This window comes from Allorhizobium sp. GW101-3B10, from assembly GCF_059424725.1.
In genome coordinates this window covers 4536453-4645825 of the sequence record NZ_JBWKZR010000001.1, presented here as the reverse complement: position 1 = coordinate 4645825, position 109373 = coordinate 4536453, and the positions used below count along the sequence as shown (strand labels likewise).

The window sequence follows — 109373 nt, the reverse complement described above, 5'->3', positions numbered from 1 at the left end:
TGTCGCAGGCTGCCCTAAGTCGGTCCCCCTCCCTGAAAAGGGACGTGCCTGTGCGGCACCCAAGGCGTCGGTTTCGGCGCTGTAGAGGGACAAGGAACTGGGTGGCGAAAAACATCGAAACGGGGCGCCCTGCGTGTCACTGTTTTAATTTTGTCCGGCATGCCGGGCGCCCCGGCCGGATGGCCGGAAAAGGGAGAAGGCAGCAAGACACGGGGTTTTGACCCGCGTGAACGATCACCCATGCCCGGGAAAGGAGAAGAGCCATGGCAAAGACCGACCACCCAGAGCTGGAACGCGCCCGCGAGGAGCACCACGAGGCCCGCTGGCGGATCGTGGGCACGCTCACCCTGCGCTATCACTGCGAAGCGCTCAACCGCCCTTTCTGCCGCTACCGGTCCTGTCGTCGCAACCGCTTATGCAGCGGCCCGATGCTCGCCACGCCACGCCAGGGTCCGGCGATCGCCAGGGAGCGCGAACTCGGCCTGAGCGGTGCCGCCGTCGCCTGCCTTCCGCTCTGCATCGTCAATGCCGAAGGGAAGATCTTCGATTATCTCGTCGGGACGACACTGCCGCAGATCGACGCCATGCTGACCGAAGACGATCCGGTCAGCCTGGAATACGCTGTCAGGAGGCCGAACCGGCGGCAGCGTCGCCTCGACGCACGCTTTGCCCGCTATGAGCCGGACCCTTGACTTTGCCGCCCGATCGGCCGACTTGAACAGCAATATCCGTGCAGAGAGGATCCGACAATGAGCGCTGAAGCACGCACAACGATCGATCAAGTCGAAGTCGACCGTTTTTCCGCCATGGCCGCGGAATGGTGGGACCCGACCGGCAAGTTCAAGCCCCTGCACAAGATCAATCCGGTCCGCCTCGCCTATATGCGCGATCATGTCTCAGCCCATTTCGGCCGCGACCCCAAGGCCCACCGCCCGCTCGAAGGCCTGCGCATCCTCGACATCGGCTGCGGCGGCGGGCTGCTCTCCGAGCCGGTCGCCCGGATGGGTGCCGACGTGCTCGGCGCGGACGCCTCCGAGCGCAATATCGGCATCGCCAGCACCCATGCGGCCCAGACAGGGGTCAAGGTCGACTACCGCGCCGTGACTGCGGAATCGCTTGCAGCCGCCGGCGAAACCTTCGACGTGGTCCTCAACATGGAAGTCGTCGAGCATGTCGCCGATGTGGAATTCTTCATCTCCACCTGCGCCTCCATGGTGCGGCCCGGCGGCCTGATGCTCGTTTCCACCATCAACCGCACCTTCAAGGCCGCCGCCCTTGCCATCGTCGGCGCCGAATACGTGCTCGGCTGGCTGCCGCGCGGCACGCATCAATATGAAAAGCTGGTCCGCCCGGAAGAGCTCGAGGCCCCGCTGAAGACGAGCGGCATGGAAGTCGTCGAGATGAAGGGCGTGTTCTTCAATCCGCTGCAGAACCAGTGGAACCTGTCCGCCGACATCGACGTCAACTACATGGTGCTGGCCCGCCGTCCCGCGATCGCCGGCACGCAGACGGACACCCAGGCATGACGGCCCCCGCGGACGTCGTCTCCTTCTGGCTCGAGGCCGGACCGCCGAAATGGTTCGCCAAGGACGACGATTTCGACGCGGCGATCCGCGACGGCTTTCTCGACACCCATTTCGCCGCGGCCCGCGGCGATCTCGCCGACTGGGGCCAGACGGCCGAAGGCACGCTGGCGCTGATCATCCTGCTCGACCAGTTCCCCCGCAATCTCTTCCGCGGCAGCGGCCATGCCTTCGCAACCGACGGCTTGGCGCGCGCCATCGCCCGTCAGGCGCTGGAACAGGGTTTCGACCGCGCGGTCGACCCCAAGCTCCGCCCCTTCCTCTATCTGCCCTTCGAGCATTCGGAGGATCCGGCCGACCAGGTGCTCAGCATCCAGCTCTTCACCGTCCATCGCGACGAGACCGGCGACGCGGAAAGCCTGCGCTGGGCAGTCGAGCACCGCGACATCATCGCCAGATTCGGCCGCTTCCCCCACCGCAACGCCGCGCTCGGACGCGCAACGACACCCGCGGAACAGTCCTATCTGGACGATGGCGGTTTCAAGGGGTGAGTGGGGTCGGCCAAGGCGGCCAAGTGATCCAAGCCGAAAGCGAAGCATTTCCCCCACATCCTCGGTCGTGATATGCTGATCTTCTGATGGATGAGGAAATCGTGATGGCCGGAAAAACCGAGATTGCTGTCCAGGTGGACCCGCAGATGGAGGAATTCATCCATAGGGAAATGAAGCGCGGATCATTCGCCTCCGCCAGTGCCTATGTCGAGGCGCTCTTGCATGAACGCTTCGAGGATGAAGAAACCCTGCGGACATTGGAGCAGGAACTGGACCGCGGCCTCGCCGACATCGAAGCCGGACGCGTCACGTCCGTCGAGGAGGCTTTTGACAGCGTTCGCGCCGAACTTGGCCTAAAACGCCGGCGAGCATGAGGGTTGCGTTCACCCGTTCGGCTCGCGCCGATCTGACCGCGATAGGCCGCTATATCCTCGAACACAATCCTTCGCGCGCCGACGCTTTCTTGGACGAACTGCTACGGTGCTGTCTTGAGATTGCCGACATGCCGGAGGCTTTCGCGCTTGTCCATCTTCCACGTGTCGGTGGTATGAGGCGGCGCGTATTCGAACGCTATTTGATCTTCTACAAGATTGACGAGACAACGGTGACCATTGTCCGCATTCTTCACGGCGCCCGCAACTATGAGCGGATCTTGGCTCGGCAAGCCAAACGCAATCTCGGAGGTTCAAGCGCCTGAAGCGTCAATTCACGTCGTCCGGCAAAACCGGCAGCGGGGCGATCTCGATGCCCTCGTCGACCAGCGCCTTGACCTCGGCAAGCGACGCCTCGCCGATGATGCCCCGCGCTTCGGCTTCGCCGTAGTGGATCTTGCGGGCCTCTTCGGGAAAGCGCTCACCGACATCCTCGCTATTGGCCCGGATCGCGGTGATCGCCTCCTTCAGCTTGGCCATCGCCGTCTTCTGCGCCTCGGTGACGGCGAGTGCATGCGACGCCTCCTTCTGCCGCGCGGTCGAGACCGACGGCGCCATCAGCACCTTCGACACTTCGAGCGAGCCGCAGGCGGGACAGCTGAGATACCCGCTCGCCTTCTGGCGGTCGAAGTCGCCGCTCTCCGAGAACCAGCCCTCGAAGTCGTGTCCCTTGTCGCAGATGAGCGCGTAGCGGATCAAACGGTGACGCCCCCTTTCGCCAGTTCGGGCTGCATGCTGAGTTCGAAGTCGCGTGCATTCTTGAGGTTGGGGATCTTGGCGCGCGCCGCAGCCACCGCCCCGATGTCGATGTCGGCCAACACGATCGCCTCGCCCGTGCCGCCGGCCGCGGCCAGCACCTTGCCCCAGGGATCGATGATCATCGAATGGCCGAAGGTCTCGCGACCGTCCTCGTGCACACCGGCCTGCGCCGCGGAAATGACGAAGGCGCCGTTCTCGATCGCCCGGGCTCTGAGCAGCACTTCCCAATGCGCCTCGCCCGTCTGGCGGGTAAACGCCGCCGGCGTGGTCAGGATCTGGGCGCCTGCCAGCGACTCGGCGCGGAACAGCTGCGGGAAGCGCACGTCGTAGCAGATGCCGAAGCCGAGCCGGGCGAACGGCAGGTCGGCGACCATCGCCTTGTCGCCCGGACGGTAGACGGCGCTCTCGCGCCAGCTCTCGCCATTGTCGAGATCGACGTCGAACATGTGGATCTTGTCATAAGCGCAGATCCTGCGGCCATCGGGTCCGAACAGGAAGGCCCGGTTGGCGATCTTGCCGTCCGGCAGCAGAATGGCGGTCGAGCCGACATGCAGATGGATGGAAAGTTCGCGCGCCAGATCCCCGGCAGCCTTGACGATGATATCATGCTCTTCGTCGCGCAGGACGGCCATCAGGCCCGGACGGTCTTTCTGCACGGCACCGGTCATCTCCGGCGTCTGCACATAGATCGCCCCGTGACCGGCGGCTTCACGCACGAGGCGGGCCACGGAAGCGGCGTTCTTTTCCGGGTCGACACCCGAACACATCTGGATGGCGGCAGCCTTGAAGGTCATGATCTGTTTTTCCTTAAGCCGCCAGAAGGGTGTCGAGCTTGCCGGCCCGGTCGAGTGCATGAAGGTCGTCGCAGCCGCCGACATGGCGCTCGCCGATGAAGATCTGCGGGAAGGTCATGCCGCCGTTCGACTTGGCGATCATCTCCTGGCGCAGCTCCGGATTGCCGGTCGCGTCATGCTCGAGATAGGAAACGCCCTTGGAGGCGAGCAGCGCCTTGGCGCGCGAGCAGTAGCCGCAGCCCTGGCGGGTATAGATGGTCACGGATGCCATATGTGTCTCCGGTCGGATGGGGCCGGCAAGAGCCGGAAAGAATGTCGTTGTCCCTGTCATATAGGACCGGAGAATGCCCTTGCAAAGGTTAAAACTGTGACCTCCCGGGCACCTGCCCGCTTCAGCGCGCGGGTGGCGGCGCTGACCGTCGCCCCCGTGGTGAAGACGTCGTCGACCAGCACGACGCGCCGGCCGAACACCTGCGGCGAGCCGGCCTCCGGCACGCTGAAGGCGCCGCGCACGTTGAGCGCCCGCGCATTGGCGGTCAGCCCCACCTGCTGGGCGGTCTTCTTGTTGCGCACCAGCGCGAGCGGCAGGAAGGGTTTGCCCGAGAGCCGCGCCACATGCCGGGCGAGCTCGGCCGACTGGTTGAACTTGCGGGAAAACAGCCGGGTCCGGTGCAGCGGTACGGAGACCACCGCATCACAGTTTGAGAGCGCCTCGCCGCCGGCCCGCGCCATCCAGCCGGCCATCATCGGCGCGAGATCGGTGCGGTCGCGATACTTCAGGTCGTGCACCAGGTCGCGGGCGATGCCCTCGTGGATAGCCACGCTGCGCAGCCGGTCGAACACCGGCGGATTGGCGATCGCCTCCGCCGACAGCATACCGGGACCGGGATCATGGCCGAACGGCGTGCCCAGTACCTCGCAGAACGGTCGTTCGATGAAGCGCATGGACGACCAGCAGCGCGGGCAGAGCCCGCCGTGCCGGCCGGTGCGGCAATGGCAGTGGGCGCAGCTCGGCGGAAAGACGATGTCACGCAGGAAAGCCGCGATGCCGAACGGCACGGCGACGCTGACGGACACGGCTTTTTGCACTATTTGACCCGGCATGCGGTTGACTTTAGGCGCTTGCCGGCGCCTTTGCCAGACCGAGTTTTTGACTGGAGCGGACAGGATGGAACGGATTTTCGATCAGGACCTGGTGACGGCGAACCGGCTGCGCGCCAGGCGCCGGCTGGAGACCGGCACCGACTTCCTCCTGGAGATCGCGGCGCGCGAATTGTCCGAGCGCCTCTCCCTGGTCGAGCGCCGGTTCGAGCAGGCGGTCGAGCTGCACGGTGGTACCGGTGCGACGGCCCGGCTGGCGCTTCAGACCGGCAAGATCGACAGGCTCGAGCGCATCGAGACCCATCAGGATTTCTCAGCCGAGGGCGACGCGCTGACCGTCGCTCCCTTCGAGGCCGTGCCGCTTGCGCCGCAATCGGTGAACCTCGTGCTCTCGCCGCTGGCGCTGCATCTGACCAACGACACGCCGGGCGTGCTGGTGCAGATCCGTCGTGCGCTGAAGCCCGACGGCCTGTTCCTCGCGGCGATCCCCGGTGCGGGCACGCTCGGCGAGCTGCGCGACGTGCTGCTGACCACCGAGATCGAGCTGCATGGGGGCGCGAGCCCGCGCGTCATCCCCTTCCCCGACATCCGCGACGTCGGTGCGCTTTTGCAGCGCGCCGGCTTCACCCTGCCTGTGGTCGACGAGGAAAGCTATACGGTCCGCTACGACAACCTGTTCGCCCTGATGCGCGACCTCAAGGCCATGGGCATGGCCAACCCGCTGATCGGCCGCAGCCGCAAGCCCGTCGGGCGTGCTTTCTTCCTGAAAGCCGCCGAGCGCTATGCAGAACGTTATGCCGATCCGGACGGACGCATCCGCGCCACCTTCTCGATCATTTACGTGTCCGGCTGGGCGCCGCACGAAAGCCAGCAGAAGCCGCTGAAGCCGGGTTCGGCGAAGATGCGCCTTGCCGATGCGCTCGACCCGACCAAGGGCCTGCCACCGACGAGCGGGAGAAAGGGCTGAATTGAGGAGGAGTGCGGCCCTTCGCTTGGACGCGCAAAAGGCCGTCCGGCTGAGGCCTCAAGCGAGGTGCAGCGGGCAGCTGGGCCGTCAGGCGTTGACGATGGCGTTGCGGATCGTCTCGAAGACGCCGGCAAGCGAATCGGAAAAGGCGCCGAGACCGAGGATCAGCGCCAGCCCGATGATCGCGGCGATGAGGCCGTATTCGATGGCTGTGGCCGCCTGACGATCGGCGATGAATTTCAAGACGAGATGCATGGCCTCTCCCGAGTTGGTCCGGCGCCGTCACCGGCGGAGTTGGCATTCCAGTATGGGGTCAGCAGCCGTCGCCGACGATGCAGACCGATCCGGGTGTTTCCTGCAGCACGCTGCGGCGGATCGTGTAGCGCTTGCCGCCTTCCGATTTGCCGATCGAGCCGGTGCTCATCATGTCGACCTGGTCCGATTCGAAGGCAAGGCTTCGCTTCTCGGTCCGGTCCGCCAGCATGGGTGTCAGCACGAGCGACAGCGCAATCGCCGCCATGCCGAACAGCAGGGCGATGTTGAGTACTCCGGTCTTTCCGGAGAGGTGCGAAGACCGTTCCCTCGACCTGACGGTCTTCCAGAAATCCTCGTTTGCCATGAAACGCTCCATACATGCGCTTCGAACGCATGAACAACAGCCATGAGGTTTGCCCCAGGGCCGTAAACTTTGCGTTAAGAACGTCTGCAAATTATAGAAAAGGCTAAAGAAGGTCCTGCAGGAAGGGGATCAGCGGCTCGTCCGCCGGCGGCATCGGATAGTCCCGCAGGGCATTGGCCCGGACCCATTTCACCGCCTGCCCCTCGCGTCCATGGGCGATGCCCTCGTAGCGCCGGCAGATGTAGAGCGGCATCAGCAGGTGGAAGGTCTCGTAGGTGTGGCTGGCAAAGGTGAGCGGCGCGAGGCACGGCACCTTGGTGACGATGCCGAGCTCTTCCTCGAGCTCGCGGATCAGCGTCTCCTCGGGCGTTTCGCCCTTCTCGACCTTGCCGCCGGGAAATTCCCAGAGGCCCGCAAGCGTCTTGCCCTCGGGGCGCTGCGCCAGCAGGATCCGGTTGTCGGTGTCGATCAGCGCGCAGGCCGCGACGAGCAGGATGGGCTTCTCGCCGGCGCTCATGTAGAAGGCCCCTTGCGCCAGTAGGCGTAACGATAGGCCTCTGTGAAGCCGAGCTTGGAATAGAGGGCAAGGGCCGGCGCATTGTCCGCCACCACCTGCAGCCAGGCGCTCTTCGCCCCGCGCATCCGCGCCCAGCGCAGCGCCGCCGTCAGGATTTCCAGCCCGAGCCCGCGCTTGCGGTGATCGGGCCTCACGGAAAGCGACATGATGCCGGCGAGGTCGTTGTCCTGCACGCAGAGCGCCACCGCCACCGGACCGGCCTCCGGATCCTCGATGACGAAGAGCCCGGTCGGCGGCTTGATGGCGCTGACGACCTCGGCCAGCGACGGCTTGAGCGCCGGATCGGTGCCGTTGACGCAGAGATCCGCATCGACGAAGCGGCCGACGTCGTGGCTCGGTAGGTGGTCGAGCGTGTTCTCCGGCAGTTCGATCGCGGTCAGGTCGCAGGTCATCGTCAGCACTTCCTCGAACCGCTCCCAGCCATCGGCCTTCATCAGCTCGATCAGCGGTTTCGGGGTCAAAGGCGTCTCGCGCACCAGGATCGGCCGGCCATGGGCCTCGAACTTGCGCGCCGCCTTCTCCAGACGGATGGCGATGTCGCGGCTGTCGGACGGGTCGAGCGCAACGACGCAGTTCAGCCGCTTGGAGGGATGGCCGCCAGTGAGGCGGATCTGCCAGCTGCCGTCATACTGCACGGATGTCGCCGGCCACGCCCTGAAGCCGACGGCTTCGAGGCGCCGGACGAGCGGCAGGTTCTGATCGGTGGCGGCTTGGGGCATCGCGGCAATCAACTCCGGTAGTCGCCGTTGATTGCCACATATTCCTTGGTGAGGTCGCAAGTCCAGACCGTCGCCTTGCCATCTCCGAGCCCGATGTCGACGCGGACCGGAATGTCCTGGCGCTGCATGACAGCGGTCGTCGCCGCCTCGGAATAGGCCGGGTCCCGCTCGCCGTCGACGGCCACGCGGATATCGCCGAACCAGATCGCCAGCCGGTCGCGGTCGGCCATTTCGCCGGCCTTGCCGACCGCCATGACGATGCGGCCCCAATTGGCGTCTTCGCCGGCAACCGCAGTCTTGACCAGCGGCGAATTGGCGATCGACAGCGCGATCTTCTTGGCGGCGAGATCGCTCTCGGCACCGGTCACGGTGATCTCGACCATCTTGCGGGCGCCCTCGCCGTCGCGGACCACCTGCAGTGCCAGGTCCTTGAGCAGGTCGTTGAGCGCCAGCCGGAAGCCCGAAAGCGCCGGATCGTCGGCCGTCTCGATCGTCGTCTGGCCGTCGGCGCCGGCGGCCCCTGTGGCAAACAGCAGGAGCGTATCGGAGGTCGAGGTGTCGCTGTCGACGGTGATGGAATTGAAGGTCGGATCGACGCCGGCCGAAAGCAGGCCCTGCAGCGCGGGAGCTGCAATGTCGGCGTCGGTGACGACGAAGGAGAGCATGGTCGCCATGTCAGGCGCGATCATGCCCGCACCCTTGGCGATGCCGTTGATCGTCACCTTGACGCCGCCGATCTCGGCGGTGCGCGTCGCCACCTTCGGATAGGTGTCGGTCGTCATGATCGCCCGCGCGGCTTCCAGCCAGAAGTCACCCGTGGCACCTTGCGCCATGTCACCCAGCACGCCGGAAAACTTGGTGGCGTCGAGCGGCTCGCCGATCACGCCCGTGGAAGCGAGGTAGATTTCGTTCTCGCCGCAGCCGAGCGCGGCAGCGGCCGACTTCGCCGTCAGCTCGGTCGCCGCCTTGCCCTTGAGGCCGGTAAAGGCATTGGCATTGCCGGAATTGACGACCACGCCGCGCGCCACGCCATGGGCGAGGTTGGTGCGGCAGAAATCGACCGGCGCCGAGGGGCACTTCGACTTGGTGAACACGCCGGCGACCGCGGCCGGACGGTCAAACGCCATCAGCAGCACGTCGGTGCGGTCCTTGTACTTGATGCCGGCGGCGGCGGTCGCCATGCGGACACCGCGAATGGCCGGCATGTCCGGGTAGGACGTGGGAGCAAGGGGAGAAACGGTTGCGGACATTCTTAGCGGCCTGGAATGAGAGGGCCCGCAAAAGCGCGGGCCCGCGTTTCAATCAGAGGTGCGGCGATTACTGCTGCGCCTTGTTTACGTCCTCGTAGCCCTTGCGCAGCGCCTCGTCGAGGATCTCGACCTTCTGCTCGGCCTTGGCCTTCTCGATGATGGCGAGATACTTGTCGCGCATCACCAGCTGGCGGACCTGCTGGGCGACCGTCTCATAGGCCGGCGGAGCGGCGTCGCGCTTGTCCTCGACCTTGATGACGTGGAAGCCGAACTGGGTCTTGACCGGGGTCTTGGAGTAGGTGCCCTTCTCCATGGCGAAGGCCACTTCCTCGAATTCCGGAACCATGCGGCCCTTGGTGAAGTAGCCGAGATCGCCGCCTTCCGACTTGTTCGGGTCGGTCGACTTGGCCTTGGCCAGTTCGATGAAATCCTTGCCGGCGTCGAGTTCGGCGATGATGGCCTTGGCCTCTTCCTCGGTCTTCACCAGGATGTGGCGGGCGCTGACCTCGACCTGCTTCGGCAGGGCGGCGATTTCCTTGTCGTAGCGTGCCTTGACCTCGTCCTCGGTGACGGCGTCGACGACGTGCTTCTTGAAGTAGATATTGTGCAGCTCGCGGTCGGCGATGAACTGCATGCGCTTCTTGAACTCGGCATCGTCCTTCAGGCCTTCGCCATCGGCATTGCCGGCGAGCAGCTTGACGTCGATGGCGCCGGACAGCGCGGCAATCTTCTTCTGCTCGTCCGGAAGCTGGGCGAGCTGCGGGTCGAGATTGGCGATGGCCAGGTCGAGTTCGGACTGGGTGATCTCCAGCTTGCCGACCTTGGCGACGACGGCGTCCTCGGCGGAAGCCTGGTTCTGGAGCCCGATGAACGCCACACAAGCGACGAGGGCGATTTTATGAAGACGAAGCATAAGAAACCTTTCGGAAGATGAACCGTTTCAAGACCGTTCGAATCGGGCGAAAAATTGTCAAACGCGCGCCAGGGCAGGCTTTTCCGGCCACCCTGTGGCGTTGACATCATTCGACCCCCCTCTTATCTGTCACGCAACCGCGCGTCCAGAGCCGTTTCCCGCTGCTCTGCGCCTAAACGCCGAATTTCGGCGGTCGGCAGGGATGCGCTACGAATATGACGAAGGTCAGAAAGGACCATCGAATGGTCAGTCTTGGTGGGCTCGCCCGCAAACTCTTCGGATCGGCCAACGAACGCCGCGTTCGCTCCTATCAGCCGAAGGTCGCCGCAATCAACGCGCTCGAAGAGAGCATGAAAGCGCTGTCCGACGAGGCTCTCGCCGCAAAGACGCAAGAGTTCCGCAAGATGCTGGCCGACGGCAAGTCGATCGACGACCTGCTCGTGCCGGCCTTTGCCGTGGCCCGCGAAGCCGCGCACCGTGCACTCGGCATGCGGCCCTTCGACGTGCAGCTGGTCGGCGCGATGATCCTCAACGACAACTCAATCGCCGAGATGAAGACCGGCGAAGGCAAGACGCTGGTGGCCACCCTCGCCGTCTACCTGAACGCGCTCGCCGGCAAGGGCGTGCATGTCGTCACCGTCAACGACTACCTCGCCAAGCGCGACTCCACGACGATGGGCAAGCTCTACAGCTTCCTCGGCCTCACCACCGGCGTCATCGTCCACGGCATCACCGACGAGGAACGCCGCGCGGCCTATGCCTGCGACATCACCTACGCCACCAACAACGAACTCGGCTTCGACTATCTGCGCGACAACATGAAGTACGAGCGCGGCCAGATGGTGCAGCGCGGGCACAATTACGCGATCGTCGACGAAGTGGACTCGATCCTGGTCGACGAAGCCCGCACGCCGCTGATCATCTCCGGTCCGCTGGACGACCGCTCCGATCTCTACACCACGATCGACGCCTTCATCCCGCTTCTGTCGGAAGAGGATTACGAGATCGACGAGAAGCAGCGTTCGGCCAACTTCTCGGAAGTCGGCACCGAAAAGCTCGAGAACCTGCTGCGCGAGGCCAACCTCCTGAAGGGCGTCTCGCTCTACGACGTCGAGAACGTGGCGATCGTCCACCACATCAACAACGCGCTGAAGGCCCACAAGCTGTTCTCGCGCGACAAGGACTACATCGTCCGCAACAACGAAATCGTCATCATCGACGAGTTCACCGGCCGCATGATGCCGGGACGGCGTTATTCCGAAGGCCAGCACCAGGCGCTCGAAGCCAAGGAAAAGGTGCAGATCCAGCCGGAAAACCAGACGCTCGCCTCGATCACCTTCCAGAACTATTTCCGCATGTACGGCAAGCTGGCCGGCATGACCGGCACGGCTTCGACCGAAGCGGAAGAATTCCAGAACATCTACGGGCTCGACGTCATCGAGGTTCCGACCAACCTGCCGATCCAGCGTATCGACGAGGACGACGAGGTCTACCGGACGGCCGAAGAGAAGTTCAAGGCGATCATCGAGGAGATCAAGGACGCCCACAGCCGCAACCAGCCGGTCCTGGTCGGCACCACCTCGATCGAAAAGTCCGAATTGCTCGCCGCCATGTTGAAGCAGTCCGGCTTCGACAATTTCGCCGTGCTCAACGCCCGCTATCACGAGCAGGAAGCCTATATCGTCTCCCAGGCCGGTGTTCCCGGTGCGGTGACGATCGCCACCAACATGGCCGGCCGAGGCACCGACATCCAGCTCGGCGGCAATCTCGACATGCGCCTCGAGCGTGAACTCGAAGGCATGGAGCCGGGTCCGGAGCGCGACGCCAAGATCGCCAACGCCCGGGCCGAAGTGGCCGAGCTCAAGGCCAAGGCGCTCGCCGCCGGCGGCCTCTACGTGATCGCCACCGAACGCCATGAAAGCCGGCGCATCGACAACCAGCTGCGCGGCCGTTCCGGCCGTCAGGGCGACCCGGGCCGCTCCAAGTTCTACCTGTCGCTGCAGGACGACCTGATGCGCATCTTCGGCTCCGACCGCATGGATTCGATGCTGCAGAAGCTTGGCCTGAAGGAAGGCGAGGCGATCGTCCATCCGTGGATCAACAAGGCGCTGGAACGCGCCCAGAAGAAGGTCGAAGCGCGCAACTTCGACATCCGCAAGAACCTTCTGAAATATGACGACGTGCTGAACGACCAGCGCAAGGTGATCTTCGAGCAGCGCATCGAGCTGATGGATGCGACCGATGTGTCGGGCACGATTGAGGACATGCGCCACGAGGTCATCGAGACCATGGTGCGCACCCATATCCCCGAGCGCGCCTATGTCGAGCAGTGGGACGTAGCCGGCCTCAAGCAGCAGGTCGCAGTCACCCTCAACCTCGACCTGCCGATCGACGTCTGGGCGGCGGAAGAAGGCATTGCCGAGGACGACATGGTCGCCCGCATCACGGAAGCCGCCGACAAGGCGATGGCCGACAAGGCCGAACGGTTCGGCGACGAGATCATGGCCTATGTCGAGCGCTCCGTCGTTCTGCAGACCATCGACAACCTGTGGCGCGAGCATATCGTCAACCTCGACCACCTGCGCTCGGTCGTCGGCTTCCGCGGCTATGCCCAGCGCGACCCGCTGCAGGAATACAAGGCCGAGGCCTTCGAACTGTTCCAGGCGCTGCTCGCCAACCTGCGCGACGCCGTGACCACCCAGATGATGCGCGTCGAACTGGTCCGCGAGGCGCCGCCGGCCCCGACCGTGCCGGAAATGGAAGGTCACCACGTCGACGCCACCACCGGCGAAGACGACTTCGGCGAAGGCTCGGCCTTTGCCGCGCTTCCCTTCGTCGCTCCGGAGAACCGCGACCCGAACGATCCCTCGACCTGGGGCCGGGTCGGCCGCAACGACGCCTGCCCCTGCGGCTCGGGCAAGAAGTACAAGCATTGCCACGGCGCCTACGAAACCGCCTGACGGTTTCTCCAGGCCTGATTTAGACCCAGAAAAGGCGGCCTTGCGGTCGCCTTTTTTCTTGAGCGGCAGCGCCGGCGGACCGGCAGGCGGAACCGTTTCTTAACCGTGATCTGACAAGGTCGCTGCTGTTGTAACTGCGTCACCAGCGGGCCCTTGTTGTCGATCATGGCGGTCATCCACACAGCGGAGAAGATTCTGCCGTCCGGCCTCCACCCGGCATTGCACAAGCTCGTCTCGGCCCTGACCAGCAGGGACGAGACGGCGCGCGCCCAGCGCATGGCGCTGATCGCCTTTGCCATCCGCATCGTCTCCGCCGCCATCGCCTTTGTCGCCCAGATCGTCCAGGCCCGGCTGATGGGCGAGTTCGAATACGGCATCTTCGTCTTCGTCTGGGTGCTGGTCGTGCTGTTCGGCAACCTGTCCTGCCTCGGATTCCATACCGCCGTCATCCGCTTCCTGCCGCAGTACGACGCCCGCGACGAACGCGACGAGATCCGCGGACTGACGATGACGGCGAGGGTCTTCGCCATCAGTTCGGCCAGCACACTCGCCGTGATCGGCTTCCTCGTCCTGCATTTCTTCGGGGAAGCGATCCAGGTCTATTACATGGTTCCCCTGTTCCTCGGCCTGCTGGCCCTGCCGATGATCGCGCTCGGCGACGTGCTGGACGGCACGGCGCGGGCCAACAGCTGGCCGGTGGCGGCGCTCAGCCCGACCTATATCGTGCGGCCGCTGCTGATCCTCGGCTTCATGGTGGCGGCCGTCGCCTTCGGCGCGCCGCAGACCGCGACGACAGCGATGCAGGCCGCCCTGGCCGCAACCTATGTGACGAGCCTGGGCCAGTTCCTGACGATCGACCGCAGGCTGCAGGAACGTTTCGTCGCCGGACCGCGCAAGATCGACTTTCTCGCCTGGTTCAAGGTCGCGATCCCGATCTTCCTGATCGAGGGCTTCGGCTTCCTTCTGACCAATTCCGACGTCGTCGTGGTCGGGCTCTATCTCGAGCCGGACCAGGTGGCGATCTATTTCGCCGCCGCCAAGACCATGGCGCTGGTGCAGTTCGTCTTCTTCGCCGTCAAGGCCGCTGCCGCCCCCCGTTTCTCGGCGATGATGGCCGACGACGACCTGCGTCCGCTCGCCGTCTTTGCCGGCACCACCGCCCGCTGGAGCTTCTGGCCGTCGCTCCTGGTCGGCCTGGCCGTGCTCCTGGCCGGCAATCTTCTGCTGTCGCTGTTCGGCAATGCGTTTACCGCCGGCTACTGGCTGATGGCGATCCTGTTTGCCGGCAGCCTGTCGAAGGCGCTGGTCGGCCCCGGCGAAGTGCTGCTCACCATGGCCGGCAAGCAGCAGCTGTGCGTGACGGTCTATGTCGTGGCACTCACCGCGAATATCGGCCTCAACATCACGCTGATCCCGCTCTGCGGCCTGACCGGGGCGGCAATCGCCACGGCGGCAGCGATGATGGTCGAGGCGATCCTGCTGCATGTCGCCGTGCGCTCGTCGCTCGGCATCGTGCTCTTTGCCTTCGCCGATCCGCTGGCGATCCTGAACAAGACGAGGATGTCCTGATCATGGGAGAACCGCCGATCTACAACGAGAGCATGAACAGCAGCGCCAACCGCCTGGTCGGCAGCCTGGCAAGCGAGACGGAAGACCGGCCCGCCGCCGACATGCGCCTCGACGTCGGCCGTCCCGGCCGGCAGCTCAGCCTCTATCCGGGCCGGGTCGGCTACGACCTGCAGGAGGAGCTCGACTTCCTCACCTACCGGGTGATGGAGGCGAACGTCTTCTTCGCGCCGCGTTTCCTCGCTCCCGCCATGCCGCGTCTCGACGACCGGCAGATCCGCTTCGCCGTCATCCGCGACGAGGATTCCCGGCGCAGCCGGGTGCGGCTGATGATGCCCTTTTCGGTCGAAAAGCCCGGCTTCTCCGTCGGACCGTCGATCCTGCGCGTCTGGTCCAATCCGTTCGGCCCGCTCGGCACGCCGCTAGTCGACGCCGAGGGCGCGGCCGAGACCATCGACAACATGCTGGAAGCGCTGGCCCGCCCGGACGCCAAGCTGCCCGGCATCCTCGTGCTGCCCGACCTCAGGCTCAACGGCCGCTTCACCCAGCTGATCAAGGCCGTGGCGATCGGCCGCGACCTGCCGCTGACGGTGACCAACACCTTCGAACGGCCGATGCTGGAAAGCCAGGAGGACGGCGACACCTATCTGAAGACGACGATCTCGAAGAACCACATGCGCGACATGCGCCGGCAGTTTCGCCTGCTCGGCGAAGAGGGACGCGTCAGCTACAATGTCGCCCGCCAGCCGGAGGAAATCCGCCGGCGCATGGAGGAGTTCCTGGCGCTGGAGGCGAGCGGCTGGAAGGGGCGCAAGCGCTCCGCCATGGTCATGGACCGTTTCCGCGCCGCCTTCGCCCGCGAGGCGATCACCAACCTCGCCGAGGTCGATGCCGTGCGCATCCACACGCTCGACCTCGACGGCCGGGCGATCGCCTCGATGGTCGTCTTCATCATGGCCGGCGAGGCCTATACGTGGAAGACCGCCTATGACGAGCGCTATGCTCGCTTCTCGCCCGGCAAGCTCTTGCTCGCCGACCTGACCGACTGGCATCTCGACGACCCGAACATCGAGCGCACCGACAGCTGCGCCGTGCCGGACCATCCGATCATGAGCCGCTTCTGGAAGGAGCGCGAGGAGATGGGAACGCTGCTGATCGGCCTGAGGCCCAATGCCGACCGCGACATGCGCCAGGCCGCCACCCAGCTGCACATGTACCGCAACACCCGTAACCTCGCCCGCATCCTGCGCGACAAGATCCTGTCGCGCCGCTTCAGCGACTGAGGCGACAGCCTTCGGGCGTCACTCGGCGGCGACCGCCAGTTCGCGGTCGCGCAGCAGCCGGCGGATGACCTTGCCGCTGGTGGTGAGCGGCATCTCGGTGATGAACTCCACCTCGCGCGGATATTCATGCATGGACAGCCGCTGCTTCACCCAGTTGCTGATCTCGCCGGCCAGCGCCGGGGTCGGCAGATAGCCGTCGGCGACGACGACGAAGGCCTTGACGATCTCGGTGCGCAGCGGATCCGGCTTGCCGATCGCGGCCGCGAGCTTGACCGCCGGATGGCCGACCAGACAGTCCTCGATTTCGGCGGGGCCGATGCGGTAGCCCGACGAGGTGATGACGTCGTCGTCGCGGCCGAAGAATTCGACATAGCCCTCGGCATCCTGACGGCCGAGATCGCCGGTCTTCATCCAGTCGCCGACGAACTTGCGCGCCGTCGCCGCCTCGTCGTTCCAGTAACCGAGGAACATCACCGGGTCGGGCCTGGCGATCGCCACCTGGCCGGTGACGCCGGCCGGCACCTCGCGGCCCTCGTCATCGATGATCGCCACGCGATGGCCGGGCACGGCGCGGCCGATCGCCCCGCCCCTGGTGACGCCCAGATGGGCGGCGGAGCCGAGGACGAAATTGCATTCGGTCTGGCCGTAGAACTCGTTCGGCACGATACCGAGCGTCGCCTTCACCCATTCATAGGTCTCGCGGCCGAGCGATTCTCCGGCCGAACCGATGCTGCGGAGCACGAGATCGTATTTCTCCAGCGGCCGGTCGACCGATTTCAGCAGGCGCAGTGCGGTCGGCGGGATGAAGGCGTTCCTCACCTTCATCTCTGCCATGATGCGGAAGGCCATGTCGGGATCGAACTTCTGCGCCGGCGAGGAGACCACCGGAACGCCGAGCATCAGCGCCGGCAGCAGCGCGTTGAGCAGACCGCCGGCCCAGGCCCAGTCGGACGGGGTCCAGACCTTGTCGCCGGGCTTGGGCAGGAAATCATGCACCATCTGGAAGCCGGGGATGTGGCCCGGCAGAACCCGGTGGCCATGCAGCGCGCCCTTGGGCGGGCCGGTGGTGCCCGAGGTGAAGATCATCAGCGCCGGCGTGTCCGGGCCGGTTTCGGCGACGTCGAAGACGGAGGGATGGGCCTCGACGAGAGAAGTGAAAGAATGCACCGCGCCGGAGGCGGGCCCGGTCGAGATCACATGCTCGAGGGCCGGCAGGCGCGGACGGATCTCCTCCAGGCGCGAGAGGCCAAACTCGTTGGTGACGACGGCGCGGGCGCCGGCGGCGGAAAGCCGGTACTCCAGGGCCTCGACGCCGAACAGCAAGGCCAGCGGCAGGGCGATGGCCCCCATCTTGTAGATCGCCACATGGGCGATCACCGTCTCGAACGACTGCGGCAGCAGGAGTGCGACCCGGTCGCCGCGGCCGATGCCGAGCGCGGTCAGGGCATTGGCGAAGGCCGCCGATTTCGCCGAGAGTTCGCCATAGGTCATCGACAGATGCCGGCCGTCAGCAGAGAAATGCTCGAGGCAGACGCGGTCGGCATGTTGCACCGCCCAATCGTCGCTGACGGCACGGCCGATGTTGAAATTCGGCGGAATCTGCCACGAAAATTCGCGATAGAGGGCTTCGTAGGTACCGAATTCGGGGAGAAACATGCCGATTTCCCGCTAGATGACGAAAATTCTAGTTAGCATTCCTTTCGCACATGCACAATGGACGCGAACGTAACCTGCCGCGGCATCGGCTGGACAGTTTTTCCGGCCGCGTGCTAACGTCGCTTGGCGCGAGGCAAGGTCGTCGAAACAGCGATCGGCGTCACCTCCGCATTTTTCGACATCGCATCCGACGAGCATGGGACGGGCAGACATCATGACCAAGACGCCGACCGGCAAGAGTGTTCGACTGGCCCAGCCCGTCAAGCAGGTGACCGTGGATGCCGGCCTCATGCCGAAGAAGCCCGGGCGCCAGCAGCGCCGGCCATCCGCCGAGGCGGAGCCGGCTACGGCCACGGTCAACATCTTCGCGCCGGTTCATCCGGCGGTGGCGGCGACGCGGCAGAAGATGAAGCAGCAGGCGGCCAAGACCGCAGCGGTCAGGCTCGGCGCGGCGATCGACGCCGGCGCGCTGCCCGCAGCGGAGGCCAAGCGCCTCGTGCTTTCCCGCATCGTCAAGAGTCTGGGCTCGGCCGAGGCGGCGGAGAAATGGTATCGCAGCCACCACTTAAGCGAACTCGGCGGCCGTACCCCGGCCCAGATGGTGCGCGCCGGCGAACTCCGGACGCTGCTCGAATATTTCGCCAGGGATACCTCGGCAAAGGCTTGAGGCGATCGATCCCGGCAGACCCGGGATCGCCTGTCACCGCACAGCCTGCGGCCATCATGCGGCGTCAAGCCGGCCCTTGATATAGCGATATTCCTGCGTGACGCCGCCGAAGCCATAGGCCGCGGCCGAAACCTCGTGGACATGCACATAACTCTCGGCATGCACGCCGCCGAGGGCTTCGCCCATGGCCGAAAACACGGCGGCCATGTAGTCGGCCAGTTCACCCTTGGTGTTGGTCCCGTCGACCACCTTGATGTCGAGCCAGAAGCTCTCGGTTCCCTGCGCGACGAGCGACTGTCCGCCGGCGAACCAGTGGCTAGGATCGATGTGGGAGATGGCGACGGCCGTCACCGTCGGATCCTTGCGCAGATGCTGGCGGGTCAGTTCGGTGATCTCTCCGGCGATCCGCGCCGAGCGCTCGGCATCGGGCGCGGTGGTGACGGCGATATTGATGATCGGCATGGTTCCTGTCCTCTCTTGTCGGTCATGGGCCGGCGGCCCGGCGAGCTCAGGAATGACAGAAGGATTCAATCATAAAAATCGAATTGTTCTTCACTTACATTTTGATAATATCGAAATATGGAAACCATCGACCCGGAATTGCTCCGTACATTTCTCGCCTTCGCCGACACCGGATCTCTGACCCGCGCCGCCGATATTGTCGGCCGTTCGCCATCAGCGATCACCGCCCAGATGCAGCGCCTGGAGGCGGTGGTGGGAGATGCGCTCCTCGAGCAGGCCGGGCGCGGCCGCACCCTGACGCCGACCGGCGAGGCGCTGGTCGGCCATGCGCGGCGGATCATCGCCGCCCATCGCGAAGCGCTGCTGAGCCTGAAAGGCGCGCGCGCCGATGGCCGGATCGCGCTGGGCTGCACCCAGGATTTTGCCGAAAGCGGCCTGCCCGACATCCTGCGGCTGTTTGCCGACACCCATCCACGACTGCGCCTCGATCTGAGGATCGGCCGATCGGCGGAACTGGCCGGCGCCTTCGAGCGCGGCGAACTCGACCTGGCGCTGGCCATGCGCAGCAGCGCATCGCCGGATGAACGCCTGGTGCTGCGCGAACCCATGTTCTGGCTCGGTGCGGCCGAGTGCCTTAAACGCGCCGGCGGCGAAGTGCCGCTGGCCCTGCTCGACGCGCCATGCGGCTTTCGCAACGTCGCGATCGCCGCCCTCGATGGGGCTGGCCGCCGCTATCGGATCGCCGCCACGAGTGCCAGCCTGTCGGGACTGGCTGCGGCGGTGAAGGCCGGGATTGCGATCACGGCCCGGACCGCGCGCATGGCAGGCGACGGGATCGCCCGGCTCGACGGCGCGTTTGCCTTGCCGACGCTGCCCCAGGCGGAATTTGCGCTGCGGCTGCGCCCGGACGCAGCAACGCCGGGGCACGACCTGGCCGACCTGCTCGTGGACATGCTGCCAAGTTTCGATCTGGGATAGGCCGGAGCAGCGGACCAGCGTGGGCGGAGACCGTCACCGCTCCCTCGCTTGACGATCGCAATCATGAGCACCCGAAATAGATCGAACCTACTTCGGAGCACGCCCCAAATAGGTGCCTAAGCACGGTCCCCGCGAACGCCCCGTGTCAACCGCCCCCCGCGCGGCGCGAACTCGCTGGAATACCACTGCATTCAATCCGACTCTTTCTCCGCGTCAAACACCTTATACGTCACCGAAGGATCATCTTTCCGGCTACCACTCAGTTCTTCATAGAGATGGTGCGCAAACATCGCCCCCGCTCCGAACACCACCCAAAGCGGAACCCCTATTGCGCCGCCCAACGCTGCAATGCCGGCGTTGGCGCTTCCGAAGAGCGTAAAGGCCGCGCCCGCAGCGCCCAAACCGAGACGTTGCGGTGTGGATCGATTGTCCCATCCATATTTCTTGATTTGCGTATAGACGACCTTCAAGATCGGCCAAGTCACGCTCGCCCTATGGGTTATCAGAATGGCTTCCTTGGTCTTTCGGGCGACAGACACGTCCTTCTGGCGAAGCTCAAGCAAAGAACCGGCCCACATACGCAACGCCTCTCTCTCGGATGGCGGCGTGTTTTCTGCGAGTTGCACGGCGAGCTGCCGTTGACGGTCATTCTGCTCTGACATTCCCGTTCTCCTAAGGTGTTAGACCTATCGCCACAACAATGACCGCAGACAGCCCCAAAACGATCGTCACGACGCCTTAGGTTTGATGGAGAAATCGCAGAGACTTAAGATGATGGAATCGTAAATTTTCAAGGTTTGATGGTGCCCCATGCCGGAATCGAACCAGCACTCCTTTCGGAACTCGATTTTGAGTCGAGCGCGTCTACCAGTTCCGCCAATGGGGCACAGAAGCGTCTTGTGTCGGTAGGACAGCGCCGGACTATACGAAGCAAGCCGAAGCGGTCAACCGCCTTTTTTCGCCGAAAGCCGTTCACGCGAATGTTTGCGAACGGGATGATGCGCCGCAGCACAAAGCATTTACAGCCGCCCGCCGCTTGCTTACAACCGCTCGGCCAAAGCAGGGAAGAAAGAATGCTGCGACGACTGTACGACTGGACCATGTCGCTTGCCGCGCGCAAGTCGGCGGAAAAATGGCTGGCGATCATCGCCTTCATCGAGAGCTCGATCTTTCTCGTTCCGGCCGACGTGCTGTTCCTGCCCATGGCCCTCGCCAAGCCGGAAAAGGCCTATCGCTATGCCATGATCGCCACGGTCGCATCGGTGCTCGGCGGTATCGCCGGCTGGTTCCTCGGCTACTATGCCTTCGAGACGGTGGCCAAGCCGATCCTGGCCTTCTACGGCAAGCTCGAGGCTTTCGAGGCGCTGCGCACCGCTGTCGACTACCAGATGGTGGTCCTGCTGCTGATCACCTCGGGCCTGTCGCATCTGCCGCCGATCAAGGTGGTGACCATCCTGTCCGGCGTGGCCCATATCAACATCTGGCTGTTCATCGTCTCGGCCATCGTCGCCCGCGGCGCGCGCTTCCTGCTGCTCGCCTGGCTCTTGCAGCGCTACGGCGAGCCGATCCGCCACTTCATCGAGAACAGGCTCGGCCAGATCGCCGGCTTCGGCGCGGCTGCGCTGATCGTGCTATACGTCGCCTATCGCTATTTCCTGCATTAGAACGGATCCGCCCATGAGCTTGCCCGCCTCCCTCGCCAAATCCGATACCGCAATCGCCGCCGTGCTGACCCTCGGCATGGCTGTCGTCGTCGGCTCGGCGCTCGGCTTCGAGCATATCGGCGGATACATTCCCTGCGCGCTCTGCCTGCTGGAACGCAATCCCTATTACATCGGCATGGGCGTGGGCGTGCTGGCGGTTCTTTCTTCGCTCTTCAGGCTGCCGCCCGCCGTCACGCGCGGCCTGTTTGCCGTCATCGCCGTGCTGATGATCGTCAGCATCGGCCTTGGCACCTATCATGCCGGCGTCGAATGGAAGTTCTGGGAAGGCCCGGCGAGCTGCACGATCGGCGCAACCGGCGGCGATGCCCCGGTCAACGTGCTGGAAGCGCTGAATTCCACCAAGGCGCCGTCCTGCACCGAGGCGACGCTGCGCGTGCTCGGTCTGTCCTTTGCCGGCTGGAACGTGCTGACGAGTGCGGCGCTGGCCGCGATCGCGCTCTGGGCGACGTTCCGCAAGCGCGGCTGAGAACGCTCAAGGCTGCAGTTCGGAATCCCAGTAGAGATAGTCGACCCAGCTCTCGTGCAGGTGATTGGGCGGGAAGAGCCGGCCGTTGTTGTGCAGGTCCTGCACGGTCGGGCGGTAGGGCTTCTGGTGCGGGAACATCTGCGCCTGGCGCGGCAGCTTGCTGCCCTTGCGCAGGTTGCAGGGCGAGCAGGCGGCCACCACGTTTTCCCAGGTGGTCTCGCCGCCATGGGCGCGCGGGATCACGTGGTCGAAGGTCAGGTCCTCGTCGGAGCCGCAGTACTGGCATTCGAACTTGTCGCGCAGGAAGACGTTGAAGCGGGTAAACGCCGGATTGCGGGTCGGCTGGACATAGGTCTTCAGGCTGACGACGCTCGGCAGCCGCATGGAAAAGCTCGGCGAGCAGACCGAATGGTCGTATTCGGCGATGATGTTCACACGGTCAAGAAAGACCGCCTTGATCGCGTCCTGCCAGGACCACAGCGACAAGGGATAGTAACTCAGCGGCCTGTAGTCGGCATTCAGGACGAGCGCCGGCAAGGACTGGGGTGAGACTGCAATCGTCAAGGCATTCTCCTGATCGATTCGGCACCTGTCTGTTTATATTAGGTCCGTTGTGACAGCCTTGTGAAGCCCCCTCCCCGAGGGGGCGTCCTTCCGCCGCGCTATTCGGCCGCGGGAAGAGCCTCCCGGCCCGTCCGGGCGGCGTAGTGTGCCCAGAACAACCGGGCGGCGACCGAGCGCCAGGGCCGCCAGACCTCGGCGATCTGGACGACCTGGCGGATGTCGGGCCGCGCCTCGTGGCCGAAGACGTCGCCGACCGCGGCCCGCAGGGCCACGTCACCGGCGGGGAAGATGTCAGGGTGCCCACCGCAGAACATCAGATAGACCTCGGCGGTCCACAGGCCGATGCCCTTGAGGGCTGTCAGCCTGGCGATCGCCTCCGCCGCTTCGAGGCGCGCGATCGCCGACAGGTCGAGCGCGCCGGAAGCCACGGCGCGGGCGGCAAGGTCCAGCGTGGACGCCTTGGCGCGCGACAGGCCGAGGCCGGCGACGACGTCGGCATCGAGCGAAAGATAGGCCTCGGCGGACGGCGCATCCCCCGCTGCCGCGCGGATCCTCGCCCAGATCGCCTCGGCGCTAGCGCGCGACACCATCTGCGACACGATGATATGGGCAAGCCCGGCAAAGCCGGGTTCGGCAAGGCGCAGCGGCAGCGGCGCAAGCCGGTGGGCGAGCGGCTCGAGGCGCGGATCGATCGTCACCAGTTGGGAAAGGCCGAACGCCACATCCTGTGCGGTCGTGATGTTCATTTCGCTCTCGCCCCGCCCTTTTCCGCGACCCGCATTTCGTGCCAGATGGAAGCATGATCCCGTCCACCCGTCAAAACCCGGCCCTGCGTTTCGCGCCGAGCCCGAACGGCCTCCTGCATCTCGGCCATGCGCTGTCGGCCCTGCTCAATGCCGATATGGCGGCCGCACTCGGCGGGCGCCTGCTGCTGCGCATGGAAGACATAGACGTCACCCGCTGTACACCCGAATTCGAACGGGCGATCTACGAGGATCTCGCCTGGCTCGGGCTCGACTGGGAGCGGCCGGTGCGGCGGCAGTCGGAGCATTTCGACGACTATCGCGCCGCACTGGAGACACTGATCACCCGGGGTCTCGCCTATCCCGCCTTCCTCACCCGCGGCGAGGTGAAGGCGCGCGTCGCGCGGGCCGAGGCCGACGGTCTGTCCTGGCCGCGCGACCCGGACGGGGCACCGCACTACCCGGCGGATGAGCGGGATCTGTCCGATGCCGAGCGGCGGCGTCGGATCGATGCCGGTATCCGCCACGCCTGGCGGCTCGACATGGGCCGGGCGATCAAGGAATGCGCGGAGGCGCTGTTTTGGACGGAAACGGGCGACGGAAAGTCCGGAGAGATCGCCGCCGATCCGGCGGCCTGGGGCGATGTGGTGCTGTGGCGCTCGGATGCGCCGTCGAGCTATCACCTGTCGGTGACCGTGGACGACGCCGGCCAGGGCATCACCCATGTGGTGCGCGGCCTCGACCTCTTTCACGCCACCTCGGTGCACCGGCTGCTGCAGCACCTGCTCGACCTGCCGGCGCCGGTCTATCACCACCACCGGCTGATCCTGGGAGCCGACGGGCGCAAGCTGTCGAAAAGCGAGGGCGACACCGGGCTGGCGGTGCTGCGCGGGCAAGGCCTGACCTCAGCCGACATCCGTCGACTGGTCGGGCTTTGACGGGGGCAGGTCGACCACCAGCACCTTGTGGCCGAGCACCTCGAACTTCAGCAGCGCCGCGTTGAACTCCGCACCGATGATGAAGATCGCGCCCACCATGTAGAGGAAGACGAGCACGACCATGATCGAGGCGAGACCGGCATAGGTCGCAGCGTAGTCGGCGAAGCTCGCGAGATAATAGGCGAAGATCAGCGCACCGATCAGCCAGAGCACCAAGGTCAGCAGCACGCCGGGAATGACGTCGCGAAGGCGCCGGTGACCGGCCGGCAGGCCGAGATGGAAGACCACCAGGCCGAAGATGAGCACGGCGAGCGTGCCATAGATGCGCCAGTTGGCGACCGTCGCCAGGAAATCCTCGAGCAGCGGAAACCACTTTTCCGCAAAGGCCAGTGCCACCGGGACGGCGACGAGAAGCGCGCTGATCGCGGCAAGGGCGACGACGGCGCCGATGACGAAGCCGAGGCTGACGAGACGGGTGATGTACCAGGGGCGCGTTTCGGGCACACGGTAGGCGCGGTTGAGCGATGCCCGCAGCGCCTCGACGCCGTTCGAGGCGAAATAGGCGGCAGCCAGCACCGAGACCGTCAACAGACCACCGCGCGGGATGGTGAGGACCTCGACCACCTGTTCCGACAGCGGCTTGGCGATAGCCTCCGGCCAGGTGTCGAAGATCAGATGCACGGCCGTCTCGGCAAAGCTGTCGGCGCCGAGAAAGCTCGCCAGCGCCGTGCCGAAGATCAGGAAGGGAAAGACGGCGAGCAGGGCGGATAGGGCCACGTGGCTCGCCATGGCCCAGCCGTCATCCTCGGTGAAATGCTTGAGCGCGTCGAAGCAGACCTTGTAGAGCATGCGCAGGAATTGCGGCATCCCATCTCCCTGGTGCGGCGGGCCGCCGAAATGGTCTGGCCGATTGTCACCCGCGAACGAATATGGGAAACCGGATCGGTTTGTACAGGGAACATTCGATGACCGACCCACGCACCATCATCGTCACCGGCTGTTCATCGGGCATCGGCGCCCATTGCGCAAGGGCGCTGGCCGCAGATGGATGGCGTGTTTTCGCCACCGTGCGCAAATCCGAGGACCTGGCCCCGCTCGAAGCCGACGGCATCGAGGCGCTGCTGATGGACTATACCGACGCGGCGAGCATTGCCGCGCTGGTCGACGAGGTGGCGAAGCGCACGGGCGGGCGGATCGATGCGCTATTCAACAACGGCGCCTACGGCCAACCCGGTGCGATCGAGGATCTGACGACCGACGTGCTGCGCCGCCAGTTCGAGACAAACTTCTTCGGCTGGCACGAACTGACGCGGCGCGTGATCCCGCTGATGCGGACCCGCGGTGAGGGCCGCATCGTCCAGTGCTCGTCGATCCTCGGGCTGTTGCCCTATCGCTACCGCGGCGCCTATACCGCATCGAAATACGCGCTCGAAGGCCTGACCGTCACGCTGAGAATGGAGCTCCAGGGTTCGGGCATCCATGTCAGCCTGATCGAGCCCGGTCCGATCGAAAGCCGCTTCACCGCCAATGCGCTGAAGATGATCGAAGAGAATGTCGATCTCGAAAACTCCGCCCACGCCAAGGAATACAAGCGGCAGCTGGCGCGCCTCGGCGGCACAGGCCCCATCAACCGCTACAAGCTGGGTCCGGAGGCGGTCTACAAAGTGCTGAAACACGCCTTGACCGCCACCCGGCCACGCCCACATTATCCCGTGACCGTTCCGGCGCGGCGTGGCGTCCTGCTGAAGCGCCTGCTGCCGGCCGACCTCTTCTACCGGCTGATGCGGATGCTGGACTGAACGCCGATTTTGAAAGCAAGCAGAGACAGATGTCCACCTTTACCACCGTCCTTAGCCTGATCGTCATGGGTCTCGTCGTCCTGGTTCTGATCCGGGGCCTTTACAACATGCTGAAGGGCGGCAGCGGCAACACGTCCAACAAGCTGATGCAGATGCGCATCGTGCTGCAGGCGGTGGCGATCGCGCTGATCATGCTCACCCTGTGGCTGACCGGCGGCGGCCGATAGGAAAGGGATCAACCGATGGTCAGGCTCAACAAGATCTATACCCGCACCGGCGACGACGGAACGACCGCGCTCGTCACCGGCCCGCGCCGGCTGAAGCACGACCTGCGCGTCGACGCCTATGGCACGATCGACGAGACCAATTCGTCGATCGGCGTGGCCCGGCTGCACACGGGCGACATGCCCGAACTCGACGCCATGCTGATGCGCATCCAGAACGACCTGTTCGATCTCGGCGCCGATCTCGCCGCCCCGGAAACCGGCGAGACGCTCACCTACGAGCCCCTCCGGGTGATCGAGGCGCAGGTGACGCGCATCGAATCCGAGATCGACCAGCTGAACGCCGGTCTCGATCCGCTGAAATCCTTCATCCTGCCGGGCGGCTCGCCGGCCGCAGCCCATCTGCATATGGCCCGCACCGTGGCGCGCCGCGCCGAGCGCATCATGGTCGAGCTGTCGCGCTTCGAGGGCGAGACCATCGACGAGCCGGCGCTGAAATACATCAACCGCCTCTCCGATTTCCTCTTCGTCGCCGCGCGTTTCGCCAATGACGGCGGCAAGGCGGACATTCTCTGGGTGCCGGGCAAGAATCGTTGAACGGCCGATAGGCCAAAGGGGCGCCAAGTGTTCATTCCGCTACACGACCGCAACGCCCTCAAGCACATCCGGCGGCAATACGTCACCTTCGGCCTGATCCTTGCCAATGTCCTCACCTTCGCCTTCACGGTGCTTCTGACGCCGGAGGCGGTTGCACAGGCCAGCGTCTTCGGCCTCGGCTTCATTCCGGCCGTGGTGTTCGACAATGCCGTGCTCGACCCGTCGCTGGTGATCGTGCCACCCGACGCAACCTTCCTTACCTATTCCTTCCTGCATGTCGACCTGATGCATCTCGGCTCCAACATGCTGTTCCTCTGGGTGTTCGGCGACAATGTCGAGGATGCGCTGGGACACCTGCGCTTCCTGGTCTTCTACCTCGCCTGCGCGGCGGCCGGAGCGCTGTTCCACGGCCTCGTCGCGCCGCTGTCGGAAGCGCCGCTGATCGGCGCCTCGGGCGCCGTATCGGGCGTGGTCTCCGCCTATCTGATGCTGCATCCCAAGGTGCGCATCTGGGTGCTGGTGCTGTTTCGCTTTCCCCTGCCGCTGCCGGCTTTCGTGCCGCTGCTCTTCTGGATCGGCCAGCAGTTCGTCATGCTGCTGACCGACGGGGAAGGCACCGTCTCCTGGGGCGCCCATGTCGGCGGCATTCTGACCGGGGCCGTGCTGGTGTTCTTCATGCGACGGCGCGGCGTTCCGCTGTTCGACCGCACCATCGTCACGCCGGCGGCGGTCCAGCACAGCCTGCAGCCCGCTCCGCGCGTCGTGCTGCCCGCACCCGCAGCGGTGAAACGGCCGGTGCACTGGGGACGCTGACGGAATTTTCCGGCCGAAATGTTGACGCGCACGTAAACGTCAATTATTCATTCGGCAAAATCGGAACGCCCTTTGCTGGAGCGTTGTGTTTGGGCGAAAAATGCGTATCGATGTCGCCATTCGACAATCGGCGGACCGCAACTAAGCGCATTTTCCGGCGGGAGCAGTGAAGGAAGGAACCCATGAAGATACTCGTGACCGTTAAGCGGGTTGTGGACTACAACGTCAAGATCCGCGTGAAGCCGGACGGCTCCGGCGTCGAGCTGGCCAACGTCAAGATGTCGATGAACCCGTTCGACGAAATCGCCGTCGAAGAAGCGCTTCGCCTCAAGGAAGCCGGCAAGGCATCGGAAGTCGTGGTCGTGTCGATCGGCCCGGCCAAGGCCGAGGAAACGCTGCGCACCGCGCTCGCCATGGGTGCCGACCGCGCCGTGCTGGTCGAGACCGACGACGCCGTCGAGCCGCTCGCCGTCGCCAAGCTGCTGAAGGGCGTGATCGACGCCGAACAGCCGGGCCTGGTCATCACCGGCAAGCAGGCGATCGACGACGATTCCAACCAGACCGGCCAGATGCTGTCCGCGCTACTCGGCTGGGCGCAGGGCACCTTCGCCTCGAAGGTCGAGATCGGCGACGGCAAGGCATCCGTCACCCGCGAAGTCGACGGCGGCCTGCAGACCATCGAGGTCAAGCTGCCGGCGGTCATCACCACCGACCTGCGCCTCAACGAGCCGCGCTACGCTTCGCTGCCGAACATCATGAAGGCGAAAAAGAAGCCGCTCGACAAGAAGACGCCCGCCGACTTCGGCGTCGACACCACGGCGCGCCTGAAGGTGCTCAAGACCGAAGAACCGAGCGGCCGCAAGGCAGGCATCAAGGTCAAGTCGGTCGCCGAACTGGTCGACAAGCTGAAGAACGAAGCCGGCGTGCTGTAATCGGACCGGGATAGGAGACATAGAAACATGGCCATTCTTCTTCTGGCAGAACACGACAACGCAACCCTGTCCGACCAGACCGCCAAGGCGCTGACGGCCGCCGCAAAGATCGGCGGCGACGTTCACGTGCTGGTCGCCGGCGCCGGTGCCAAGGCTGCGGCCGACGCCGCCGCCAAGCTCTCGGGCGTATCCAAGGTGCTGCTCGCCGACGATGCGAGCCTTGCCAACAACCTCGCCGAGCCGCTCGCCGCCCTGATCGTCGGCCTCGCCAGCGCCTATGACACCATCATCGCGCCCGCCACCTCCTCGGCCAAGAACGTCATGCCGCGCGTGGCCGCCCTGCTCGACGTCATGCAGGTCTCGGATATCGTCGAGGTCGTTTCGGCCGACACCTTCAAGCGTCCGATCTATGCCGGCAACGCCATCCAGACCGTGCAGTCGAGCGACGCCAAGAAGGTCATCACCGTGCGCACCGCATCCTTCGCCGCCGCCGGCGAAGGCGGCTCAGCGGCCGTCGAGACCGTCGGCGCCGCGGCCAATCCGGGCGTCTCGTCCTTCGTCAACGACGCGCTGTCGAGCTCCGACCGTCCGGAACTGACCTCGGCCAAGATCATCATCTCGGGGGGCCGCGCGCTCGGCTCGTCGGAGAAGTTCAACGCCGTCATCCTGCCGGTGGCCGACAAGCTCGGTGCCGCCGTCGGCGCTTCGCGCGCCGCCGTCGACGCAGGCTACGCCCCGAACGACTGGCAGGTCGGCCAGACCGGCAAGGTGGTCGCCCCGCAGCTCTACATCGCCTGCGGCATCTCCGGCGCCATCCAGCATCTCGCCGGCATGAAGGATTCCAAGGTCATCGTCGCGATCAATAAGGACGAAGAGGCACCGATCTTCCAGGTCGCCGACTACGGTCTGGTCGCCGACCTGTTCGAGGCTCTGCCGGAGCTGGAAAAGGCGCTCTGAACGCCATTCCTTTCGCAACTGCGAAAAGACTGGAAAAACGCCCCGCGCGGGTCTATCAATTTGCCGGGCCGGCTTTCGTTGGCCCGGCATTTTTGTAAGAATGCGACTGCGGAGTGGTGAGGAGAACGCAATGACGACGGTTATCGGCAATGTGGGTGTCGTGGGCGCGGGCCAGATGGGCTGCGGCATTGCCCATGTATCGGCACTCGCCGGCTACAAGGTCACGATCTACGACCTTTCGAAGGACCGCATCGAGGCTGGTCTCGCCACCATCAACGGCAACCTCGCCCGCCAGGTCACCAACGGCAAGCTCTCCGACGAGGACCGCAAGGCGGCCCTTTCGCGCATTTCCGGCAGCGCCGACATCAACGACCTGGCGCCGATGGACCTGGTAATCGAGGCCGCGACCGAGGACGAAACGGTCAAGCGCAAGATCTTCGCCCAGGTCTGCCCCGTGCTGAAGCCGGAGGCGCTGCTCGCCACCAACACCTCGTCGCTCTCCATCACCCGGCTCGCCTCCGCCACGGACCGGCCGGAACGCTTCATGGGCATTCACTTCATGAATCCCGTGCCGGTGATGAAGCTGGTCGAACTGGTGCGCGGCATCGCCACCGACGAAACCACCTTCGACACGGCCAAGACCTTCGTCCGCTCGCTCGACAAGACGATCACCGTCGCCGAGGACTTCCCGGCTTTCATCGTCAACCGAATCCTGCTGCCGATGATCAACGAGGCGATCTACACGCTCTATGAAGGCGTCGGCTCGGTCGAGGCGATCGACACCGCCATGCGGCTCGGCGCCAATCACCCGATGGGCCCGCTGCAGCTCGCCGACTTCATCGGGCTCGACACCTGCCTGTCGATCATGCAGGTCCTGCATGACGGCCTGTCCGACAGCAAGTATCGCCCCTGCCCGCTGCTGGTGAAATATGTCGAAGCCGGCTGGCTCGGCCGCAAGGCCGGCCGCGGCTTCTACGACTATCGCGGCGAAGTGCCGGTCCCCACGCGCTGAGGATCACGCACAGGACTGGCGACACGGAGGTACCGGCGTGCTTCCGGGACAAGCTCCCCGTCCATGACTGGGCTCACGTGCCGACGGCGGCCTTGATCAGCGCCGAGGCATCCTTGCCGTCCCAGGCGGCGGGGCCGTTCATCGAGCCGAGCAGGCAGCCCTTGCCGTCGATCAGCAGCGTGACCGGCAGGCCGAAGGCCAGGCCCTCCTTCTTCATCGTATTGAACACGCCCATGCTGGCATCGCGGTAGAGCCCCAGCTGATCGACCCCGATTTCCTCAAGGAACGCCTTCGGCTTGTCGATCGCGCCGGTGTCGATATTGACCGCCAGAACCTGGAAGGCCTCACTGCCCTCGGCCTTCTGCAACGCGTTGAGCGCCGGCATTTCCTCGCGGCAGGGTACGCACCAGGTGGCCCAGAGATTGAGGAGAACCGTCTTGCCGGAGAAATCGGCGAGCGTCAGGTCCTTGTCCGCCTGGTCCTTGAAGGACAGCCCGTCGATCACCCGCGGCTCCGCTGCCGCGACCATGGCGGCGACGTCACCGGTGGTGAACGGCTTAAGCGCGGCCGCTTTTTCGACGGAAGCCGCACACTGCGCGGCATCGGCGACCTCGGTCCCATTGCCAGACGTGGTCTGCTTCACGTATACCGCCACCGCGCCGGCAAGGATCCCGGCGACCGCCGCAATCGCAACAAGCTTGGCGGAAGGAAGTCCGAGCGGTCTTTTTTCTGTCATTGCAGTCTCCAGGATGGGCAAGGCATGGCCGAGGACACCAAGAACACGAAATCCTCCAACCAGATGTGGGGCGGTCGCTTCGCTTCCGGCCCCGCGGCCATCATGGAGGAGATAAATGCCTCCATCGGTTTCGACAAGAAGCTTTACGCCCAGGACATCCGCGGCTCAATCGCGCATGCGACCATGCTGGCGCATCAAGGCATTATCTCGGCCGAGGACAAAGACAAGATCGTTCACGGCCTGAACACGATCCTGTCAGAGATCGAAAGCGGCCAGTTCGTCTTCTCGCGCAAGCTCGAGGACATCCACATGAACGTCGAGGCGCGGCTGGCCGAGCTGATCGGCCCCGCCGCCGGACGGCTGCACACCGCCCGCTCGCGCAACGACCAGGTGGCGCTCGACTTCCGGCTCTGGGTCAAGGAAGAGCTGCAGAAGGTCGAGGCTTCGCTGACCGCGCTGATCGCCGCCTTCCTCGACCGCGCCGAGGAACATGCCGACACCGTCATGCCGGGCTTCACCCATCTCCAGACCGCCCAGCCGGTGACCTTCGGCCACCACTGCATGGCCTATGTCGAAATGTTCGGCCGCGACCGCCAGCGCGTGCGCCACGCCATCGAGCACATGGACGAGAGCCCGATCGGGGCAGCGGCGCTCGCCGGCACAGGCTTTGCCATCGACCGCCACATGACGGCCAAGGCGCTCGGCTTCCGCGAGCCGACCCGCAATTCGATCGACACCGTGTCGGACCGCGACTTCGCGCTGGAATTCCTGTCGATCGCCTCGATCTGCGCCACGCATCTGTCGCGGCTGGCCGAAGAGATCGTCATCTGGTCGACGCCTCAGTTCGGCTTCATCCGCCTGTCGGATGCGTTTTCGACCGGCTCGTCGATCATGCCGCAGAAAAAGAACCCGGACGCCGCCGAACTGGTGCGCGCCAAGACCGGCCGCATCAACGGCTCGCTGGTGGCGCTGCTGACCGTGATGAAGGGCCTGCCGCTCGCCTATTCCAAGGACATGCAGGAAGACAAGGAACAGGTCTTCGATTCGGCCGAGAGCCTGGAACTGGCGATCGCCGCCATGACCGGCATGGTGCGCGACATGACGATCCGCACCGACAGGATGAAGGCCGCGGCCGGCTCCGGCTATTCGACCGCGACCGATCTCGCCGACTGGCTGGTCAGGGAAGCCGGCCTGCCCTTCCGCGACGCCCACCACGCGACCGGCAAGGCGGTCGCCATGGCGGAAGCGAGAGGATGCGACCTCGCCGAACTCTCGCTGGAAGACCTGCAGTCGATCAATCCGGCGATCACCGCCGGGATTTTCGACGTGCTGACCGTCGAGGCCTCGGTCGCCAGCCGCAAGAGCTTCGGCGGCACCGCGCCGTCGGAAGTCAGGAAGCAGATCGCCTGGTGGCGCGCGCGCAACTGATCACGGTCGTTTGCAGGACCATCACGAGATTGAGGGTGCACAAGCGCCCCGATTTTCGCTACACGCTAGGGGACGATATTTTCGGTGGACAGGGTGATGGTGAAGACGCTTCGACGTGGAACAGTGGCCGCAGGCCTGATGCTCGTGACGGCCCTTGTGCTGTCGGGTTGCGGCCGCAAGGCCGATCTCGATCCACCAAGCATGCCGGCCGCGCAGCAGAACAAGCTGACCCCCGGCGAGAAACCGGCCCAGCCGACCGTCCCCGACAAGCCCTTCGTCCTCGACCCCCTTCTCTGACAGGTCCAAGCCCGTGAACCATTTCGACTACCGCGACGGCGTGCTCTACGCCGAGGACGTTTCCGTACCCGAAATCGCCAGGGCCGTCGGCACGCCGTTCTACTGCTATTCGACCGCCACCCTGGAGCGGCACTACAAGGTCTTCGCCAAGGCCTTTTCCGGCGTCGATTCCATGGTCTGCTACGCCATGAAGGCCAATTCCAACCAGGCGGTGCTGAAGACGCTGGCAAGGCTCGGCGCCGGCGTCGACGTCGTGTCCGAAGGCGAACTCAGGCGCGCGCTTGCCGCCGGCGTACCGGCCAACCGCATCATGTTTTCCGGCGTCGGCAAGACCGTGCAGGAAATGGACCTGGCGCTGGACGTCGGCATCTACTGCTTCAACGTCGAGAGCGAACCGGAACTCGAAGTGCTGGCAAGCCGGGCGCAAAAGGCCGGCAAGACGGCGCATGTGTCCTTCCGCGTCAATCCGGACGTCGACGCCAGGACCCATGCCAAGATCTCCACCGGCAAGAAGGAAAACAAGTTCGGCATTTCCTTCGACCGCGCCCGCGCCGTCTATGCCCGCGCGGCAAGCCTGCCCGGCATAAAGGTTTCCGGCATCGACATGCATATCGGCAGCCAGATTACCGAAATGCAGCCCTTCGAGGATGCCTTCCGGCTGTTGCGCGAACTCGTCGACACACTGCGTGCCGACGGTCACGCGATCGACCACGTCGACATCGGCGGCGGCCTCGGCATTCCCTACAAGGACGACAACAACCCGCCGCCGGAACCCACCGCCTATGCCAAGGTCGTGCTGGAACAGCTCGCCGGCCTCGAGTGCAAGATCATCGCCGAACCCGGCCGCCTGATCGTCGGCAATGCCGGCATTCTGGTGACGGAAGTGATCTATGTGAAGGACGGCGGCGACAAGACCTTCGTCATCGTCGACGCCGCGATGAACGACCTGATCCGCCCGACGCTCTACGAGGCCTACCACGAGGTTCGCCCGGTGGTGATCTCGGCGGCCAGCGCGCCCCGCATCCGCGCCGATATCGTCGGCCCGGTCTGCGAGACCGGCGACTATCTGGCGCTCGACCGGGAGATGGCCATGCCGCGCTCCGGCGACCTGCTCGCCGTCGGTTCGGCCGGCGCCTACGGCGCGGTACAGGCGGGCACCTACAACTCCCGCCGGCTGATCCCCGAGGTGTTGGTCAACGGCAGCGAATTCCACGTGATTCGCCCGCGCCCGAGCTACGAGGACCTGATCGCGCTCGATTCGATTCCGGCCTGGCTGGCCTGACCGAAGCGCCCGGTCGCCGTTCACTTTTCGGCGACCGGTTCAAAAAAGCGGGCCCGATCGGCTCGCCGCCCTCGTCTTCGCCACAAACGATGCTATCCTTGCCGTTCGTAAGGACAGCAGATCCGCGCCTTGCTCGCCGAACAGGTGAGCCGCGGGCCACACGGAGACCCGACCGATGACCCCGCAGCCGGGCGGCACGAGAACGGGTGCGTTTCGCACCGACCCGGCGCTGGCACGGCGGGTGGCGATCAAGCGCTTCCTGGCGCGGCTGGTCCTGTTTGCCGAACGCGTGCTGCCGCTGTTCCTGCCGCTCGCCGGCATTGCCGCGATCTTCGTCTCGCTCGCCTGGCTCGGCGTCTATCGCCAGCTGCCGGAGCCGGCCCGCCTCGTCCTCGTATTCGCGCTGACGGTCGCCTTCGTCGCGAGCCTCCTGCCCTTTGCCCGGCTGCGCTGGCCCGCCGGCGAGGAAGCCGACCGGCTGCTGGAAGAGCGCAACCATCTCGCCCACCAGCCCGTCGCCGTGCAGGACGACGAGCCGGCCTTCGAGACGCCCTTTGCCCGCGCGCTCTGGGTCGAGCACCAGCGCCGCATGGCCGAAACGATCGCCGCCCTGGACGCCGGCCTGCCCCGGCCGGACATCGCGCGCTTCGACCGCTATGCGCTTCGCGCCGTGCCGGCCCTGCTGTTCGTCACGGCGCTTGCCTATTCCGGCTCCAATGGCGCCGGCGTGATCGCCGATGCCTTCCGCCAGCAGCCGGCGGCGGGCGACGCACCGGGGCTCAGGATCGACGCCTGGATCACCCCGCCCGCCTATACCGGCCAGCCTCCGGTCTTCCTCTCCGGCCGTGATGGCCAGGGAGACGGCCAGGCCATGGCGGCCAAGGCGCGGGTCCCGCAGAATGCCCAGGCGACCGTGCGTATCAGCGGCGGCAGCGCCGACGAGAAGGTCCTGTTCCGCCGGGCCGACGACGGCACGGTGGTCGACATCGCCATGAACGATTCGACGAAAGCAGAGGGCGAAGCAGCCCAGCCAGCGATCGGCACGCCTCCCTCCACTGCCGCGAATGCGAACGCCAATGCCAACGCGGCGCGCGTCCACGAATGGAAACTCGACGCGAGCGGCGATCTTCTGGTCGGCGGGCGGCAATGGGCGATCGACGTCATCCCCGACAAGGCGCCGGAAATCGCCTTCGACGGCCAGCCGCGCCGCAGCGCCAACGGCGCGCTCGAGATCGGCTTCACCGCCAAGGACGACTACGGGCTTGCCAAGGCCTATGCCGAGATCGAGCCGCTGGAGGAAAAGGCGGATGCCATTCCGCTCTATGACCTGCCGGAATACAAGCTCGACTTGCCGCGCCACAACGCCCGCGACGCCAAGGGCCTGTCGAGCCGCAACATCACCGAGCACCCGCTCTCGGGCCGCAAGGTCAGGATCACGCTGGTGGCGACCGACGGCGCGGGCCAGACCGGCCGCAGCCCGCCGCATGACATGGTGCTGCCGGCCCGGGCCTTCGTCGAGCCGCTGGCGGCGGCCGTCGCCGAGGAGCGCCGGGTCTTCGCCCTCGACATCCGCGACCTGCGTTACGCGATCGCCCTCAACGAGGCGCTGACCATCCGCCCCGAGGAAACCATCCCCAACACGACGCACTACCTGCTGCTCCAGTCGGCGCAGGCGCGCATGAAGCTTGCCCGCTCGACCGGCGAGTTGGAAAACACCGCCGACTATCTCTGGGAAATCGCCCTTGGCATCGACGGCGGCGAGCTGTCGCTGGCCGAACGCAAGCTGCGCGACGCCCAGCAGGCGCTGGCCGACGCGCTGGAGCGCAATGCGCCGGACGAAGAGATCAAGAAGCTGATGGACGAGCTGCGCACCGCCATGCAGGAATTCATGAGCGCCATGGCCGAGCGCCAACCGAATGCCGAGGGCCAGCAGCAGCAGTCGGCTCAGAACGTGCTGCGCCAGCGCGACCTGGAAAACATGATGAACCAGATCGAGAACCTGGCCCGCTCCGGCAATCGCGACGCGGCCCGCCAGATGCTCTCCGAACTGCAGCGCATGATGAACAACCTGCAGGCCGGACGCCCGCAGCGCGGCCAGCAGCAGGAGAACAGCCAGGTGCGCCAGCAGATCGACAAGCTCGGCGAGATCATGCAGGACCAGCAGAGGCTGATGGACGAGACCTTCAAGCTCGACCAGGCGCTGAAGGACCGCATGCAGCGCGGCGACCCGGGCGACGGCGAAGACGGCGAATTTCTCGAGCAGATGCCGCCGGAGGGCGAGGACGGCCAGCAGCCGCAGCAGGGTCAGGACGGACAGGAAGGCCAGCAGGGCTCGCCCACCGACCGGATGACGGCCGAACAGTTGCGCGAAGCGCTGAAGAACCTGCGCGCCCAGCAGGACGCGCTTGGCAAGAAGCTGGACGAACTGCAGAAGGGCCTCGGCGACCTCGGCGTCAAGCCGGGCGAAGGCTTCGGTCAGGCGGAGCGCGAGATGCGCGGCGCCGGCGAGGCGCTCGGCAAGAGCCAGGGCGAGCGGGCGGTGGAAGGCCAGGGCAAGGCGCTCGAAGCGCTGCGCCAGGGCGCGCGCGACATGATGAACCAGATGATGCAGGCGATGCGCGGCCAGCAGGGGCAGGGCGAGCAGCAGGGCGAAGGCCAGGGCAACCAGACCGGCCGTGACCCGCTCGGTCGCCCGCGCGCCACCACGGGTCCGGACTTTGGAGAACGCGTCAACGTGCCCGACGAGATCGACGTGCAGCGGGCGCGGGAGATCCTCGAAGCGATCCGCAAGAAGCTCGGCGACAATGCCGGCCCGGAATTCGAGCGCCGCTATCTCGAAAGGCTGCTCGACATTCAGTGAGAGGGGCAGTCGAAAGGCTGACCGTCACATACGTGGGGACGATTCAGCCCGCCAGGGCGCGCGCCACCGCTTCGCGGATGTCGGGAAGGGCGAAGGGCTTCGACACCACGTCGACGATCTTGGCCGACAGGTCGTCCGCCCGTTCGCGCTGTTCGGCATAGCCGGTCATCAGCAGGATCTTGAGGTCGGGAAAGGACGAGGCGGCGCGATGGGCAAGCTCGATGCCGTCCATCACCGGCATGCGGATATCCGACAGCAGGAGGTCGAAAGCCTCTTCCGCAAGGCGTTCGAGCCCTTCGGCGCCGTCGGCGGCCTCGAAGGTCTCGTGGCCGTCGAGACGCAGCGCCCGCGCAACAAAGGAGCGCAGCGAATCTTCGTCTTCCGTAATGAGGATTTTCGCCATGATCGCCTTGCTCCCGGTCCATTCATTGTCCGAGAGCGAAATCACCAGAGTTTCGTTTGCGATCGGTAAACGCCAAGGGGGCCGACCGCCCCCATGGTTAACAACTGCTCTTCGCTGCGGGGCGACACTTCGCCCGGCGAACGAGCTCAGGCCCCGTCCGCATCTCCGGTGACGACACCGACGAAGGGCAGTTCCCGGAAGGCATAGGCGACGTCCATGCCGTAGCCGACGACGAAATAGTCCGGGCATTCGAAGCCGACATAATCGGCCTCGAGCTGTTCCTGGCGCTTCACCTTCTTGTCGAGCAGCACGGCGAGAGAAACGTTCGAGGCGCCCCGCTCCAGGAGCAGTTCCTTGGCGAATTTGAGCGTGCGGCCGGATTCGAGGATGTCGTCGATCAGCAGCACGTCGCGGCCATGCACGTCGCTGTCGATGTCCTTGACGATCCGGACCCCTTGCGAGACGGTCCCCGTGCCATAGCTGGACAGGGTGATGAACTCGACCTCGGGGGCGAGCCCCACATCGTGCAGGGCGCGGATGAGGTCGGCGGCGAAGATGAAGGAGCCCTTGAGGACCGCGATCACCAGCAGGTCATGCGCCGGACCCTTGGCGATTTCGGCCGCGAGCTGGTGATTACGCTCATCGATCTGCCGGGCGGTGTAGAGCGGCTCGATATTCTTTCCGCGGACGACGGGCATGGCTTACTCCTTCAAGCGCTGCGGCATGGCCGATCGCAGGGGCCGGCCGTGGAAAGTGTTGGCCGATAGCACAGTCGGGCGCGTCAGGCACCCAATTCCTCGAAGGAGAGCCTGAGTTCCGGCGTTTTTCCACCGGGATGCAGCAATCGCGCCGTGATTCCGCGGCTGTGGCCCGCATCGATCTCTTCGACCGGCGTTGCGATATAGGTGCTGGCGATCACCTGTCCGCCGGCGATCAGATCGGCCCTGAGCTTCGGCACCTGGCTTTTCGCCGCGCTGCGGTTTTCGATGATGGCATTGACCTGGAGAATGCGCATGCCGTCGTCGTCGCGCGGGGTGAGGCTGACATGGGTGATGTCCAGCGGGCCGGCACTCGCCTGCTCGGCCGGGCCGCCGACGATCAGCCCGGCCAGCGCGAAGATCACCACGAAGACCAGGGCGACGAAGGCGGCAAAGCCCCGGTCGGAAAAGGATTGCAGCGCCTTTTCGGTACGGCGTAGCGACCCGCCGGCAAGGCTTGCCCAGCGGTTGGCACCGGCGGTGCGGCGGTCGGATGAGGAGAACCGGCGATTGTCGTTGGAGCTTCGTTTCGCGTCCGGCCGGCGCGGCACCTCGCGCGTAGCGACCGGCACGGAGACGAAATGCGCGTCGATCACGTCGGCGGAGGCGCCAAGGATGGATCTCTGCGGCCGCCGGGGTCGCGCAGGCGGCAGAAGGTCGATCTCCGGCGTCGCCGGCCCTCGTCTCGAGCGGAATGCGTTCATCTTTCCGGTGCCTTTCGCATAAGCCGCCGACCGGCCAAATCTGGGCATTGAAACGAATCCCCTCCAGTCGTAAATTCAAATGGTTAATGCTTCGAAAAGATCCGTCGGAAGGCGCCATCTTTCGGGCGGAATTTACCGGCTGTTAACCCTCTTCGTTAACATGGTGCAGACCCACGCGATCTGTCAGACTGGCTGAGCTCTTGATCCACTTCGAAAATGTCGGCTTGCGCTATGGAATGGGACCGGAGATCCTCCGCGACCTGACCTTCGATATTCCGAAGCGTTCCTTCCAGTTCCTGACCGGCCCGTCAGGCGCGGGCAAGACCACGCTGCTGCGCCTGCTGTTCATGTCGCTGCAGCCGACGCGCGGACTGATCCGCAGCTTCGGCCGCGACATCACCAAGATCCCGCGCGCCGAACTGCCCATGCTGCGCCGGCGCGTCGGCATCGTCTTCCAGGATTTCCGGCTGCTCGATCACCTGACCACCTATGAGAACGTCGCGCTGCCGCTGCGCGTGCGCGGCAAGGAAGAGACAGGCTATCGCGGCGACGTGCTGGAACTGCTGAAATGGGTGGGCCTTGGCGAGCGCATCAACGTGCTGCCGCCGGTCCTGTCGGGCGGCGAGAAGCAGCGCGTGGCGATCGCCCGCGCCCTGATCGACCGGCCGGAGATCCTGCTCGCCGACGAGCCGACCGGCAATGTCGACCCGCCCATGGCACGGCGCCTTCTCAGCCTCTTCCTCGAGCTGAACCGTCTCGGCACGGCCGTGGTGATCGCCACCCACGATCTCGCGCTGATGGACCAGGTCGACGCCCGACGCATGATCCTCACAGACGGGCGGCTCGATATCTATGACTGAGCTCGACCAGAACGACCGGCGCGCACCGCGCACGACAGCAGCCAAGCCCCAGGCACCGCGCCGGACCGAGATGACGGTCAGGCCCACGGGCCCGATCCTGCCGCCCTCCAACATCCAGGGCAATGCGCTGCTGGTGGTGATCGCCATCATGGCCTTCCTCGCCTGCCTGACGCTCGGCGCCGTCAGCATGGTGCGCGCCACCGCCGCCGGCTGGCAGAGCCAGATCGCCCGCGAGATCACCATCCAGATCAAGCCGGACGACGGGCTCGACATGGACAAGGCCCTCATCAAGGCTCGCGACCTGGCGCTGACCTTCGTCGGCACGAAGGAAGGCCAGATCATGGACGACGAGGCGACCGCCCGGCTGCTGGAGCCTTGGCTCGGCACCGGCCTCGACCTCGACGAACTGCCGGTGCCGCGCCTCGTCATCATCACCATCGACGAAGCCAACCCGCCCGACTTCGCGGCGATGCGCGACCTGTTGAAGACCGAGGTGCCGCAGGCCTTCCTCGACGACCACCGCACCTGGGTCGACCGCCTCGTACAGATGGCGCGGACCACCGTGCTGATCGGATCCGGCGTTCTCGTCCTGGTCTTTACCGCCATGGTGCTGACCGTGGTGTTCGCCACGCGCGGCGCGCTGTCGGGCAATCGCCACATCATCGAGGTGCTGCACTTCGTCGGCGCGGAAGGCTCGTTCGTCGCCCAGGAATTCCAGAAGCACTTCCTCAAGATCAGCCTCAAGGGTGCGGCCGCCGGCGGTCTTCTGGCAGCTGGCCTGTTCGCGCTCGCCGGTTACTGGCAGAGCCGGTCGCTCGCCACGCCGGAGAGCGATCAGGCCGCGGCCCTGTTCGGCACGTTTTCGATCGGCTATCTCGGCTATCTCGGGATCTTCGCGACCATGATCGTGATCGCGCTCCTGACCACCCTGACGGCGCGGCTGACCGTGATCCGGACGATCTACGAGATCGACCTCATCCGCTCCGACCCGGCACGCACCGACGGACTGCTGGGCGACTGATGCGGCGAATGCCTGTTGAATGCCACAAAGCCGCCTGTTCCGCATGGAATAAGCAGGTTATGCACGAACCATGACGATGGGTCAGATGAGTCGCGACAGAGCCTTCCGCGAGCAACAGCCGCAGCGCAGCGCCGGCGGCCTCTTCGCCCGCCGGGGGCGCTTGCGCCGCGCTTTGCGTTACGGCGGGCTGGCCGCGATCTTCCTCGTCGCCGTCTTCCTCGCCGGTTTCCTGTGGTTCGCCGATTCCGTGACCACGCTCGCCCCGCCCTCCCAGGCGCGCGCCGATGCGATCGTCGTGCTGACCGGGGGCTACCAGCGCATCGACCAGGCGGTCGAGCTGCTGCGGCGCGGCTCCGGCCGCCGCCTGCTCATTTCCGGCGCCCATCCGACGACCTCGCCGGCCCAGATCCGCAAGATGACGCAGGCGTCCCGCGACCTGTTCGACTGCTGCGTCGACGTCGGCTACGAAGCGCTCGACACGATCGGCAACGCCAACGAGATCTCGCGCTGGATACACGATCACGGCTATTCCTCGGTGCTGGTGGTCACCAACAACTACCACATGCCGCGCAGCCTGATGGAACTGCGGCGCAAGGATCGGGCGACGACCTATGTTCCCTATCCGGTGGTCAACTCCGACCTCAAGCACACCGACTGGTATGCCGAGCCCGACGTGCTGCGCACGCTTCTGTCGGAATACGGCAAGACGCTGATCGCCTATGCCCGCGGCATCATCGGCTGGGGCAGCGGCGACGGGCTGCGCTCGACGGCGAAAATCGCCAAGACCTCCGGCTGAGCCGCCGAGGAAATCCCGCAACGGCGCTTTTTATCCCGGGCGAATTGCGATAGGGACGTTTTCACGCCCGCCCGAGGAAAAGCGCCTAATGATCATCCTGCGTTCCATCCTGTTCAACACGCTGTTCTACACCAATCTGGTGCTCCAGATGGTGCTGCTGTCGCCCTACTACTTCCTGGCGTCGCGCAAGAAGGCCTTCGCGATCCCGAAGAACTGGGCGCGCTCCAACCACTGGCTGATGGAGAAGGTCGTCGGCACGACCTTCACGGTCGAAGGCCTGGAGAACATCCCCGAGGGCGGCTATATCCTGGCGCCGAAGCACCAGTCCCTGTGGGACACCTATGCGCTCCTCCCCTGGCTGGACGATCCGGTTTACATCCTCAAGCGCGAACTGATGTGGATCCCGATCTTCGGCTGGTACGTCGCTCGCCAGAAGATGATCCCGGTCGATCGCGGCGCCCGCGGCAAGGTGATGGTCAAGGTCATGGAACGGGCCAAGCAGGAAATGGCGGCCGGCCGCCAGCTGATCATCTATCCGGAAGGCACGCGCCGCCCGGCGGGCGCCGAGCCCGCCTACAAATACGGCATCGCCCGCATCTACCGCGATCTCGACGTGCCGGTCGTGCCCGTCGCCATGCATCCGGGCCTGTTCTGGCCGCGCCGCAAGTTCCTGCGCTTCCCCGGCCATTTCAAGGTGAAGATCCTGCCGCCGATCGAGGCGGGACTGGACCCCGACGTGTTTTACCAGACGCTGATCGAAAAGCTGGAAAAGGCGAGCGACGAGTTGCTGATCGAAACCGTGCGCGACAATCCGCAGGTGCCCCTGCCGCCGACGGCCGTGCAGCGGCTCAAGGAGCTGCAGGCGGAAGGGACGGCCTGACGTTCAGGCCACCACGCCTTCCAGCCGTTCGATTTCCGCGACTACCTGTTCCAGCCAGTGGTCGCGAATGCCCATTTCGCGCAGATGCGCGACCGTGTTGGCCACATAGACCGGATTGGGACCGGACACGCCGACCGCCTGGTTGACGATGCGTGCCGCTTCCTCGACCGAAACCGCGCCGCCGTACTGGCGATGACTGCGATCGACCACATAGGTCAGAGCCTGCACCTTGCGGCCGTCGTCCAGACGCACCGGAAGCGAGCGCTCCACATAGACATGCGTCACCAATTCGCGCTCACGCAGATATTCGATCGTCGCCTCGCGGTCACGCATCGCCACCCGGAAGGCGAGCCCGCGGCAGGAGCCCCCGCGATCGAGCCCGAGCACGAGACCCGGCATTTCCCGGGTGCCGCGGTGATGCCAGGATCGAACGCAGAGCGACCGCCGATAGCCGATCATCCGGCCCTGAATTCGCTCCTCGTAGGAAAAGCCCGGATTCCACATCAGCGATCCGTAGCCAAATACCCAAAATTCGTCCATATCGCGGGTCATTCCAGAACATCGGCCGGATTGCCGGATCACCATTTTACGTTTGGAGCGCCTGATGGCAACGTCGCGTGAGGAAAACCGCAGTCCCGCCACCCGCAAGGTCGTGCGACTCGGCATCGCCGTCGCCGTCGGCATGCTCGTCTATAGCGGCTTGTGGTTTGGCGCGGCAGGGGCCCTGGAAAAGAAACTCGCCGCGATCCTTAGCGGCGACAACCCGGCCGCCATCGAGGCCGCCTGTCCGGACATGAAGGTCGGCGGCTATCCCTTCCGCATCGGCGTGACCTGCACGACGCTTACGGTCGACGACCATTTCCACGGCCTTTCGGCGACCTTCGGCGCCTTTCGCTCGGCGGCCCAGGTCTATGCGCCCGGCCGCGTGTTGTGGGAGCTGGAGGGACCGGGGCAGATACGCTCCAGTCTCGGCTTCTCGCTGGCGCTGCAGTGGACGAAGATGCGTTCGAGCCTGAGCGCCGGCCTTTCGGGCCTCGACCGCAGCTCGATCGAGGCGAAGGACCTGCAGTCGCTGCTGACGCGACAGGTCGACGGGGAGACGATCGAGGCAAAGGCGCCGCACGCGGAGGCGCATGTGCGCCGGTCCGGCGGTGATCTCGATCTGGCGGTCCTCGCCAGGGACGCGGTCCTGTCGCTGCACGGCCAGCCGCCGCTTCTGCCGCCGCTCTCGGCGAGCATCGACATGACCCTGATCGGCAAGGCGAAGTATCTCGATCTCGAGGGCGACCGCGGCGAAGGGCTCTACGGCAGCGAAGGCGAGATCCGCCGCTTCGTCGCCGACATGGGCGAGGGTCGCGTGCTGACCGTGTCCGGCCCGGTATCGGTCGGCCGGGACGGCATGGTTTCGGGCAAGCTCCATGTCGAGATCGAGGGCATCAAGGCGTGGCAGGAGACCCTTCGAACGGTATTCCCCGACGAGCGGGAGACGATCGACAATGCCGCCAGCGTGCTCGGCGCGCTGTTTTCCGGCAAGGACAAGGGGAGCGCCGACCTGACCGTGACGAACGGCGTAGTGTCGCTGGGTATCTTCCCGATCGCCGTCCTGCCGCCGCTGTAAGCGCGCCGGTCAGGCCTTCTTGTCGAGCGAGTGGCGGCCGAAGTCCGGCACGTCGACATCCTGGCCGGCCTCGATGATCGAGCGGCGGACGGCGCGCGTGCGGGTGAAGAGCTCGAACAGCTTGTCGCCCTCGCCCCAGCGGATCGCCCGCTGCAGATAGGCGAGATCTTCCGAAAAACGCGCCAGCATTTCGAGGATGGCATCCTTGTTGTGCAGGCAGACGTCGCGCCACATGGTCGGATCGGAGGCGGCGAGACGCGTGAAGTCACGGAAACCCGAGGCCGAGTACTTGATCACCTCCGACTGGGTCACCGTTTCCAGATCGTCGGCCGTGCCGACAATGTTGTAGGCGATGATGTGCGGCAGGTGCGACACGATGGCCAGCACCTTGTCGTGGTGCTCCGGATCCATCTCGTCGATCTTGGAGCCCAACGCTTCCCAGAAGGCCTTGAGCCTGGCAAGGGCGGCGGCATCGGTCCCCGGCAGCGGGGTGAAGATACACCAGCGGCCCTGGAACAGGCCGGTGAAGCCGGCGTCGGGGCCGGACTTTTCTGTGCCCGCCAGCGGATGGCCCGGAATGAAGTGCACGGTCTTCGGCATGTGCGGCGCCATCTGGGCGATGACGGAAGCCTTGGTCGAGCCGACATCGGTGACGATGGCGCCGGGTTTGAGATGCGGGGCGATCTGCCGGGCGACCGCTTCGGAGGCGCCGACAGGCACGGAGACGATGATCAGGTCGGCCCCTTCGACGGCGTCCGCCGCCGACAGCACGTAAGACGTCCCGAGATCGAGTTCCTCGGCGCGCTTCAGCGTCTCCGGGCTGCGGGTCGAGACCACGACCTCGCGGGCCAGGCGGAGCGCCTTGACGTCGCGGGCGATCGAGGAGCCGATCAGGCCGATGCCGATCAGCGCGATGCGGTCGAACAGCGGCTCCGGCATCAGGAACGCCCCATGAACTCGGTCAGCGCGCCGATTACGCCGCGATTGGCCTCTTCGCTGCCGATCGTCATGCGCAGAGAATTGGCAAAGCCGTAGCCCTTGACCGCGCGCAGGATGAAGCCGCGGCTGGTCAGGAAGTCGTCGGCTTCGGCCGCACGCTTGCCGTCGACCTCGGGGAAGTGGATCAGCACGAAATTGGCAACCGAAGGCGTCACCTTGAGGCCGAGCGCGGAAAGCGCCGTGGTGACCTTCTCGACCCAGGTGAGATTGTGCTCAACGGCCATCGCGACGAATTCCTGGTCGCGCACGGCGGCGGCCCCGGCGGCGATCGCCGGCGCGTTCATGTTGAACGGGCCGCGCACGCGGTTCAGCGCATCGATGATCTCCAGCGGCGCATAGGCCCAGCCGATGCGCAGCGCCGCAAGGCCGTAGACCTTGGAGAAGGTGCGGGTCATGACGACGTTGCGGGCGCCCGAAACGAGCTCGATGCCGGCCTGGTAGTCGTTGCGGCGGACATATTCCGCATAGGCCGCATCGAGCACCAGGATGACATTGCCCGGCAGCCCGGCATGCAGGCGGCGGATCTCGCTCACCGGCACATAGGTGCCGGTCGGATTGCCCGGATTGGCGAGGAAGACGATCTTCGTCTTCTCGGTCACGGCAGCCAGAATCGCATCGACGTCAACGGTGCAGTCCTTTTCCTTGACCACGACCGGGGTCGCGCCCGCGCCCATGATCTGGATCTTGTAGACGAGGAAGCCGTGTTCGGTGATGATGCCTTCGTCGCCCGCGCCGAGATAGACATGGCAGAGCAGGCCGAGCAGTTCGTCGGAACCGTTGCCGCACAGGATATTGGCCTTGTTCAGCCCGTGCACGTCGGCGATCGCCTCGCGCAGCGTCGTGGCCTGGCCGTCGGGATAGATTTCCAGATGCCCGGCGCTCTGCTTGAACGCGTCGATCGCCTTCGGGCTCGGCCCCATCGGCGTCTCGTTCGACGACAGCTTGAAGACCCGTGCGACGCCAGGGGCATGCTCCTTGCCGGGCACATAGGCGGCAATGTCGAGGATACCCGGACGCGGGGTGGGCTTCATGATGTCGCTGCTCATCGAACTGGCTTTCTGTCGTTGAAAACACGGGCGGGCGCCCGGCGATAGGGGATGAGAGCCCTTAGAACGGAAAGGCGGTTTTGTCGAGGGTCGAGGCGTTCGCAGCCGCCGGCCGCGTCAGGCCTTGCCGTCCGATCTGACCCGCGTGGTCGGCACGCCCTGCGGCGCCAGAACCGGGGCGAAGACGCGCCTGGAGGCCCGCGACGCGACCGGCAGGCCCTGGTAGAGCCGTTTCTGCGCCTCGACGACGATCACGCCGGAAAAGGCCGGCCAGAGCATGCGGCCCATGCGCTCGAAACTGCTGCGCAGCTTCAGGAGGGCACGGATCTTCGACGGTGGGAAAAACAACGCCTCGGCGCTGGCGCCCGGCGTGAAATTGGTCTCGCGCAGCAGCGCCGTCAGCTGGCCGCGCGAATAGGGCCGGCCCGAGCCGAACGGCGTGTGCTCCATGCGCGCCCACACGCCGCGCCGGTTCGGCACGACGATGACGAGGCGCCCGCCGGGCGCGAGCACCCGCCAGATCTCCTTCAGCGTCTCGCGCGGGTTTTCGGCGAATTCGAGCGAATGGACCATCAGCACCCGGTCGATCGAGGCGTCCGGCAAGGGCAGTTCCTCGTCGAAGACCAAGGCCGTGGCCGACGGCTCGCCGACCGGCCAGTTCACCGCCCCCTGCCCGGCCGGCATGAAGGCGAAGGTGCGCTCGGTATCGGCGCGGAAACGGTCGAGAAAGGGAACGGCATAGCCGATGCCAATGAGCCGTTCCTGCGGCAGGCGCGCCCACAGCGACGACAGCGCCATGGCGATCGACTGCTCCGCCATGCGGCCCAGCATGGAATGGTAGAACTGGCGGAGATCGACGATATCGACATGCATGGCGCCATTGTTAGCAGGCGGCGGATGGACTTCAAGGCTGAAGGCGCTACATTTCGCCCAAGCAAGCAGAAGGGACCCCGACCTGATGAAACCTCTCGATCTCGACGTCTTCCCCTGCCGGAGCGACAATTTCGGCGTTCTCCTCCACTGCCCGGAAAGCGGTGTGACCGCTTCGATCGATGCGCCGGAGCTGGATGCCATCGTCGCGGCAGCCGAGCGGCGTGGCTGGAAGATCACCCACATCTTCACCACCCACCACCACGGCGACCATGTCGAGGCGAACCTGGCGCTCAAGGAAAAATACGGCTGCGAGATCATCGGCCCGCGCGAGGAGGCGCTGGCGATCCCCGGCCTCGACCAGGCGGTCGCCGACGGCGACAGCTTCGAGTTTGGCGGGCACACCGTGCAAGTGATCGAAACGCCCGGACATACCGCCGGCCATGTGTGCTACCACTTGCCCGACGACAAGCTGCTGTTCGCCGCCGATACGCTGTTTGCGCTGGGCTGCGGCCGGCTGTTCGAGCGGCCGGCGACCGACATGTGGCATTCGCTGCAGAAGCTCGCCGCCCTGCCGGACGAGACCGCCGTCTATTTCGGCCACGAATATACGCTGTCGAACGCCCGCTTCGCGCTGACCATCGACCCGGAGAACGAGCGACTGAAGGCGCGCGCCGCGGAGATCGAGGCCAAACGCCAGCGCGGCGAGTTCACCATTCCGACGACGATCGGGCTGGAGAAGGAAACCAACCCCTTCCTGCGCGCCGCCGACCCGTCGATCCGTCGCAACCTCCTGATGGAAGGCTCGAGCGACGAGGAAGTCTTTGCCGAAATCCGCAAGCGCAAGGATCATTTCTGATGGATGCCGAGGCCGTAATCGAGGCCCTCGGCATGCAGCCGCATCCCGAGGGCGGCTGGTTCGTCGAGACCTTTCGCGACCCGGCCGGCGGGCCGCGCGGCCATTCGACGGCGATCTACTACCTGCTGAAGGCGGGCGAACGGTCCCACTGGCACCGGGTGCGCGACGCGGTCGAGGTCTGGCACTACCACGCCGGCGCGCCGCTGGCGCTTTACAGCGCGCCCGAGGGAACGACCGTCGAGACGATCGTGCTCGGCGCCGACCTTTTGCGCGGCGAGCGGCCGCAGGCGATCATTCCGGCCAATGGCTGGCAGGCGGCGGAAAGCCTCGGCGACTACACGCTGGTCGGCTGCACCGTGGCGCCCGGCTTCGACTATGCGAGCTTCGAAATGGCGCCGCCCGGCTGGACGCCGAACGAGAGCCGACAGGCGCACACCGGGAGCGTTCAGGAAGCGATGGCGACGACCGCGAGGGTCAGTACGACCTGTGCGGCGAAATAGCTCGCCCAGACGTAGAGCGCGGCGAGCCAGCGCATCGGATGGCTCTTCTCCATCTTGAAGGTCTCGACCGCCAGAACGGCATCAGACGACAGGAAGAGCGCGGCACCGGCGAAGACCGCGACCGACGGCACACTGAGCGACAGAATCGCCATGGCGGCGATCGCCGTTGCATAGGCCAGCACGGCAGGTGCGAGCCTGCCCGCCGGGCGCCACAGAAAGGCCACCAGCAGCACGGCAAGGGCGACCGAAAGACCGGCTGCGGCGAGCCGCCAGGTCTCGTCCGTCAAGAACCGGAGATCGCCGATTTCATAGAACAGGGCACCATAGGCGATGTGGGCGAGCAGGAAGGACGAGAGCCCGCCCATGAAATTCTTCTCGCCTTCATAGGCAAGGAAGGCATCGCCGAGTGCACTCAAGGCCAGCGCCAGCACCAGGAGATCCGGCGCTTCCATCAGGAGCGCATAGAGCGCCAGAAGCGAGACCGGCAGGGTCTTCCACAGTGCCCGGCGATGGCCCGCCGGTGTCGGCAGAATGGCGAAATAGGACAGGCCGATGAGAACCGCGAGGGCGAGCACGATCGTCGCGAAGATCTCCATCGCCGCCCCTTCCCCGGTCACGTTTCCGCTTCGGCCCTGGCCGGCCGGCGGATCATGTCCTGCGCCGCGAGGATGGCGCCGCCGGTGATCAGCACGCAGGCGATGGCGATGCGCAGCGAAGGCTCGGCAAAGCCGAACAGGGTGAGGATCAAGGTCGACAGGAGTGGCGCTGCATAGCTCGACGCACCGAGAATCTGGATGTCGCCGTTTTTCACCCCATGGTCCCAGGCGTAGAAGGCCAGGCCGACCGGGAAGATGCCGAGACCGACCACGGCTGCCCATTGCGACAGGCTGTCCGGCCAGACGGTGGTCTCGAGGCCGAGGTGGCAGAGCGCCGACAGGATCGAAGTCGCCAGGCAGAAGCCGGTGACGACATCGGTCGAGACGGCCTCGAAGCGGCGGGTGATCAGCGAATAGCCGGACCAGGTGAAGGCGCAGAGGAAGGCGGCAAGATAGCCGAAACCATAGGCCGGATCAAAATCGATACCGTTCTTGGCGACGATCAGCACCGTGCCGGCAAGCCCGGCGAGCGCGCCGGCCACATGATACCAGCGCAGGCGTTCGCCCGGCAGCAGCGCGGAGCCGACGACGATCAGCAGCGGCCAGAGATAGGCGATCAGCCCGGCCTCGACCGCCGGCGCGTTGCGCAGCGCCGTGAAGTAGAGGAAATGGTAGCCGAACAGCCCGACCACGCCGGTCAGCCAAACCTTGGCCGGCTGGCGCAGCTGGCGGATGCGCTCAGGCTTGAGGATGAAGGTGATGATGCCCGGCAGGCTGCCGATGGCGAAGGTGATCGCCGAGAGCTGGAAGGGCGGCATCGTGCCGGACGCGGCCGTCATCAATGCGAGGAACGACCACATCAGAATGGCGGTGAACCCGATAAGCGTCGCCCTGGTCTTCACGTCGTCTCCCCTCGCGGGGATCAGACCCGCGGCCCTCAATCGTCGAAACCGACCGCCGATACATAGATGGTTCCCATTTGCGTGGGAACGCGTGCATAGACCGGAGCATATACCTTCAGGGTTCCGGTTTTGGCAAACCAGATTTCCATGCCCTCGACCTTACGCAGATACTCGATGTCCTTGCGTCCCTTGCGGAAGCCCGACTTCGGCACATAGCGGATCGAGCAGACGATCGCCTCGTTCTCGACATCGTCGATCGTGAAGCTTTTCCGCCCCTTCGGCGTGAGCACGAGATCCATGCGGCTCTCGCCGTCATAGATCGGCAGGGTGCGAGGACAAGCCGCCTCGCCCTCCGGGATGATGAGCCCGCTGATCGGATCGAGCACCGATCTCAAGTCCTCCGGCCCGACGGCGATCCAGTTCCGCGGCCGCCGCTTCGGCTCGGGATGGACGATCGTTTCCGTGACGTCGCCATCGCTGTAGCGCACGTCATAGGTCTGCTTCTTCTTGCCGCTCTGGTAGACCAGCGTGTAGCGGTCGGCCTGCATGCGATCGCCGGTCAGGGTTCCGGAAATATCGGTCCGGGCGGAAATCTTGGTGACGACATTGACGATGGCCGAGGAGTTGAAGCTGCCGGTGATCGTATAGTTCTTCTGGTTGACCTCGGTGACGAAGGAGGCCCGGGCGATCGGCAGCGCTCCGAGCGTCACGCGGTAGTCGGTGCGATAGCGCACGCTTTCGGCGGCGGCGGGCGCCGCGGCCAGAACGAGCAGACTGCAGACAAGGCTCAAGAAACGCAAAGACCAACCCCCTGAATGCGATCCCGCCCTTTGCAGCCGGCGAGTCGCGATGATAGTCATCCTCGGGTGCGACTATGGCAATAAAATAGCGGCTTTATCCGGAGCGCGCGGGAAAATCCAAGGTTTGGCTTGACGCGCCCGGCCAGTCTGACTATAGAACCGCAACTTTCCAATCAAACGCCGTTGGATTGCCTTGCCGGTATTTGCCCGGAAGCGATGCGATGGCCAAGAAAAATATAGGTGTATCATGTCCCGCAGTTGCGAATTGACCGGCAAGGGCGTCCAGTCGGGCAACAATGTGAGCCACGCGAACAACAGGACCAAGCGCAAGTTCCTTCCGAACCTGTGCGACGTCACGCTGATCTCGGATGCTCTTGGCCAGCGTTACCGCCTGCGCGTTTCGGCAGCGGCTCTCCGCTCGGTCGAGCATCGCGGCGGTCTCGACGCCTTCCTCCTGAAGGCCGACGAAACCGAACTGTCGATGCGCGCACGTCTGCTGCGCCGCCAGATCGTCAAGAAGACCGCAGAAGCCGCATAAGCGACTTCTGCCTTCTTCGACAAGGTATCAAGGCTTGAACGGGCGCACCCCGGACAAGCCTTTTCCTTTTCACCAAATCGTTACTCCAACTGGTGGCATCACCCAGGATAAAAAAATGCTGAAGACACGCCATATCCTTATCTACAGCCTGCTGATGACGGCGATCGTCGTCGCTTCGAACGTCCTCGTGCAGTACCCGCTCTCGGGCCAGCTTGCCGGCATCGCGCTCGGCGACATTCTGACCTACGGTGCCTTCACCTATCCGGTCGCGTTCCTCGTCACCGACCTCACCAACCGCCAGTTCGGCCCGAAGACCGCCCGCAAGGTCGTCTTCATCGGCTTCGTCGTCGGCATCGCGCTGTCGTTCGTGACCTCGTCGCCGCGCATCGCCATCGCGTCCGGAACGGCCTATCTCGCCGGCCAGCTGCTCGACATCACGGTATTCAACCGGTTGCGCCAGCTCACCTGGTGGAAGGCGCCACTGCTCGGTTCGGTCTTCGGCTCGGTGCTCGACACGGTCATCTTCTTTTCGCTCGCCTTCGCGCCGATCTTCACCCTGATCGGCCCGAACGACGATTTCGCCATCGAATGGGCACCGATCCTCGGCATCCTTGCAACCGACGCGCCGCGCTGGATCTCCTGGGCGATCGGCGACTTCACCGTCAAGATGCTGGTCGGTGTCGTGATGCTTCTGCCCTATGGGGCACTGATGAGCATCCTTCGGCCGATGCCGGCAGCCGTGCCGGTCCGCGCCGCGCGCTGACAAACGGCTTGGGGCTCGTCGTCGCTCTCAGTCGACGAGCCTGAATTCCAGCATCAGGCTGCGCTGCAGGATCGAGTGGTTGTCATCCGACACGAGGATGATGCGGGTCGAACCGTCGGCAGCGGTCACGACGTCCAGCCCCTCCATATTGTCGATCTCCTCTCCCATGCCCGCTTCGAGGATGATCTCGCCGTCGACCACGGCACCCGGCCTGAGGCTCGCGCCGTCGATCCGGCGGATGCGCAGGCCGACCCCGCTGGCAAAGGTGAACCGTCGCTCGAGCAACAGCAGGTCGCCAGTCGGCAGGAAGTCGCCATCGGTCACGTCGAACCCGTCATGGGCCACGACCCGGAACGCACCCTTCGACGGACCGTCGAGAATGCCGGCGAACAGGTTGCCATTGCCGTCGACACTCTTTTCCGCCACCGCGACCAGCGCACCCTGCAGCGGGCTTGCCTCCGGCGAGAGCGCCAGGGTTTCCAGCCCGCCATTGTTGCGTAGCTCCCCGACCGGAAACGGCAGCGGAAAGGCCATGCGGAACGGCCGCGCGGTCTCGATCGCCGAGAGAGGCCGGTAGCCGGAGACGCGATGTCGCTGCTCGTAGCCGACCAGCACGTCGTCGCCACGGATCGCCAGGCTTTCGGCATCGACGCTGTACTTGCTCTGATCGCCCCGACCATCGGCATCGAGCATGGGAGCGATCGTCACGGCCGAAAGGCCGGAGAGCCGTCCCTGCGCATCGCGGCTGATCCTGCCCGAAAGCCAATGGCCCGTATCAAGGACACCGAGGAAGCGCTCGCCATCCGGCAGAAACCGGACAGCGGACCAGGCGCCGAACAGCGGCTCGGACGAGGAGAGCTCCAATCCGCCGACAAATTCCAGCGCACCGAAGCGCGTCTCGGTCGACCCCGGACGGAAAGCGGTGATCGCGGTCGCTTCGACCGGTGCCGTTTGCGCGCGCGCGATCTGGGGCGAAGCGGTCCCGGCAGTCAGGGCGAGAAGAAAGACGAGAGAGAAGCGAGGCTGCAATATCTTGACCTTGAACTATCCAGGAAACGGCTGGCTCCTTATGCCACGATCGCCCCGTGGGTCAAACTGCACCACCGGCGGATGGCGAAGGTTCGACCGCTCCGGCCCCAGTCAGGCACAAGCTCGGCGTGCAAGATTTCCGCCATTGCCTTGAAAGGACGTTATTGAGGAGCCGCACATGATCGCCATTTCCAACGAAACGCAATATTCCACCCCGTCGATGCGCACCAGCCGGACGACCGACGCGGGCGGCGACGGTTTTTCCCAGGCGCTGCTGTCCTATGGTGGTGGCTCGACCTTCTCGCTCGAGGACGAGAACAGCGTGTCCTACGACACGACGATCGACGAGGAGGAGCGCACGGACGCCAAGGACCTGCTGGTGGAATTCTCCAAGTGGGCGCACATGGACGCCGCCGAGATGATCCGCGCCCAATATCTCGAGGACAACGGGCTGACCGAGGAATCCCTGGCGGCGATGGCCCCCGAGGCCCGCAAGGCCATCGAGGAAGAGATTGCCGAACGCATCAAGAACCAGCTGGGCATCGACAAGGGCGCGACCTCCGGCGAAGTCGCGGAACTCGACCAGGCCGACGCCGAGATCTGACGGCGCCGGGGCGGAGCGTCAGCCGGCGCGACGCCCGCGGCCGCGCTTGCCGCTGGTCTGCTGGTCTTCGAACAGGGCCGCGAGCTGCTCGGTCATTGCGCCGGCCAGTTCGTCGGCATCGACGATCGTCACGGCCTTGCGATAATAGCGCGTCACGTCGTGGCCGATGCCGATCGCCAGAAGTTCGACCGGGGAGCGCGTCTCGATCTGCTCGATCACGGCGCGCAGATGCCGTTCGAGGTAATTGCCCGGATTGACCGACAGGGTCGAATCGTCGACCGGCGCACCGTCGGAAATCATCATCATGATCTTGCGCTGCTCGGGGCGGGCCATCAGGCGGCCATGCGCCCACATCAGCGCCTCGCCGTCGATGTTTTCCTTCAGCAGGCCTTCGCGCATCATCAGGCCGAGATTGCGGCGTGAGCGGCGCCAGGGCGCATCGGCCGACTTGTAGATGATGTGGCGCAGGTCGTTGAGGCGGCCAGGGGTCGGCGGCTTGCCACCAGCCAGCCACTTCTCTCTGGACTGACCGCCCTTCCATGCCTTGGTGGTGAAACCGAGAATCTCGACCTTGACGCCGCAGCGCTCCAGCGTACGGGCGAGAATGTCGGCGCAGGTGGCGGCGACCGTGATCGGCCGGCCGCGCATCGAGCCGGAATTGTCAATGACCAGCGTCACCACCGTGTCGCGGAACTTGGTGTCCTTCTCCTTCTTGAAGGAGAGCGGCTGCATCGGATCGATCACCAGACGCGTCAGGCGCGCCGGGTCGAGATATCCTTCTTCCAGGTCGAATTCCCAGGAGCGGTTCTGCTGCGCCATCAGGCGGCGCTGCATGCGGTTGGCGAGGCGCCCGACGGCGCCCTGCAGATGGGCGAGCTGCTTGTCGAGGAAGGCGCGCAGGCGCTCGAGTTCCGCCTCGTCGCAGAGTTCCTCCGCCGTAACGATCTCGTCGAATTCCTGGGTGAAGATCCTGTAGTCGACCTTCTCGTTGAAGTCGTCGAACGGGCTTGCCGGCCGGCGCATCTCGCCGGGCGTCTCGCTGTCGTCCTCGCCCTCTTCGGTCATGTCGTCGTCGGAGATCTCGGCGCCGTCCATCTCGCCGTCGTCCATCTGCTCCTGCGAGGCTTCGCTCTCCTCGGCGGGGGCCTGTTCGGAACCGGCCTCCTCCTCGGCGCTCTCCTGGTCTTCCTCGTTGGAGCGCGGCTGATCCTCGTCGGTCGAGCTTTCGTCCTCGCTCTCCTCGGTGTCGTCGCCGACATCCTCGGCCATTTCCATGGCGGACAGCATGTGGCGGATCACCCGGGCGAAGGCCTGCTGGTCGTTGATCGCCGAGAGCAGGTTGTCGAGATCGGCACCCGCCTTCTGCTCGATGAAGGGACGCCACAGGTCGAGCACCTTGCCGGCCGATTCGGGCGGCTTCTCGCCGGTCAGCTTCTCGCGCACCAGCATGGCGACGGCTTCTTGGATCGGCGCGTCTTCCTGGCGGTTGATGCCGGAGAAGTTCGCCTTGGCGTATTTCTCCGCATGCATGGCGTTCATGTTGTCGGCCATGCCGCTCATCCTGAGCGCGCCGATCGATTCGACGCGCGCCTGCTCGACGGCGTCGAACACCAGGCGCGCATCGGCGCCCTGCGGCGCCATGGTCGCGTGGACCTTCTGGTCGTGGCAGGCAAGGCGCAGCGCCATCGAATCGCCGAGCCCCCGCGTCACCGCGAGTTCATGGGCCGTCGGCTTCTTCGACAGTTCCGGCAGGCGCACGCGCTCGCCGGCAAGGCCCGGCCGCTCGTTGGCGAAGACCACTTCGACATCGGGGCTGCCCGCGACCGCGCGAACGCAGCCGGTGATCGCCCGCCGAAGCGGCTCAACGTCCGGCCCTACACCGGGCTTTGCTCTCGTATTGTCGCCGCGACCTGCCATGTTGATCGCCCTCTCAGGCGCTCAGGACGATGTTGGCAGCGCTTTCCTTCAGCTCGACGCCGAAGGCCCGCTGATACTGCTCGGCCACCAGCGTGCGCTCGAGCTCGTCGCACTTGTTCAGGAAGGTGACACGGAAGGCGAAGGCGACATCCCCGAAGATCTCGGCGTTTTCCGCCCAGGTGATGACGGTACGCGGGCTCATCACGGTCGACAGGTCGCCGTTGACGAAGGCGGAGCGCGTCAGGTCGGCCAGCCGGACCATGCGCGAAACGGTGTCGCGGCCCTGCTCGGTCTTGTTGAAGCTCTTCACCTTGGCGAGAACGATGTCGACTTCTTTCTCATGCGGCAGGTAGTTCAGGGTCGTGACGATCGACCAACGGTCCATCTGCGCCTGGTTGATCTGCTGCGTGCCGTGATAGAGGCCGGTGGTGTCGCCAAGACCGACCGTGTTGGCGGTGGCGAACAGGCGGAAGGCGGGGTGCGGGCGGATGACGCGGCTCTGGTCGAGCAGCGTCAGGCGGCCAGACGATTCCAGCACGCGCTGGATGACGAACATCACGTCCGGGCGGCCGGCATCGTATTCGTCGAAGACGAGCGCGACATTGTGCTGGTAGGCCCAGGGCAGGATGCCGTCCTTGAATTCGGTGATCTGCTTGCCGTCCTTCAGCACGATCGCGTCCTTGCCGACGAGGTCGATACGGCTGACATGGCTGTCGAGGTTGACGCGCACGCACGGCCAGTTGAGGCGCGCGGCGACCTGCTCGATATGCGTCGACTTGCCGGTGCCGTGGAAGCCCGAGACCATGACGCGGCGGTTATGAGCGAAACCGGCGAGGATGGCGAGCGTCGTGTCCCGGTCGAAAAGATAGTCCGGATCGAGATCGGGCACATAGGCGTCACCCTTGCTGTAGGCCGGGACGCGCAGATCGCTGTCGATGCCGAAAACCTCGCGCACCGACACGGTAGTGTCGGGGAGATTGGAAATATCAAGTTCAATTTTGCTCATCGTCTCTCCATGCCGGGCGCCACCGACCGGCCTTCCAAATAAAGCGCGCTGCAAGCACCTTCGATTAACAGAAACCCGCCTGCTTTAACAATTGATACGCCTGAATGACAGCGCGAAAACGCTCTTCCGAGCCCCTGTCTCCGCCATTTGCATCCGGGTGGTGTTTTTTTACAAGCTCCTTGTAGCGGCTCTTGATTTCCTGGGCGCTACAATTCGCCGCAAGGCCGAGCGTGTCGAGTGCCTTGGCCTCGAGGCTCTTCAACTTGCGGGCCTGCGGCTGGGTTCGGCCGCCGCCGCCCTGCTTGACGAAGCCGAAAGGGTCCTTGATGCGGGCCTGCGAAGCGGCCGATCCGGAGCGCGCCGTCGAATGCAGCGGGCTCGACTTCGCCGCCTTGTTGACGCCCACCGTCCAGGTCGGGCGATGGCCGGTGACCGCTTCCTTCTGGTAGCGGGCGATCTCGGTGTCGGACAGGCCGGAAAAGTAGTTGTAGCCCTTGTTGTATTCCTTCACGTGCTCGAAGCAGAACAGGAAGAACTGCCCTTCGGCGTTGCGGCCGACGGGTGCGCGATGAACGCCAGGCTTCTCGCAGCCGTCCCACTGACAGGTCGGCGAAGCTTTCTCCGGCTCCGGTTCGCGTTTGCGGCGCGTGCGGATCCGGTCGAAGTATTTTGAGTCGAGTTTCATCTATTGATTATGGTGCCTCCGGCAACCGACAACAAGAATTGACAAATGGGATTGTTCTGGGCTTTGTGAGGCTTTGCCCGGCCGGCCGGGCGCGAGGAATGCCATGTCTGTACGCACCAGAATTGAGGCGAAACTGCGTGAGGCCTTTGCGCCCGAACGCCTTTTCGTCATAGATGAAAGCAGCCATCACGCCGGTCACCAACCGGGTTTCGACGGTGCGGAAGGAAGCCACATGCGGGTGCGCATCGTGGCCGAGGCGTTCACCGGCATGACGCGCCTGGCGCGCCACAGGGCGATCACGGAATTGCTGCAACCGGAGATCGACGAAGGCCTGCATGCGCTGGCGATCGAACCAGCAGCACCGGGCGAAGAGACCCGCTGGTAGGCTTTTCGTGCCGTAGGGAAGCGTTGTTGCCTATCACATGGTCCGCAAGCGCCCCGCTGTCAAGCCGAGGCCGCGCCGCCTGGCGCGTTCCCGGCTAGTTCGGTTCGGCGGCGGCTTCCTCGGCCGGACGGATGCGTAGCTTGGTGATGCGGTTTTTCTCGCGCTTCATCACAATGAAGCGCTTGCCGTAGAAGGTGAAGGCCTGGCGCTCTTCCGGGATCGACTTCGACTCGTGGATGACAAGGCCGGCGATCGTCGTCGCCTCCTCGTCCGGCAGGCTCCAGTCGAGCGCCCGGTTGAGATCGCGGATCGGCACGGCGCCGTCGACGACGATCGAACCGTCGGCCTCCTGGCGCACACCCTGGATCTCCAGGTCGTGCTCGTCGGAAATGTCCCCGACGATCTCCTCGATGATGTCCTCGAGCGTCACCAGCCCCTGCACCTCGCCATATTCGTCGACGACGACGGCGAAATGCACCTTGCGCCGCAGGAAGGCCGCGAGCTGATCCTTGAGGTTGGTCGTATCCGGCACGAACCACGGCTTCTGGGCGATCTTGACCAAGTCGAGATTGTCCGGCTGGACGTCCGGCTCGGCCAGCGCCCGCAGCAGGTCCTTGGCATGGACCACGCCGATGATGTTGTCGGTCGACCCGCGCCACAGCGGCATGCGGGTATAGGGGCTTTCGAGCACGGCACGCACCGCCACCTCCGGCGGCTCGTCGGCATTGACGGCCCGCATCGCGGTGCGGTGGATCATGATGTCCGAGACTTCCAGCTCGCCGAGATCGAGTACCCCGCCGAGACGGTCGCGGTCGGCCTTGTCGAGATGGGTGTCGCGATGGACGAGCTGGAGGGCCTGCTCGAGATCGTCATAGCCGGAAAGACCGAGCGTCTGCTGCGACAGCTGGACGCCCGAAAAGCGGAGAAGGCCCCGGATCACCGCATTGACGATACGCGACAGCAAACCCGTTTCGGACGTCATTAGGCCCGCATGTCCTCCAGGAAGGCGAAGACTTCCGAGGCCGGCACGTCGTCGGCGACGAAGGACTGGCCGATGCCGCGGGTGAGGATGAAGGTGAGCTTGCCGCCCTTGACCTTCTTGTCCTGGCCGATCGCTTCCATCAGGAAATCGGTCGAGGGCAGTTCACCCGGAATCTGGTCCATCGACGTCGGCAGGCCGACCGCCTTCAGATGGGCCTCGACGCGGGTGACGTCCTCGACACCGAGCAGGTTGAGGCGGTTGGAGAAACGATGCGCCAGCACCATGCCGATCGAGACGCCCTCGCCATGCACCAGACGCGTGCTGTCATATTCGGTCGCGGCTTCCAACGCGTGGCCGAAGGTGTGGCCGAGATTGAGCAACGCCCGGCGGCCGTTCTCACGCTCGTCAGCCGCCACGACATCCGCCTTGGCCTGGCAGCTCGCGGCGATCGCCTCAATGCGCGCAGGCCCGCCGGAGAACACCTCCTGCCAATTGCGTTCCAGCCATTCGAAGAAATCCGGCTTGTCGATCAGGCCATATTTCGCCACTTCCGCATAGCCCGCCCGGAATTCCCGCGGGCTCAGCGAATTCAGCACATCGGTGTCGGCCAAGACCAGATCCGGCTGGTTGAAGATGCCGACGAGGTTCTTGCCGTGGCGGGTGTTGATGCCGGTCTTGCCGCCAACGGAGCTGTCGACCTGCGACAAGAGCGATGTCGGGACCTGGACGAAGCGCACGCCGCGACGCACGATGCCGGCGGCAAAGCCGGTCAGGTCGCCGATGACGCCGCCGCCGAGCGCGATCACCGCGTCGTTGCGCTCGATGCGCGCTTCGAGCAGGAGGTCGCAAACCTTGGTCAGGTAGTCGAAGCTCTTGGTCTTCTCGCCCGGCGGGAGCGTCAGCGACACGGCCTCGATGCCATCGGTCTGCAGGCTGTCCATCAGCTGATCGAGGTAGATCGCGCCGACATTCTCGTCGGTGATGATCGCCGCCTTGCGGCCCTTGATGCGGGTGGAGATTTCGCCGCCGGCGCGACCGATCAGGCCGGGGCCGATCAGGATGTCGTAGGCGCGCTCGCCGAGCGGCACATGGACCAGCCGCTCTTCGCTCTCTGTCTTAGTCATCGTTCTTGCTGCCTTTACCGGTGTAGTCGAGAATCGCTTCCAGCACTTCCCTGACGATCGTCTCCTTGCGCTCGTCGCGCGACTGGATCGTCATGTCGGCCAGAGCATAGATCGGATAGCGCTGGTTCATCAGGTTTTCCAGCGTCTGCTTGGGGTTTTCGGTCTTCAGCAGGGGTCGGTGATCGCGCTTGTTGACGCGCTCCCACAGCACGTCGAGATCGGCCTTCAGCCAGAGAGAGATGCCGCCCCGCTCGATCTGCTTGCGGGTCTTCTCGTTGATGAAGGCGCCGCCGCCGGTCGAGATCACCCGCGGGCCGGTGCGCAGCAGGCGCTTGATCACCCGGGTCTCCAGCGCCCGGAACTCCTCCTCGCCATAGGCGGCGAAGAGTTCGCTGATCGTCATGCGCGAGACGCGCTCGATCTCGTTGTCGGTGTCGATGAAGGGCAGTCCGAGCTGGCTCGCCGCCATGCGGCCGATCGCCGACTTGCCGGCGCCCATCAAACCGACGAAGACGAGATTGCGCCGTCCCAGCGCCGCCCGCGCGCGTTCGCCCAAGGTGGGGGAAACGGGAAATGTGGTTTCGTTCATCGGCCTGTTCGCATCCGTTTCCCAACGGTATTGACAAATGAACGCCAAGCGTCAAGCCATACGCTGGAATGAATGCGATGGCACCACGCCTTGCAAAGCCTTCGGCGCCGGCCCACATGCGGCGCCGCTTGCAGCCCTTTGGACCAGACAATGCCGACGCTCTTTCGCTTTCTCTTCTTTTGCGCCACGATCGTCGGGATGGTCTATCTGGCGATGTGGTCGCTCGTCGTCTTCGTCGAGCCGCGCGAGCGCGACGTGACGGTGCGCATCCCCTCCGAGCAGGTCAATCCGCCGGAACAGCAAACCGGGCAATAGGCAAAGGGAGGAGTGTCGTGGCCGACCTGAGCCAGGCCCGAGTCGAGGCCTTCCTGGAAATGATGAGCGCCGAACGGGGCGCCGCCGCCAATACGCTCTCCTCCTACGAACGGGATCTCGACGATCTCCATTCCTTCCTCAACGCGCGCAAGGTGAGCCTCGGTTCCGCCGGGAGCAAGGACCTGTCCGCCTATCTCGGCGATCTGGCCAGACGGGGCTTCCAGCCGACCTCGCAGGCGCGGCGTCTTTCCACCATGCGGCAGTTCTACAAGTTCCTTTATGCCGAGGGACTGCGGGGCGACGACCCGACCGCGATCCTCGATTCGCCCAAGAAGGCGCGTCCGCTGCCGAAGTTCCTCAGCATCGACGAGGTCGGCAAGCTGCTCTCGCTGGCCGAACAGGAGGCCGACCTGCCGGGGCCAGGGCGATTTGCCCGGATCCGCCTGCTGGCGCTGATCGAGCTTCTCTACGCGACCGGCATGCGGGTGAGCGAACTCGTCGCGCTGCCGGCCAAGGTGCTGACCCAGGAGGGCCGTTTTCTCGTGGTCCGCGGCAAGGGCAACAAGGAACGCCTCGTACCGCTGTCCAGGGCGGCAGTTGCGGCCCTTTCCCGCTACGGCGCCGAGATGGCCGCCGAGCGCGGCGATCGCGAGGCAAGCCCCTTCCTGTTTCCTGCCGCCAGCAAGGAGGGCCACCTGCCGCGCCAGGTCTTCGCCCGCGACCTCAAGGATCTGGCGATCCGGGCGGGCCTGCCGGCCGCCAGCGTCTCGCCGCACGTGCTGCGCCATGCCTTCGCCAGCCACCTGCTGGCCAACGGCGCCGACCTGCGCGTGGTGCAGGAACTGCTGGGCCACAGCGACATTTCAACGACACAAATCTATACGCATGTGCTTGATGAACGCCTGCGGGAGCTGGTGCAGACGCATCACCCTCTTGCAAAAAAGGCCAAAAACCTTGATTAGAGCCGTCAACACCGGTGCCAAGCGCCCGAACGGCATAGGGCAGAACGATCGGAACCCGATTTCATGCATAATTATCTCGACTTCGAAAAGCCAATCTCCGACCTCGAAGCTAAGATCCACGAGCTGAAGAAACTCGCGGAGGAGGACGAGAGCATCGACACGTCCGAGGAAATCGGCCGACTGGAATCCCGTGCCCGCGAGGCTATGGAAGAGATCTACTCGAAGCTCAATGCCTGGCAGAAGACGCAGGTCGCCCGCCATCCGCAGCGCCCGCACTTCGTCGACTATGCCTCCGAGCTGTTCACCGAGTTCACGCCGCTCGCCGGCGACCGCAAGTTCGCCGAGGATGCGGCGATCCAGGCCGGCCTCGCCCGCTTCCGCGGCCAGCCCGTCGCCGTGATCGGACAGGAAAAGGGCAATGACACCAAGTCGCGCCTGAAGCACAATTTCGGCAGCCCCCGTCCCGAAGGCTATCGCAAGGCGATCCGCGTCATGGAAATGGCCGACCGCTTCGGCCTGCCGGTCATCACCCTGATCGACACCGCAGGCGCCTATCCGGGCATCGGCGCGGAAGAGCGCGGCCAGGCGGAAGCGATCGCCCGCTCCACCGAGATGTGCCTCAGCCTGCGCGTCCCGATCGTTTCGGTCGTGCTGGGCGAAGGCGGCTCCGGCGGCGCCATCGCGATCGCCACCGGCAACCGCGTCTACATGCTGGAACACGCCATCTATTCGGTCATCTCGCCGGAAGGCGCCGCATCCATCCTCTGGCGCGATTCCACCCGCGCCAAGGAAGCCGCGACCAACATGAAGATCACCGCCGAGGACCTGAAGGGTCTCGGTGTCATCGATGGCATCATTCCCGAGCCCGTCGGGGGCGCGCATCGCGATCCGCAGGCCGTGATCAAGACCACGGGCGACGTGATTGCCACGACGCTCGCGGAGCTTTCGCCCCGCCCGGGCGACCAGTTGCGCTCGGAGCGGCGGCAGAAGTTCCTCAATATCGGCCGCAATCTCTGAGGCGGGCGCCGGCGCCCGTCACAATGCTGCTGTTTTCACAGGCTATGGCGCGAATCCGTTCGGTTTGAAATGCGCCCTTGGTTTATGATTTGTGAAGACTGTGGTCATAGATTAGAAAGGTCCGCTTTCTGACGAAAGCAGTTTTGCCCTGTTCGAGATGAGCCTTTCGCAATGCGCTGGAAATCGACCGCCCTCGCCCTGACCCTCGCGGCTGCCGCTCTTGCCGGCTGTAACGACACGCTCGACAGCTTCGATCCGGCATCGGTGTCGAACAAGGTCGAACATCCGCTGCCGTCGAGCATCCTGGCCGACATGAAGGCCAAGGGCATGGAGCGCACCTCACCGATCGCCATCCGCATCTTCAAGGAAGAGGGCGTGCTGGAGATCTGGAAGGCGAAGACCAACAATCGTTTCGACAAGATCAAGGAATACCAGATCTGTGCCTGGTCCGGCCGGCTCGGACCCAAGGTGAAGGAAGGCGACCGCCAGGCGCCGGAGGGCTTCTATCCCCTGTCGCCCCACCACCTGAACCCGAATTCGAAGTATTTCCTCGCGATCAACACCGGCTATCCGAACCGCTTCGACCAGGCGAACGGCCGCAACGGCACCAACCTGATGATCCACGGCGCCTGCTCGTCATCCGGCTGCTATTCGATGACCGATGCGCAGATCCTGGAAATCTATGCCTTTGCCCGCGACGCCTTCAAGGGCGGCCAGGAGACCATCCAGCTACAGGCCTTCCCCTTTCGCATGACCGCGGAGAACATGGCGCGCCACCAGCACAGCCCGCATTTTTCCTTCTGGCAGATGCTGAAGGTCGGCTACGACAATTTCGAAGTGACCAAGCGGCCGCCCGAAGTGGGTATCTGCGAAAAGAAATATGTCTTCAATCAGCAGGTCGCCGACGGCAAGAGCCTGAGCCCGACGGGCACCTGCCCGGCAATGACGACACCGCCCGCCCTGCAGATGGCGCTGGCCTCCTACAATGCCACCTATTCCAAGGACTACGCCAAGGCACTCAGGAAGTTCGACGGCAAGGTCTGGTATGATCCGACCGAGGCGGAGCGCAAGGCGATCGTCGCCGACCAGCGCAAGGGCCACGATCTGGCCTATGCCCCGACGGGCTCGGCCCTGAAGGCCGGCAAGCTCTTGAAGATCGACGAGGTGGCGGACCCGGCGAACCCGACCCCGGCAGCGACGGCACCGGCCGCCATCGCACGCCTGGCCCCTCCCCCGGCCAACCAGTCCACGCCCGTGGCGACACCCACCGTCGCGCCTGCCGGTCAGTCCGCCACGACTGCCGCGACGGCACCTACGGCAGTTCCTGGCACCGCGCCGACCGCGGCCGCCGGCCAGGCCGCCAATGTTCCCGTGCCGCAGCCCAATCCGATGGCTGCGCCCGCACCGGTACAGACGGCCGAAGCCGACAAGAAGCCGTTCTGGAAATTCTGGCAGAAACAATGAGCGGCGACGCGCTCTACGACCTCAAGGGGCTGAAATGCCCCTTGCCGGTGCTGAAGACCCGCCGCCGGCTGAACTCGATGCAGCGCGGCGAGGAACTGAGCATAGAGACGACCGACCCTCTGGCTGTGATCGACGTTCCGCATTTCTGCACCGAGGACGGCCACGAGCTGCTGGAGACGACGACGCTCGACAACGGCCATCGCTTCCGCATCCGCAAGGGCTGAACGCCCCGACCTTCGTCCTCACATCTTCATCCCGGGAATGGCGAGCGGATTGTCCTCGAGCGCCGCGCGGTCGGGCCGGTCGATCTGCGGCCGTCCGGTAAAGGCGTCGAACAGTTCGCGCACATAGCTTTCGTCCAGATCGCGGGTGATCAGCACCAGCCGGGTGCGGCGATCGGCGGGGTCCGGCCAGGCTGCGAGGCGAACCGGCGGATGGAAGATCGACTGGACCCCGTGCAGCACCAGCGGCCGGTCGGGCCGGTCGGTGAGCGCCACGACGGCCTTCATGCGCAGGAGCTTCTCGCCCTGGCTGGAGCGCAGGATGTCGATGAACATTTCCAGCGCCAGGGGATCGATCGGCTGGTCGTGCACGATCGAATAGGAGCGGATCCGGTCGTCATGACGATGGACGTCATGATGGTGGTGGTCGTGCCGATGGTGCGCATGGCCATGGTCGTGACCGTCGTGTTCGCAAATCTCGCAGTAATCGTGATCATGGTCATGGTCATGATCATGATGCGAATGCCCCTGCTCGTCCGCCGGCGCCTCGTCCTTCAGCCAGCGATTGACATCGGGGATCTTGCTCGTCGGATCGTAGAGGCCGTTGGCGAGAATGGCGGCGCTGCCGGCTTCGGGTGTGTCGCCGTCGGTCAGTTCGGCGCGCGGATTGACTAAACGCAGCCGCTCGACGAGTGCGGTTCTGGCGCGCGGCTCGGCAAGGCCAGCCTTGGTCAGGATCAGCCGGTCGGCCACCGCCACCTGGCGTACCGCCTCGGGATAGGTGTCGAGCGTCGACAGGCCGTGCACCAGGTCGACCACGGTGATGACGCCGTCGAGATCGAAATGCTGGGCGATCGCCGGATGGCCCATCACCGACTGCATGACCGGCGCCGGATCGGCAAGGCCCGTCGTTTCGATGACGATGCGCGACAGCGGCTTGATCTTGCCCGTCTGCATGCCGTCGATCAGTTCGGCGAGCGTATCCACCAGTTCGCCGCGCACCGTGCAGCACAGGCAGCCATCGGAGAGCTCGATAACGGAATCGTTCGACGCCTCGACCAGCATATGGTCGATGCCGACCTCGCCGAACTCGTTGATGATGACCGCGGCATCGTGCATGGCCGGATCCTTGAGGATGCGGTTGAGCAGCGTCGACTTTCCTGCCCCGAGAAAACCGGTGATGATCGACACGGGGATCCGGCCGCTGGCTCCAGACATGACTTACTCCAGGATCAGAAGGTGGGGCGGGGCTTCGGGATCGGCACGTTGGCGATCTCGTTGGCCCCGGCAGTCTCCGGCTTCTTCGCCGGCGGTTCGCTTCCCGGGATCAGACCGGCAAAGACCGTGCGCGGCGGCCGGCCCATTTCATGGATATAGGGCGACAGAAGCTTCATCCGACCCGCCTCGTCGCGACCTTCACTGCGTACCTTTCGCGCCTGCGGATTGCACACTTCCGCGCTGATGTCGGCCACCGTGTCGCGCCCGGCGCCATAAGGTGCGAGGCTCTCCAGCCGCAGGCCGGGGCCGCGCGTGGTCAAGGCCCTCTGCAACAGCTCGGCCGAGATGTCGGCCCGGGCGCCTAGGCTATCGGCACCGAGCACGACGGACACCACCGTGCGGCCGTTGCGGGTGGCCGAAGACACCTGGTTGAAGCCGGAGGCACAGATATAGCCGGTCTTCATGCCATCGGCCCCGTCGAAACGGCCGATCAGCAGGTTGTAATTGGGATATTCCTTCTTGCCGGTATTGATGCCCTCGAGAGCGAAATAGCCGGCATATTCGGGAAAGTCGCGTCGCAGCGCCACCGCCAGAACGGCGAGGTCGCGCGCCGTCGTGTACTGCCCCTTGCCAGGCAGGCCGTTCGGATTGACGAAACGGGACGAGGTCATGCCGAGGCTCTGCGCATCGGCATTCATCCGGGCGACGAAATTGTCGAGCGTGCCGCCGACCCGTTCGCCGATCGCGACGGCCACGTCGTTCGCCGACTTGACAATCAGGATCTTCAGCGCGCTGTCCAGTGTCAGCTTCGAGCCCGGCTTGTAGTACATCTTGCTCGCCGGCTGGGCCGCGGCCTTCTCGCTCATCACCACGATGCTTTCCAGCGACAGCTCGCCGGACCGGATCGCCTTGAAGGTGGTATAGGCGGTCATCAGCTTGGTGAGCGAAGCCGGATACCACTTGCGGAAGGCATCCTCGTGGGCGATGACCTGGCCGCTGTTGACGTCGACGACGATCTGCGGATTGGCCAGCGCCACGGTCGGCAGGCAAGCAACGATTGCGCAGGCCATCGCCACGAAACGGCGAGTGATGCGCGCGCTCGGCGACTTGGCTGTATGGTTCGACGACACGATGAAACCTCTTCGATGCGGATCTGTCTCGCAAAGGCCAGATAATTGACCTATGACTGAAAGCAATGGCAAGAGCCATTGAATACGTCAATCTCAAGGCGCAGATTCTGCGCCGCCCTTTACGCGACAGCTGAAATAGACGAGCAGGAAGTAACATGCCGATATTGAACCGCGCCGCCGAACTCCAGGCGGAGGTCAGCGAATGGCGCCGCCATCTCCACGCCAATCCCGAGATTCTCTACGACGTCGAGAACACCGCGGCCTTCGTCGCGGCCAAGCTCGCCGAGTTCGGCGTTGACGAAATCGTGACCGGGATAGGCCGGACCGGGGTGGTGGGCGTGATCAAGGGACGGGGCACGAGCACGCGTGCGATCGGCCTGCGGGCCGACATGGACGCGCTGCCGCTCGAAGAGATCAGCGGCAAACCCTGGGCGTCGAAGGTTTCGGGGCGGATGCATGCCTGCGGCCACGACGGTCATACCGCCATGCTGCTGGGGGCGGCCAGGCACCTGGCCGAAACGCGCAATTTCAACGGCCGCGTCGTGGTGATCTTCCAACCGGCGGAAGAAGGGGGTGCAGGGGCGCTCGCCATGGTCCAGGACGGCCTGATGGAGCGCTTCGCCATCGAGGAAGTCTACGGCATGCACAATATGCCGGGTCAGCCCGTCGGCACCTTCGCGATCCGCAAGGGCGGCATCATGGCCGCGCCCGACAAGTTCTTCATCACCGTCAAGGGTCGCGGCAGCCACGCGGCGGAGCCGCACAAGGCCGTCGATCCGATCGCCATCGGCGCCCAGATCGTCACCAATCTGCAGTTGATCGCCGCACGCAACGCCAATCCGTTGCGTTCGGTGGTGGTCTCGGTCACCCGCTTCCATGCCGGAACGACCCACAACATCATCCCGGAAGAAGCAGCCCTCTCTGGCACCGTGCGTTCGCTCGACGAGGCGGTCCGCGACCTCGCCGAATCCCGCATCCGCGAGATCGCCCGCGGCATCGCCGGCGCCAACGGCGCGGAAGCCGAAGTGGTCTACGAGCGCGCCTGCCCGGTCACGGTCAATCATCCGGCCGAGACCGACCATGCCGCGCGCGCCGCCATGGATGTCGCCGGCAGGGACAAGGTGGACACCGAGGTCGACCCGTCCATGGCGGGCGAGGACTTCGCCTTCATGCTGCAGGCCCGTCCCGGCGCCTATATCATGATCGGCCACGGCGACACGCCCGGCCTGCACAACCCGGCCTACGACTTCAACGACGAAGTCCTGCCCTACGGCATTTCCTACTGGGTCCGCCTTGCCGAACAGCGTCTGACCGACTGACCGCGCGACGCGCCCGCCGGGGCCGCCGCGACGGCAAACCGCACGCGCCAACGCTCCGGCTTGCCCCGCTCGCAAAAACGCTTGGCTTCAAGGTCCGGCTTTTGTATGGAGTTCAAACAGTGGTCCCGTAGCTCAGCAGGATAGAGCACCAGATTCCTAATCTGGGGGTCACGCGTTCGAATCGCGTCGGGATCACCAATATCTTTCAATGACTTAAAGAAAAACCCCGGCGCGTTCAGGACCAAGTCTTAGGCGTCGGGGTATCAAATAGGGTAACGAATCGCCGCTAGCGACCGCGTAGGCTCGAATAGTTGTCAGAGATTTTTTCCATGATTTCCCGCGCCCGATCTTCGGCAATGCTGTTGAGCGCAGAAAGCTTATCCATGTCCTTGTTGCGCCCGTCGCCCGTGCCGAAATGCATTTCGCCCAACAGCTCATTGGCAACGGATAGCAAATGGAAAAGGTTGCTCACGTCTGCCTGAACTTCATCAATGGTTACGCCTTCCGTCATCGTCATGCCCCCCAATTCTGCGAATAATTGACCATCTTCCGGATGATGCGGATTTGATTTTCGCTGTATTTGCGCGGGCTTGTTTCGAATTTGCCGCCCCAGCAGTGCGCGCCGACGTAATGCTTGCCGCTGCGCTCCACCCACAGGATCGGGCGCAGCCCGTTTTTCAGCTCCACTTCGTAATAGTCCGGGCCGTCATAGACAGCCGCAGACGGGCGCGGGGCCGGAATGACGAAAATCGCGTTTTCGGCCTCATTGAAAAGGGCTTCATATTCTCGCTCGGGGTTGAGCGCGTTCATGGCCTTCGCCAGTTCTTCGGCCAAGTGCTGGACGTGGGAAAGCGGATCGCGCACGGGTTCGACGGCCAGGGCCGCAGCAGGGACGCCAGCGGCGGCAATGCCGGCCGGAAACAGTTTCAAAGCGTGGCGGCGGGTGATATTGGCGACAGTAGCCATTCGGTGATCCTCCAGTGATCGTCGTTTTGGATAGGCGAAAGCGGAAGGGCCAACTTCCCTTTCGCCGCTTACTGTGGTATCAGAGTTTTATGGATAAAGCAAGAACCGTGATACCACAGAAAAAGCGAGGACCCGCCCCCACTGGAAAGGGCGAGCCGGTGATGACGCGTTTGCAGGATGACTTGCTGAATCCGCTAGACGCATTCCGGGAGGAACAGCCCGACAAGCCTAGCCGGCCGGAAGCAATCCGCCGGATATTGAAAGACTGGCTTATTGGTGCGGGTCACTTGAAGGACTGAGGCCGTATCTAGACAGGGCTCTAGATTGCGCGCATCCTTCCCCAGTTGCGGGAGGGGCGAATGAAAAATACTGCCGTTTTGCTGGCTTTGGTTCTGCTCGCCGGATGCCAAACGTCTGACCAGAAATTTGCGGCCTACGAGCCAGAACGAGAAGCATACATGACCTGCGGCCATTCATCTGCAGCGCGGCTTGCAGCGAGCAGGCCAGGGACAGACCCAATCGCGGTCGCTGTTGCGGCGAAATCTCAATGTGGGGAAGAACGCGCCGATTTAGTGCGGGCAATTCAGAAGACCCACGACTACAGAATATGGTCGCAGATGATAGACATTTATGATCGAAAGTTCATAGAGATTGCCACAGCGTCAGCGCTTTCCTGAAACACGGCATTTACCAAACCCTTACTTCATGAACTCGAATCTGTGCATTAGTTTCCCCTAACGGTCAAATCGCCACCAAACGTGTAGTCTCCTACCTTGACCTTCGGAGTAATTTTCTTGAGAAACTCTTTGGTTGATAGTGCTCCAGCTTCTACCTCCTTCAAAAATTGCTCGTCAGCAGCTTTGTTGCGCATGGCCTGCGCTGTTGCGCTTTCCGTTGTCGAGTGAATTGCCCTCTCCAGCGGCGAACCGACCCGAAACATTCCGCGATATTCGCCCTTGTTTCCAAATGTTTCCGTTACAATACCTGTTCCCATTGGGTCGCTTTGCCTATTGGCGAGCATGTCTTTTTCAGACACGGCACGGCGCGAGGAAATCACCTCGGCTTCACGCAACAACTCGCTGTTAACGTCAGCAAAGAACGGCAGGTTGAATTGCTCGATATTGCCGCTTTCCGGGTCCTTATAAAGGATTTGGTAGCGCGCCGGCTTGCCTGCGCGGATGTCCTTTTCTGTCGACCCGTCAGGAAGTGGCATGAGGAACACGTCGACCGCTGTAATGCCTTCGCTCTTTAGCGCCTCGATAGCCTGCGTCCTGATCCATTCATGTGTGCCGTCTTGGCCTGGTGGATACGCCTTTTCTACTGGATAGCGCACCACCGTATTCCCAAGAGTTGTAAACTCGGAAACCCCATAGATGCGGCTGAACCTCTTTGTGGCTAAGTTTTCAGCCGCGCCAAGATCCCCCCCTACCTCAATAATTGACTCCTCCATAAGCCTCTTATAATCCGCAACGATTGCCGCTTCTGCGGCAGGATTTGCCCCAAGGCTAGGGTTATTGCTACCGATTCCAGACTGAAAAACGCCACGGTCAAATATGTTGGCGACGTAATCCGAGCTGATTTCCTTTATTTTTTTCTCCACGTCTGGAGTTGCTAGCAAAGCCTTCCTTTTATCCGTGTTTTGAGGGTCGTTAGCCGTGATTATCTTTTGCGCTGCCTCCAACGGCTGATAACCCAAATCTGATACATACATCGAATACAGTTCGGCCTTATTCAGAACAGTTTCCGAGCCGTCAAAGGCCATCTTTCCCGGCATTAGGTCGGCAATGGCAAGCGCAGCCTGCATTGCTTGGGCCATCTGCGCCGGGTCGTTTGTGTTCGCCCCCTGCCGCAGCTCGTTCTGAATGGTCTTCGGAACGTATCCAGTGCGAGAAATAAAATCTTGCGTCACAATCTGCGCTTCGGCTTCCGTCGATACACTCGCCGAAATCTTCATGAAAGCTTTGTCGGCAATCTTCGTCTGTTGCGCATCGAAAGCGTTCACAGTAGCGGAGCCAAGCTTAATTGACTGGAGCAAATAGTTTACTTCTGTCTCGTCGCCTATGGCCTCATTAAGCGAACGAATAAGCGTTGCCTTCTGCCCAGAATCAATGCGCGTGTCGTTCAGGATATCGGTTGGCGACAGACGCGGATCAAACGTGGCGATGCGAAGACGGTAGTCATCAAGCGCCGCACCGCTAATGGCCTTCTGCTCCGCCGCCGCCTGGCTATCCTTCTGGATCTTGGCACGGCCCGCAGTCTCAATGACGCGCTGACGATCTTCTGGCGAAAGGCGCTGAACATATTCAGGACGCGTGCGGCCAACGCCGATCGGCGCGGCTGAACCTGCCAAGTGATCGTTGATCGCGTCCTTGGCCCATCCCGGAACGCTTTCGATACCATAGGACGGTCCCCACGATCGGCGTTGGCCTACGTCGAAATGCAGCGAGTTGTTGTAGACACCGATCCCGGTGATGCCCATGGACGATGCAACACGGATCAACTCCAGCCGCTCATCCTTCGACATATCGGACACGTCAAGGTCAATGGCGTTGCCCTCAAGGTGCTGCGAACCCTTGGCCCCGCCGGCCGCTGCATTACGCGCCGCGCCACGAAACCCGGAGACAATCGGGATCGATCGACCAAAGGCGTTCTGGACCTTCTTGAAGGTCGAGAGTAGATCCGGGTTTACGCCTTCCATATCCGGGGCGGACGTGCGCCCAGCCTGATTGCCCGTGATAATTGGCAGATCTTCGATAGTCGCAGCGCCACCGCTCACGGCGCGCGCGATCAACGCATCTGAGTATTTCGCCGATGCCTTTCCATGTTCCTGCGCCACCAGCGAGCGAAGGAACTTCTGCGCAGATGCAGGATCGGAAAGGTTCAGATCGTCATCAGGGTTAAGGCCCATGCCGCGCGCGATGTTGGCCGCAGCGTCATAGTTACCCGGTGTCCAACCGTTGTCGCCGGCAATCAGGTCATTGGCCGTCGTCTTGCCACCAGAGTATTTCGACATGGCGAGGCGATAGGCTTCGCGCATACCTGCTTCAGGCGTGACGAAGATAGCCTGCGGGTCGCCCTGGTCGGTATTCTCGGACGGCCCGACGACGCCCTTTTCACGCCCCTGCCCAATGTACTTGATGTTGCCTGGGTTGTTATTGCGCATCCCGGCCGGCAAGGCAGGGTCGCCATAGCCCGCAACGGCATCAGGATCGCTCTCAGCAACGAGCAAGGCGCGCGACAGGTCTGCGGCCTCAAGATAGGCTTGGCGGCGCTTGTCGGCCTCGAATGGCGAAAACAGCCCGGTTGACTCACCAACCGAAATCGTCGCCTCAATATCGCGGCGAGCAAGGTCTTTCTGTTCTTCCGTCGTTTCCGGGTCGACATAGATACGGCGCTGTGCTTCCAGCGCGTCATCCATGCCGACGATTTCGGTCTGCTTCTTGAGCGTATCAGCCTTGCCGAAGATGGCTTCGTTCGTGCGGGCGGCGTCTGTCGTCGCGCCGAGCTGCCAGCGTTCGCGCATAGCCGGATCACGGATGACGGATGCCGCCCTATTGACTACATCGCCAGTAACCTTCGGCGCGCGCTTGTCATAGGTCGCATAGTCTGGGTCGTTGTCGAACTCACGGCCAACGCGCAAAAGCTCTTGCGTCTTGTAGGCTTCGGCCCGAGCAATATCGACGGCGTTTTCCTGCTGCTTGCGCTCCTGACCAACGGCAGACAGAGACGCGCCAAAGCTGGCGATTCCTTCACCGATTGCGGTTGTATCTGCGGCGATGAACTGGCGACCGCTGCGAAGCGATGCAGGGCCGGAAAGCTCATAAGGCTGGGGAAGACGCGCCATTATTGGGCTTCCTTCTTTCGGCTCTTTTCTTCTTCCTCGGCTTTGGTCAACGCTGAGATAGCGACGGCTAAGAATATCTTAGCTCTGTCCTCTTTCCTCTCCTTCTCGGTTTTATATTCTCGATCAAGCGGCATGTTTTCCACCTTTTACCGTCACCATTTCGGGCGAAATCGGTTCCTGTATCTCTGCACTTGCCGGCGCTGTATCTGTCACTTAACTTTCTTTCTCTGGATAGCCTGCGCTCTTTACGAGATCACCAATCAGCCGCCCAGCATCATCGCTGCGCGGGCGACGATAACCGGAGCCCATACTTTCGGCAGAAGAGAGCGAATCAAGACTGCGTCTTCCGGCGTGACTTCATGCTCTCCGCCGTTCGCTACCATAAGCGCCAAAGTGCCTCGCTTGATTGCCTGATCCAGCGGAAGAGGCTCCTTTTCCGGCGAGTTGAGCGCGGCCAGCGCCACGGACCCGAGGTGAAATTCAAGCTCTTTTCTGTCAGGGCCAGTGATGTGCTGCGAGAAGTCGATTTTCATTGGCTTTTTCTCCTTATACGGGGGTAATGGCGACGGTTCCGTTACCGACGTACCAGTTACTTGTTGCCGTAGAGCCTCCAGCGGTCAGTAGACGGTTATTCGTGCTGTCCCAGACGCACTTTCCAGCAACCTTATCGGTTGTGTTCACGGCATCGGTAGCCGTGGCGAGCTGTGTCGGTGTGTAGGCCCGAAGTCGGATGCCGCGTGATTGATCGATAACAATGGTGTCATCGATGTAATAGGCTCCAGAGACATTGAGTGTCCCGATACCCTGATCAGTAAGGCCCGATCCGATGCGCACGCCGGCAGGGCCTAAATCGGCAATGGATGCACCATTGTATGCAACACCAATTACGCCCGCACCATTTGAGTAGAAACCAAGTCCGGCCTGACTGACGAAAGTCAGTGCTGGCGTCGTTACACTTCCATTCCCTACCCGAACGAGGCCCGCTCCGTCTGGATTACTCGGACCTGTGACATGGAAGTAATCCGTCCCGGTAGTCACCGAAGTAGCAGCGAGAAAGGCATACAGCCAGTTACCACCGTTCCCATGAACGAGAAAGCCGGTGTTAGACGTTCCGACATCCGCCTGCGCATGGAAGCCCACACCATCACGACGAACGTCTGTAGACGGCAGATGCGAACCAACAACTGTATGAATTTCTCGCAGTACCGTGCCAGTCGTTGCCTGTACCCATGCAAGAGATTGTTCGTATCCTACCGCTCCATAGGAAGCACTTTCGACTTTATTGACGTGCACCAAAAGCCCGCCGCAGTCGCCGTTCTCCCCCTGCGCTACGAGAATATAACCACCGTCCAACTCGCCGTTGGCTCCGTTGTTCAGCCAGTCCGTCTTTGCTGCGTTGACCCATAGAGGGACGAAGGCGCTATCCGGGCCATTCGGATTTCCGCCAGGCGTCGTTCCGGTAAGCGCCATGACCTGAGACCCTGAACTTCCTCCAGAATTTGGTAGAGTCCGTCACATCAAGGAGACGGACGAATGAAGCGTTCACGGTTCACGGAAGAACAGATCATCGGAATATTGAAGGAGCAGGAGGCGGGCGCGAAGACAGTCGATGTCTGCCGCAGGCACGGCATCTCGGATGCAACCTTCTACAAATACAAGGCGAAGTACGGCGGCATGGACGTGTCCGATGCCCGCAAGCTGAAGGCGCTCGAGGACGAGAACGCCAAGCTGAAGAAGCTGCTCGCCGAGGCCATGCTGGACAATGCGATCCTGAAGGATGTCGCTGCAAAAAAATGGTGACGCCCGATGTGAAGCGGAATGCGGTGGCTCACGTCTGTGCGCAGCACGGGGTGAGCCAGCGTCGGGCGTGCGAGGTTCTATCGGTGGATCGTTCGAGCATGCGATATCGGAGCGTGCGGCCGGACGATGCGTCCATCCGCGAGGCGATGAAGAAGGTGGCGTCCGAGCGTCGTCGCTTCGGCTATCGCCGTATCCACGTGATGCTCGACCGGCAGGGGATGGTCATGAACCTGAAGAAGCTTCGACGTCTCTATCGCGAGGAGAAGCTGACGGTGCGCAAGCGCGGCGGCCGAAAGCGGGCCTTGGGGACGAGACGTCCTTTGGCTCTGCCGTCGCGTCCGGGCGAGCGCTGGAGCCTGGACTTCGTCAGCGATGCCTTCACCGACGGCCGCCGGTTCCGTGTTCTGGCGGTGGTCGACGACTTCACCCGTGAATGCCTGTGCCTGGTCGCCGACACATCCCTGTCGGGGGCACGGCTTGCCCGCGAACTGGATAGTCTCATCGCCAGACGGGGAAAGCCGAGGACGATTGTCTCGGACAACGGCACGGAGATGACCAGTATGGCCATCCTCAAATGGTGCCAGGAAGCAAAGGTCGAATGGCACTACATCGCCCCAGGCAAGCCGATGCAGAACGGCTTCGTCGAAAGCTTCAACGGCAGCTTCCGTGACGAGTGCCTCAACGAGACCCTGTTCTCGTCGCTCACTCAGGCCCGAGCCGCCATCAACGCATGGAAGGAGGATTACAACAGGAGCAGACCCCACTCGTCGCTGGGCAATATCACCCCCAGCGAGTTCGCAATGAAAATGGCTATGGAAAAACAGGCCGCATGAGGCCAGATTAAAAACCCAAGACTCTCCCGAAAACTGGAGGGAAAGTGGGTCTCAGGTCAGCCATAGTGAAGCGCGGCCCGGAGTGAACGCCAGAAGCAAGAGCAAGATGATAGTCGTTTGCCGCAGCCGCGCTATTGAATAGACCACCGAAAGGGGTATGTTCTGCCGGTTCGGTTGCCTGCGTGTGGGTAGCTGTGAACCCGCCGTCAGCGTTCAGCGCCTTGACGTTGAGTAGCGTAACCACCTCCGCAAATGTCTTTTGCTCGCGCGCCGTTCCTGCCGCGTTGTCTACAGAGATTGTATTGGCGACAAGGTCAGGAAGGCGTGAAGTTAGGGGCGTTTTGGTGAATGCAAGGCTTGTCGTCCCGATAGTGATTGCACTGTCGGTAGACAAAAACCATTCGGTGTTTGCATTGGTCGTTCCGCTGGTCACATAGACGCGCGTTCCGGTGACAACATCGCGGTTGTTGCGGAAGTCTGCCGCGCGCTCCCAATTGCCGGTAGATGCAATGCGAATACCGTTGTCTTGTGCTGTATCCTGCACTCGAACAAGAACGCGGTCCCCTTCGACGGTCTGGACACCATCAATTACCTGTAGACCAGACAGAGTAATATTTGCGGTCGTAGCTACCCTGCAAGGGCCTTTCATCGCGGCGGCAGAGTTCAGGCCATCGCGGCGGTCGATCGTCACGCTTACCATTAGATCCTATCTCCAGACAGAAGTTTACAGATTGTTTTCATTTGCTCATCTGGCAGCTTTCCAAACCAAGCCATGACGGCGAATTGTTCATGCTCACTAAGGCGCTCAAGCACCGCGTCGCACCGCTTGTAGATCGTCGCTACCTTCGTTGCCGCGTCAGGCCCCCACTCGGAAACAAGGGCTTTACCAACCGCGTCTTCGGAAAAAACGGTCATGTCTTCGTCAGTTGCCGGAACAACAAACGTCGGCGCCCCCAAGGCGATGTTTTCGTAAATCGCGTATCGAATTGGTTCGGATAGGCTGCGGTCGAAACGCTCCATAAAGGCCCGCTGAACGCGTTCATTGCCGAGCGACGACACCACCCCGGAGACTTCCCTTTGCACCGTCGCAAGATGGGCCTTGAAGCCGCCGTAGCGGTCCCAGGATCGCACCAGTTCGCGGCCGGCTTCGGTCTTCGTCATCTCGCTGCGGCTGGAGTCCGTGTGCATCAAGTCAGTGACGCGGGTTTCTCCCATCTCTTCCTTGAGGATCTGGAGATATTCACCGGCATACTCCATTTCATAGCGGTGAAAGTCCGAGCGCATGATCTGTTCAATCTCGGCTTTGCGCGTAGCCAGGTCGCCACGGATAGCAACCGAAGAACCGTTGTCGTTGCTGGACGAAAAACCGCTGTCTACAGGCCCAGAGGAAGGCGCTGGAGCGGTTGCGTTGGAAACGGCTAGTTCGTTCGACATGATCTTTCCCCTTTCGTTGTTGGCCGGCCCGGAGAGGCAAAAAACCGGGCCGGCCAGCGCGCGGAATTACCCGGCGCGTCGCGGGTAAAGGCTGGTAAGAGCCCTTTCCGCAAGGGCAGCATTTGCCAGCGTGTCAGACATGCTTTGTCCGTCTCGGAGGCGCACGACGTGGTAGCCACGTCCGTTGAACTCGACCTGATAGGTTCCATCCCCGAAGAGCTGTTCGGTGCGTTGCTTGAGCAACGTAATGCGGGGTTTGGCCAGCGAAGCGCCCGTGTCCGTCGCGCCATCTACAACGGATTCCGCAATCCAGCTTTCATCGAACGAGACGAGAAAGACGCGGTCAAACTTCCTCAGTGCGGAGTTGTTGGAACCCTGAACGCGCGACCAGAGCGAAGGCTCTTTTAGGTCATCGGCAATCACGCCACGCGGCAGGCGAATGAACAATTCGCGGAAAACGAAACCAGCGTAGTTAACCCGAACGTCAGCCGGGCTGACAGGCGTCAGCTTCCGCATTTCTTCATGTGGCTCAATGTTGCTCATCTGTGATTTTCTCTTGAAGGACCTTAGCCACATCGGCCGCGATCTTGATTGCGTCGGCTTCCGCCCATGAATGATGCGGGCTTGTCCCGTCTCCCAGGACGAATTCCGGCGATACGTTGATGAATTCGATTCCGCCGAAGCGGCTGGCCGTGCCCGTCAGGGGCTTCATGGAGAGCGAAATGCGTATCGCCGCACGTCGCCTCACCTCGTAGTCGGAAATCGTGCTGAAAGAGCCGCCAAGGCCGTTTATGAGCTGACAGGCTTCCTTGCTTGTGGAGAGATACCTATCCAGCGCGTCAGCAAGCGCATTTAGGGCCGCTTCCGCATCCACGATCGATTCCTGACGACTTTGCACCACCGTCAGAAGTCTTGTTTTTTGATCGTTTGTATGGATGCGGAAGCGTTCTTCGGCCTTCTCACGATGCCGCCTGACGGATTCCTCGCGCGCTGCGGCGCAAGCGTCCACGTCAGACTCGGCAACGTTGATTAGGCGATTGTCAAAGGTCTTGCCCTCCATCAAGGCAATACCCCGCTGTTGGCGCAACTCTTCAAGCCGATCCAGAGCCTTGCGGTGCTTGGTGTCCCAATCGGGCTCGAACGTCGTTGTGATGGCTTTCACGGTCAATTTCGGCTCTTTCCGTTACCCTGCCGATACCCGACCGCAGGATTTATCTATCGGAAGCAGAATAACCCATTGAGCAACAATGGTAAAAGCACAGCGTTCCCCTGATACTATATCAGGCGCTACCGAATATTACCGGCTATTTTAGGAAGGGGGAATATTTTTGCCGCGCGTTGTGACTTCACCAAAACCTTGCGGCCTCGCGCGTAGTGACTGGCAGAAAACCATGGAGAGTAAGGTTTTGTAAGGTTCCGTTCGCCCGCGTAGTGATGTCGGAAAAACCTTGCCTCGCGCGTTCAGGCGTCTGGATTGTCCGAATGCCCGCCTTTAGGGCCTGACAAAACTCGCGGTGCTTTTATGGTGTCGGGAAATTGCCAGGTACTTAGCATTTGCTAGCATCCGTCGCCCCTCGCGCGGGCGCGCGCACGTACTGGTCGCGAAACTCATCTCGCCTTTTTAAGGTGTCCAACAATTCGGCATTTCGGCGAGCTTGAAAACCTTGATTGTCTTTCAAGACGACGTGCCCGGATCGCGCTCTTTGCGCTGGTGAGAGTGCGTGCGCTTATGGTGCAGCCGGCAAAGCCAGCGGACCTTTCGCGGCTGTTCGTAGTCTTCATGGTGCGCGTCTACGGTTTCAGCTCCACAGACTTCGCAGGGCGCTCTAGACAGAAGACCGCGACGAAGGGCCGATCTGACATACTGATGCGCCAGGACCTCTAGCGGGTGCTCGTCCTTCCATTTTTTTTGAGGGGTGCGGTTATCTGTCATGCCGCGTTCTCCCAAGGCTCGATGTCGAATGGCAGCAAGTCGCCGCTCATGAGTAGCGGTAACAATTTCACCCACTCGGATTCAGGGACGCGACGGCCTCGGAGAAACTCCTTTCCCTCCGCCTCATTGCGGGGAGCCGGAAACGGATCGCGACCGATCGAAACGCCATGCTTGGCGGAAAGGTAGCTATTGGGCTTAGGAGGGATTGAGGATGCAGGCGCCTCAGGACCAGCAGGAATTTGCATTTGCTGACCAGTGTTATTTTTTTCCGCTCCTAAGCCAAATGATCCTTTTCCTTCTCCTAGGTCCTGCTCCTTGTCCTTATCCTTGCTTCGAAGGGGCTCTGAAGGGGCTTCGAAGGCTCTTTCGTATTCTTCAAGGATTGGCTCGCCGGCCAAATGGAAAGCGTCCCTGTATCGGCCATAAAAACCCAATGTAATCTGACAGATAGGCAGCATTTGTAGCTGTTTGCAGACGCCGAGAACCTTTTTATCCTTGGGGCTAAGACGCGGCGCAATCTGGTTTGCGGCCATATCGTGAACCCAAACTATTTCGTTGACCTCGTCGTAGCTGGCTATCCCTACCTCGCATACCCTTCGAAGCCCCTTAGAAGCCCCTTCAAAGGTGCTTCCGGTTTCGTAAACAAGATAGGGGATCGGCAAAACATAAACGCCAATCATGGTTGAATGACTGCTTGTGGTCAGGTGCCAATAGACGGCTTGCGCTTCGAGATCCCCCCGCAGCTTTTTCAAATCCGATTGCCAGACCGTGGGGCTAATGGAAGCAAAACTTCTCATCCAAAGGCCCTCCGCAGGATGAAGAACCGCCTTGCCATTGCCTGCGCTTCGATCGCCTCAAGAGGTGTCAGGCCGAACATGGACTGCAGCTTGAGAACGACACCAGGGACGGGCGCGCGCTCGTCAGCAAGCCACTGTGCGGCCAGCGTCACGGCGTCGTTCCCTTCATGCTCGGGAGGGGTCAGGGGTGCTTTCATGCCGACACCTGGACGCGCGCGCGCTCCCAATTGGTCAAATCCTCCTCTCGGAAGAACTTGCGCCGGTTCACGACAATCGGCTTGGGAAAGTCCAGCGTCTCGCTGTTCTCCCAACGCCAGAGGGTCATCTCCGAAATCTGGTACCGCTGTTTGACCTGCGGCCGGGTGAGGAAGGCTTGCATATTTTCTCCATCACTTCCATTACTGATAGAACACGATATAGCACCAGCCAATCATGACTTCAATGGAAGTGATGGAAGTTCCCCATATTGTCCGGTGATGCTCCGTCACTTAGTGGAAATGAAAAAAGGTGAGACATGGCCGACGAACTGAAAACCATCAAATTCCAGATGATGCTCTCGGAACGGGAAGCGCGGCAAATTGACGATTGGAGCTTTGCGAATAGGCTAAGGTCGCGCGCCGAGGCGATACGCCGCCTGTGCCAAATGGCGCTTCACGTCGATCCGTATTTTCTGGATTTGATGATTGCGTTGGCTGGCGCTGATTACTCTGGAAAGAGCAAGGAAGAGCGCGACAAGACCATAAGGACCGCACTTGAGGCGCACGCCGCATGGTCCCTGTTAAGACAGGGCGAAAGCATGGAAGATGCCGAGAAACTTCTAACCGCCGTGAAGGCGTCATTCTTCAAGCCTGAACACGATCAAGGGGAATGACGTTTCCAGCGCCCGTTTGCGCGACAATCCCCACCACCATGTTAGCCCAGGCTGAAAGCGCGCGCCGTTTCTCTTCAAGGTAGTCATGTCTGTTATAGATCGCGGCAACACCCTTGATTGAACCACTGCGATGATTAAGCACCGCCTCGACCACATGCACCGGCTGACCTAGCGACGCCATGCCGCTTGCAGCGGTGCGCCTCAGGTCGTGAATGCGCCATGGCGCTATAGCGACGCGGGAAACGTCGTCGCCGCGCTCTACGGCCTCCCTATGGGCGATTGCGAGCATTTCAGCGTCAAGGCTTTCCTTGGCCCGCGAAAAGCCGCTGATAGGCGTCTCGCCTGTCGTCGTTAGCACGTACCCGCGCTTGCTCTTGAGGCCGGGAAGCTCTTTCAGGATCGACACAACAGCCGGCGACAACGGAACGACATGCGTTTGATTGTTCTTCGCGCGCTCCTTCGGAATGATCCAACACGGGGCAGGCCCGTCTAGTTGGAACTCATCCCATGCAGCCGATGCCACCTCGTCGCGGCGCTGGCCAGTGAGCAGCAGCAGCTTGACCATAGGCCCGAATGGCCAGCCGATCTTTTCCGCACCGAGCCAGGCAAGCCGGATCTCGTCGTGAGACAGGACGCGGTCCCTTGAGGTTTCCGCCGTTGGTGCCTTTACGTTGGCAACTGGCGTCATCTGGAGAATGTCGCGCTCGATTGCCCAATTGAAGAACTTGCGCAGCAACGCATGAACCCGGTTCGCAGTCACGGGCGCGCCACGATCGGCGATTTCGTCCAGCAGCTCGATGACTTCACGCCGCGTGATCGACTGGATTGGACGCTTGCCCCAACGCGGCCGGATCTCAACCTCAATGAGGCGCTTGCTTTCCTTGGCAGAGCTTGCCCGGTTCTTCGCCTCGACATGCCGGGAAACGAAGTCATTCAGGACTGCCCCGATAAGGTTTTGATCGTCGGGCCTCGCGCGCTTCGCCGCCTTCTTTTCCTCGCCAGGATCGCGGCCCTCAGAAACCGCCCTAAGAGCCTTGCCGGCAGCTTCGCGGGCGGTTGCCAGCCCATAGACCGGATAAGCGCCGATCGTCATCTTACGCGGCTTTCCGCCCGCCCTGTAACGTATCGCCCAACTCATCGCGCCGGAAGGCTGAACGATCAGGTAGAGCCCCGGCAAACCGCCGTCCGGAATCTCTCGCCTGACAGCTTCCGGCTTGACTGCCTCGACAAATTTCACGGTCAGGGCCTTAGCCATGGCTTCCTCAGGGTAACGTAAGGGTGACAAAAAGGCACGGTAGGGCGCGTTATAATCTGATGCTAACATCATTCAACATCGCGGGAAAAGTCAAGGAAAATAGGGGGAATGGCGCCGTCTATTGGTGGAGAATGAGCGCGATCGATAGCAGCGAGCAGCTAATTCCTAATCTGGGGGTCGCGCGTTCGAATCGCGCCGGGATCACCATTTGCTTTTCCACACACGGCAAATGCGGCTGACATTCGGTAAGCGCAACGCGACCTGCGTGCCGAGCATTTGTCGGCATCAAAGTCGAAGATCCGGGCCGAAACTCGCCCCAGCCAGCCGTCCGGTGTCGCTGTCAGCTTCATTCAGGGGAGTTGTCGGCCAGTGCCTGCGCGGCAGTGCCCTGCCCGGTCAGCGGCAAGAGGTGATGCTCGCGGTGGTCTGGCGATCGAGAATCTCGCCGTCGGAGAGCATCCAGAATGCCCCGCCGATCAGGCCGACCCATAGCAGGATCGAAATATTGATCGCGACGATCAGCGCTTTCAGCCGGGTGGTCACGCCGTTTCTCCTCAGGTCTCCTTGAGCAAGATTAGGCGCGGCAGCTTATGCGGCGCTTAAGAAACTGCCTAAAATGCAAGCGATCGACAGGAAACCTGCTTCGCTTCAGTACGGTTCCGACAAAGGGCGCGGAGGCAGGATGCCTCTCAGGAACCGCGCCGGGCATCGAGGGCTTGCTGCAATTCCTCGGCTTGCTCGCGCATCCGGGAAGGGACCGGCGTCGCGCGCACATCGGCCAACAGGATCTCGAGCTTGGCACTGAGATCATCATCCCGGGATTTCCGTCCCGGCCTTCCGCGGACTGCCTGTTCTCTGGTCATCCGGCCCCCTCCCGGCGTTGAATGCGACGACGTCTACCTGCCTTGCAGCCTCACCCGCCGATTGTTCGCATGGCGATACGCGCCCCTGTGCCGTGCAGATCACCCGGCGCCGGGCAATGCCTCGGCGACGGCCGCCGACACGGCAGAACCCCAACCCCGGATGCGCGCCGATGTTCCACCGCTTGCGCGCCTGTGCCGGCTCCGGCCCCGGCAGATGGACAGGAACCAACCAGCGATGCTCGCGTTATCGGCTTAGTTTTCCATCGATCAATCACCACGGAGGATGGTGCCTTGTCGACCCGAAGCGCCGACCGAGCAACACGATCGGAAGTCGTGCTCCTGATCCCTGCCCTTCGGGCCTTCGCCCGCACCTTCTGTCCTCGCCCCGAGGATGCCGACGACCTCGTCCAGGAAACCCTGATCAAGGCGCTTGGAAACATCGATCGCTTCGAGCCGGGAACGCGCCTGAAGTCCTGGATGTTCACCATCATGCGCAACACCTTCTGCACGCACTTCAAGAAGCACGGCCGGGAGACCGTCGGCCTGCCGGAGGACATAGCCGAGCGCCTGACGAGCGAACCGAGCCAGGACTGGGTTGTGCAAGCCGACGAGGTCCGCCGCGCGCTGAACCGGCTGCCTCATCATCAGAACGAAATGCTGATCCTGATCGTCATGCTCGGAGAGCGCTACGAAGATGCCGCCGCGATCTGCGGCTGCAAGATCGGCACGGTGAAAAGCCGGCTGAACCGCGCCCGCCGCCAGTTGCGGATCGAGCTCGGGGAAACGCTCGGCGAGAGCGGATCCGAAAACGTAACCGGGACGGAAGGGTGAAGCCCGACATGGACGGTCCATCGCGGCTAGCCTCATCTCCGGACGGAAAGGCGCTCCGGCGCATCGGTCTCATTTATGTCAACGATGGGCAGCCCGGGATTCGCCGCGAGCGACGCGGCCGGGGCTTCTGCTACCGCCTGCCGGATGGCGAGCTGGTGCGGGACCGGAAGACCCTCGACCGCATACGCACCCTCGGCCTGCCACCGACCTATGAACAGGTCTGGATCTGCCTGCGTGAAGACGGTCACTTGCAAGCGACCGGGCTCGATGCGCGCGGCCGCAAGCAATACCGCTATCACGATGACTGGCAGGCCTGGCGCAGCGAGCAGAAGTTCGGCGAGCTTCTCGCCTTTGCCGAGGCCCTGCCGAAAATCCGGCGGCGCGTGACCGCCGATCTCGACCGGAGCGGCGATGACGCGGTCTTCCTGCTCGCCGGCCTGGTGGCCCTGCTCGACAAGACGCATCTGCGCATCGGCAACCGAGCCTATGCCCGCGACAATGGCAGCTACGGCGCGACGACACTGCTGAAACGCCATCTCTCCTTCGGCAGCGAAGGTATCCGCCTGAGTTTCGTGGCCAAGGGTGGCCAGCGGGTGAGACGCCAGCTTCGCCATCCGCGACTGCAGAAGATCCTCGAGACGATCGCCGACCTGCCGGGGCGCGAGCTTTTTTCCTGGCGCGACGCGCAGGGCGAAATGCGCCGCATCGATTCCGGCCAGCTCAATGCCTATCTGGGGGAAATCGCCGGATGCCCGGTTTCGGCCAAGACCTTCCGCACCTGGGGTGGCAGCCTCGCGGCTTTTTCCCTGGCCGCACACGAGATCCGTCGCGACGACCGGCCGAGCATCAAGGCCATGTGCGCCGCGGCGGCCGAAACCCTGCACAACACACCCGCAATCTGCCGCACGAGCTACATCCATCCTGCCATCCTCGAACTCGCAACGGATGCGAAAAGACGGGACGCGCTTCGGACACTGCTCGACACCAGGATCGCACGCGCCGGGCTGAAGGCGGATGAAGCGCGCCTGGTCGCCTATCTGCAGGCGGTCGCCTGAATCTCAAATCGATGTGCAGACAATCAGCAGACAAGCAAAAGGGGAGCCGGACGGGCTCCCCTTTCAAATCGCTCCGCGGAAGCGGGCGACAGCCGCATATCTCGGAATCCCGATCAGGTCCGGCCATAGCCGGACCGACCGAGCCCTGGATCAGGCCGCCTTCTTTTCCATCGCGGCCGTGTTGACGGCCGTTTCGGCGAGCTTCGAGAGTGCGCCATCGGTGGCCGATTCTTCGGCCAGCGTCTCGTCGAGCAGCTTGGCTGCGTCCTTGAGGCCGAGCTGCTTTGCCCAGGCGCTCAGCGTGCCGTAGCGGCTGATCTCATAGTGTTCGACAGCCTGGGCGGCAGCGAGCAGGCCGGCATCGAGAGCCGGTGCGCCCTTGAATTCCTCCATGATCTCTTCGCCCTCCTCAATGATGCCGTCGATGGCCGGGCAGGTCTTGGCGCGCGGACGCTTGCCGATGATTTCGAACACCTGCTGCAGGCGCTCGATCTGGCCTTCGGTTTCTTCCTTGTGCTTTTCGAAAGCGGCCTTCAGCTTCGGATCCTGGGCGCCGCGGGCCATCTTCGGCAGGGTCTTCAGGATCTTGCGCTCGGCATAGTAGATGTCCTTGAGCGTCTCGTGGAAAAGGTCGTCGAGATTCTTCTGTGCCATGGGTGTTTCTCCTGGTTGGGAAGGGAATTCACACCCTCTCAACCCGGTTGCCGGCCGCTTTGTTCCGGCTGCCCGCCGGAATCTGCAACCGGAATGCGGCGGTGGCCTATTCCTGGCGATGCGGGCGAATACCCGCCGGAACGCTCAGCGCCCGCAGCGCATTGAGGATCACGGCGACATCGATCACTTCCTGGAGCAATGCGCCATGAACGGGAGGCAGATGGCCGAGCGCCGCCGCAACCATGGCAAGCAGCGACAGCGACAGTCCGACGGCCACGCTTTGCAGGGCAATGTGCCGTGTCCGTTGCGCGACCATGAGGGCGGCGGGCAATCTGGCCAAATGATCGACGAGGAGCACGACATCCGCCGATTCGGATGAGGCCGCGGCCCCGCGCGCGCCCATGGCCACCCCGACGTCGGCCGCGGCCAGCGCCGGCGCGTCATTGACCCCGTCGCCGATCATCATCACCGACGCCTTGAGGCCCTCGGCGACGACGACCTCGACCTTTTCGGCCGGGAGCAGGTCGCCGATCGCCTCGTCGACACCGAGTGACAGGCCCGCGGCGCGCACCGCATCGGCATGATCCCCCGAGGCGAGAACGAAGCGGGTGACGCCGGCGGCGCGGAAGGAGTCGATCGTCGCATGCGCATCGTCACGGATCTGGTCCGACAGCAGGATGATGCCCGCGACGATCCCGTCGATACCCACGGCGACGACGGCGGTTCCCGGCGGCAGATCGCGCCCTAGCGCGTAGGGGTCGCCGGCCGAACACCTGCCCCGCACGAAATCGCTGCCGCCGACCACCAACGACCGGCCGTCGATCCTGCCCTCGACGCCGGAGCCCGGCGTCTCGACGATATCGGTCGGAGACGACAGGGCCATGCCGCGCTCGCGCGCCGACTGCACCAGCGCCTCCGCACTGACATGGTTCGAGGCCTGGTCGAGCGAGGCGGCGAGCCGCAGCATCTCTTCCGGATCGATGCCGTCGACGGTGCGGATCTCGACGACGCCCGCCTTGCCGCTGGTCATGGTGCCGGTCTTGTCGAGCACGGCGGTACGCACGCGCGCAAGCCTCTCCAGAGCCCCGCCGCTCTTGATCAGGACACCGAGCGAGGCCGCACGCGACATGCCGGAGATGATCGCCACGGGCACGGCGAGAATAAGCGGACAGGGCGTCGCCACCACGAGCACGGCGAGCGCCCGCAGCGGATCGCCGCTCATCCACCAGGCGCCGCCAGCAATCAGCACCGTCAGCAGGAGGAACCACAGCGCATAACGATCCGCCAGGCGCACCATCGGTGCCTTGCTCTCCTGCGCCTGTTCGACGAGGCGCACGATACCGGCATAGGTGCTGTCGGCCGCGGCGCGCACCACGTCGAGGTCGAAGGCGGCGCCGATCGAGGTGCCGCCGCTCGGCATGTCGTTGCCGGCGAAGAAACGGGCCGGCATGGCTTCGCCGGTCAAGGCCGACATGTCGATGTCGGCCCGGCCGGCAGCCAGCCGTCCGTCGACCGGCACCACCTCGCCGCGGCGCACCAGGATGCGCTCGCCGGGCATCAGCGTCTCGATCGGGACTTCCTCCAGTCCCTCGCGGGCATAGCGCATGGCTGTGCGGGCGGTGCGCCCGAGCAGGGCCGTCATCTCGCGTCTGGCGCGACCCTCGGCGAAATTCTCCAGCTGCTGGCCGCCCGCATACATCAGCGCGACGATATTGCCAGCCAGCGGCTCGCCGAAGGCAAGCGCAGCGCCCATCGAGAGCCCGGCGATGACATCGAGGCCGAAATGGCCCTGCAGGAGGGACAGGGCGATCTCGACCAAAAGCGCCAGGAGCACGAGCGCCGTGCCGAGGGACCACAGGCCGGAAGCCCATTCCGGTTGCGCGGTGAAATAGGCAATGCCACCCCCGGCCAGCGTCGCCAGCGCGACCAGCGCCAACAAAGGCTGGCCATAGCGCCGCAGACCCCCGACGACACCCTGCATGAAAGACCTCCGAATAGGCACGACAACGGGCGACAGGCCACAGGATACGAAGCTTGCCGCATTCAGCAATCCCTTGTAGACGCATCTGCGATTGAAGCAATCTTGCGGACAGCCCGAATGACCCTCGAAACCCAACTGCCGCGCCGCCTGACGATTCTCGGCTCGACCGGCTCGATCGGCGTCAACACGCTCGACGTAGTCAACCAGCTCGGCGGCCGCGAATCCTTCGAGATCGGCGCTCTGACCGGCAACGGCAATATCGAGCTCCTGGCCGAGCAGGCGCTTGCCACCGGCGCCAAGCTCGCCGTGACGGCCGACGAAAGCCAGTATATCACACTGAAGGACGCACTGTCGGGCAGTGGCATCGACGTGGCAGCCGGCCGCTCCGGTCTCGACGAGGCGGCAAGCCTCGACGCCGATTGGGTGATGGCGGCGATCGTCGGCACGGCGGGCCTCGGCCCCACCCTGACCGCAGCCGCCCGCGGGGCGGACATAGCGCTTGCCAACAAGGAATGCCTGGTCTCGGCCGGCGCGCTCTTCGTCGAGGCCGTGAAGGCCGGCGGCGGGCGGCTGATTCCGGTCGACAGCGAGCACAGCGCCATCTTCCAGTGTCTCGACACCAACCAGCGCGCTGCACTCGAGCGCATTATCCTCACAGCGTCCGGCGGCCCCTTCCGCACCTTCACGCGCGAGCAGATGGCGGGCGTCACCGTCGCAACGGCGAGGACCCATCCCAACTGGTCGATGGGCCTGAAGATCTCCGTCGGCAGCGCCTCGATGTTCAACAAGGCGCTCGAGATGATCGAGGCCAAGCACCTCTTCGACGTTTCCCCGGAGCAGATCGAAGTCGTGGTGCATCCGCAGTCCATCGTGCACTCGATGGTGGGCTACAGCGACGGCTCGGTGATCGCCCAGCTCGGCCCACCCGACATGCGCACCGCCATCGGCTATGCCCTGACCTATCCGAAGCGGCCGAGCCTCAATGTCGAGCGGCTCGACTTCGCCAAGCTGTCCCGGCTCGACTTCGAGGCACCGGACGAGACGCGCTTCCCGGCGCTCCGGCTCGCCCGCACGGCGCTGATGCGCGGCGGCCTGCAGGCGGCAATCATGAACGCTGCAGAGGAGACGGCCTTCAACGCCTTCGTCGAGGAGAAGATCGGCTTCCTCGGCATGGCCGACATCGTCGAGGCGACGATGGACCGCCTGATCGATTGCGGAGCGGCGAGCACGATTGCCGAGGTCTTCGCCGCCGATGCCGAGGCGCGCAAGGTCGCCGACGACATCATCGCGGCGCACGAAAAAACCGCCTGACAGGCAGGCGGTTGATCCATTCCCAAAATTAAAGACGGTTTTTGCCTCAGGCGACGGCGCGGGCCAGCGCACAGCGCGACCACAGCTGATGCAGGGCGCCGACCAGATGTTCCAGGTCGCCATCCGAATGCAGCGGCGTCGGCGTGATGCGCAGGCGCTCGGTCTTCTTCGGCACGGTCGGATAGTTGATCGGCTGGACGTAGATGCCGAAATTGTCGAGCAGCAGGTCGGAGATCCACTTGCACTTGGCAGCGTCGCCGACCACGACCGGGACGATATGGCTCGGGTTCGGCATATGCGGAATGCCGCGCGCATCCAGCATGGAACGCAGACGACGCACGCGCTCCTGGTGTGCGAAGCGCTCCAGCTGGCTGGTCTTCAGGTGGCGGATCGAGGCGACGGCCCCGGCGGCCAGCGACGGCGGCAGTGCCGTCGTGAAGATGAAGCCCGAAGCAAAGGATCGGACGAAGTCGCAGAGTGCCGCGGAACCGGTGATGTACCCGCCCATCACACCGAAGGCCTTGCCCAGCGTGCCTTCGATGACCGTCAAGCGGTCCATCAGGCCCTCGCGCTCGGCAATGCCGCCGCCATGGGCACCGTACATGCCGACGGCATGCACTTCGTCGAGATAGGTCATCGCGCCGTACTTGTCGGCGAGATCGCAGATCTCCTTGATCGGCGCGATGTCGCCGTCCATGGAGTAGACCGATTCGAAGGCGACCAGCTTCGGCGCCTTCGGGTCGGCGGCCTTAAGCTTGGCTTCGAGGTCCTTGACGTCGTTGTGCTTCCAGATGACCCGCTCGCACTTCGAGTAGCGGATGCCTTCGATCATCGAGGCGTGGTTGAGCGCGTCGGAGAAGATGATGAGGCCGGGGATCTTCTGGCCGAGCGTGCCAAGCGCCGCCCAGTTGGAAATATAGCCCGAGGTGAAGATCAGCGCCGATTCCTTACCGTGCAGATCGGCCAGCTCACGCTCGAGAAGGACGTGGTAGTGGTTGGTGCCAGAGATGTTCCGGGTGCCACCGGCACCCGCTCCACAGTGATCGATGGCGTTTTTCATCGCTTCGATCACTCCGGCATTCTGGCCCATGCCGAGATAGTCGTTGGAACACCAGACGGTGACTTCCTGCTGGCCGTTTTCGGTGTAGCGCGTGGCACGGGGGAAATTACCCCTCTGCCGCTCAAGATCGGCGAAAACCCGGTAACGCCCTTCTTCGTGAAGGCCTTCCAGTTCGCCCTTGAAAAACGCCTCGAAATCCATTTCCCAACTCCAGTCTGTTCAGCTCTTTTTGAGATCCAACGCGCGTTCGGTCAACCCCGGCACTGTAAATTCATTCTAAACTGCGACAAATGGCGCAATTTCTGAATCCTTCCAGCCATTTGCTAGCCGATCGGCCGCTCGCCAAACTTGATCTGCGTCAAGCTGCAGAAAAAAGAACGGCCGAAGCCGTCCTTTTTCCGTGTGGCGATTCTCCGCTGTCCTCAGGAAGCGGAGACGGCCCGCTTCGCCATCACTTTCACCAGATTGGCGCGGTATTCGGCACTGCTGTGCATATCGGCCATCAGATCGGTCGGGTCCACCGCAACACCCGAAAGCGCATCCGCGGACCAATTGCCGGCAAGTGCGGCTTCAAGCCCGGCGTGGCGGAAGACCCCGCTGGAGCCTGCCCCCGTCACGGCGACGCGAACGCCGGCCGGCCCCTTGGAGACGAAGACCCCGGTCATGGCGAAACGCGAAGCGGGATTGGCGAACTTTGCGTAGCCCGCCCGCTCCGGCGCCGTGAACCTGACGGCCGTGACGATCTCGTTCTCCTCGAGTGCGGTCTCGAACAAGCCGACGAAGAAGTCATCGGCAGTGATCTGCCGGCGATCGGTGACGATGGTCGCGCCGAGCCCGAGCATCGCAGCCGGATAGTCGGCGGCCGGATCGTTGTTGGCGATCGATCCGCCGATCGTGCCCAGATGGCGGACATGCGGATCGCCGATCAACGAGGCGAGATGGCAGACCGCCGGACAGACCGAGCGGATCAGGCCCGATCCGGCAACCTCGGCATGGGTCACGCCCGCACCGATCGTCACCATCCGGCCATCGACGGAAATCCCCTTGAGCGAGGCAATGTGCCTGAGATCGACGAGATCCGACGGTTGTGCGAGGCGCTGCTTGAGGGTGGCGATCAAAGTCTGGCCGCCCGCCAAGAATTTCCCGTCGGAAGCCCCCGAAAGCAGACTTCCGGCTTCCTCGACGGAGGAGGCGCGATGATAGCTGGTCGAATACAGAAACATGCTTCGTCCTCCCGTTACTCTGCAGCCTGCATTGCCGACCAGACGGCAAGCGGCGTTGCAGGCATGTTGAGGTTGTTGGTGCCAATGGCATCGGTGATGGCGTTGATCAGCGCCGGCGGCGAACCGATGGCGCCGGCTTCGCCGCAGCCCTTGATGCCGAGCGGATTGCCCGGGCACGGCGTGTTCTGATGCGACAGGCTGAACGACGGCAGGTCGTCGGCGCGCGGCATGGCATAGTCCATGTAGCTGGCGGTGAGCAGCTGGCCCGTGGTGGGGTCATAGCGCACGCCTTCCAGCAGCGCCTGGCCCACCCCTTGGGCAATGCCGCCATGCACCTGGCCCTCGACGATCATCGGGTTGATGATATTGCCGAAATCGTCGGCGGCGACGAACTGGACGATCGTCGTCTTGCCGGTTTCCGGATCGACCTCGACTTCGGCGATGTAGCAGCCGGCCGGGAAGGTGAAGTTGGACGGATCATAGAAGGCGCCCTCTTTCAGACCCGGCTCCATGCCGCCCGGCAGGTTGTGGGCGGTATAGGCGGCAAGCGCCACCTGGAACCACGGCAGCGACTTGTCGGTACCGGCAACCTTGAGCTCGCCATTCTCGATGACGATGTCGCTTTCGTCCGCTTCCATCAGGTGCGCGGCGATCTTCTTCGCCTTGGCCTCGACCTTGTCGAGCGCCTTGACGATCGCCGACATGCCGACGGCACCCGAGCGGGAACCATAGGTGCCCATGCCCATCTGCACCTTGTCGGTGTCGCCGTGGATGATGGAGACATTGTCGATCGGCACGCCGAGCCGCTCGCAGACCAGCTGGGCGAAGGTCGTCTCATGGCCCTGGCCGTGGCTGTGCGAACCCGTCAGAACTTCGACCGTTCCGACCGCATTGACCCGAACCTCGGCCGATTCCCACAGGCCGACGCCCGCGCCGAGCGAACCGACCGCAGCCGACGGCGCGATGCCGCAGGCCTCGATATAGCAGCTCATGCCGATGCCGCGCTTCATGCCGCGGCGCTCCGATTCCGCGCGACGGGCCGGGAAGCCCTTCCAGTCGGCAGCCGCCATCGCCGCCTCGAGCGACGCTTCATAGTTCCCGGCGTCATAATTCATGATGACCGGCGTCTGGTAGGGGAAGGTGCGGATGAAGTTCTGCCGGCGCAGTTCCGCCGGCGAGACGCCGAGTTCGCGCGCCGCCGTTTCCATGGTGCGCTCGAGCAGGTAGGTCGCCTCGGGGCGGCCGGCACCGCGATAGGCATCGACCGGCACCGTATTGGTGTAGACGGTGCGGACATTACAGTGGATCGCCGGGATCGCATACTGCCCGGAGAGGAGCGTGGCGTAGAGATAGGTCGGCACCGACGAGGAGAAGAGCGACATGTAGGCGCCGAGATTGGCAATCGTGTCGACCTTCAGCCCGATGACCTTGTTGTCCTTGTCGAAGGCCATCTTCACCTTCGAGACATGGTCGCGGCCATGGGCGTCGGTGAGGAAGGCCTCGGTGCGGTCGGACGTCCACTTGACCGGAACGCCGGTCTTCTTGGAGGCCCAGAGACAGACGATTTCTTCCGGATAGATGTAGATCTTGGAACCGAAGCCGCCGCCGACGTCCGGCGCGATGACGCGCAGCTTGTTTTCCGGCGCCACATTGTAGAAGGCGCTCATGACGAGCCGCGCGACATGCGGGTTCTGCGAGGTCGTGTAGCAGGTGTAGTGGTCCTCGGCCGTGTCGTAGATGCCGAGCGTGGCGCGCGGCTCCATCGGATTGGGCGAGAGGCGGTTGTTGTGGATCTCGATCTCGGTCACGTGGGCGGCCGCGGCGATCGCCCGGTCGGCGGCGGCACTGTCGCCGATTTCCCAGTCGTAGATCAGGTTGCCCGGCGCTTCGGGATGAAGCTGCGGCGCGCCCGGCTCGAGCGCCGTCACGGCCTCGGTCACGACCGGCAGTTCCTCATAGTCGACGACCACGGCTTCGGCCGCGTCGCAGGCCTCGCCATAGGTGTCGGCCACGACGATCGCCACGGCATCGCCGACATAGCGCACCGTCTCGTGCGCGAGCGGGCGCCAGGCGCCCATCTTCATCGGCGTGCCGTCCTTGGAATGGATCATCCAGCCGCAGATCAGGTTGCCGATGCCGTCGGCCAGGAGCTGCTTGCCGTCCAGCACGTCGATCACGCCCGGCATGGCCTTGGCGGCCGACGCATCCACGCCCTTGATCTTGGCATGGGCATAGGGCGAACGCACGAAGTAGGCGAATTTCATACCCGGAACGACCATGTCGTCCGTATACCGGCCCTTGCCGGTGAGGAAGCGCTTGTCTTCCTTGCGCGTGACACGCGCCCCGATTCCTTCAACACCCATAGTCTTCTCCTCCAGAGAAAAGGGATTCGTGGAAATAGTCCGTTGGAGGCAGTGGGGAGTAGCGAGCAAAGCAGGGGCCGATCACGACGGCCGCCAACGACTGCTTCCTGGCTACTGCCTATTGCCTACTGCCTCATTCGGCTGCCTGACGTCCGCCATGCATCTCGGCATTGGCGGAAAGCACCGCCTTGACGATGTTGTGGTAACCAGTGCAACGACAGATATTGCCTTCCAGCTCGTGGCGCACCGTCGCCTCGTCGAGGTTTCCGCCGTGACGGCTGATCATGTCGACCGCGGTCATCACCATGCCCGGCGTGCAGAAGCCGCACTGCAGGCCGTGATGTTCCTTGAAGGCCGCCTGGACGGGATGCAATTCACCGTTGCTCGCCAGTCCCTCGATCGTGGTGATCGCCGAGCCGGAAGCCTGGACCGCCAGGATCGAACAGCTCTTCACCGACTTGCCGTCCATGTGCACGACGCAGGAACCGCATTGGGTCGTGTCGCAACCGATATGGGTTCCGGTCAGTCCGAGTTTTTCGCGAATGAAATGGACGAGCAAGGTGCGGTCTTCGCACTCGCCGCTCACCGAACGGCCGTTCACCGTCAGCGTTACTTTTGCCATGTGGTTCCTCCTCGTGTCTCTCCCGGACACACCGGCTATCATTTGTCTTTTTCTCCGGCCGATCAACAGGAAGAGTGCGCCCGAACGTATTTTTTATATTTCGCGCTGCAGCATAGATCGGCCCGTTACTGTGACGGACGACAAGGCGAATAATGGAGCATGATATTCGACTTTCTATTTCGTGGACTTTCGCGAATTGCGGGCTATTCTGGAGCCGCGACCGCCGAGAGAGGATGCCTACAGGCATTGGGGCGGGGAAGACATGTACCGGCCCGGCCGGACGCGTAAACAGTGGAGAAATATCATGAAGAAAGCTCTTGTGCTCGTTCTGATCGGCTTGTCGGTCGCAGGCTGCACCCAGACCGAAAAAGGCGCTGCGATCGGCGCGGCTTCGGGCGCGATCATCGGTGGCGCGATCACCGGTGACGTTCGCGGCGCGGCCGTCGGCGCGGCAATTGGCGGCGTATCCGGCGCCGTGATCGGCAACGTGGCTGACCAGCCCGGCCAGTGCTACTACCGCGACCGTTACGGCCGTCGCTACGTCGACGATTGCCCGCGCCGCTACTAATTCACGCTAAAGTGGAAGTCCCGGCACCCGCCGGGGCTTCCCTTCGCGGACAATTTCTCAAAAAAAATACCCCATTCGGCGATTTTACGATTAAGCTCGGGCTGCCGACGGAAACGCGGCCAGCAATCAGACCGCAACGAGCAAATGTGTGCATGCCGAGTATTCCGATATCACCGAAGAACTGTCTTGCGTTTCGGAGGACCGGCACCGCACTCGGGCTGGGGCTCGCCATGGCGTTCGCTCCGGTGCTGACCGGCGAAGCCCATGCCTTCAAGATTTTCGGCATCACCCTCTTCGGCGAGGACGAGGCGGTCAACGACGTCATCGATCCGGTCCGCTACAGCATCACCATCGATACCGACGGCGCCGACAAGGACCTTGCCGCGGCGCTGGAGCGCACCTCCCTGCTGGTGCAGGGGCAAGAGGCGCCCGTGTCGGGCGACCTGGGACTGGTCATCAAGGCGCGCGACGACCGCGATCGCCTGGTTGCTACCCTCTATGAGAATTCCCGCTATGGCGGGGTCGTCCGCGTCACGGTCGACGGCCGCGATATCGACGACCTGCCACCCATTCCGACCTTTGGCCGCGACGGCCCGATCCCGGTGACCATCCGCGTCGATCCCGGCCCCGCCTTCGCGCTGGGAACCGTCACGCTCGAGGGCGATGCCGTGGGCCTCGACCCTTCCAACTATGATCTGGTGCCGGGCGGGCCGGCCGGCTCGCTGGTCATCCTCAAGGCCGGCGAAAAGATCGTCGACGATCTGAAGGCCGAGGGGCGTCCGCTTGCCGTGCTGGCGCGCCGGGATGTCGTCGCCGACCACGAGACACAGACGGTCGATGTGGTGTTTGCGGTCGAAGCCGGGCCTGTCGCGCCGATCGGCGAGGTGACCGTCAAGGGCGCCCGCAAGGTCGATCCGGCATTCATCGCCCGCTATTCGCGGCTGCGGCCGGGCCAGACCTATTCGCCGGAGCAGTTGCGTAAGGCGGCCGAGCGGCTGCGCGCGCTGGGCGTGTTCTCCAGCGTGACCATCAACGAGGCGGACGGGCTTGAAGAGGACGGTTCGCTGCCGCTCGGCATCGTCGTCGCCGAGGGCAAGCATCGCTATTTCGGCGTCGGCGCCAGTTTTTCGTCCATCGACGGGTTGGGCGTCGAGGGCTATTGGGGCCATCGCAACCTGTTCGGTCAGGCGGAATCGCTGAGACTCGAAGGCAAGGTCGGCGGGCTCGGCGACTTTAGCGGCGTCGAGGATCTCGACTACAGCACGGGTATCACCTTCATCAAACCCGGCGCCTTCTTCCCCTCGGGGACGCTGGAAGCGAGCATCAAGGGTGCGACGCTCACGACCGAGTCCTATGACGCCGCCTCGGTCATCGGCAAGGTTGCCTTCGCCTACGAGATTACTGATTACGACAAGGTGTCGGCCGGCGTTTCGCTCGCCTATGACGACATCGACGACGCCTTCGGCAACAATACCTACCTGACCTTCGGCGTTCCGATCGGCTACACCCGCGACACCCGCGACAACAAGCTCAACCCGACCGAGGGCTTCAACGCGGCCCTGACCGTCATCCCGAGCTACGAGATCCTCGGGGAGACCTTCTTCTCGACATTCGAGGGCTCGATCTCCGGCTATTACAGCCTCGGCGACGAGGACCGCATCGTTCTTGCGGCGAAGCTGTCCGCCGGCATGCTGGTCGGCGCGGGCGATCTTGAGTCCGTTCCAGCGACGCGGCGATTCTTCGCCGGCGGCGGCGGCTCGGTGCGCGGCTATGCCTATCAGGAAATCTCGCCGGAGAACGCCGCCGGCGATCCGACCGGCGGACGGGCCTATGCGCTCGCCTCTTTCGAGGCGCGGGTCAACGTGACCGAGAAGATCGGCATCGTGCCCTTCCTCGACATCGGCTCTGTGACTGCCGCGAATTATCCGGATTTCTCCGATATCCGCATGGGGGCGGGCATCGGCCTGCGTTACCAGACGCCGTTCGGGCCGTTGCGCCTCGACGTCGCCATGCCGCTCGACCCTTACGACGGCGGCAGCAAATACGGCATCTATGCCGGCATCGGCCAGAGCTTCTGAGCCGAACCCGAGAAGGACTAAGAAAGCCGCATGCGCCTGCTGAAACGCCTCACGAGATTTGTTCTTCGCCTGATCGCCTATGGCGCCGGCGTAACGCTGGTGCTCGGCGTGGTGGCAATCCTTCTCGCCGGCTATACCACCGTAGGCGGCAGCTTCGTGGCCGGCCAGCTTGCCTCCATGCTCTCGACGCCCGACCGGCAGATCACCATCGACGGCGCGGGGCCGCTGCTGGGCGGAGACCTGCGGATCGAAAGTATATCGCTGGCCGACAGCCGGGGCCCCTATGCCGAAATCCGCGACATCGCCATGGACTGGTCGCCTCTCGATCTCCTGGGCGGCCGCCTGACGGCTGAGCGCATTGCCGCAGCCACCGTCCGCATCGATCGCGCGCCCGTCGCAACCGCGGACGACACGGCGGAAGAGGAATCGGGTTCCGGCTTCACCCTGCCGGTCGAGATCGACGTGAAATCGCTCGACCTTCCCATCATCGATCTGGGCCAAGGCCTTGCCGGCCGTGACATCCGACTGTCGCTCACCGGCTCCGGCCAGGCGGTGAGCGAGCGGATCGAGGCGCAGCTTCGGGCCACGCGTGCCGAGGCGCCGGATGCCGAGGCAACCGCCGACCTCGTCTACGCGCCAGCCGAAAATCGCCTGCGCCTCACCGGCGTGCTGAATGAACCGGCGGGCGGCCTCGTCGCCGGCCTGCTGCGGCTGCCGGGCAGCCCGGCGCTGCGCATCGGCGTCGACGGCGACGGCCCGCTCACCGACTGGAAGGGCAAGGTGACGGCCTCGGTCGATGGCCGCCCGTCTCTCGCCGTCGATGCGACGCACCGCGTTGCCACCGGCCTGCGCAGCATCACCGCCATCGGCGGCGGCCGTTTCGACGCACTGCTGCCGCCGACGCTTCGTCCTCTGTTCGAAGGGGAGACGGTGATCGACCTCGCCGCAAATCTCGACCGGAATGGCGCGGTGACGATCGAACGGGGCAAGCTATCGACCGCCGCGCTCGATCTGACCGCGTCGGGCCGCTACGCCGCCAACGGGACAAATGACCTGAAGGCGCGGCTGGTCGGCACCGCAGGTCCGGTTCCCTTCAGCTGGACGAGCGGCGAGCAGACCATCGCGGCGGACATCGAGCAGCTCGCGCTTGCCGTCAGCGGCCCCGCCAATGGCGCGACCGTCGATCTCACCGGCCGCTTCGCCTCGCTGCAATTGCCGCAGGGCAAGTTCTCCGGCGTGGACCTGGCGGCCAAGAGCGACAGCTTCGATCTCGCCACGCGCACGGGACCTCTTCAGACCACGCTTTCCGTTGCCGCAAGCCAGCTCGCCGACGCCGAGCTCGACCGCATTCTCAAGGCGCCGCTGACGATCAAGGCGCCGCTGACGATCGGCGCGGCGAGGATCGGCTTCGACGGCACGACCATCGAAAGCACGACGATCGGCGGCAAGCTCAACGGCGACTATGCGCTGGACGAGAAGACGCTCACCAGCCGCTTCGAGCTCTTCGCCATTCCCGGCGTCCTGCCGGCGAACCTGGCGGGCAAGTTCCAAGGTACGATCGGCCTTGCCGGCACGCTCGACTACACGCAGCCGCACAATCTGGCGTTCTCCGACCTCAGGCTGTCCAGCAATCTCGGCGAGGCGACCGGCTCGCTGACCCTCGACGCAGAAAACAGGCTGACGACCAATCTCGCCGGCCGCATCACCGAACTTGGCGCACTGGTCGACAACATCAGCGGCGGCGCCGAATTCGCCCTTTCGGCCGAAGGACCGCTCGACGCGCTGGCCGGTACACTGTCGTTAAAAAGCGCCACAGCCATCGCCGCCGGACGCAAGCTGGAGAACCTTGCACTTGAGATCGCGGGAACCGCCGACAGGACGGCGCCGAAGGGCACGCTGAAACTGTCCGGCACGCTCGACGGCCAGGCGATCGAGGCGACCGCCGATCTCGTCGCCGAAAACGGCCGTTCCTCCATTCCGGCGCTGGTCGTCACGGTCGGCCCCAACCAGATCGAAGGCGCGCTTGCCTTCTCTCCGGCCTTCGCACCCTCGGGAACGCTGCGTTTCGACCTGCCGGAAGTCGGCCTGATCGCCGCCCTGGCGGGCCAGAACGCGAGCGGCGATCTCAAAGGCTCCGTCGATCTTGCAGAAAGCGGGGGCAAGCGGTCGGCCACCATCGTGGCGACCGGTTCGACGCTCACGCGCGACACGGTGACGGTTGACGCACCCGACATCCGCCTTGCCATCTCCGACCTTGCCGCCTTTGCCGCCGAAGGCAGTCTCAGCGCCTCGGCCGTGTCGGTCGGCGCCAACCGCATTGAGACGCCCAAGCTCGGATTTTCACGACAGGGTGCCAGCACTGCCTTTGAACTCGACGGCCGCTACGACGGCGCGCCGCTCGCGGCCAAGGGCCGCATCGAGCAGCAGGCGGCAGGCTTGAGCATCGCACTCGAGACGCTGTCCGCGGCACCGCGCCGCATCCCGCTCACGCTCGCCAAGCCCGCCGCCCTGACCGTTGCCGGCGGCAAGTTGACGATCGACACGGCGACGATTTCCGCCGGCTCCGGTACGGTCGATGTTACGGGCAGCGCCGGTGACACGCTCGATCTCAACGCCGCGCTTCGCAACGTGCCCGCCTCGCTCATTGCGACCGTGGCCCCCACGCTCGCACCCGACGGCACGATCTCCGGAACGGTCTCGGTCAGGGGAACGCCCGCCGCACCGGTCGTCACCTATGCGCTCGACTGGACAAACGCCGCTGTCGCCCAGACCCGTTCGACCGGCATCGGGGCGTTCTCGGTTTCCGCCAAGGGCGATTTCCGCGACGGTCGGCTGTCGCTCGACACTGAGGTCACCGGCCAGGCCGGGCTCGGCCTTTCCGGGGGCGGAACGTTCAGCCTTTCCGGCCAACGGCCGATCGCCATGAAGTTCACCGGAAAACTGCCCTTTGCCGCACTCACCGGCATGCTGTCGCGCCAGGGTTTCGTGCTCGAAGGTGCGGCCGATCTCGATGTTTCCGTCTCCGGCGGGCTCGCCGCACCACAGGTCACCGGCACCGTGCGCACCGCCGGCGCCCGCCTGATCGACGTCCGCCGCAACCTGGCTGTTGAGCAACTGGCGGCGACCGTTACCTTGCAGGGTAACCGCGCCTCCGTCACCGGCCTCACCGGCAAGCTCGCCAGCGGCGGCAGCATTTCCGGCGGCGGCACGATCGACATCCTTTCGCCCGGTCTGCCGGCCGACATCGCCATCACCCTCGACAAGGCCGTCTATGTCGACGGCACCATGGTGGCGAGCACCGCCGACGGACAGTTGACCATCAAGGGACCGCTGCTCTCAGGCCCTGTGCTGGCCGGCAAGATCGACCTGACGAAAACTGCGATCACCATTCCGGAGAAATTGCCGACCAGCCTGTCCGAACTCGACATCCAGCACAGGCATGCGCCGCCCGCCGTGCGCCAGCAGATGGCGACGATCACCAAGACCGAGCACCATGGCAGCCAGTCGTCGATCGGCCTCGACCTCACCGTCTCGTCGCCGACGCAGATCTTCGTGCGCGGCCGCGGCATCGATGCGGAACTCGGGGGCACGATCGCGGTCACCGGCACAGCCCAGGCTCCGAACGTCTCCGGCGCCTTCGACCTCAGGCGCGGCCGCCTGTCGATCCTGACGAAACGCATGCAGTTCACCCGCGGCACCATCACCTTCGGCGGGGGGTTGGTGCCGATCCTCGACATGGAGGCGACGACCACCTCGGGCACGACGACGATCACGATCACGATCGCCGGCTTTGCCAATGATCCGTCGGTGTCCTTCTCCTCGTCGCCGTCCCTGCCACAGGACGAGATCCTGGCGCAGCTGATCTTCGGCCAGTCCATGGCCCGCCTGTCGCCGCTGCAGATCGCCCAGCTCGCCGATGCCGCAGCCCAGCTCGCCGGTGGCCGTTCCACCTCGCTGTTCGAGGCGCTGCGCTCGACGCTCGGCGTCGACGATCTCGACATTTCCACCGACGAGACGGGCCAGGCCAAGGTCAGCGCCGGCAAGTACCTCAACGACAAAACCTATATCGAGCTCCAGCAGGGCGGCACCGGCCAGACCAAGGCGGTGATCAACCTCGACATCGGCCGCGGCGTCAAGCTGAAGGGCGAAGCAGGGGCAGAAGGCGCAGGAGCGGGCATCTTCTACGAAAAGGAATACTGAGCCGGCAAAGGATCGGCGATCAACCGACCTTGCTGGTCTTCAGCAGGATGCTCGATTCGGTCGTGTTGATCCCCTCGATCAGGCGGATCCGCCGCAGCGTCTCGTCGAACGAGGCAAGATCGCGGTCCTCGAGCTCGGCAATGAAATCCCAGCGCCCGTTGGTGCTGTGCAGCGCCCGGACCTCGGGCAGGCCGCGCAGTTGATGCGCGACGCGATCGGCGAACTTTCCCACCACTTCGATCATGACGATCGCCCGGACACCGGCCGGGCGGATCTCGCTGCCGGTACGGATGGTGAAGGCGGCGATTGTTCCGTCTGCCACCATACGGTCGATCCGGGCGGCAATCGTGGCTCGGGACGCCCCGGTCATCGCCGCAAGTGACGATGCCGGGATGCGAGCATTGTGGCGCAGAGCGCTGAGAATATCGCGATCAAGGTCGTCCATTTTACATCTCGTCATAATTGGCTGGCACTTTGCGCAATCTAACTCGCTTTCTGATCATTTTCCATCTTTTTGCTAACGCGCGCATTGACGAAGATCGCGCCTTGCAGACGAGGAGATCCTGATGAACGACAAGACCAAGGCCGTCACGCTGATCGGTGTTCCGCTGGAGGAAGGCTCTGGCCGCGGCGGCTGTGCCATGGGCCCGGCGGCGCTGCGGATCGCGGGCATCGGATCGGCGCTCCGCGAGCTCGGCTACCGCGTCACCGACGCCGGCGACCTGCGCCCGACGCCGGCCACGGAGCTCGGCGAGCATGCCCATGCCCGCAATCTTCCGGTCGTCGCAGCGTTCACCCGCGCCATCGAGGACAGGACCTATCGGGCCGCGGCCGAAGGCACGCTTCCCGTCCTCCTCGGTGGCGACCACAGCCTGTCGATGGGCAGCGTTTCCGGCATGGCGCGGCGCGCAAGCGAGCTTGGGCGCCCCTTGTTCGTGCTTTGGCTCGACGCACACGCGGATTTCAACACGCCGTCCACCTCGCCTTCCGGCAACATCCACGGCATGCCGGTCGCCTTCTTCTGCGGCAAGGCGGAATTCGCGCCGATCCTGCCGGCCGGACGGCCCTTCGTCGATCCGCGCCAGGTCTATCAGGTCGGCATCCGTTCGGTGGATGACGAGGAGCGCCTGGCGATCACGGCGAACGGCGTCAATGTTTTCGACATGCGCGCCATCGACGAGGACGGCATGGGCGCAATCATGCGGAGGATCATTGCCGATGTCTCGAAGGTCAACGGCCTGCTGCATGTCAGCCTCGACGTCGACTTCCTCGATCCGGACGTCGCGCCGGGTGTCGGCACCACGGTTCCGGGCGGCGCGACGTTTCGCGAGGCGCACCTGATCATGGAAATGCTGCACGACAGCGGCCTCGTTTCCTCGCTCGACCTCGTCGAGCTCAATCCCTTCCTGGACGACCGCGGCAAGAGCGCCCGCGTCATCGTCGAACTCGCGGCCAGCCTGTTCGGCCGCCGCATTCTCGACCGCCCCACCCGCGCCGCCTAAGCAACCCGAGGACCAACGATGTCGAACACAGCAGAGCTCATCGCCACCGAACAGCGCCTCGGCGCGCACAACTACAAACCCCTCGACGTCGTGCTGACGCGCGGCCAGGGCGTCCATGTCTGGGACAGCGAAGGCAACCAGTATCTCGACTGCCTGTCGGCCTATTCGGCCGTCAACCAGGGGCACTGCCATCCGCGCATCCTGGCCGCCATGACGGAACAGGCCTCCAAGCTGACGCTCACCTCGCGCGCCTTCCGCAACGACCAGCTGGCGCTTCTCTACGAAGAGCTGGCAGCACTCACCGGCTCGCACAAGATCCTGCCGATGAACTCGGGCGCCGAGGCGGTCGAAACCGCCATCAAGGCCGTGCGCAAATGGGGCTACGAGACCAAGGGCGTGCCCGAGGGCAAGGCCGAGATCATCGTCTGCTCCGGCAACTTCCATGGACGCACGCTCAGCATCGTCTCCTTCTCGACCGATCCGGATGCGCGCGGCGGCTTCGGTCCCTTCACGCCCGGCTTCCGCACCGTACCCTTCGGCGACGCCGAGGCCTTCGAGGCGGCGATCAACGAGAACACCGTGGGCGCACTGATCGAACCGATCCAGGGCGAGGCGGGCGTCATCATCCCGCCGGCCGGTTATCTGCGGCGGGTGCGCGAACTCTGCACCGACAACAATGTCACGCTCATTCTCGACGAGATCCAGACCGGCCTTGGCCGCACCGGCAAGCTGCTCGCCGAGGAACATGAAGGCATCGAGGCCGACGTGACGCTGATCGGCAAGGCCCTGTCCGGCGGGTTCTACCCCGTCTCGGCTGTACTCTCCAATTCCGAGGTGCTCGGCGTCTTGAAGCCTGGCCAGCATGGCTCGACCTTCGGCGGCAATCCGCTCGCCTGCGCCATTGCCCGCGAGGCGCTCAAGGTGCTGGTCGAGGAAAGGATGGTCGAGAACTCCGCCGCCATGGGCGAGTACTTCCTCGAGGGGCTGAAGTCCATCCGCTCGAACATCGTCAAGGATGTCCGCGGTCGCGGCCTGATGCTGGCAGTCGAACTCGACCCGGATGCCGGTGGTGCAAGGCAGTATTGCTACGCGCTGAAGGATCTCGGCCTGTTGGCCAAGGACACCCACGTCGACACCATCCGTTTAGCGCCGCCACTGGTTATTACTAGGGAACAAGTGGACTGGGCACTGGAGAGAATAAGCAAGGTTCTGCTGCAGTAACCAAGCGATCAACCATCCGTATCTCGGCTGATTGGAGAGGCTCTCGTCTTTTGGCGAGAGCCTCTCTTCGTTCAAGGCATGTATTTCGGTGCAGACTTTTTTGGTGAGCAGATGCCCACGGGATGAAATTTTGAATCTCGCCGTCAACTCCTTTAGAAGCTCTTAACCAAAACCCCCTATTTTTCAGGGGCAGGAGCGTCGGGCAGATCCGCCGCGCAAAGGCGACCCTAGTTATATTTCGATTGAGATCCACGGTACTGGAGACGGTTTAGCCGCGCCTCCATGCGCCAAAACGAGGAGGACTGAGAGTGCACATCAATATGTTCGGCGCGGACGCAAAAGCGATCCTGGCAGCCCTAAACAGTTCGCAGGCAATCATCGAGTTCACCCTTGATGGCAAGATCATCACGGCAAACGAGAACTTCTGCCGCGCGCTTGGATACCAGCTGTCGGAAATCCAGGGCAGGCATCACAGCATGTTCTGCGACCCGACCTATGTCGCCTCCCAGGAATATAAGCAGTTCTGGGCCTCGCTTGCCGCCGGCCGATTCGATGCGCGCGAGTACAAGCGGATCAGCAAGACCGGCCAGGACGTCTGGATCCAGGCTTCTTACAACCCGGTTTTCAGCGGCGGCAAGCCCTACAAGGTGGTGAAGTTCGCCACCGACATCACCGCCGCGAAACTGAGAGCGGCGGAGGACGCCGGCAAGCTCGCAGCAGTCTCCAGAGCCCAGGCCGTCATCGAGTTCACCACGACCGGCGAGATCCTGACGGCAAACGACAATTTCCTCAAGACGCTTGGCTACAGCCTCGGCGAGATCCAGGGCAAGCATCATGCGATGTTCTGCGAGCTGGCCTATACCCAAAGCGCCGACTACCAGCGCTTCTGGCAGAAGCTCGCCGGCGGCGAATTCGTCGCCGAAGAATTCAAGCGCATCGGCAAGGGCGGCAGGGTCGTCTGGATCCAGGCGTCCTACAATCCCATCTTCGACATGAACGGCAAGGTCTTCAAGGTCGTCAAGTTCGCCACCGATGTCACCGAACGCGTCCGCTCGGTCGATGATGTGGCGGTCGGCCTCACCGCGCTCGCAGACGGCGACCTGACGGTTCGGATCGATCATCCGCTCCTGCCCAGCCTGGACCGCCTGCGCGTCGACTTCAACAACTCGTTGGACAAGCTGCAGGCGACGATGAGCACGGTCGGCGACAACACCAATGCGATCGCCGCCGGTTCGCGCGAGATCCAGTCAGCCTCCGACGACCTGGCCAAGCGCACCGAGCAGCAGGCCGCAGCCGTGGAAGAAACCGCAGCGGCGCTGGAAGAGATCACCCAGACGGTCAGCGACAGCTCCAAGCGCGCCGAGGAAGCAGGCTCGCTCGTTGCCAGAACCAAGGCTGGCGCGGAAAAATCCGGGGAAGTGGTCAAGAGCGCGATCAATGCCATGGGCCAGATCGAGGCGTCGTCCCGCGAAATATCCAACATCATCGGCGTGATCGACGACATCGCCTTCCAGACCAACCTGCTGGCGCTGAATGCCGGCGTCGAAGCAGCCCGCGCGGGAGAGGCCGGCAAGGGATTTGCCGTTGTCGCCCAGGAGGTGCGCGAGCTTGCCCAGCGGTCCGCCAATGCCGCCAAGGAGATCAAGGCCCTGATCACCACGTCCGGAGAACAGGTCCGCAACGGTGTCAGCCTCGTCGGCCAGACCGGCAAGGCGCTGGAGCAGATCGTCGCGGAAGTCCAGGACATCAACCTCAACGTCATCGCCATCGTCGAAGCGTCCCGTGAACAGGCGACCGGCCTGCAGGAGATCAACAAGGCGGTCAACGCCATGGACCAGAACACGCAACACAACGCCGCCATGGTCGAGGAGACGACCGCAGCCAGCCACAGCCTGGCCCGCGAAGCCGAAACCCTTCGCAATCTCGTGGCTCAGTTTAGAATTGGGCAACACTCTTCGAATACAGTATCCGTAGCGCGTCCCGATGCCCGACCTGTCGCATCCCCGGCACGCAAACTCATGGCGAAGGTCGCTCGTGCCGCAACCGGTGGCGCTGCGACTGCCCAGGCACAGGAAAGTTGGGAAGAATTCTAATGGCATCCGCGATCAATTCGACAAGCTTCAACGGCGAAACCCTCGAAATCATCGCCTTCCGGCTGCATGACCAGGAATTCTGCGTCAAGACCACGACCATCCGCGAAATCCGCGGCTGGGCGCCGTCGACGCCGATCCCGCATGCCCCTGCAGACGTGATCGGCGTAATGAACCTGCGCGGCTCGGTCATTCCGATCATCGACCTCGCCTACAAGCTGGGCATGAAGAGCACCGTCGCCAACGAGCGTTCCGCCATCGTCGTCGCCGAAGTCCACAACATGGTCATCGGCATGCTGGTCGACCGCGTCTCGGACATCCTGACGATCCCTTCGAGCCAGGTTCAGCCGGTTCCGGAAATCTCGGCTTCCTTCGACAAGTCCTTCTCCGAAGGCATCATTGCCAACGAACATGGCATGATCTGCTTCCTGAACCTCGCCAAGATGTTCAAGGGCAGCGAAATCGAAGAGCTCGCCGCCTGATCGTCCGCCACTTCATAAGATCGCAGCAATCACAACAAAGGGCTCCGCAATGCGGAGCCCTTTTTCTTTGTGCATTGACCGGAGGTGGAGCCAGGGAGCGCTGTCTCCACCCTTGCCGATTCAGATGCTTCAGCCGAACAGAACGAAGGTCTTCTGCAGCGTGATCCACACGCCCCAGAGGATCGGAATGCCGACCACGGCCCAGGCGACCAGCGCCTTCGCGTCGAGGCCACCCGTGCCGATGCCGAAGGACCCGGAGGGACCGGCAGCCGCGGCCTTCGTCTTGGCTTGCAGCGACGCCACTTCCTCGTCCGACATGAACCACTTGTCGGACAGCGGCTTGACCAAGGCGTTGGCGATAAGGCCGAGCGCCAGCATGCCGGCCAGGATGTACATGGTGAAGTCGTAGACCTGGGCGCGCGGAATGCCCGCCGCGATTTGCGCCTCGCGGATGTAGTTGACCACCACCGGGCCGATGATGCCGGCGGTTGCCCAGGCGGTCAGCAGACGGCCGTGGATCGCGCCGACGAACTGCGTGCCGAAGATGTCCGCGAGATAGGCGGGAATGGTGGCAAAGCCGCCGCCATACATGGACAGGATGATGCAGAAAGCGGCGACGAAGAACACCTTGCTGCCGATGCCGGCGGCCCACGGGGCCGAGGCGTAAAGCAGGATGCCCAGCAGGAAGAAGACGTAATACGTGTTCTTGCGGCCGATCTTGTCGGAGAGCGAAGCCCAGAAGAAGCGCCCGCCGATGTTGAACAGCGAGAGAAGCCCGGTAAAGCCGGCGGCGATCGCGGCGATGGCCGTCAGCTGCTCCTTGCTGAGATCGGAGAACTTCAGCTCGGGCAGGCCGAGCAACGAGCCGGCGAAGATTTCCTGCAGCATGGGCGAAGCCATGCCGATCACGCCGATGCCGGCCGAGACGTTGAGGCAGAGAACCGCCCAGATCAGCCAGAACTGCTTGGTCTTGTGGGCGTTCTTCAGGTGGACGTGGCGGCTGGTGATCATGCTGTCCTTGGCGACCGGCGCCACCCAGCCTTCGGGACGCCAGCCGGCCGGCGGGATGCGGTAGCCGAAGGCGCCGCCCATCATGAAGACGAAGTAGACCCCCGCCATGACGACGAAGGTCTGCCAGACGCCGACCGAGGTCTCGCTCTTGAAGATGTTCATCAGCATGTCGGCCAGCGGCGCACCGATCATCGCACCGCCGCCGAAGCCCATGATCGCCATGCCGGTCGCCATGCCGCGACGGTCGGGGAACCACTTGATCAGCGTCGAGACCGGCGAAATGTAGCCAAGCCCGAGGCCGATGCCGCCGATCACGCCGGCGCCGAGCCACATCAGCCACAACTGGTGGGTCATGACGCCGACGGCGGCGATCAGGATGCCACCGCACCAGCAGCAGGCCGAGACGAAGCCCGCCCGGCGCGGACCGACCCGCTCCAGCCAGCCGCCCCAGATTGCAGCCGACGAGCCGAGCAGGACGAAGAACAGCGTATAGATCCAGCCGAGATCGGCGACGCGCCAGTCGCAGCTGGTGGTGAACAGCGCTGATGCCAGCGTCAGATCCGGACAGGCGATGGACTGGCCGATGCCGAGCGACTTGGTGAGCGGCAGCCAGAAGACGGAAAATCCATAGGCCATGCCGATGCAGAGATGAATGGCAAGGGCGGCCGGCGGCACCAGCCAGCGATTGAAGCCCGGTTTGGCAATGATGCGTTCGCGGTCGAGAAGGCCACCGCCCCCATAGCCGCCTGTCAATGTTTCGGTCGTAGCAGACATATTTGAAATCCTCCCTCCCATCGGTCATCGCCGATGGCTCTATCCCCGACCCGGCTGTCCTCGAATGCTGCGCCTTGTCGCTCCTGACGACAAGGCCCTCCGCGGAACCGAGCCAAACACAGGAAGTGGCCTTCGCCGCCTCCTCCCTGCTCCCGCCCGCATCCCCTCTCCAAGGGATGTGCCAGGAACAAGAATAAGCTAGCAACCGCCGTGCCAACCCGAACTTGGCATTTTTCAATTACTTAGCCGAAGCCACAGCCCCGCAGTGGACAAAATGTCCGACCGGCACGGACAAAACGTCCATGAAACTCCCGTCAGTTCGCCTCGGGAAGCCAGATGGAAAAGCTCGTCCCCTTGCCCGGCTCGCTCTCGACGGTGAGCGCTCCACCCTGACGCCGGACAAGCGTCTGGCTGATCGAAAGGCCGAGACCGGTACCCTGCCGTCGCTTGGTGGTGAAGAACGGATCGAAGATCCGCGCGAGCACGTCGGACGTCATGCCGATGCCGGTGTCCTCCACGTCGACCCGAATGCCGTCGTGACCATCGCGCGTCTCGTCGCGACTGACAAGGCGAAGCGTGCCGCCATCCGGCATGGCATGGATGGCGTTGACGATCAGGTTGATCAGCACCTGCTGCAGCTCGGTCCGGTTCATCAGGACCTGCCGGGTCGCACCATCGTCCCGCTCGATCTCGATATCGGCCTTGCCGAGAAGATGCTGCACGAGCGGCAGGCAGTCCGAGATCACGCCGGCGACATGATGGCGCTCGACATAGCCGGCATATTCCTCCGGCTTGGCGAATTGCAGCAGCTTGGTGACGATCTGGCTGACCCGATGGATCTGTTCGTCGATCAGCCGGAGTTCGGTGGAAAGATCGTTCGCCCGGTCGCCGAGCACGCTGCGCACCACGTCGAGATTGCCCTGCATGACGGCGATCGGATTGTTGATTTCGTGGGCGACGCCCGCCGTGATCTCGCCGATCGCCGCCAATTTTTCCGACATGACGAGCTGCTTGGTCGTCGCCTCCAGCTGCCGGTTCGCCAGTTCGAGTTCGCGCGTGCGCTCGGCCACGCGATCATTGAGTTCGTCGTTCCAGCGCCGCAGGTCGCGGTCGCGCTGCTGCAACTGGTCGAGCAGGCTGTCGAGATGGACGGCCACACGGCCAATCTCGTCGCTGCCGTCGGTGAGACCCGAGCGTGCGCCGAGATCGCCTTGCTCGACCTTCGCAATGGTGCCGGTCATGCGTTCCAGCGGCTTGAAGATCGCCCGCGCCCAGCGCAGGAAGATCGGCACGCTCGCGGCCGTCACCAGAAGGAAGGCGACGACGATGCCGATGATGGTCTCGGTCTTGGCGCGGGCGAACGGCGCTTCGAGGAAACCGACATAGAGCATGCCGATCCGCCTGCCGAAACTGTCGCTGATCGGCTCATAGGCGGAGACGTACCAGTCATTGACGACAAAAGCGCTGTCGAGCCAGACGCGCCCCTCGTCCAGCACCGTCTGGCGCACGGCGGCCGAGACACGCGTGCCGAGCGCCCGTTTGCCCTCGAACAGCCGGACATTGGTGCTGATCCGCACGTCTTCAAGGAAGAGCGTCGCCGTGCCCTGGCTGCCCTCCGGCAGGCTCGCGGCGCGATAGACGAGATCGTTGATCGTGTCGATGAAGACGAGGTTCTGGTTGAGCAGGACGCCGCCGACCAGGGCGGCATCCTTCCCGTCCGGCA

The 109373-nt window shown here is 63.9% G+C and carries 114 protein-coding genes, 2 tRNA genes and 2 pseudogenes (1 of these 118 only partly in view); 56 read left to right on the top strand and 62 right to left on the bottom strand.

Annotation, left to right across the window (positions count from 1 at the left end):
• The first annotated feature begins 263 nt into the window (after window positions 1-263).
• The 5 genes from AC07Y0_RS22735 to AC07Y0_RS22715 all read left to right on the top strand — a co-directional run bounded on the left by AC07Y0_RS22735 (window position 264) and on the right by AC07Y0_RS22715 (window position 2771).
• Window positions 264-692 carry a hypothetical protein gene (locus tag AC07Y0_RS22735; RefSeq protein ID WP_498679886.1) on the top strand — a complete coding sequence of 143 codons (429 nt, stop codon included), beginning with the start codon at window positions 264-266 and terminating at the stop codon, window positions 690-692.
• A gap of 57 nt (window positions 693-749) precedes the next feature.
• Window positions 750-1526 (top strand): bifunctional 2-polyprenyl-6-hydroxyphenol methylase/3-demethylubiquinol 3-O-methyltransferase UbiG, encoded by a 777-nt coding sequence (gene ubiG, locus AC07Y0_RS22730; RefSeq protein WP_498679885.1) that lies wholly within the window; start codon window positions 750-752, stop codon window positions 1524-1526.
• Window positions 1523-2074, top strand: a complete 552-nt coding sequence (locus AC07Y0_RS22725; RefSeq protein WP_498679884.1) for a DUF924 family protein — start codon at window positions 1523-1525, stop codon at window positions 2072-2074. Before ubiG ends, AC07Y0_RS22725 begins: the two co-directional genes overlap by 4 nt.
• An 86-nt stretch (window positions 2075-2160) precedes the next feature.
• On the top strand, window positions 2161-2448 hold the full coding sequence (locus AC07Y0_RS22720) for a type II toxin-antitoxin system ParD family antitoxin (RefSeq protein ID WP_498679883.1): 288 nt from the start codon (window positions 2161-2163) through the stop codon (window positions 2446-2448).
• Window positions 2445-2771: a type II toxin-antitoxin system RelE/ParE family toxin gene (locus AC07Y0_RS22715; RefSeq protein WP_498679882.1), complete on the top strand. Its 327-nt coding sequence runs from the start codon at window positions 2445-2447 to the stop codon at window positions 2769-2771. The genes AC07Y0_RS22720 and AC07Y0_RS22715 overlap by 4 nt, the downstream gene beginning before the upstream one ends.
• A 4-nt stretch (window positions 2772-2775) precedes the next feature.
• Here AC07Y0_RS22715 and AC07Y0_RS22710 read toward each other — a convergent pair whose 3' ends face one another.
• From AC07Y0_RS22710 to AC07Y0_RS22695, 4 genes are read right to left on the bottom strand one after another with little or no spacing between them, the layout of a single operon-like run.
• Entirely contained in the window at window positions 2776-3204 is a 429-nt protein-coding gene (locus tag AC07Y0_RS22710; protein WP_498679881.1) for a DUF1178 family protein, read from the bottom strand.
• Window positions 3201-4058, bottom strand: coding sequence for a carbon-nitrogen hydrolase family protein (locus AC07Y0_RS22705; protein WP_498679880.1), 858 nt, complete (start codon window positions 4056-4058; stop codon window positions 3201-3203). The genes AC07Y0_RS22710 and AC07Y0_RS22705 overlap by 4 nt, the downstream gene beginning before the upstream one ends.
• 13 nt (window positions 4059-4071) lie before the next feature.
• On the bottom strand, window positions 4072-4329 hold the full coding sequence (gene grxC / locus AC07Y0_RS22700; protein ID WP_498679879.1) for a glutaredoxin 3: 258 nt from the start codon (window positions 4327-4329) through the stop codon (window positions 4072-4074).
• A gap of 56 nt (window positions 4330-4385) precedes the next feature.
• Window positions 4386-5135, bottom strand: a complete 750-nt coding sequence (locus AC07Y0_RS22695) for a ComF family protein (protein ID WP_498679878.1) — start codon at window positions 5133-5135, stop codon at window positions 4386-4388.
• Between the two features lie 91 nt (window positions 5136-5226).
• On the opposite strand from AC07Y0_RS22695, the gene AC07Y0_RS22690 reads away from it, so the two are divergent.
• On the top strand, window positions 5227-6126 hold the full coding sequence (locus tag AC07Y0_RS22690) for a methyltransferase domain-containing protein (protein ID WP_498679877.1): 900 nt from the start codon (window positions 5227-5229) through the stop codon (window positions 6124-6126).
• An 87-nt stretch (window positions 6127-6213) separates the two neighbouring features.
• Here AC07Y0_RS22690 and AC07Y0_RS22685 read toward each other — a convergent pair whose 3' ends face one another.
• The 6 genes from AC07Y0_RS22685 to AC07Y0_RS22660 all read right to left on the bottom strand — a co-directional run bounded on the left by AC07Y0_RS22685 (window position 6214) and on the right by AC07Y0_RS22660 (window position 10204).
• Complete coding sequence (locus tag AC07Y0_RS22685; protein ID WP_454747805.1) at window positions 6214-6381, bottom strand: Flp family type IVb pilin; 168 nt, start codon at window positions 6379-6381, stop codon at window positions 6214-6216.
• 58 nt (window positions 6382-6439) lie between these two features.
• Window positions 6440-6745 (bottom strand): hypothetical protein, encoded by a 306-nt coding sequence (locus tag AC07Y0_RS22680; protein WP_498679876.1) that lies wholly within the window; start codon window positions 6743-6745, stop codon window positions 6440-6442.
• Window positions 6746-6848: 103 nt separating this feature from the next.
• On the bottom strand, window positions 6849-7262 hold the full coding sequence (mutT, locus tag AC07Y0_RS22675) for an 8-oxo-dGTP diphosphatase MutT (RefSeq protein ID WP_498679875.1): 414 nt from the start codon (window positions 7260-7262) through the stop codon (window positions 6849-6851).
• Window positions 7259-8041, bottom strand: coding sequence for a GNAT family N-acetyltransferase (locus AC07Y0_RS22670; protein WP_498679874.1), 783 nt, complete (start codon window positions 8039-8041; stop codon window positions 7259-7261). The genes mutT and AC07Y0_RS22670 overlap by 4 nt, the downstream gene beginning before the upstream one ends.
• Window positions 8042-8049: 8 nt before the next feature.
• On the bottom strand, window positions 8050-9291 hold the full coding sequence (gene argJ / locus AC07Y0_RS22665; protein ID WP_498679873.1) for a bifunctional glutamate N-acetyltransferase/amino-acid acetyltransferase ArgJ: 1242 nt from the start codon (window positions 9289-9291) through the stop codon (window positions 8050-8052).
• A 67-nt stretch (window positions 9292-9358) separates the two neighbouring features.
• Window positions 9359-10204 carry a peptidylprolyl isomerase gene (locus AC07Y0_RS22660; RefSeq protein ID WP_498679872.1) on the bottom strand — a complete coding sequence of 282 codons (846 nt, stop codon included), beginning with the start codon at window positions 10202-10204 and terminating at the stop codon, window positions 9359-9361.
• Between the two features lie 242 nt (window positions 10205-10446).
• Between AC07Y0_RS22660 and secA the strand changes: the two genes are divergently transcribed.
• The gene (gene secA, locus AC07Y0_RS22655) at window positions 10447-13164 is read left to right on the top strand and encodes a preprotein translocase subunit SecA (protein ID WP_498679871.1); all 2718 of its coding nucleotides are present in this window, start codon (window positions 10447-10449) and stop codon (window positions 13162-13164) included.
• Here the strand turns inward: secA and AC07Y0_RS22650 are convergent.
• Window positions 13149-13331 (bottom strand): hypothetical protein, encoded by a 183-nt coding sequence (locus AC07Y0_RS22650; protein WP_498679870.1) that lies wholly within the window; start codon window positions 13329-13331, stop codon window positions 13149-13151. The genes secA and AC07Y0_RS22650 overlap by 16 nt on opposite strands.
• Here AC07Y0_RS22650 and AC07Y0_RS22645 point away from each other — a divergent pair.
• Window positions 13330-14733: a lipopolysaccharide biosynthesis protein gene (locus tag AC07Y0_RS22645; RefSeq protein ID WP_498679869.1), complete on the top strand. Its 1404-nt coding sequence runs from the start codon at window positions 13330-13332 to the stop codon at window positions 14731-14733. The genes AC07Y0_RS22650 and AC07Y0_RS22645 overlap by 2 nt on opposite strands.
• Window positions 14734-14735: 2 nt before the next feature.
• Window positions 14736-16013 carry a GNAT family N-acetyltransferase gene (locus AC07Y0_RS22640; RefSeq protein WP_498679868.1) on the top strand — a complete coding sequence of 426 codons (1278 nt, stop codon included), beginning with the start codon at window positions 14736-14738 and terminating at the stop codon, window positions 16011-16013.
• Between the two features lie 18 nt (window positions 16014-16031).
• On the opposite strand, the gene AC07Y0_RS22635 is transcribed toward AC07Y0_RS22640, so the two are convergent.
• On the bottom strand, window positions 16032-17669 hold the full coding sequence (locus AC07Y0_RS22635) for an AMP-binding protein (protein WP_498679867.1): 1638 nt from the start codon (window positions 17667-17669) through the stop codon (window positions 16032-16034).
• A 214-nt stretch (window positions 17670-17883) separates the two neighbouring features.
• Here AC07Y0_RS22635 and AC07Y0_RS22630 point away from each other — a divergent pair, with 214 nt between their 5' ends.
• Window positions 17884-18336: a hypothetical protein gene (locus AC07Y0_RS22630; RefSeq protein ID WP_498679866.1), complete on the top strand. Its 453-nt coding sequence runs from the start codon at window positions 17884-17886 to the stop codon at window positions 18334-18336.
• Between the two features lie 54 nt (window positions 18337-18390).
• Here AC07Y0_RS22630 and AC07Y0_RS22625 read toward each other — a convergent pair whose 3' ends face one another.
• Window positions 18391-18798 carry a tautomerase family protein gene (locus tag AC07Y0_RS22625; RefSeq protein ID WP_498679865.1) on the bottom strand — a complete coding sequence of 136 codons (408 nt, stop codon included), beginning with the start codon at window positions 18796-18798 and terminating at the stop codon, window positions 18391-18393.
• A 117-nt stretch (window positions 18799-18915) separates the two neighbouring features.
• On the opposite strand from AC07Y0_RS22625, the gene AC07Y0_RS22620 reads away from it, so the two are divergent.
• A complete protein-coding gene (locus AC07Y0_RS22620; RefSeq protein WP_498679864.1) occupies window positions 18916-19776 on the top strand; it encodes a LysR substrate-binding domain-containing protein in 861 nt (286 codons plus the stop codon).
• 191 nt (window positions 19777-19967) lie between these two features.
• On the opposite strand, the gene AC07Y0_RS22615 is transcribed toward AC07Y0_RS22620, so the two are convergent.
• Window positions 19968-20438, bottom strand: coding sequence for a hypothetical protein (locus AC07Y0_RS22615; protein ID WP_498679863.1), 471 nt, complete (start codon window positions 20436-20438; stop codon window positions 19968-19970).
• 139 nt (window positions 20439-20577) lie between these two features.
• Window positions 20578-20662 (bottom strand) — tRNA-Leu (locus AC07Y0_RS22610).
• A gap of 187 nt (window positions 20663-20849) precedes the next feature.
• Between AC07Y0_RS22610 and AC07Y0_RS22605 the strand changes: the two genes are divergently transcribed.
• Both AC07Y0_RS22605 and AC07Y0_RS22600 read left to right on the top strand, forming a co-directional pair.
• Complete coding sequence (locus AC07Y0_RS22605; RefSeq protein ID WP_498679862.1) at window positions 20850-21440, top strand: YqaA family protein; 591 nt, start codon at window positions 20850-20852, stop codon at window positions 21438-21440.
• Window positions 21441-21453: 13 nt separating this feature from the next.
• Complete coding sequence (locus AC07Y0_RS22600; protein ID WP_498679861.1) at window positions 21454-21966, top strand: disulfide bond formation protein B; 513 nt, start codon at window positions 21454-21456, stop codon at window positions 21964-21966.
• 6 nt (window positions 21967-21972) lie between these two features.
• Here the strand turns inward: AC07Y0_RS22600 and AC07Y0_RS22595 are convergent, their stop codons facing one another.
• Together AC07Y0_RS22595 and AC07Y0_RS22590 are read right to left on the bottom strand one after the other, a co-directional pair.
• Window positions 21973-22530 (bottom strand): HNH endonuclease, encoded by a 558-nt coding sequence (locus tag AC07Y0_RS22595; RefSeq protein WP_498679860.1) that lies wholly within the window; start codon window positions 22528-22530, stop codon window positions 21973-21975.
• A 98-nt stretch (window positions 22531-22628) separates the two neighbouring features.
• Window positions 22629-23276, bottom strand: coding sequence for a DNA-3-methyladenine glycosylase family protein (locus AC07Y0_RS22590; protein ID WP_498679859.1), 648 nt, complete (start codon window positions 23274-23276; stop codon window positions 22629-22631).
• Window positions 23277-23329: 53 nt separating this feature from the next.
• Here AC07Y0_RS22590 and gluQRS point away from each other — a divergent pair, with 53 nt between their 5' ends.
• Window positions 23330-24211, top strand: coding sequence for a tRNA glutamyl-Q(34) synthetase GluQRS (gluQRS, locus tag AC07Y0_RS22585; protein ID WP_498679858.1), 882 nt, complete (start codon window positions 23330-23332; stop codon window positions 24209-24211).
• Here gluQRS and AC07Y0_RS22580 read toward each other — a convergent pair.
• Entirely contained in the window at window positions 24179-25078 is a 900-nt protein-coding gene (locus AC07Y0_RS22580) for a YihY/virulence factor BrkB family protein (protein WP_498679857.1), read from the bottom strand. The two genes, gluQRS and AC07Y0_RS22580, sit on opposite strands and share 33 nt — an antisense overlap.
• Window positions 25079-25176: 98 nt before the next feature.
• Between AC07Y0_RS22580 and AC07Y0_RS22575 the strand changes: the two genes are divergently transcribed.
• From AC07Y0_RS22575 to AC07Y0_RS22545, 7 genes are all read left to right on the top strand, one after another.
• Complete coding sequence (locus AC07Y0_RS22575; RefSeq protein ID WP_498679856.1) at window positions 25177-26010, top strand: SDR family oxidoreductase; 834 nt, start codon at window positions 25177-25179, stop codon at window positions 26008-26010.
• 29 nt (window positions 26011-26039) lie between these two features.
• Entirely contained in the window at window positions 26040-26237 is a 198-nt protein-coding gene (locus AC07Y0_RS22570; RefSeq protein ID WP_028738306.1) for a twin transmembrane helix small protein, read from the top strand.
• 15 nt (window positions 26238-26252) lie between these two features.
• Entirely contained in the window at window positions 26253-26831 is a 579-nt protein-coding gene (locus tag AC07Y0_RS22565) for a cob(I)yrinic acid a,c-diamide adenosyltransferase (protein ID WP_454747826.1), read from the top strand.
• Between the two features lie 27 nt (window positions 26832-26858).
• Window positions 26859-27644 carry a rhomboid family intramembrane serine protease gene (locus AC07Y0_RS22560; protein WP_498679855.1) on the top strand — a complete coding sequence of 262 codons (786 nt, stop codon included), beginning with the start codon at window positions 26859-26861 and terminating at the stop codon, window positions 27642-27644.
• Window positions 27645-27826: 182 nt separating this feature from the next.
• Window positions 27827-28576 carry an electron transfer flavoprotein subunit beta/FixA family protein gene (locus AC07Y0_RS22555; protein ID WP_498679854.1) on the top strand — a complete coding sequence of 250 codons (750 nt, stop codon included), beginning with the start codon at window positions 27827-27829 and terminating at the stop codon, window positions 28574-28576.
• 27 nt (window positions 28577-28603) lie between these two features.
• Window positions 28604-29533, top strand: a complete 930-nt coding sequence (locus AC07Y0_RS22550) for an electron transfer flavoprotein subunit alpha/FixB family protein (protein WP_498679853.1) — start codon at window positions 28604-28606, stop codon at window positions 29531-29533.
• Window positions 29534-29663: 130 nt separating this feature from the next.
• Entirely contained in the window at window positions 29664-30545 is an 882-nt protein-coding gene (locus AC07Y0_RS22545; protein WP_454747830.1) for a 3-hydroxybutyryl-CoA dehydrogenase, read from the top strand.
• 73 nt (window positions 30546-30618) lie between these two features.
• On the opposite strand, the gene tlpA is transcribed toward AC07Y0_RS22545, so the two are convergent.
• A complete protein-coding gene (gene tlpA / locus AC07Y0_RS22540; protein WP_498679852.1) occupies window positions 30619-31281 on the bottom strand; it encodes a thiol:disulfide interchange protein TlpA in 663 nt (220 codons plus the stop codon).
• Between the two features lie 24 nt (window positions 31282-31305).
• On the opposite strand from tlpA, the gene argH reads away from it, so the two are divergent.
• The 4 genes from argH (at window position 31306) to AC07Y0_RS22520 (ending at window position 37148) form a co-directional block, all read left to right on the top strand.
• Entirely contained in the window at window positions 31306-32709 is a 1404-nt protein-coding gene (gene argH, locus AC07Y0_RS22535; protein WP_498679851.1) for an argininosuccinate lyase, read from the top strand.
• A 96-nt stretch (window positions 32710-32805) separates the two neighbouring features.
• On the top strand, window positions 32806-33006 hold the full coding sequence (gene lptM, locus AC07Y0_RS22530) for an LPS translocon maturation chaperone LptM (RefSeq protein ID WP_498679850.1): 201 nt from the start codon (window positions 32806-32808) through the stop codon (window positions 33004-33006).
• 13 nt (window positions 33007-33019) lie between these two features.
• A complete protein-coding gene (gene lysA / locus AC07Y0_RS22525) occupies window positions 33020-34288 on the top strand; it encodes a diaminopimelate decarboxylase (RefSeq protein WP_498679849.1) in 1269 nt (422 codons plus the stop codon).
• Window positions 34289-34463: 175 nt separating this feature from the next.
• The gene (locus AC07Y0_RS22520) at window positions 34464-37148 is read left to right on the top strand and encodes a TIGR02302 family protein (RefSeq protein WP_498679848.1); all 2685 of its coding nucleotides are present in this window, start codon (window positions 34464-34466) and stop codon (window positions 37146-37148) included.
• 43 nt (window positions 37149-37191) lie between these two features.
• Here the strand turns inward: AC07Y0_RS22520 and AC07Y0_RS22515 are convergent, their stop codons facing one another.
• From AC07Y0_RS22515 to AC07Y0_RS22505, 3 genes are all read right to left on the bottom strand, one after another.
• Window positions 37192-37551 carry a response regulator gene (locus AC07Y0_RS22515; RefSeq protein WP_498679847.1) on the bottom strand — a complete coding sequence of 120 codons (360 nt, stop codon included), beginning with the start codon at window positions 37549-37551 and terminating at the stop codon, window positions 37192-37194.
• A gap of 146 nt (window positions 37552-37697) precedes the next feature.
• Window positions 37698-38249 (bottom strand): hypoxanthine phosphoribosyltransferase, encoded by a 552-nt coding sequence (gene hpt, locus AC07Y0_RS22510; RefSeq protein WP_498679846.1) that lies wholly within the window; start codon window positions 38247-38249, stop codon window positions 37698-37700.
• Between the two features lie 83 nt (window positions 38250-38332).
• Window positions 38333-39013, bottom strand: a complete 681-nt coding sequence (locus AC07Y0_RS22505; protein WP_498679845.1) for a hypothetical protein — start codon at window positions 39011-39013, stop codon at window positions 38333-38335.
• 200 nt (window positions 39014-39213) lie between these two features.
• On the opposite strand from AC07Y0_RS22505, the gene ftsE reads away from it, so the two are divergent.
• The 4 genes from ftsE to AC07Y0_RS22485 all read left to right on the top strand — a co-directional run bounded on the left by ftsE (window position 39214) and on the right by AC07Y0_RS22485 (window position 42570).
• Complete coding sequence (gene ftsE / locus AC07Y0_RS22500; protein WP_498679844.1) at window positions 39214-39873, top strand: cell division ATP-binding protein FtsE; 660 nt, start codon at window positions 39214-39216, stop codon at window positions 39871-39873.
• Complete coding sequence (locus AC07Y0_RS22495; protein ID WP_498679843.1) at window positions 39866-40894, top strand: cell division protein FtsX; 1029 nt, start codon at window positions 39866-39868, stop codon at window positions 40892-40894. Before ftsE ends, AC07Y0_RS22495 begins: the two co-directional genes overlap by 8 nt.
• Window positions 40895-40979: 85 nt before the next feature.
• Complete coding sequence (locus tag AC07Y0_RS22490) at window positions 40980-41690, top strand: YdcF family protein (protein WP_498679842.1); 711 nt, start codon at window positions 40980-40982, stop codon at window positions 41688-41690.
• 88 nt (window positions 41691-41778) lie between these two features.
• On the top strand, window positions 41779-42570 hold the full coding sequence (locus AC07Y0_RS22485) for a lysophospholipid acyltransferase family protein (protein WP_498679841.1): 792 nt from the start codon (window positions 41779-41781) through the stop codon (window positions 42568-42570).
• Between the two features lie 3 nt (window positions 42571-42573).
• On the opposite strand, the gene AC07Y0_RS22480 is transcribed toward AC07Y0_RS22485, so the two are convergent.
• On the bottom strand, window positions 42574-43110 hold the full coding sequence (locus tag AC07Y0_RS22480; RefSeq protein ID WP_498679840.1) for a gamma-glutamylcyclotransferase: 537 nt from the start codon (window positions 43108-43110) through the stop codon (window positions 42574-42576).
• A gap of 64 nt (window positions 43111-43174) precedes the next feature.
• Here AC07Y0_RS22480 and AC07Y0_RS22475 point away from each other — a divergent pair, with 64 nt between their 5' ends.
• Window positions 43175-44188, top strand: a complete 1014-nt coding sequence (locus tag AC07Y0_RS22475; RefSeq protein WP_498679839.1) for a DUF2125 domain-containing protein — start codon at window positions 43175-43177, stop codon at window positions 44186-44188.
• 9 nt (window positions 44189-44197) lie between these two features.
• Here AC07Y0_RS22475 and AC07Y0_RS22470 read toward each other — a convergent pair whose 3' ends face one another.
• The 3 genes from AC07Y0_RS22470 to AC07Y0_RS22460 all read right to left on the bottom strand — a co-directional run bounded on the left by AC07Y0_RS22470 (window position 44198) and on the right by AC07Y0_RS22460 (window position 47106).
• Entirely contained in the window at window positions 44198-45127 is a 930-nt protein-coding gene (locus AC07Y0_RS22470) for a prephenate/arogenate dehydrogenase family protein (RefSeq protein ID WP_498679838.1), read from the bottom strand.
• A complete protein-coding gene (hisC, locus tag AC07Y0_RS22465) occupies window positions 45127-46233 on the bottom strand; it encodes a histidinol-phosphate transaminase (protein ID WP_498679837.1) in 1107 nt (368 codons plus the stop codon). Before hisC ends, AC07Y0_RS22470 begins: the two co-directional genes overlap by 1 nt.
• Before the next feature lie 117 nt (window positions 46234-46350).
• Window positions 46351-47106: a class I SAM-dependent methyltransferase gene (locus AC07Y0_RS22460; RefSeq protein ID WP_498679835.1), complete on the bottom strand. Its 756-nt coding sequence runs from the start codon at window positions 47104-47106 to the stop codon at window positions 46351-46353.
• A gap of 85 nt (window positions 47107-47191) precedes the next feature.
• On the opposite strand from AC07Y0_RS22460, the gene gloB reads away from it, so the two are divergent.
• Entirely contained in the window at window positions 47192-47962 is a 771-nt protein-coding gene (gene gloB / locus AC07Y0_RS22455) for a hydroxyacylglutathione hydrolase (RefSeq protein WP_498679834.1), read from the top strand.
• Window positions 47962-48381, top strand: a pseudogene (locus AC07Y0_RS22450) (cupin domain-containing protein); the annotation flags it as partial. The gene gloB and the pseudogene AC07Y0_RS22450, both read left to right, overlap by 1 nt.
• A gap of 26 nt (window positions 48382-48407) precedes the next feature.
• Here AC07Y0_RS22450 and AC07Y0_RS22445 read toward each other — a convergent pair.
• Genes AC07Y0_RS22445 through AC07Y0_RS22435 form a run of 3 tightly spaced genes read right to left on the bottom strand, consistent with a single transcriptional unit; the run spans window position 48408 to window position 50760 of the window.
• Window positions 48408-49058, bottom strand: a complete 651-nt coding sequence (locus AC07Y0_RS22445; RefSeq protein WP_498679833.1) for a lysoplasmalogenase family protein — start codon at window positions 49056-49058, stop codon at window positions 48408-48410.
• A 17-nt stretch (window positions 49059-49075) separates the two neighbouring features.
• Window positions 49076-49960 carry an aromatic amino acid exporter YddG gene (gene yddG, locus AC07Y0_RS22440; RefSeq protein WP_498679832.1) on the bottom strand — a complete coding sequence of 295 codons (885 nt, stop codon included), beginning with the start codon at window positions 49958-49960 and terminating at the stop codon, window positions 49076-49078.
• Window positions 49961-49995: 35 nt separating this feature from the next.
• Entirely contained in the window at window positions 49996-50760 is a 765-nt protein-coding gene (locus AC07Y0_RS22435; protein WP_498679831.1) for a DUF3108 domain-containing protein, read from the bottom strand.
• Between the two features lie 247 nt (window positions 50761-51007).
• On the opposite strand from AC07Y0_RS22435, the gene rpmB reads away from it, so the two are divergent.
• Together rpmB and AC07Y0_RS22425 are read left to right on the top strand one after the other, a co-directional pair.
• The gene (gene rpmB / locus AC07Y0_RS22430; protein WP_028737083.1) at window positions 51008-51298 is read left to right on the top strand and encodes a 50S ribosomal protein L28; all 291 of its coding nucleotides are present in this window, start codon (window positions 51008-51010) and stop codon (window positions 51296-51298) included.
• A gap of 115 nt (window positions 51299-51413) precedes the next feature.
• Window positions 51414-52061 (top strand): queuosine precursor transporter, encoded by a 648-nt coding sequence (locus AC07Y0_RS22425; RefSeq protein ID WP_498679830.1) that lies wholly within the window; start codon window positions 51414-51416, stop codon window positions 52059-52061.
• 27 nt (window positions 52062-52088) lie between these two features.
• Here the strand turns inward: AC07Y0_RS22425 and AC07Y0_RS22420 are convergent, their stop codons facing one another.
• The gene (locus AC07Y0_RS22420) at window positions 52089-53093 is read right to left on the bottom strand and encodes an esterase-like activity of phytase family protein (protein WP_498680313.1); all 1005 of its coding nucleotides are present in this window, start codon (window positions 53091-53093) and stop codon (window positions 52089-52091) included.
• A 175-nt stretch (window positions 53094-53268) separates the two neighbouring features.
• Between AC07Y0_RS22420 and AC07Y0_RS22415 the strand changes: the two genes are divergently transcribed.
• Window positions 53269-53694 (top strand): hypothetical protein, encoded by a 426-nt coding sequence (locus AC07Y0_RS22415; RefSeq protein WP_498679829.1) that lies wholly within the window; start codon window positions 53269-53271, stop codon window positions 53692-53694.
• Window positions 53695-53712: 18 nt separating this feature from the next.
• Here AC07Y0_RS22415 and cobT read toward each other — a convergent pair whose 3' ends face one another.
• The 3 genes from cobT to AC07Y0_RS22400 all read right to left on the bottom strand — a co-directional run bounded on the left by cobT (window position 53713) and on the right by AC07Y0_RS22400 (window position 57302).
• Window positions 53713-55611, bottom strand: coding sequence for a cobaltochelatase subunit CobT (gene cobT, locus AC07Y0_RS22410; RefSeq protein ID WP_498679828.1), 1899 nt, complete (start codon window positions 55609-55611; stop codon window positions 53713-53715).
• Window positions 55612-55624: 13 nt separating this feature from the next.
• Window positions 55625-56617: a cobaltochelatase subunit CobS gene (cobS, locus tag AC07Y0_RS22405; RefSeq protein WP_454747858.1), complete on the bottom strand. Its 993-nt coding sequence runs from the start codon at window positions 56615-56617 to the stop codon at window positions 55625-55627.
• A gap of 64 nt (window positions 56618-56681) precedes the next feature.
• Entirely contained in the window at window positions 56682-57302 is a 621-nt protein-coding gene (locus AC07Y0_RS22400; RefSeq protein ID WP_498679827.1) for a J domain-containing protein, read from the bottom strand.
• A gap of 103 nt (window positions 57303-57405) precedes the next feature.
• On the opposite strand from AC07Y0_RS22400, the gene AC07Y0_RS22395 reads away from it, so the two are divergent.
• Entirely contained in the window at window positions 57406-57687 is a 282-nt protein-coding gene (locus tag AC07Y0_RS22395) for a BolA family protein (protein ID WP_454747860.1), read from the top strand.
• A 94-nt stretch (window positions 57688-57781) separates the two neighbouring features.
• Here the strand turns inward: AC07Y0_RS22395 and AC07Y0_RS22390 are convergent.
• The 3 genes and pseudogenes from AC07Y0_RS22390 to AC07Y0_RS22380 all read right to left on the bottom strand — a co-directional run.
• Window positions 57782-58510, bottom strand: a pseudogene (locus tag AC07Y0_RS22390) (transporter associated domain-containing protein); the annotation flags it as partial.
• 158 nt (window positions 58511-58668) lie between these two features.
• A complete protein-coding gene (gene aroB / locus AC07Y0_RS22385) occupies window positions 58669-59793 on the bottom strand; it encodes a 3-dehydroquinate synthase (protein WP_498679826.1) in 1125 nt (374 codons plus the stop codon).
• Window positions 59786-60382, bottom strand: a complete 597-nt coding sequence (locus tag AC07Y0_RS22380) for a shikimate kinase (RefSeq protein ID WP_498679825.1) — start codon at window positions 60380-60382, stop codon at window positions 59786-59788. The genes aroB and AC07Y0_RS22380 overlap by 8 nt, the downstream gene beginning before the upstream one ends.
• 150 nt (window positions 60383-60532) lie before the next feature.
• Between AC07Y0_RS22380 and AC07Y0_RS22375 the strand changes: the two genes are divergently transcribed.
• From AC07Y0_RS22375 to AC07Y0_RS22355, 5 genes are all read left to right on the top strand, one after another.
• Window positions 60533-60697 (top strand): hypothetical protein, encoded by a 165-nt coding sequence (locus AC07Y0_RS22375; protein WP_454747863.1) that lies wholly within the window; start codon window positions 60533-60535, stop codon window positions 60695-60697.
• Window positions 60698-60714: 17 nt separating this feature from the next.
• A complete protein-coding gene (gene xerD / locus AC07Y0_RS22370) occupies window positions 60715-61659 on the top strand; it encodes a site-specific tyrosine recombinase XerD (protein WP_498679824.1) in 945 nt (314 codons plus the stop codon).
• A 63-nt stretch (window positions 61660-61722) separates the two neighbouring features.
• Window positions 61723-62676: an acetyl-CoA carboxylase carboxyltransferase subunit alpha gene (locus AC07Y0_RS22365; RefSeq protein ID WP_498679823.1), complete on the top strand. Its 954-nt coding sequence runs from the start codon at window positions 61723-61725 to the stop codon at window positions 62674-62676.
• Between the two features lie 171 nt (window positions 62677-62847).
• Entirely contained in the window at window positions 62848-64140 is a 1293-nt protein-coding gene (locus tag AC07Y0_RS22360; protein ID WP_498679822.1) for a L,D-transpeptidase family protein, read from the top strand.
• Entirely contained in the window at window positions 64137-64364 is a 228-nt protein-coding gene (locus tag AC07Y0_RS22355) for a sulfurtransferase TusA family protein (RefSeq protein ID WP_498679821.1), read from the top strand. The genes AC07Y0_RS22360 and AC07Y0_RS22355 overlap by 4 nt, the downstream gene beginning before the upstream one ends.
• Window positions 64365-64382: 18 nt before the next feature.
• Here AC07Y0_RS22355 and AC07Y0_RS22350 read toward each other — a convergent pair whose 3' ends face one another.
• Both AC07Y0_RS22350 and AC07Y0_RS22345 read right to left on the bottom strand, forming a co-directional pair.
• Window positions 64383-65579 carry a CobW family GTP-binding protein gene (locus AC07Y0_RS22350; protein WP_498679820.1) on the bottom strand — a complete coding sequence of 399 codons (1197 nt, stop codon included), beginning with the start codon at window positions 65577-65579 and terminating at the stop codon, window positions 64383-64385.
• A 14-nt stretch (window positions 65580-65593) separates the two neighbouring features.
• Window positions 65594-66649 (bottom strand): D-alanyl-D-alanine carboxypeptidase family protein, encoded by a 1056-nt coding sequence (locus tag AC07Y0_RS22345; protein WP_498680312.1) that lies wholly within the window; start codon window positions 66647-66649, stop codon window positions 65594-65596.
• 215 nt (window positions 66650-66864) lie between these two features.
• Here AC07Y0_RS22345 and AC07Y0_RS22340 point away from each other — a divergent pair, with 215 nt between their 5' ends.
• Both AC07Y0_RS22340 and AC07Y0_RS22335 read left to right on the top strand, forming a co-directional pair.
• Complete coding sequence (locus AC07Y0_RS22340) at window positions 66865-68028, top strand: M20 aminoacylase family protein (protein WP_498679819.1); 1164 nt, start codon at window positions 66865-66867, stop codon at window positions 68026-68028.
• Between the two features lie 121 nt (window positions 68029-68149).
• Window positions 68150-68226, top strand: a tRNA-Arg gene (locus AC07Y0_RS22335).
• 88 nt (window positions 68227-68314) lie between these two features.
• Here AC07Y0_RS22335 and AC07Y0_RS22330 read toward each other — a convergent pair.
• A complete protein-coding gene (locus AC07Y0_RS22330) occupies window positions 68315-68545 on the bottom strand; it encodes a hypothetical protein (protein ID WP_498679818.1) in 231 nt (76 codons plus the stop codon).
• Window positions 68542-68994: a hypothetical protein gene (locus tag AC07Y0_RS22325; protein WP_498679817.1), complete on the bottom strand. Its 453-nt coding sequence runs from the start codon at window positions 68992-68994 to the stop codon at window positions 68542-68544. Before AC07Y0_RS22325 ends, AC07Y0_RS22330 begins: the two co-directional genes overlap by 4 nt.
• 359 nt (window positions 68995-69353) lie before the next feature.
• On the opposite strand from AC07Y0_RS22325, the gene AC07Y0_RS22320 reads away from it, so the two are divergent.
• Window positions 69354-69671, top strand: coding sequence for a hypothetical protein (locus tag AC07Y0_RS22320; protein WP_498679816.1), 318 nt, complete (start codon window positions 69354-69356; stop codon window positions 69669-69671).
• Window positions 69672-69718: 47 nt separating this feature from the next.
• Here the strand turns inward: AC07Y0_RS22320 and AC07Y0_RS22315 are convergent, their stop codons facing one another.
• The 3 genes from AC07Y0_RS22315 to AC07Y0_RS22305 all read right to left on the bottom strand — a co-directional run bounded on the left by AC07Y0_RS22315 (window position 69719) and on the right by AC07Y0_RS22305 (window position 74308).
• On the bottom strand, window positions 69719-72838 hold the full coding sequence (locus tag AC07Y0_RS22315; protein WP_498679815.1) for a D-Ala-D-Ala carboxypeptidase family metallohydrolase: 3120 nt from the start codon (window positions 72836-72838) through the stop codon (window positions 69719-69721).
• A gap of 260 nt (window positions 72839-73098) precedes the next feature.
• Window positions 73099-73371: a hypothetical protein gene (locus AC07Y0_RS22310; protein WP_498679814.1), complete on the bottom strand. Its 273-nt coding sequence runs from the start codon at window positions 73369-73371 to the stop codon at window positions 73099-73101.
• A 13-nt stretch (window positions 73372-73384) separates the two neighbouring features.
• Entirely contained in the window at window positions 73385-74308 is a 924-nt protein-coding gene (locus AC07Y0_RS22305; RefSeq protein WP_498679813.1) for a hypothetical protein, read from the bottom strand.
• Between the two features lie 63 nt (window positions 74309-74371).
• Here AC07Y0_RS22305 and AC07Y0_RS22300 point away from each other — a divergent pair.
• A protein-coding gene (locus AC07Y0_RS22300) for an IS3 family transposase (RefSeq protein WP_498673386.1) occupies window positions 74372-75471 on the top strand; the annotation gives its coding sequence in 2 pieces (ribosomal slippage) (window positions 74372-74624 and window positions 74624-75471; 1101 coding nt in all).
• A gap of 7 nt (window positions 75472-75478) precedes the next feature.
• On the opposite strand, the gene AC07Y0_RS22295 is transcribed toward AC07Y0_RS22300, so the two are convergent.
• The 7 genes from AC07Y0_RS22295 to AC07Y0_RS22265 form a co-directional block, all read right to left on the bottom strand.
• Window positions 75479-76171, bottom strand: coding sequence for a hypothetical protein (locus AC07Y0_RS22295; protein ID WP_498679812.1), 693 nt, complete (start codon window positions 76169-76171; stop codon window positions 75479-75481).
• Window positions 76171-76905 (bottom strand): hypothetical protein, encoded by a 735-nt coding sequence (locus AC07Y0_RS22290; RefSeq protein WP_498679811.1) that lies wholly within the window; start codon window positions 76903-76905, stop codon window positions 76171-76173. The genes AC07Y0_RS22295 and AC07Y0_RS22290 overlap by 1 nt, the downstream gene beginning before the upstream one ends.
• Before the next feature lie 66 nt (window positions 76906-76971).
• The gene (locus tag AC07Y0_RS22285; protein ID WP_498679810.1) at window positions 76972-77448 is read right to left on the bottom strand and encodes a hypothetical protein; all 477 of its coding nucleotides are present in this window, start codon (window positions 77446-77448) and stop codon (window positions 76972-76974) included.
• The gene (locus tag AC07Y0_RS22280; RefSeq protein WP_498679809.1) at window positions 77435-78073 is read right to left on the bottom strand and encodes a hypothetical protein; all 639 of its coding nucleotides are present in this window, start codon (window positions 78071-78073) and stop codon (window positions 77435-77437) included. Before AC07Y0_RS22280 ends, AC07Y0_RS22285 begins: the two co-directional genes overlap by 14 nt.
• Before the next feature lie 761 nt (window positions 78074-78834).
• On the bottom strand, window positions 78835-79635 hold the full coding sequence (locus AC07Y0_RS22275) for a hypothetical protein (RefSeq protein ID WP_498679808.1): 801 nt from the start codon (window positions 79633-79635) through the stop codon (window positions 78835-78837).
• Window positions 79632-79832, bottom strand: a complete 201-nt coding sequence (locus AC07Y0_RS22270) for a hypothetical protein (RefSeq protein ID WP_498679807.1) — start codon at window positions 79830-79832, stop codon at window positions 79632-79634. The genes AC07Y0_RS22275 and AC07Y0_RS22270 overlap by 4 nt, the downstream gene beginning before the upstream one ends.
• Window positions 79829-80014, bottom strand: a complete 186-nt coding sequence (locus AC07Y0_RS22265; RefSeq protein WP_498679806.1) for a helix-turn-helix transcriptional regulator — start codon at window positions 80012-80014, stop codon at window positions 79829-79831. The genes AC07Y0_RS22270 and AC07Y0_RS22265 overlap by 4 nt, the downstream gene beginning before the upstream one ends.
• 135 nt (window positions 80015-80149) lie before the next feature.
• Between AC07Y0_RS22265 and AC07Y0_RS22260 the strand changes: the two genes are divergently transcribed.
• On the top strand, window positions 80150-80506 hold the full coding sequence (locus tag AC07Y0_RS22260; RefSeq protein ID WP_498679805.1) for a hypothetical protein: 357 nt from the start codon (window positions 80150-80152) through the stop codon (window positions 80504-80506).
• Here the strand turns inward: AC07Y0_RS22260 and AC07Y0_RS22255 are convergent.
• The 3 genes from AC07Y0_RS22255 to AC07Y0_RS22245 all read right to left on the bottom strand — a co-directional run bounded on the left by AC07Y0_RS22255 (window position 80478) and on the right by AC07Y0_RS22245 (window position 82624).
• Complete coding sequence (locus tag AC07Y0_RS22255) at window positions 80478-81761, bottom strand: tyrosine-type recombinase/integrase (protein WP_498679804.1); 1284 nt, start codon at window positions 81759-81761, stop codon at window positions 80478-80480. The genes AC07Y0_RS22260 and AC07Y0_RS22255 overlap by 29 nt on opposite strands.
• Window positions 81762-82157: 396 nt before the next feature.
• On the bottom strand, window positions 82158-82304 hold the full coding sequence (locus AC07Y0_RS22250) for a hypothetical protein (RefSeq protein WP_498679803.1): 147 nt from the start codon (window positions 82302-82304) through the stop codon (window positions 82158-82160).
• 146 nt (window positions 82305-82450) lie between these two features.
• The gene (locus AC07Y0_RS22245; protein WP_498679802.1) at window positions 82451-82624 is read right to left on the bottom strand and encodes a hypothetical protein; all 174 of its coding nucleotides are present in this window, start codon (window positions 82622-82624) and stop codon (window positions 82451-82453) included.
• Between the two features lie 291 nt (window positions 82625-82915).
• On the opposite strand from AC07Y0_RS22245, the gene AC07Y0_RS22240 reads away from it, so the two are divergent.
• Together AC07Y0_RS22240 and AC07Y0_RS22235 are read left to right on the top strand one after the other, a co-directional pair.
• Window positions 82916-83455, top strand: a complete 540-nt coding sequence (locus tag AC07Y0_RS22240; protein ID WP_498679801.1) for a sigma-70 family RNA polymerase sigma factor — start codon at window positions 82916-82918, stop codon at window positions 83453-83455.
• A gap of 8 nt (window positions 83456-83463) precedes the next feature.
• Entirely contained in the window at window positions 83464-84510 is a 1047-nt protein-coding gene (locus AC07Y0_RS22235) for a DNA topoisomerase IB (protein WP_498679800.1), read from the top strand.
• A gap of 150 nt (window positions 84511-84660) precedes the next feature.
• Here AC07Y0_RS22235 and AC07Y0_RS22230 read toward each other — a convergent pair whose 3' ends face one another.
• Window positions 84661-85164 carry a YciE/YciF ferroxidase family protein gene (locus AC07Y0_RS22230; RefSeq protein WP_498679799.1) on the bottom strand — a complete coding sequence of 168 codons (504 nt, stop codon included), beginning with the start codon at window positions 85162-85164 and terminating at the stop codon, window positions 84661-84663.
• 106 nt (window positions 85165-85270) lie between these two features.
• Window positions 85271-87145 (bottom strand): heavy metal translocating P-type ATPase, encoded by a 1875-nt coding sequence (locus AC07Y0_RS22225; protein ID WP_498679798.1) that lies wholly within the window; start codon window positions 87143-87145, stop codon window positions 85271-85273.
• Window positions 87146-87262: 117 nt separating this feature from the next.
• On the opposite strand from AC07Y0_RS22225, the gene dxr reads away from it, so the two are divergent.
• Window positions 87263-88456 carry a 1-deoxy-D-xylulose-5-phosphate reductoisomerase gene (gene dxr / locus AC07Y0_RS22220; RefSeq protein ID WP_498679797.1) on the top strand — a complete coding sequence of 398 codons (1194 nt, stop codon included), beginning with the start codon at window positions 87263-87265 and terminating at the stop codon, window positions 88454-88456.
• A gap of 46 nt (window positions 88457-88502) precedes the next feature.
• On the opposite strand, the gene hemA is transcribed toward dxr, so the two are convergent.
• The 4 genes from hemA to AC07Y0_RS22200 all read right to left on the bottom strand — a co-directional run bounded on the left by hemA (window position 88503) and on the right by AC07Y0_RS22200 (window position 93724).
• Window positions 88503-89717 carry a 5-aminolevulinate synthase gene (gene hemA, locus AC07Y0_RS22215; protein ID WP_498679796.1) on the bottom strand — a complete coding sequence of 405 codons (1215 nt, stop codon included), beginning with the start codon at window positions 89715-89717 and terminating at the stop codon, window positions 88503-88505.
• A gap of 221 nt (window positions 89718-89938) precedes the next feature.
• The gene (locus AC07Y0_RS22210; RefSeq protein WP_498680311.1) at window positions 89939-90733 is read right to left on the bottom strand and encodes an FAD binding domain-containing protein; all 795 of its coding nucleotides are present in this window, start codon (window positions 90731-90733) and stop codon (window positions 89939-89941) included.
• Between the two features lie 20 nt (window positions 90734-90753).
• Window positions 90754-93102 (bottom strand): xanthine dehydrogenase family protein molybdopterin-binding subunit, encoded by a 2349-nt coding sequence (locus tag AC07Y0_RS22205; RefSeq protein WP_498679795.1) that lies wholly within the window; start codon window positions 93100-93102, stop codon window positions 90754-90756.
• A 133-nt stretch (window positions 93103-93235) separates the two neighbouring features.
• Window positions 93236-93724: a (2Fe-2S)-binding protein gene (locus AC07Y0_RS22200; protein ID WP_498679794.1), complete on the bottom strand. Its 489-nt coding sequence runs from the start codon at window positions 93722-93724 to the stop codon at window positions 93236-93238.
• Between the two features lie 304 nt (window positions 93725-94028).
• Here AC07Y0_RS22200 and AC07Y0_RS22195 point away from each other — a divergent pair, with 304 nt between their 5' ends.
• The 3 genes from AC07Y0_RS22195 (at window position 94029) to AC07Y0_RS22185 (ending at window position 100570) form a co-directional block, all read left to right on the top strand.
• Entirely contained in the window at window positions 94029-94292 is a 264-nt protein-coding gene (locus tag AC07Y0_RS22195; RefSeq protein ID WP_498679793.1) for a YMGG-like glycine zipper-containing protein, read from the top strand.
• Between the two features lie 152 nt (window positions 94293-94444).
• Window positions 94445-96370 (top strand): autotransporter assembly complex protein TamA, encoded by a 1926-nt coding sequence (locus AC07Y0_RS22190; RefSeq protein ID WP_498679792.1) that lies wholly within the window; start codon window positions 94445-94447, stop codon window positions 96368-96370.
• Between the two features lie 30 nt (window positions 96371-96400).
• On the top strand, window positions 96401-100570 hold the full coding sequence (locus AC07Y0_RS22185; protein WP_498679791.1) for a translocation/assembly module TamB domain-containing protein: 4170 nt from the start codon (window positions 96401-96403) through the stop codon (window positions 100568-100570).
• 19 nt (window positions 100571-100589) lie between these two features.
• On the opposite strand, the gene AC07Y0_RS22180 is transcribed toward AC07Y0_RS22185, so the two are convergent.
• Complete coding sequence (locus AC07Y0_RS22180; protein ID WP_115670334.1) at window positions 100590-101015, bottom strand: Lrp/AsnC family transcriptional regulator; 426 nt, start codon at window positions 101013-101015, stop codon at window positions 100590-100592.
• A 121-nt stretch (window positions 101016-101136) separates the two neighbouring features.
• Here AC07Y0_RS22180 and rocF point away from each other — a divergent pair, with 121 nt between their 5' ends.
• From rocF to AC07Y0_RS22160, 4 genes are all read left to right on the top strand, one after another.
• On the top strand, window positions 101137-102072 hold the full coding sequence (gene rocF / locus AC07Y0_RS22175; protein WP_498679790.1) for an arginase: 936 nt from the start codon (window positions 101137-101139) through the stop codon (window positions 102070-102072).
• Window positions 102073-102090: 18 nt separating this feature from the next.
• A complete protein-coding gene (rocD, locus tag AC07Y0_RS22170; protein WP_498679789.1) occupies window positions 102091-103293 on the top strand; it encodes an ornithine--oxo-acid transaminase in 1203 nt (400 codons plus the stop codon).
• A gap of 320 nt (window positions 103294-103613) precedes the next feature.
• Window positions 103614-105386, top strand: a complete 1773-nt coding sequence (locus AC07Y0_RS22165; protein WP_498680310.1) for a methyl-accepting chemotaxis protein — start codon at window positions 103614-103616, stop codon at window positions 105384-105386.
• Window positions 105386-105865: a chemotaxis protein CheW gene (locus AC07Y0_RS22160; protein ID WP_498679788.1), complete on the top strand. Its 480-nt coding sequence runs from the start codon at window positions 105386-105388 to the stop codon at window positions 105863-105865. The genes AC07Y0_RS22165 and AC07Y0_RS22160 overlap by 1 nt, the downstream gene beginning before the upstream one ends.
• Window positions 105866-105994: 129 nt before the next feature.
• Here AC07Y0_RS22160 and AC07Y0_RS22155 read toward each other — a convergent pair whose 3' ends face one another.
• Both AC07Y0_RS22155 and AC07Y0_RS22150 read right to left on the bottom strand, forming a co-directional pair.
• A complete protein-coding gene (locus AC07Y0_RS22155) occupies window positions 105995-107650 on the bottom strand; it encodes an OFA family MFS transporter (protein ID WP_498679787.1) in 1656 nt (551 codons plus the stop codon).
• A gap of 314 nt (window positions 107651-107964) precedes the next feature.
• Window positions 107965-109373, bottom strand: partial view of a sensor histidine kinase gene (locus tag AC07Y0_RS22150; RefSeq protein ID WP_498679786.1) — the 3' portion only. It continues 616 nt past the right edge of the window; 1409 of the gene's 2025 nt are visible here — the last part of the coding sequence; the start codon falls outside the window, past its right edge — the gene reads right to left on this strand; its stop codon occupies window positions 107965-107967.

Excerpts from the sequence above, each read along its gene's own strand:
- AC07Y0_RS22205 (WP_498679795.1), bottom strand. The coding sequence starts at position 93,102 with ATGGGTGTTGAAGGAATCGGGGCGCGTGTCACGCGCAAGGAAGACAAG.
- cobT (WP_498679828.1), bottom strand. The coding sequence starts at position 55,611 with ATGGCAGGTCGCGGCGACAATACGAGAGCAAAGCCCGGTGTAGGGCCG.
- AC07Y0_RS22600 (WP_498679861.1), top strand. The coding sequence starts at position 21,454 with ATGAGCTTGCCCGCCTCCCTCGCCAAATCCGATACCGCAATCGCCGCC.
- AC07Y0_RS22565 (WP_454747826.1), top strand. The coding sequence starts at position 26,253 with ATGGTCAGGCTCAACAAGATCTATACCCGCACCGGCGACGACGGAACG.
- AC07Y0_RS22550 (WP_498679853.1), top strand. The coding sequence starts at position 28,604 with ATGGCCATTCTTCTTCTGGCAGAACACGACAACGCAACCCTGTCCGAC.
- AC07Y0_RS22460 (WP_498679835.1), bottom strand. The coding sequence starts at position 47,106 with ATGCATGTCGATATCGTCGATCTCCGCCAGTTCTACCATTCCATGCTG.
- AC07Y0_RS22650 (WP_498679870.1), bottom strand. The coding sequence starts at position 13,331 with ATGATCGACAACAAGGGCCCGCTGGTGACGCAGTTACAACAGCAGCGA.
- AC07Y0_RS22580 (WP_498679857.1), bottom strand. The coding sequence starts at position 25,078 with ATGCCGCAATTCCTGCGCATGCTCTACAAGGTCTGCTTCGACGCGCTC.
- AC07Y0_RS22345 (WP_498680312.1), bottom strand. The coding sequence starts at position 66,649 with ATGGCCTGCGCAATCGTTGCTTGCCTGCCGACCGTGGCGCTGGCCAAT.
- AC07Y0_RS22615 (WP_498679863.1), bottom strand. The coding sequence starts at position 20,438 with ATGTCAGAGCAGAATGACCGTCAACGGCAGCTCGCCGTGCAACTCGCA.
- AC07Y0_RS22315 (WP_498679815.1), bottom strand. The coding sequence starts at position 72,838 with ATGGCGCGTCTTCCCCAGCCTTATGAGCTTTCCGGCCCTGCATCGCTT.
- AC07Y0_RS22260 (WP_498679805.1), top strand. The coding sequence starts at position 80,150 with ATGGCCGACGAACTGAAAACCATCAAATTCCAGATGATGCTCTCGGAA.
- AC07Y0_RS22545 (WP_454747830.1), top strand. The coding sequence starts at position 29,664 with ATGACGACGGTTATCGGCAATGTGGGTGTCGTGGGCGCGGGCCAGATG.
- AC07Y0_RS22325 (WP_498679817.1), bottom strand. The coding sequence starts at position 68,994 with ATGGCTACTGTCGCCAATATCACCCGCCGCCACGCTTTGAAACTGTTT.
- AC07Y0_RS22255 (WP_498679804.1), bottom strand. The coding sequence starts at position 81,761 with ATGGCTAAGGCCCTGACCGTGAAATTTGTCGAGGCAGTCAAGCCGGAA.
- AC07Y0_RS22640 (WP_498679868.1), top strand. The coding sequence starts at position 14,736 with ATGGGAGAACCGCCGATCTACAACGAGAGCATGAACAGCAGCGCCAAC.
- aroB (WP_498679826.1), bottom strand. The coding sequence starts at position 59,793 with ATGACTAAGACAGAGAGCGAAGAGCGGCTGGTCCATGTGCCGCTCGGC.
- AC07Y0_RS22155 (WP_498679787.1), bottom strand. The coding sequence starts at position 107,650 with ATGTCTGCTACGACCGAAACATTGACAGGCGGCTATGGGGGCGGTGGC.
- AC07Y0_RS22190 (WP_498679792.1), top strand. The coding sequence starts at position 94,445 with ATGCCGAGTATTCCGATATCACCGAAGAACTGTCTTGCGTTTCGGAGG.
- AC07Y0_RS22360 (WP_498679822.1), top strand. The coding sequence starts at position 62,848 with ATGCGCTGGAAATCGACCGCCCTCGCCCTGACCCTCGCGGCTGCCGCT.
- AC07Y0_RS22715 (WP_498679882.1), top strand. The coding sequence starts at position 2,445 with ATGAGGGTTGCGTTCACCCGTTCGGCTCGCGCCGATCTGACCGCGATA.
- AC07Y0_RS22270 (WP_498679807.1), bottom strand. The coding sequence starts at position 79,832 with ATGAAAGCACCCCTGACCCCTCCCGAGCATGAAGGGAACGACGCCGTG.
- AC07Y0_RS22495 (WP_498679843.1), top strand. The coding sequence starts at position 39,866 with ATGACTGAGCTCGACCAGAACGACCGGCGCGCACCGCGCACGACAGCA.
- rocD (WP_498679789.1), top strand. The coding sequence starts at position 102,091 with ATGTCGAACACAGCAGAGCTCATCGCCACCGAACAGCGCCTCGGCGCG.
- AC07Y0_RS22380 (WP_498679825.1), bottom strand. The coding sequence starts at position 60,382 with ATGAACGAAACCACATTTCCCGTTTCCCCCACCTTGGGCGAACGCGCG.
- rpmB (WP_028737083.1), top strand. The coding sequence starts at position 51,008 with ATGTCCCGCAGTTGCGAATTGACCGGCAAGGGCGTCCAGTCGGGCAAC.
- AC07Y0_RS22515 (WP_498679847.1), bottom strand. The coding sequence starts at position 37,551 with ATGGCGAAAATCCTCATTACGGAAGACGAAGATTCGCTGCGCTCCTTT.
- AC07Y0_RS22200 (WP_498679794.1), bottom strand. The coding sequence starts at position 93,724 with ATGGCAAAAGTAACGCTGACGGTGAACGGCCGTTCGGTGAGCGGCGAG.
- AC07Y0_RS22490 (WP_498679842.1), top strand. The coding sequence starts at position 40,980 with ATGAGTCGCGACAGAGCCTTCCGCGAGCAACAGCCGCAGCGCAGCGCC.
- AC07Y0_RS22230 (WP_498679799.1), bottom strand. The coding sequence starts at position 85,164 with ATGGCACAGAAGAATCTCGACGACCTTTTCCACGAGACGCTCAAGGAC.
- AC07Y0_RS22725 (WP_498679884.1), top strand. The coding sequence starts at position 1,523 with ATGACGGCCCCCGCGGACGTCGTCTCCTTCTGGCTCGAGGCCGGACCG.
- AC07Y0_RS22625 (WP_498679865.1), bottom strand. The coding sequence starts at position 18,798 with ATGCCGATCATCAATATCGCCGTCACCACCGCGCCCGATGCCGAGCGC.
- AC07Y0_RS22570 (WP_028738306.1), top strand. The coding sequence starts at position 26,040 with ATGTCCACCTTTACCACCGTCCTTAGCCTGATCGTCATGGGTCTCGTC.
- AC07Y0_RS22720 (WP_498679883.1), top strand. The coding sequence starts at position 2,161 with ATGGATGAGGAAATCGTGATGGCCGGAAAAACCGAGATTGCTGTCCAG.
- grxC (WP_498679879.1), bottom strand. The coding sequence starts at position 4,329 with ATGGCATCCGTGACCATCTATACCCGCCAGGGCTGCGGCTACTGCTCG.
- AC07Y0_RS22485 (WP_498679841.1), top strand. The coding sequence starts at position 41,779 with ATGATCATCCTGCGTTCCATCCTGTTCAACACGCTGTTCTACACCAAT.
- AC07Y0_RS22705 (WP_498679880.1), bottom strand. The coding sequence starts at position 4,058 with ATGACCTTCAAGGCTGCCGCCATCCAGATGTGTTCGGGTGTCGACCCG.
- hisC (WP_498679837.1), bottom strand. The coding sequence starts at position 46,233 with ATGAGCAGCGACATCATGAAGCCCACCCCGCGTCCGGGTATCCTCGAC.
- AC07Y0_RS22425 (WP_498679830.1), top strand. The coding sequence starts at position 51,414 with ATGCTGAAGACACGCCATATCCTTATCTACAGCCTGCTGATGACGGCG.
- AC07Y0_RS22480 (WP_498679840.1), bottom strand. The coding sequence starts at position 43,110 with ATGGACGAATTTTGGGTATTTGGCTACGGATCGCTGATGTGGAATCCG.
- AC07Y0_RS22575 (WP_498679856.1), top strand. The coding sequence starts at position 25,177 with ATGACCGACCCACGCACCATCATCGTCACCGGCTGTTCATCGGGCATC.
- AC07Y0_RS22445 (WP_498679833.1), bottom strand. The coding sequence starts at position 49,058 with ATGGAGATCTTCGCGACGATCGTGCTCGCCCTCGCGGTTCTCATCGGC.
- AC07Y0_RS22185 (WP_498679791.1), top strand. The coding sequence starts at position 96,401 with ATGCGCCTGCTGAAACGCCTCACGAGATTTGTTCTTCGCCTGATCGCC.
- secA (WP_498679871.1), top strand. The coding sequence starts at position 10,447 with ATGGTCAGTCTTGGTGGGCTCGCCCGCAAACTCTTCGGATCGGCCAAC.
- AC07Y0_RS22635 (WP_498679867.1), bottom strand. The coding sequence starts at position 17,669 with ATGTTTCTCCCCGAATTCGGTACCTACGAAGCCCTCTATCGCGAATTT.
- AC07Y0_RS22685 (WP_454747805.1), bottom strand. The coding sequence starts at position 6,381 with ATGCATCTCGTCTTGAAATTCATCGCCGATCGTCAGGCGGCCACAGCC.
- AC07Y0_RS22305 (WP_498679813.1), bottom strand. The coding sequence starts at position 74,308 with ATGGCGCTTACCGGAACGACGCCTGGCGGAAATCCGAATGGCCCGGAT.
- AC07Y0_RS22505 (WP_498679845.1), bottom strand. The coding sequence starts at position 39,013 with ATGAACGCATTCCGCTCGAGACGAGGGCCGGCGACGCCGGAGATCGAC.
- dxr (WP_498679797.1), top strand. The coding sequence starts at position 87,263 with ATGACCCTCGAAACCCAACTGCCGCGCCGCCTGACGATTCTCGGCTCG.
- AC07Y0_RS22605 (WP_498679862.1), top strand. The coding sequence starts at position 20,850 with ATGCTGCGACGACTGTACGACTGGACCATGTCGCTTGCCGCGCGCAAG.
- AC07Y0_RS22285 (WP_498679810.1), bottom strand. The coding sequence starts at position 77,448 with ATGAGCAACATTGAGCCACATGAAGAAATGCGGAAGCTGACGCCTGTC.
- argH (WP_498679851.1), top strand. The coding sequence starts at position 31,306 with ATGGCCGAGGACACCAAGAACACGAAATCCTCCAACCAGATGTGGGGC.
- mutT (WP_498679875.1), bottom strand. The coding sequence starts at position 7,262 with ATGAGCGCCGGCGAGAAGCCCATCCTGCTCGTCGCGGCCTGCGCGCTG.
- AC07Y0_RS22620 (WP_498679864.1), top strand. The coding sequence starts at position 18,916 with ATGGAAACCATCGACCCGGAATTGCTCCGTACATTTCTCGCCTTCGCC.
- AC07Y0_RS22470 (WP_498679838.1), bottom strand. The coding sequence starts at position 45,127 with ATGCCGGAGCCGCTGTTCGACCGCATCGCGCTGATCGGCATCGGCCTG.
- AC07Y0_RS22365 (WP_498679823.1), top strand. The coding sequence starts at position 61,723 with ATGCATAATTATCTCGACTTCGAAAAGCCAATCTCCGACCTCGAAGCT.
- tlpA (WP_498679852.1), bottom strand. The coding sequence starts at position 31,281 with ATGACAGAAAAAAGACCGCTCGGACTTCCTTCCGCCAAGCTTGTTGCG.
- AC07Y0_RS22340 (WP_498679819.1), top strand. The coding sequence starts at position 66,865 with ATGCCGATATTGAACCGCGCCGCCGAACTCCAGGCGGAGGTCAGCGAA.
- AC07Y0_RS22590 (WP_498679859.1), bottom strand. The coding sequence starts at position 23,276 with ATGAACATCACGACCGCACAGGATGTGGCGTTCGGCCTTTCCCAACTG.
- AC07Y0_RS22630 (WP_498679866.1), top strand. The coding sequence starts at position 17,884 with ATGACCAAGACGCCGACCGGCAAGAGTGTTCGACTGGCCCAGCCCGTC.
- hpt (WP_498679846.1), bottom strand. The coding sequence starts at position 38,249 with ATGCCCGTCGTCCGCGGAAAGAATATCGAGCCGCTCTACACCGCCCGG.
- argJ (WP_498679873.1), bottom strand. The coding sequence starts at position 9,291 with ATGTCCGCAACCGTTTCTCCCCTTGCTCCCACGTCCTACCCGGACATG.
- AC07Y0_RS22330 (WP_498679818.1), bottom strand. The coding sequence starts at position 68,545 with ATGACGATGACGGAAGGCGTAACCATTGATGAAGTTCAGGCAGACGTG.
- AC07Y0_RS22235 (WP_498679800.1), top strand. The coding sequence starts at position 83,464 with ATGGACGGTCCATCGCGGCTAGCCTCATCTCCGGACGGAAAGGCGCTC.
- AC07Y0_RS22375 (WP_454747863.1), top strand. The coding sequence starts at position 60,533 with ATGCCGACGCTCTTTCGCTTTCTCTTCTTTTGCGCCACGATCGTCGGG.
- AC07Y0_RS22320 (WP_498679816.1), top strand. The coding sequence starts at position 69,354 with ATGAAAAATACTGCCGTTTTGCTGGCTTTGGTTCTGCTCGCCGGATGC.
- AC07Y0_RS22400 (WP_498679827.1), bottom strand. The coding sequence starts at position 57,302 with ATGAAACTCGACTCAAAATACTTCGACCGGATCCGCACGCGCCGCAAA.
- AC07Y0_RS22195 (WP_498679793.1), top strand. The coding sequence starts at position 94,029 with ATGAAGAAAGCTCTTGTGCTCGTTCTGATCGGCTTGTCGGTCGCAGGC.
- gloB (WP_498679834.1), top strand. The coding sequence starts at position 47,192 with ATGAAACCTCTCGATCTCGACGTCTTCCCCTGCCGGAGCGACAATTTC.
- cobS (WP_454747858.1), bottom strand. The coding sequence starts at position 56,617 with ATGAGCAAAATTGAACTTGATATTTCCAATCTCCCCGACACTACCGTG.
- AC07Y0_RS22265 (WP_498679806.1), bottom strand. The coding sequence starts at position 80,014 with ATGCAAGCCTTCCTCACCCGGCCGCAGGTCAAACAGCGGTACCAGATT.
- AC07Y0_RS22290 (WP_498679811.1), bottom strand. The coding sequence starts at position 76,905 with ATGTCGAACGAACTAGCCGTTTCCAACGCAACCGCTCCAGCGCCTTCC.
- ubiG (WP_498679885.1), top strand. The coding sequence starts at position 750 with ATGAGCGCTGAAGCACGCACAACGATCGATCAAGTCGAAGTCGACCGT.
- AC07Y0_RS22555 (WP_498679854.1), top strand. The coding sequence starts at position 27,827 with ATGAAGATACTCGTGACCGTTAAGCGGGTTGTGGACTACAACGTCAAG.
- AC07Y0_RS22645 (WP_498679869.1), top strand. The coding sequence starts at position 13,330 with ATGGCGGTCATCCACACAGCGGAGAAGATTCTGCCGTCCGGCCTCCAC.
- AC07Y0_RS22660 (WP_498679872.1), bottom strand. The coding sequence starts at position 10,204 with ATGCTTCGTCTTCATAAAATCGCCCTCGTCGCTTGTGTGGCGTTCATC.
- AC07Y0_RS22735 (WP_498679886.1), top strand. The coding sequence starts at position 264 with ATGGCAAAGACCGACCACCCAGAGCTGGAACGCGCCCGCGAGGAGCAC.
- AC07Y0_RS22275 (WP_498679808.1), bottom strand. The coding sequence starts at position 79,635 with ATGAGAAGTTTTGCTTCCATTAGCCCCACGGTCTGGCAATCGGATTTG.
- AC07Y0_RS22670 (WP_498679874.1), bottom strand. The coding sequence starts at position 8,041 with ATGCCCCAAGCCGCCACCGATCAGAACCTGCCGCTCGTCCGGCGCCTC.
- rocF (WP_498679790.1), top strand. The coding sequence starts at position 101,137 with ATGAACGACAAGACCAAGGCCGTCACGCTGATCGGTGTTCCGCTGGAG.
- AC07Y0_RS22310 (WP_498679814.1), bottom strand. The coding sequence starts at position 73,371 with ATGAAAATCGACTTCTCGCAGCACATCACTGGCCCTGACAGAAAAGAG.
- gluQRS (WP_498679858.1), top strand. The coding sequence starts at position 23,330 with ATGATCCCGTCCACCCGTCAAAACCCGGCCCTGCGTTTCGCGCCGAGC.
- AC07Y0_RS22295 (WP_498679812.1), bottom strand. The coding sequence starts at position 76,171 with ATGGTAAGCGTGACGATCGACCGCCGCGATGGCCTGAACTCTGCCGCC.
- AC07Y0_RS22350 (WP_498679820.1), bottom strand. The coding sequence starts at position 65,579 with ATGTCTGGAGCCAGCGGCCGGATCCCCGTGTCGATCATCACCGGTTTT.
- AC07Y0_RS22160 (WP_498679788.1), top strand. The coding sequence starts at position 105,386 with ATGGCATCCGCGATCAATTCGACAAGCTTCAACGGCGAAACCCTCGAA.
- AC07Y0_RS22245 (WP_498679802.1), bottom strand. The coding sequence starts at position 82,624 with ATGACCAGAGAACAGGCAGTCCGCGGAAGGCCGGGACGGAAATCCCGG.
- AC07Y0_RS22165 (WP_498680310.1), top strand. The coding sequence starts at position 103,614 with ATGTTCGGCGCGGACGCAAAAGCGATCCTGGCAGCCCTAAACAGTTCG.
- AC07Y0_RS22355 (WP_498679821.1), top strand. The coding sequence starts at position 64,137 with ATGAGCGGCGACGCGCTCTACGACCTCAAGGGGCTGAAATGCCCCTTG.
- AC07Y0_RS22225 (WP_498679798.1), bottom strand. The coding sequence starts at position 87,145 with ATGCAGGGTGTCGTCGGGGGTCTGCGGCGCTATGGCCAGCCTTTGTTG.
- AC07Y0_RS22690 (WP_498679877.1), top strand. The coding sequence starts at position 5,227 with ATGGAACGGATTTTCGATCAGGACCTGGTGACGGCGAACCGGCTGCGC.
- AC07Y0_RS22680 (WP_498679876.1), bottom strand. The coding sequence starts at position 6,745 with ATGGCAAACGAGGATTTCTGGAAGACCGTCAGGTCGAGGGAACGGTCT.
- hemA (WP_498679796.1), bottom strand. The coding sequence starts at position 89,717 with ATGGATTTCGAGGCGTTTTTCAAGGGCGAACTGGAAGGCCTTCACGAA.
- AC07Y0_RS22520 (WP_498679848.1), top strand. The coding sequence starts at position 34,464 with ATGACCCCGCAGCCGGGCGGCACGAGAACGGGTGCGTTTCGCACCGAC.
- AC07Y0_RS22180 (WP_115670334.1), bottom strand. The coding sequence starts at position 101,015 with ATGGACGACCTTGATCGCGATATTCTCAGCGCTCTGCGCCACAATGCT.
- AC07Y0_RS22395 (WP_454747860.1), top strand. The coding sequence starts at position 57,406 with ATGTCTGTACGCACCAGAATTGAGGCGAAACTGCGTGAGGCCTTTGCG.
- lptM (WP_498679850.1), top strand. The coding sequence starts at position 32,806 with ATGGTGAAGACGCTTCGACGTGGAACAGTGGCCGCAGGCCTGATGCTC.
- AC07Y0_RS22475 (WP_498679839.1), top strand. The coding sequence starts at position 43,175 with ATGGCAACGTCGCGTGAGGAAAACCGCAGTCCCGCCACCCGCAAGGTC.
- AC07Y0_RS22415 (WP_498679829.1), top strand. The coding sequence starts at position 53,269 with ATGATCGCCATTTCCAACGAAACGCAATATTCCACCCCGTCGATGCGC.